Origin of the sequence: Ignisphaera sp. (assembly GCA_038831005.1) — an archaeon.
GTDB lineage: Archaea > Thermoproteota > Thermoprotei_A > Sulfolobales > Ignisphaeraceae > Ignisphaera.
In genome coordinates, this window is record JAWBKZ010000003.1 from 1 (window position 1) to 115,343 (window position 115,343).

At 36.2% G+C, this 115,343-nt stretch carries 131 protein-coding genes and 2 tRNA genes (1 of these 133 running past the window's edge); 70 read left to right on the forward strand and 63 right to left on the reverse strand.

Translation table 11 applies throughout. The annotated features are described in order from the left end of the window. Both QXK50_03330 and QXK50_03335 read left to right on the forward strand, forming a co-directional pair. Nucleotides 1–334, forward strand: a 334-nt coding sequence (locus tag QXK50_03330) for a hypothetical protein (protein MEM2008196.1), incomplete at its 5' end; no start/stop codon positions are given. A gap of 139 nt (nucleotides 335–473) precedes the next feature. Further along, nucleotides 474–1,619, forward strand: a complete 1,146-nt coding sequence (locus QXK50_03335) for a radical SAM protein (GenBank protein MEM2008197.1) — start codon at nucleotides 474–476, stop codon at nucleotides 1,617–1,619. A 35-nt stretch (nucleotides 1,620–1,654) separates the two neighbouring features. On the opposite strand, the gene gyaR is transcribed toward QXK50_03335, so the two are convergent. Next, the gene (gyaR, locus tag QXK50_03340) at nucleotides 1,655–2,668 is read right to left on the reverse strand and encodes a glyoxylate reductase (GenBank protein ID MEM2008198.1); all 1,014 of its coding nucleotides are present in this window, start codon (nucleotides 2,666–2,668) and stop codon (nucleotides 1,655–1,657) included. A gap of 42 nt (nucleotides 2,669–2,710) precedes the next feature. After that, nucleotides 2,711–4,870 carry a transaldolase family protein gene (locus QXK50_03345; protein MEM2008199.1) on the reverse strand — a complete coding sequence of 720 codons (2,160 nt, stop codon included), beginning with the start codon at nucleotides 4,868–4,870 and terminating at the stop codon, nucleotides 2,711–2,713. A 206-nt stretch (nucleotides 4,871–5,076) separates the two neighbouring features. Here QXK50_03345 and QXK50_03350 point away from each other — a divergent pair, with 206 nt between their 5' ends. From QXK50_03350 to QXK50_03365, 4 genes are all read left to right on the forward strand, one after another. Continuing rightward, nucleotides 5,077–6,405 (forward strand): uroporphyrinogen decarboxylase family protein, encoded by a 1,329-nt coding sequence (locus tag QXK50_03350; GenBank protein ID MEM2008200.1) that lies wholly within the window; start codon nucleotides 5,077–5,079, stop codon nucleotides 6,403–6,405. Nucleotides 6,406–6,435: 30 nt separating this feature from the next. After that, the gene (locus QXK50_03355; GenBank protein MEM2008201.1) at nucleotides 6,436–7,092 is read left to right on the forward strand and encodes a corrinoid protein; all 657 of its coding nucleotides are present in this window, start codon (nucleotides 6,436–6,438) and stop codon (nucleotides 7,090–7,092) included. Between the two features lie 87 nt (nucleotides 7,093–7,179). Next, nucleotides 7,180–8,454 carry a hypothetical protein gene (locus tag QXK50_03360; protein MEM2008202.1) on the forward strand — a complete coding sequence of 425 codons (1,275 nt, stop codon included), beginning with the start codon at nucleotides 7,180–7,182 and terminating at the stop codon, nucleotides 8,452–8,454. Nucleotides 8,455–8,545: 91 nt separating this feature from the next. Further along, nucleotides 8,546–9,469 carry a TIM barrel protein gene (locus QXK50_03365; GenBank protein ID MEM2008203.1) on the forward strand — a complete coding sequence of 308 codons (924 nt, stop codon included), beginning with the start codon at nucleotides 8,546–8,548 and terminating at the stop codon, nucleotides 9,467–9,469. A gap of 652 nt (nucleotides 9,470–10,121) precedes the next feature. On the opposite strand, the gene QXK50_03370 is transcribed toward QXK50_03365, so the two are convergent. The 6 genes from QXK50_03370 to QXK50_03395 form a co-directional block, all read right to left on the reverse strand. Further along, on the reverse strand, nucleotides 10,122–10,391 hold the full coding sequence (locus QXK50_03370) for a hypothetical protein (GenBank protein MEM2008204.1): 270 nt from the start codon (nucleotides 10,389–10,391) through the stop codon (nucleotides 10,122–10,124). A gap of 162 nt (nucleotides 10,392–10,553) precedes the next feature. Further along, the gene (gene dcd / locus QXK50_03375; GenBank protein ID MEM2008205.1) at nucleotides 10,554–11,090 is read right to left on the reverse strand and encodes a dCTP deaminase; all 537 of its coding nucleotides are present in this window, start codon (nucleotides 11,088–11,090) and stop codon (nucleotides 10,554–10,556) included. 129 nt (nucleotides 11,091–11,219) lie between these two features. Then, nucleotides 11,220–11,891: a TIGR00296 family protein gene (locus tag QXK50_03380; protein MEM2008206.1), complete on the reverse strand. Its 672-nt coding sequence runs from the start codon at nucleotides 11,889–11,891 to the stop codon at nucleotides 11,220–11,222. A 10-nt stretch (nucleotides 11,892–11,901) separates the two neighbouring features. Next, nucleotides 11,902–12,426 carry a Mut7-C RNAse domain-containing protein gene (locus QXK50_03385; protein MEM2008207.1) on the reverse strand — a complete coding sequence of 175 codons (525 nt, stop codon included), beginning with the start codon at nucleotides 12,424–12,426 and terminating at the stop codon, nucleotides 11,902–11,904. A gap of 163 nt (nucleotides 12,427–12,589) precedes the next feature. After that, nucleotides 12,590–13,264: a ribonuclease HII gene (gene rnhB / locus QXK50_03390; protein ID MEM2008208.1), complete on the reverse strand. Its 675-nt coding sequence runs from the start codon at nucleotides 13,262–13,264 to the stop codon at nucleotides 12,590–12,592. Between the two features lie 4 nt (nucleotides 13,265–13,268). Beyond that, the gene (locus QXK50_03395) at nucleotides 13,269–14,324 is read right to left on the reverse strand and encodes a DUF354 domain-containing protein (protein MEM2008209.1); all 1,056 of its coding nucleotides are present in this window, start codon (nucleotides 14,322–14,324) and stop codon (nucleotides 13,269–13,271) included. A gap of 142 nt (nucleotides 14,325–14,466) precedes the next feature. Here QXK50_03395 and glmM point away from each other — a divergent pair, with 142 nt between their 5' ends. From glmM to QXK50_03410, 3 genes are all read left to right on the forward strand, one after another. Further along, nucleotides 14,467–15,846, forward strand: a complete 1,380-nt coding sequence (glmM, locus tag QXK50_03400) for a phosphoglucosamine mutase (GenBank protein ID MEM2008210.1) — start codon at nucleotides 14,467–14,469, stop codon at nucleotides 15,844–15,846. An 11-nt stretch (nucleotides 15,847–15,857) separates the two neighbouring features. Further along, nucleotides 15,858–16,238, forward strand: a complete 381-nt coding sequence (locus QXK50_03405; GenBank protein ID MEM2008211.1) for a Trm112 family protein — start codon at nucleotides 15,858–15,860, stop codon at nucleotides 16,236–16,238. A gap of 65 nt (nucleotides 16,239–16,303) precedes the next feature. Next, nucleotides 16,304–16,714 carry a DUF2153 family protein gene (locus QXK50_03410; protein ID MEM2008212.1) on the forward strand — a complete coding sequence of 137 codons (411 nt, stop codon included), beginning with the start codon at nucleotides 16,304–16,306 and terminating at the stop codon, nucleotides 16,712–16,714. A 91-nt stretch (nucleotides 16,715–16,805) separates the two neighbouring features. Here QXK50_03410 and QXK50_03415 read toward each other — a convergent pair whose 3' ends face one another. The 5 genes from QXK50_03415 to cas4 form a co-directional block, all read right to left on the reverse strand. After that, nucleotides 16,806–17,273: a hypothetical protein gene (locus QXK50_03415; GenBank protein MEM2008213.1), complete on the reverse strand. Its 468-nt coding sequence runs from the start codon at nucleotides 17,271–17,273 to the stop codon at nucleotides 16,806–16,808. A gap of 21 nt (nucleotides 17,274–17,294) precedes the next feature. Further along, on the reverse strand, nucleotides 17,295–18,092 hold the full coding sequence (locus tag QXK50_03420) for a hypothetical protein (GenBank protein ID MEM2008214.1): 798 nt from the start codon (nucleotides 18,090–18,092) through the stop codon (nucleotides 17,295–17,297). A 15-nt stretch (nucleotides 18,093–18,107) separates the two neighbouring features. Then, nucleotides 18,108–19,535 carry a glycosyltransferase family 39 protein gene (locus QXK50_03425; protein MEM2008215.1) on the reverse strand — a complete coding sequence of 476 codons (1,428 nt, stop codon included), beginning with the start codon at nucleotides 19,533–19,535 and terminating at the stop codon, nucleotides 18,108–18,110. A gap of 195 nt (nucleotides 19,536–19,730) precedes the next feature. Beyond that, a complete protein-coding gene (speD, locus tag QXK50_03430) occupies nucleotides 19,731–20,150 on the reverse strand; it encodes an adenosylmethionine decarboxylase (protein ID MEM2008216.1) in 420 nt (139 codons plus the stop codon). Between the two features lie 77 nt (nucleotides 20,151–20,227). Next, a complete protein-coding gene (gene cas4, locus QXK50_03435; GenBank protein MEM2008217.1) occupies nucleotides 20,228–20,869 on the reverse strand; it encodes a CRISPR-associated protein Cas4 in 642 nt (213 codons plus the stop codon). A 170-nt stretch (nucleotides 20,870–21,039) separates the two neighbouring features. Between cas4 and QXK50_03440 the strand changes: the two genes are divergently transcribed. Continuing rightward, on the forward strand, nucleotides 21,040–22,065 hold the full coding sequence (locus QXK50_03440; GenBank protein ID MEM2008218.1) for a DUF1152 domain-containing protein: 1,026 nt from the start codon (nucleotides 21,040–21,042) through the stop codon (nucleotides 22,063–22,065). 299 nt (nucleotides 22,066–22,364) lie between these two features. Here the strand turns inward: QXK50_03440 and QXK50_03445 are convergent, their stop codons facing one another. From QXK50_03445 to QXK50_03460, 4 genes are all read right to left on the reverse strand, one after another. Further along, entirely contained in the window at nucleotides 22,365–22,637 is a 273-nt protein-coding gene (locus tag QXK50_03445; GenBank protein ID MEM2008219.1) for a hypothetical protein, read from the reverse strand. A 24-nt stretch (nucleotides 22,638–22,661) separates the two neighbouring features. Further along, a complete protein-coding gene (locus tag QXK50_03450) occupies nucleotides 22,662–24,029 on the reverse strand; it encodes a RuvB-like domain-containing protein (protein MEM2008220.1) in 1,368 nt (455 codons plus the stop codon). 237 nt (nucleotides 24,030–24,266) lie between these two features. Then, complete coding sequence (locus QXK50_03455; GenBank protein MEM2008221.1) at nucleotides 24,267–25,421, reverse strand: iron-containing alcohol dehydrogenase; 1,155 nt, start codon at nucleotides 25,419–25,421, stop codon at nucleotides 24,267–24,269. Nucleotides 25,422–25,483: 62 nt separating this feature from the next. After that, nucleotides 25,484–26,449 carry a triphosphoribosyl-dephospho-CoA synthase gene (locus tag QXK50_03460; GenBank protein ID MEM2008222.1) on the reverse strand — a complete coding sequence of 322 codons (966 nt, stop codon included), beginning with the start codon at nucleotides 26,447–26,449 and terminating at the stop codon, nucleotides 25,484–25,486. Between the two features lie 171 nt (nucleotides 26,450–26,620). Between QXK50_03460 and nuoB the strand changes: the two genes are divergently transcribed. From nuoB to QXK50_03530, 14 genes are all read left to right on the forward strand, one after another. Next, nucleotides 26,621–27,064: an NADH-quinone oxidoreductase subunit NuoB gene (nuoB, locus tag QXK50_03465; protein MEM2008223.1), complete on the forward strand. Its 444-nt coding sequence runs from the start codon at nucleotides 26,621–26,623 to the stop codon at nucleotides 27,062–27,064. Continuing rightward, nucleotides 27,051–27,500, forward strand: coding sequence for an NADH-quinone oxidoreductase subunit C (locus QXK50_03470; GenBank protein MEM2008224.1), 450 nt, complete (start codon nucleotides 27,051–27,053; stop codon nucleotides 27,498–27,500). Before nuoB ends, QXK50_03470 begins: the two co-directional genes overlap by 14 nt. A gap of 6 nt (nucleotides 27,501–27,506) precedes the next feature. Then, nucleotides 27,507–28,724, forward strand: a complete 1,218-nt coding sequence (locus tag QXK50_03475) for a nickel-dependent hydrogenase large subunit (GenBank protein ID MEM2008225.1) — start codon at nucleotides 27,507–27,509, stop codon at nucleotides 28,722–28,724. Continuing rightward, nucleotides 28,721–29,104, forward strand: coding sequence for a 4Fe-4S binding protein (locus QXK50_03480; GenBank protein ID MEM2008226.1), 384 nt, complete (start codon nucleotides 28,721–28,723; stop codon nucleotides 29,102–29,104). Before QXK50_03475 ends, QXK50_03480 begins: the two co-directional genes overlap by 4 nt. Beyond that, a complete protein-coding gene (locus tag QXK50_03485) occupies nucleotides 29,104–29,388 on the forward strand; it encodes a monovalent cation/H+ antiporter complex subunit F (GenBank protein MEM2008227.1) in 285 nt (94 codons plus the stop codon). Before QXK50_03480 ends, QXK50_03485 begins: the two co-directional genes overlap by 1 nt. A 2-nt stretch (nucleotides 29,389–29,390) precedes the next feature. Further along, nucleotides 29,391–29,768, forward strand: coding sequence for a monovalent cation/H(+) antiporter subunit G (gene mnhG / locus QXK50_03490; protein MEM2008228.1), 378 nt, complete (start codon nucleotides 29,391–29,393; stop codon nucleotides 29,766–29,768). Next, on the forward strand, nucleotides 29,768–30,034 hold the full coding sequence (locus tag QXK50_03495; GenBank protein MEM2008229.1) for a hydrogenase subunit MbhD domain-containing protein: 267 nt from the start codon (nucleotides 29,768–29,770) through the stop codon (nucleotides 30,032–30,034). The genes mnhG and QXK50_03495 overlap by 1 nt, the downstream gene beginning before the upstream one ends. Next, complete coding sequence (locus tag QXK50_03500) at nucleotides 30,031–30,852, forward strand: MnhB domain-containing protein (protein ID MEM2008230.1); 822 nt, start codon at nucleotides 30,031–30,033, stop codon at nucleotides 30,850–30,852. Before QXK50_03495 ends, QXK50_03500 begins: the two co-directional genes overlap by 4 nt. Continuing rightward, a complete protein-coding gene (locus QXK50_03505; protein ID MEM2008231.1) occupies nucleotides 30,852–31,247 on the forward strand; it encodes a sodium:proton antiporter in 396 nt (131 codons plus the stop codon). Before QXK50_03500 ends, QXK50_03505 begins: the two co-directional genes overlap by 1 nt. A 2-nt stretch (nucleotides 31,248–31,249) precedes the next feature. Further along, the gene (locus tag QXK50_03510; protein ID MEM2008232.1) at nucleotides 31,250–31,756 is read left to right on the forward strand and encodes a Na+/H+ antiporter subunit E; all 507 of its coding nucleotides are present in this window, start codon (nucleotides 31,250–31,252) and stop codon (nucleotides 31,754–31,756) included. A 9-nt stretch (nucleotides 31,757–31,765) separates the two neighbouring features. Beyond that, on the forward strand, nucleotides 31,766–33,388 hold the full coding sequence (locus QXK50_03515) for a proton-conducting transporter membrane subunit (GenBank protein MEM2008233.1): 1,623 nt from the start codon (nucleotides 31,766–31,768) through the stop codon (nucleotides 33,386–33,388). Between the two features lie 6 nt (nucleotides 33,389–33,394). Continuing rightward, nucleotides 33,395–33,757: a hypothetical protein gene (locus QXK50_03520; protein ID MEM2008234.1), complete on the forward strand. Its 363-nt coding sequence runs from the start codon at nucleotides 33,395–33,397 to the stop codon at nucleotides 33,755–33,757. Between the two features lie 11 nt (nucleotides 33,758–33,768). Beyond that, entirely contained in the window at nucleotides 33,769–34,764 is a 996-nt protein-coding gene (locus QXK50_03525) for a complex I subunit 1 family protein (GenBank protein MEM2008235.1), read from the forward strand. A 118-nt stretch (nucleotides 34,765–34,882) separates the two neighbouring features. Further along, nucleotides 34,883–35,080 carry a hypothetical protein gene (locus QXK50_03530; protein MEM2008236.1) on the forward strand — a complete coding sequence of 66 codons (198 nt, stop codon included), beginning with the start codon at nucleotides 34,883–34,885 and terminating at the stop codon, nucleotides 35,078–35,080. On the opposite strand, the gene QXK50_03535 is transcribed toward QXK50_03530, so the two are convergent. The 3 genes from QXK50_03535 to QXK50_03545 form a co-directional block, all read right to left on the reverse strand. Then, nucleotides 35,081–35,584, reverse strand: a complete 504-nt coding sequence (locus QXK50_03535; protein ID MEM2008237.1) for a DUF2148 domain-containing protein — start codon at nucleotides 35,582–35,584, stop codon at nucleotides 35,081–35,083. A 16-nt stretch (nucleotides 35,585–35,600) separates the two neighbouring features. Further along, on the reverse strand, nucleotides 35,601–35,954 hold the full coding sequence (locus QXK50_03540; GenBank protein ID MEM2008238.1) for a hypothetical protein: 354 nt from the start codon (nucleotides 35,952–35,954) through the stop codon (nucleotides 35,601–35,603). Between the two features lie 103 nt (nucleotides 35,955–36,057). Continuing rightward, entirely contained in the window at nucleotides 36,058–37,260 is a 1,203-nt protein-coding gene (locus tag QXK50_03545) for an FprA family A-type flavoprotein (protein MEM2008239.1), read from the reverse strand. A 171-nt stretch (nucleotides 37,261–37,431) separates the two neighbouring features. Between QXK50_03545 and QXK50_03550 the strand changes: the two genes are divergently transcribed. Beyond that, nucleotides 37,432–39,594 (forward strand): DEAD/DEAH box helicase, encoded by a 2,163-nt coding sequence (locus tag QXK50_03550; GenBank protein MEM2008240.1) that lies wholly within the window; start codon nucleotides 37,432–37,434, stop codon nucleotides 39,592–39,594. A 2-nt stretch (nucleotides 39,595–39,596) separates the two neighbouring features. Here QXK50_03550 and QXK50_03555 read toward each other — a convergent pair whose 3' ends face one another. After that, nucleotides 39,597–39,881, reverse strand: coding sequence for a hypothetical protein (locus tag QXK50_03555; protein MEM2008241.1), 285 nt, complete (start codon nucleotides 39,879–39,881; stop codon nucleotides 39,597–39,599). Between the two features lie 162 nt (nucleotides 39,882–40,043). Here QXK50_03555 and QXK50_03560 point away from each other — a divergent pair, with 162 nt between their 5' ends. From QXK50_03560 to hisI, 9 genes are read left to right on the forward strand one after another with little or no spacing between them, the layout of a single operon-like run. Further along, the gene (locus tag QXK50_03560; GenBank protein ID MEM2008242.1) at nucleotides 40,044–41,069 is read left to right on the forward strand and encodes an aminotransferase class I/II-fold pyridoxal phosphate-dependent enzyme; all 1,026 of its coding nucleotides are present in this window, start codon (nucleotides 40,044–40,046) and stop codon (nucleotides 41,067–41,069) included. Continuing rightward, complete coding sequence (gene hisG / locus QXK50_03565; protein ID MEM2008243.1) at nucleotides 41,066–41,926, forward strand: ATP phosphoribosyltransferase; 861 nt, start codon at nucleotides 41,066–41,068, stop codon at nucleotides 41,924–41,926. Before QXK50_03560 ends, hisG begins: the two co-directional genes overlap by 4 nt. Then, nucleotides 41,923–42,621: a 1-(5-phosphoribosyl)-5-((5-phosphoribosylamino)methylideneamino)imidazole-4-carboxamide isomerase gene (gene hisA / locus QXK50_03570; protein ID MEM2008244.1), complete on the forward strand. Its 699-nt coding sequence runs from the start codon at nucleotides 41,923–41,925 to the stop codon at nucleotides 42,619–42,621. The genes hisG and hisA overlap by 4 nt, the downstream gene beginning before the upstream one ends. After that, nucleotides 42,614–43,195: an imidazoleglycerol-phosphate dehydratase gene (hisB, locus tag QXK50_03575; GenBank protein ID MEM2008245.1), complete on the forward strand. Its 582-nt coding sequence runs from the start codon at nucleotides 42,614–42,616 to the stop codon at nucleotides 43,193–43,195. Before hisA ends, hisB begins: the two co-directional genes overlap by 8 nt. Beyond that, complete coding sequence (hisF, locus tag QXK50_03580) at nucleotides 43,192–43,947, forward strand: imidazole glycerol phosphate synthase subunit HisF (GenBank protein ID MEM2008246.1); 756 nt, start codon at nucleotides 43,192–43,194, stop codon at nucleotides 43,945–43,947. The genes hisB and hisF overlap by 4 nt, the downstream gene beginning before the upstream one ends. Beyond that, a complete protein-coding gene (gene hisD / locus QXK50_03585; protein ID MEM2008247.1) occupies nucleotides 43,944–45,158 on the forward strand; it encodes a histidinol dehydrogenase in 1,215 nt (404 codons plus the stop codon). Before hisF ends, hisD begins: the two co-directional genes overlap by 4 nt. Continuing rightward, complete coding sequence (hisE, locus tag QXK50_03590) at nucleotides 45,139–45,420, forward strand: phosphoribosyl-ATP diphosphatase (GenBank protein MEM2008248.1); 282 nt, start codon at nucleotides 45,139–45,141, stop codon at nucleotides 45,418–45,420. Before hisD ends, hisE begins: the two co-directional genes overlap by 20 nt. Further along, nucleotides 45,417–46,022 (forward strand): imidazole glycerol phosphate synthase subunit HisH, encoded by a 606-nt coding sequence (hisH, locus tag QXK50_03595; GenBank protein MEM2008249.1) that lies wholly within the window; start codon nucleotides 45,417–45,419, stop codon nucleotides 46,020–46,022. Before hisE ends, hisH begins: the two co-directional genes overlap by 4 nt. Further along, the gene (gene hisI / locus QXK50_03600) at nucleotides 46,007–46,387 is read left to right on the forward strand and encodes a phosphoribosyl-AMP cyclohydrolase (GenBank protein ID MEM2008250.1); all 381 of its coding nucleotides are present in this window, start codon (nucleotides 46,007–46,009) and stop codon (nucleotides 46,385–46,387) included. The genes hisH and hisI overlap by 16 nt, the downstream gene beginning before the upstream one ends. Here hisI and QXK50_03605 read toward each other — a convergent pair. Beyond that, nucleotides 46,384–47,406, reverse strand: coding sequence for an isocitrate/isopropylmalate dehydrogenase family protein (locus QXK50_03605; protein MEM2008251.1), 1,023 nt, complete (start codon nucleotides 47,404–47,406; stop codon nucleotides 46,384–46,386). The two genes, hisI and QXK50_03605, sit on opposite strands and share 4 nt — an antisense overlap. Next, on the reverse strand, nucleotides 47,407–48,576 hold the full coding sequence (locus tag QXK50_03610; protein MEM2008252.1) for a 2-isopropylmalate synthase: 1,170 nt from the start codon (nucleotides 48,574–48,576) through the stop codon (nucleotides 47,407–47,409). A gap of 167 nt (nucleotides 48,577–48,743) precedes the next feature. On the opposite strand from QXK50_03610, the gene QXK50_03615 reads away from it, so the two are divergent. The 7 genes from QXK50_03615 (at nucleotide 48,744) to QXK50_03645 (ending at nucleotide 56,404) form a co-directional block, all read left to right on the forward strand. Then, a complete protein-coding gene (locus QXK50_03615) occupies nucleotides 48,744–48,875 on the forward strand; it encodes a hypothetical protein (GenBank protein ID MEM2008253.1) in 132 nt (43 codons plus the stop codon). Then, on the forward strand, nucleotides 48,875–50,596 hold the full coding sequence (locus tag QXK50_03620) for an acetolactate synthase large subunit (GenBank protein MEM2008254.1): 1,722 nt from the start codon (nucleotides 48,875–48,877) through the stop codon (nucleotides 50,594–50,596). Before QXK50_03615 ends, QXK50_03620 begins: the two co-directional genes overlap by 1 nt. Then, nucleotides 50,574–50,954, forward strand: coding sequence for a hypothetical protein (locus tag QXK50_03625; protein MEM2008255.1), 381 nt, complete (start codon nucleotides 50,574–50,576; stop codon nucleotides 50,952–50,954). Before QXK50_03620 ends, QXK50_03625 begins: the two co-directional genes overlap by 23 nt. Then, nucleotides 50,938–51,936: a ketol-acid reductoisomerase gene (ilvC, locus tag QXK50_03630; protein ID MEM2008256.1), complete on the forward strand. Its 999-nt coding sequence runs from the start codon at nucleotides 50,938–50,940 to the stop codon at nucleotides 51,934–51,936. Before QXK50_03625 ends, ilvC begins: the two co-directional genes overlap by 17 nt. Nucleotides 51,937–52,064: 128 nt before the next feature. Next, nucleotides 52,065–53,627 carry a citramalate synthase gene (gene cimA, locus QXK50_03635; GenBank protein ID MEM2008257.1) on the forward strand — a complete coding sequence of 521 codons (1,563 nt, stop codon included), beginning with the start codon at nucleotides 52,065–52,067 and terminating at the stop codon, nucleotides 53,625–53,627. 30 nt (nucleotides 53,628–53,657) lie between these two features. Beyond that, the gene (gene ilvD / locus QXK50_03640; protein ID MEM2008258.1) at nucleotides 53,658–55,316 is read left to right on the forward strand and encodes a dihydroxy-acid dehydratase; all 1,659 of its coding nucleotides are present in this window, start codon (nucleotides 53,658–53,660) and stop codon (nucleotides 55,314–55,316) included. Between the two features lie 200 nt (nucleotides 55,317–55,516). Next, entirely contained in the window at nucleotides 55,517–56,404 is an 888-nt protein-coding gene (locus QXK50_03645; GenBank protein ID MEM2008259.1) for an NAD(P)-dependent oxidoreductase, read from the forward strand. Between the two features lie 195 nt (nucleotides 56,405–56,599). On the opposite strand, the gene QXK50_03650 is transcribed toward QXK50_03645, so the two are convergent. Further along, on the reverse strand, nucleotides 56,600–57,421 hold the full coding sequence (locus tag QXK50_03650; GenBank protein ID MEM2008260.1) for an archaellin/type IV pilin N-terminal domain-containing protein: 822 nt from the start codon (nucleotides 57,419–57,421) through the stop codon (nucleotides 56,600–56,602). A gap of 189 nt (nucleotides 57,422–57,610) precedes the next feature. Between QXK50_03650 and QXK50_03655 the strand changes: the two genes are divergently transcribed. Both QXK50_03655 and QXK50_03660 read left to right on the forward strand, forming a co-directional pair. Continuing rightward, a complete protein-coding gene (locus QXK50_03655) occupies nucleotides 57,611–58,855 on the forward strand; it encodes an NfeD family protein (GenBank protein MEM2008261.1) in 1,245 nt (414 codons plus the stop codon). Between the two features lie 44 nt (nucleotides 58,856–58,899). After that, nucleotides 58,900–59,760, forward strand: a complete 861-nt coding sequence (locus tag QXK50_03660; protein ID MEM2008262.1) for an SPFH domain-containing protein — start codon at nucleotides 58,900–58,902, stop codon at nucleotides 59,758–59,760. Here the strand turns inward: QXK50_03660 and QXK50_03665 are convergent, their stop codons facing one another. After that, complete coding sequence (locus QXK50_03665) at nucleotides 59,761–60,594, reverse strand: GDP-mannose dehydrogenase (GenBank protein MEM2008263.1); 834 nt, start codon at nucleotides 60,592–60,594, stop codon at nucleotides 59,761–59,763. 153 nt (nucleotides 60,595–60,747) lie between these two features. Between QXK50_03665 and QXK50_03670 the strand changes: the two genes are divergently transcribed. Continuing rightward, nucleotides 60,748–61,467 carry a thioredoxin family protein gene (locus QXK50_03670; GenBank protein MEM2008264.1) on the forward strand — a complete coding sequence of 240 codons (720 nt, stop codon included), beginning with the start codon at nucleotides 60,748–60,750 and terminating at the stop codon, nucleotides 61,465–61,467. Here the strand turns inward: QXK50_03670 and QXK50_03675 are convergent. Then, entirely contained in the window at nucleotides 61,442–62,407 is a 966-nt protein-coding gene (locus tag QXK50_03675; protein MEM2008265.1) for a hypothetical protein, read from the reverse strand. The genes QXK50_03670 and QXK50_03675 overlap by 26 nt on opposite strands. Nucleotides 62,408–62,555: 148 nt before the next feature. On the opposite strand from QXK50_03675, the gene QXK50_03680 reads away from it, so the two are divergent. The 5 genes from QXK50_03680 (at nucleotide 62,556) to QXK50_03700 (ending at nucleotide 68,186) form a co-directional block, all read left to right on the forward strand. Continuing rightward, nucleotides 62,556–62,783, forward strand: a complete 228-nt coding sequence (locus QXK50_03680) for a hypothetical protein (protein ID MEM2008266.1) — start codon at nucleotides 62,556–62,558, stop codon at nucleotides 62,781–62,783. A 123-nt stretch (nucleotides 62,784–62,906) separates the two neighbouring features. Then, nucleotides 62,907–65,843: a leucine--tRNA ligase gene (gene leuS / locus QXK50_03685; GenBank protein MEM2008267.1), complete on the forward strand. Its 2,937-nt coding sequence runs from the start codon at nucleotides 62,907–62,909 to the stop codon at nucleotides 65,841–65,843. Nucleotides 65,844–65,913: 70 nt separating this feature from the next. Further along, nucleotides 65,914–66,153, forward strand: a complete 240-nt coding sequence (locus QXK50_03690; GenBank protein MEM2008268.1) for a hypothetical protein — start codon at nucleotides 65,914–65,916, stop codon at nucleotides 66,151–66,153. A gap of 92 nt (nucleotides 66,154–66,245) precedes the next feature. After that, nucleotides 66,246–67,430, forward strand: a complete 1,185-nt coding sequence (locus QXK50_03695; protein ID MEM2008269.1) for a nicotinate phosphoribosyltransferase — start codon at nucleotides 66,246–66,248, stop codon at nucleotides 67,428–67,430. A gap of 57 nt (nucleotides 67,431–67,487) precedes the next feature. Next, entirely contained in the window at nucleotides 67,488–68,186 is a 699-nt protein-coding gene (locus QXK50_03700; protein MEM2008270.1) for a hypothetical protein, read from the forward strand. Nucleotides 68,187–68,265: 79 nt separating this feature from the next. Here QXK50_03700 and QXK50_03705 read toward each other — a convergent pair whose 3' ends face one another. The 8 genes from QXK50_03705 to QXK50_03740 all read right to left on the reverse strand — a co-directional run bounded on the left by QXK50_03705 (nucleotide 68,266) and on the right by QXK50_03740 (nucleotide 74,539). Continuing rightward, a complete protein-coding gene (locus QXK50_03705) occupies nucleotides 68,266–68,772 on the reverse strand; it encodes a hypothetical protein (GenBank protein MEM2008271.1) in 507 nt (168 codons plus the stop codon). 125 nt (nucleotides 68,773–68,897) lie between these two features. Further along, nucleotides 68,898–69,092, reverse strand: a complete 195-nt coding sequence (locus QXK50_03710) for a hypothetical protein (GenBank protein MEM2008272.1) — start codon at nucleotides 69,090–69,092, stop codon at nucleotides 68,898–68,900. A gap of 68 nt (nucleotides 69,093–69,160) precedes the next feature. After that, nucleotides 69,161–69,814, reverse strand: coding sequence for a hypothetical protein (locus QXK50_03715; GenBank protein ID MEM2008273.1), 654 nt, complete (start codon nucleotides 69,812–69,814; stop codon nucleotides 69,161–69,163). 3 nt (nucleotides 69,815–69,817) lie between these two features. After that, the gene (locus tag QXK50_03720; GenBank protein MEM2008274.1) at nucleotides 69,818–71,068 is read right to left on the reverse strand and encodes a DUF58 domain-containing protein; all 1,251 of its coding nucleotides are present in this window, start codon (nucleotides 71,066–71,068) and stop codon (nucleotides 69,818–69,820) included. After that, nucleotides 71,065–72,033 (reverse strand): MoxR family ATPase, encoded by a 969-nt coding sequence (locus QXK50_03725; protein MEM2008275.1) that lies wholly within the window; start codon nucleotides 72,031–72,033, stop codon nucleotides 71,065–71,067. The genes QXK50_03720 and QXK50_03725 overlap by 4 nt, the downstream gene beginning before the upstream one ends. After that, on the reverse strand, nucleotides 72,009–72,893 hold the full coding sequence (locus QXK50_03730; protein MEM2008276.1) for a hypothetical protein: 885 nt from the start codon (nucleotides 72,891–72,893) through the stop codon (nucleotides 72,009–72,011). The genes QXK50_03725 and QXK50_03730 overlap by 25 nt, the downstream gene beginning before the upstream one ends. A gap of 67 nt (nucleotides 72,894–72,960) precedes the next feature. Further along, entirely contained in the window at nucleotides 72,961–73,491 is a 531-nt protein-coding gene (locus QXK50_03735; protein MEM2008277.1) for a hypothetical protein, read from the reverse strand. 85 nt (nucleotides 73,492–73,576) lie between these two features. After that, a complete protein-coding gene (locus QXK50_03740) occupies nucleotides 73,577–74,539 on the reverse strand; it encodes a hypothetical protein (GenBank protein ID MEM2008278.1) in 963 nt (320 codons plus the stop codon). A 219-nt stretch (nucleotides 74,540–74,758) separates the two neighbouring features. Between QXK50_03740 and QXK50_03745 the strand changes: the two genes are divergently transcribed. Beyond that, entirely contained in the window at nucleotides 74,759–76,534 is a 1,776-nt protein-coding gene (locus QXK50_03745) for a radical SAM protein (GenBank protein ID MEM2008279.1), read from the forward strand. A gap of 97 nt (nucleotides 76,535–76,631) precedes the next feature. After that, complete coding sequence (locus tag QXK50_03750) at nucleotides 76,632–78,074, forward strand: ATP-binding protein (GenBank protein ID MEM2008280.1); 1,443 nt, start codon at nucleotides 76,632–76,634, stop codon at nucleotides 78,072–78,074. Nucleotides 78,075–78,185: 111 nt separating this feature from the next. Here QXK50_03750 and QXK50_03755 read toward each other — a convergent pair whose 3' ends face one another. Genes QXK50_03755 through QXK50_03765 form a run of 3 tightly spaced genes read right to left on the reverse strand, consistent with a single transcriptional unit; the run spans nucleotide 78,186 to nucleotide 81,458 of the window. Beyond that, entirely contained in the window at nucleotides 78,186–79,196 is a 1,011-nt protein-coding gene (locus tag QXK50_03755) for a hypothetical protein (protein ID MEM2008281.1), read from the reverse strand. A gap of 10 nt (nucleotides 79,197–79,206) precedes the next feature. Continuing rightward, nucleotides 79,207–80,322 carry a DegT/DnrJ/EryC1/StrS family aminotransferase gene (locus tag QXK50_03760; protein ID MEM2008282.1) on the reverse strand — a complete coding sequence of 372 codons (1,116 nt, stop codon included), beginning with the start codon at nucleotides 80,320–80,322 and terminating at the stop codon, nucleotides 79,207–79,209. Between the two features lie 2 nt (nucleotides 80,323–80,324). Next, the gene (locus QXK50_03765; protein MEM2008283.1) at nucleotides 80,325–81,458 is read right to left on the reverse strand and encodes a M24 family metallopeptidase; all 1,134 of its coding nucleotides are present in this window, start codon (nucleotides 81,456–81,458) and stop codon (nucleotides 80,325–80,327) included. A gap of 119 nt (nucleotides 81,459–81,577) precedes the next feature. Between QXK50_03765 and QXK50_03770 the strand changes: the two genes are divergently transcribed. Next, on the forward strand, nucleotides 81,578–81,793 hold the full coding sequence (locus tag QXK50_03770) for a hypothetical protein (protein ID MEM2008284.1): 216 nt from the start codon (nucleotides 81,578–81,580) through the stop codon (nucleotides 81,791–81,793). Between the two features lie 83 nt (nucleotides 81,794–81,876). After that, nucleotides 81,877–82,557, forward strand: coding sequence for a DUF2208 family protein (locus QXK50_03775; GenBank protein ID MEM2008285.1), 681 nt, complete (start codon nucleotides 81,877–81,879; stop codon nucleotides 82,555–82,557). A gap of 247 nt (nucleotides 82,558–82,804) precedes the next feature. Here the strand turns inward: QXK50_03775 and QXK50_03780 are convergent, their stop codons facing one another. Together QXK50_03780 and QXK50_03785 are read right to left on the reverse strand one after the other, a co-directional pair. Continuing rightward, on the reverse strand, nucleotides 82,805–83,356 hold the full coding sequence (locus tag QXK50_03780; GenBank protein ID MEM2008286.1) for a hypothetical protein: 552 nt from the start codon (nucleotides 83,354–83,356) through the stop codon (nucleotides 82,805–82,807). A gap of 2 nt (nucleotides 83,357–83,358) precedes the next feature. Next, nucleotides 83,359–83,775: a hypothetical protein gene (locus QXK50_03785; protein MEM2008287.1), complete on the reverse strand. Its 417-nt coding sequence runs from the start codon at nucleotides 83,773–83,775 to the stop codon at nucleotides 83,359–83,361. Between the two features lie 102 nt (nucleotides 83,776–83,877). On the opposite strand from QXK50_03785, the gene QXK50_03790 reads away from it, so the two are divergent. The 4 genes from QXK50_03790 to QXK50_03805 all read left to right on the forward strand — a co-directional run bounded on the left by QXK50_03790 (nucleotide 83,878) and on the right by QXK50_03805 (nucleotide 87,683). Further along, on the forward strand, nucleotides 83,878–84,630 hold the full coding sequence (locus QXK50_03790) for a 5-formyltetrahydrofolate cyclo-ligase (GenBank protein MEM2008288.1): 753 nt from the start codon (nucleotides 83,878–83,880) through the stop codon (nucleotides 84,628–84,630). A 27-nt stretch (nucleotides 84,631–84,657) separates the two neighbouring features. Next, nucleotides 84,658–86,088 carry a cysteine--tRNA ligase gene (cysS, locus tag QXK50_03795; protein ID MEM2008289.1) on the forward strand — a complete coding sequence of 477 codons (1,431 nt, stop codon included), beginning with the start codon at nucleotides 84,658–84,660 and terminating at the stop codon, nucleotides 86,086–86,088. Continuing rightward, nucleotides 86,085–86,408, forward strand: coding sequence for a hypothetical protein (locus QXK50_03800; GenBank protein ID MEM2008290.1), 324 nt, complete (start codon nucleotides 86,085–86,087; stop codon nucleotides 86,406–86,408). The genes cysS and QXK50_03800 overlap by 4 nt, the downstream gene beginning before the upstream one ends. Before the next feature lie 444 nt (nucleotides 86,409–86,852). Beyond that, nucleotides 86,853–87,683, forward strand: a complete 831-nt coding sequence (locus tag QXK50_03805; protein MEM2008291.1) for an SAM-dependent chlorinase/fluorinase — start codon at nucleotides 86,853–86,855, stop codon at nucleotides 87,681–87,683. Nucleotides 87,684–88,253: 570 nt separating this feature from the next. Here QXK50_03805 and QXK50_03810 read toward each other — a convergent pair. Continuing rightward, complete coding sequence (locus QXK50_03810) at nucleotides 88,254–88,691, reverse strand: hypothetical protein (protein MEM2008292.1); 438 nt, start codon at nucleotides 88,689–88,691, stop codon at nucleotides 88,254–88,256. Nucleotides 88,692–89,150: 459 nt separating this feature from the next. Here QXK50_03810 and QXK50_03815 point away from each other — a divergent pair, with 459 nt between their 5' ends. From QXK50_03815 to QXK50_03830, 4 genes are all read left to right on the forward strand, one after another. After that, nucleotides 89,151–89,687 carry an archaemetzincin family Zn-dependent metalloprotease gene (locus QXK50_03815; protein ID MEM2008293.1) on the forward strand — a complete coding sequence of 179 codons (537 nt, stop codon included), beginning with the start codon at nucleotides 89,151–89,153 and terminating at the stop codon, nucleotides 89,685–89,687. A 78-nt stretch (nucleotides 89,688–89,765) separates the two neighbouring features. Further along, nucleotides 89,766–90,176 carry a CopG family ribbon-helix-helix protein gene (locus tag QXK50_03820; protein MEM2008294.1) on the forward strand — a complete coding sequence of 137 codons (411 nt, stop codon included), beginning with the start codon at nucleotides 89,766–89,768 and terminating at the stop codon, nucleotides 90,174–90,176. Nucleotides 90,177–90,237: 61 nt separating this feature from the next. Beyond that, on the forward strand, nucleotides 90,238–91,500 hold the full coding sequence (locus QXK50_03825) for a molybdopterin molybdotransferase MoeA (GenBank protein MEM2008295.1): 1,263 nt from the start codon (nucleotides 90,238–90,240) through the stop codon (nucleotides 91,498–91,500). A gap of 11 nt (nucleotides 91,501–91,511) precedes the next feature. Further along, nucleotides 91,512–93,461 carry a molybdopterin biosynthesis protein gene (locus QXK50_03830; protein MEM2008296.1) on the forward strand — a complete coding sequence of 650 codons (1,950 nt, stop codon included), beginning with the start codon at nucleotides 91,512–91,514 and terminating at the stop codon, nucleotides 93,459–93,461. 97 nt (nucleotides 93,462–93,558) lie between these two features. Here QXK50_03830 and QXK50_03835 read toward each other — a convergent pair whose 3' ends face one another. Beyond that, on the reverse strand, nucleotides 93,559–93,879 hold the full coding sequence (locus QXK50_03835) for a hypothetical protein (protein MEM2008297.1): 321 nt from the start codon (nucleotides 93,877–93,879) through the stop codon (nucleotides 93,559–93,561). Nucleotides 93,880–94,073: 194 nt separating this feature from the next. Between QXK50_03835 and QXK50_03840 the strand changes: the two genes are divergently transcribed. Both QXK50_03840 and QXK50_03845 read left to right on the forward strand, forming a co-directional pair. Then, a complete protein-coding gene (locus QXK50_03840; GenBank protein ID MEM2008298.1) occupies nucleotides 94,074–94,862 on the forward strand; it encodes an ATP-binding cassette domain-containing protein in 789 nt (262 codons plus the stop codon). Next, entirely contained in the window at nucleotides 94,853–95,746 is an 894-nt protein-coding gene (locus tag QXK50_03845; GenBank protein ID MEM2008299.1) for a hypothetical protein, read from the forward strand. Before QXK50_03840 ends, QXK50_03845 begins: the two co-directional genes overlap by 10 nt. Before the next feature lie 971 nt (nucleotides 95,747–96,717). On the opposite strand, the gene QXK50_03850 is transcribed toward QXK50_03845, so the two are convergent. After that, a tRNA-Thr gene (locus QXK50_03850) sits at nucleotides 96,718–96,793 on the reverse strand. Nucleotides 96,794–96,998: 205 nt separating this feature from the next. Here QXK50_03850 and hxlB point away from each other — a divergent pair. Further along, complete coding sequence (gene hxlB, locus QXK50_03855; GenBank protein ID MEM2008300.1) at nucleotides 96,999–97,541, forward strand: 6-phospho-3-hexuloisomerase; 543 nt, start codon at nucleotides 96,999–97,001, stop codon at nucleotides 97,539–97,541. A 151-nt stretch (nucleotides 97,542–97,692) separates the two neighbouring features. Here hxlB and rplJ read toward each other — a convergent pair whose 3' ends face one another. From rplJ to QXK50_03930, 15 genes are all read right to left on the reverse strand, one after another. Next, nucleotides 97,693–98,772: a 50S ribosomal protein L10 gene (gene rplJ / locus QXK50_03860; protein MEM2008301.1), complete on the reverse strand. Its 1,080-nt coding sequence runs from the start codon at nucleotides 98,770–98,772 to the stop codon at nucleotides 97,693–97,695. Nucleotides 98,773–98,777: 5 nt separating this feature from the next. Then, the gene (locus QXK50_03865) at nucleotides 98,778–99,428 is read right to left on the reverse strand and encodes a 50S ribosomal protein L1 (GenBank protein MEM2008302.1); all 651 of its coding nucleotides are present in this window, start codon (nucleotides 99,426–99,428) and stop codon (nucleotides 98,778–98,780) included. Nucleotides 99,429–99,436: 8 nt separating this feature from the next. After that, complete coding sequence (locus tag QXK50_03870; GenBank protein MEM2008303.1) at nucleotides 99,437–99,946, reverse strand: 50S ribosomal protein L11; 510 nt, start codon at nucleotides 99,944–99,946, stop codon at nucleotides 99,437–99,439. A 3-nt stretch (nucleotides 99,947–99,949) separates the two neighbouring features. After that, nucleotides 99,950–100,459 carry a transcription elongation factor Spt5 gene (locus tag QXK50_03875; GenBank protein ID MEM2008304.1) on the reverse strand — a complete coding sequence of 170 codons (510 nt, stop codon included), beginning with the start codon at nucleotides 100,457–100,459 and terminating at the stop codon, nucleotides 99,950–99,952. A gap of 10 nt (nucleotides 100,460–100,469) precedes the next feature. Then, on the reverse strand, nucleotides 100,470–100,667 hold the full coding sequence (locus QXK50_03880) for a preprotein translocase subunit SecE (GenBank protein MEM2008305.1): 198 nt from the start codon (nucleotides 100,665–100,667) through the stop codon (nucleotides 100,470–100,472). 212 nt (nucleotides 100,668–100,879) lie between these two features. Next, nucleotides 100,880–101,794, reverse strand: coding sequence for a signal recognition particle-docking protein FtsY (ftsY, locus tag QXK50_03885; GenBank protein MEM2008306.1), 915 nt, complete (start codon nucleotides 101,792–101,794; stop codon nucleotides 100,880–100,882). 38 nt (nucleotides 101,795–101,832) lie between these two features. Continuing rightward, nucleotides 101,833–102,285: a prefoldin subunit alpha gene (gene pfdA, locus QXK50_03890; protein MEM2008307.1), complete on the reverse strand. Its 453-nt coding sequence runs from the start codon at nucleotides 102,283–102,285 to the stop codon at nucleotides 101,833–101,835. Continuing rightward, complete coding sequence (rpl18a, locus tag QXK50_03895; GenBank protein ID MEM2008308.1) at nucleotides 102,285–102,548, reverse strand: 50S ribosomal protein L18Ae; 264 nt, start codon at nucleotides 102,546–102,548, stop codon at nucleotides 102,285–102,287. The genes pfdA and rpl18a overlap by 1 nt, the downstream gene beginning before the upstream one ends. Further along, entirely contained in the window at nucleotides 102,541–103,212 is a 672-nt protein-coding gene (locus QXK50_03900; GenBank protein ID MEM2008309.1) for a translation initiation factor IF-6, read from the reverse strand. The genes rpl18a and QXK50_03900 overlap by 8 nt, the downstream gene beginning before the upstream one ends. A gap of 9 nt (nucleotides 103,213–103,221) precedes the next feature. After that, nucleotides 103,222–103,494 (reverse strand): 50S ribosomal protein L31e, encoded by a 273-nt coding sequence (locus QXK50_03905; protein MEM2008310.1) that lies wholly within the window; start codon nucleotides 103,492–103,494, stop codon nucleotides 103,222–103,224. Nucleotides 103,495–103,507: 13 nt separating this feature from the next. Next, nucleotides 103,508–103,666: a 50S ribosomal protein L39e gene (locus tag QXK50_03910; protein MEM2008311.1), complete on the reverse strand. Its 159-nt coding sequence runs from the start codon at nucleotides 103,664–103,666 to the stop codon at nucleotides 103,508–103,510. Between the two features lie 14 nt (nucleotides 103,667–103,680). Then, a complete protein-coding gene (locus QXK50_03915; GenBank protein MEM2008312.1) occupies nucleotides 103,681–104,031 on the reverse strand; it encodes a DNA-binding protein in 351 nt (116 codons plus the stop codon). A gap of 73 nt (nucleotides 104,032–104,104) precedes the next feature. Next, complete coding sequence (locus QXK50_03920; GenBank protein ID MEM2008313.1) at nucleotides 104,105–104,578, reverse strand: 30S ribosomal protein S19e; 474 nt, start codon at nucleotides 104,576–104,578, stop codon at nucleotides 104,105–104,107. Nucleotides 104,579–104,583: 5 nt separating this feature from the next. Beyond that, entirely contained in the window at nucleotides 104,584–104,904 is a 321-nt protein-coding gene (locus tag QXK50_03925; protein MEM2008314.1) for a YhbY family RNA-binding protein, read from the reverse strand. After that, nucleotides 104,901–105,224 carry a ribonuclease P gene (locus QXK50_03930; protein ID MEM2008315.1) on the reverse strand — a complete coding sequence of 108 codons (324 nt, stop codon included), beginning with the start codon at nucleotides 105,222–105,224 and terminating at the stop codon, nucleotides 104,901–104,903. Before QXK50_03930 ends, QXK50_03925 begins: the two co-directional genes overlap by 4 nt. 83 nt (nucleotides 105,225–105,307) lie before the next feature. Between QXK50_03930 and QXK50_03935 the strand changes: the two genes are divergently transcribed. After that, nucleotides 105,308–105,407: transfer RNA gene (locus tag QXK50_03935), tRNA-Glu, on the forward strand. Between the two features lie 456 nt (nucleotides 105,408–105,863). Continuing rightward, the gene (locus QXK50_03940) at nucleotides 105,864–106,655 is read left to right on the forward strand and encodes a GTPase (protein MEM2008316.1); all 792 of its coding nucleotides are present in this window, start codon (nucleotides 105,864–105,866) and stop codon (nucleotides 106,653–106,655) included. Here QXK50_03940 and QXK50_03945 read toward each other — a convergent pair whose 3' ends face one another. After that, a complete protein-coding gene (locus tag QXK50_03945; protein MEM2008317.1) occupies nucleotides 106,656–107,687 on the reverse strand; it encodes a hypothetical protein in 1,032 nt (343 codons plus the stop codon). A 50-nt stretch (nucleotides 107,688–107,737) separates the two neighbouring features. Next, nucleotides 107,738–108,757, reverse strand: coding sequence for a bifunctional phosphoglucose/phosphomannose isomerase (locus tag QXK50_03950; protein MEM2008318.1), 1,020 nt, complete (start codon nucleotides 108,755–108,757; stop codon nucleotides 107,738–107,740). Nucleotides 108,758–108,893: 136 nt separating this feature from the next. Between QXK50_03950 and QXK50_03955 the strand changes: the two genes are divergently transcribed. Next, on the forward strand, nucleotides 108,894–109,103 hold the full coding sequence (locus QXK50_03955; GenBank protein ID MEM2008319.1) for a hypothetical protein: 210 nt from the start codon (nucleotides 108,894–108,896) through the stop codon (nucleotides 109,101–109,103). A gap of 81 nt (nucleotides 109,104–109,184) precedes the next feature. Here QXK50_03955 and QXK50_03960 read toward each other — a convergent pair whose 3' ends face one another. Continuing rightward, a complete protein-coding gene (locus QXK50_03960; protein ID MEM2008320.1) occupies nucleotides 109,185–109,427 on the reverse strand; it encodes a 4Fe-4S binding protein in 243 nt (80 codons plus the stop codon). Nucleotides 109,428–109,635: 208 nt separating this feature from the next. Here QXK50_03960 and QXK50_03965 point away from each other — a divergent pair, with 208 nt between their 5' ends. Further along, the gene (locus tag QXK50_03965) at nucleotides 109,636–110,316 is read left to right on the forward strand and encodes a hypothetical protein (protein MEM2008321.1); all 681 of its coding nucleotides are present in this window, start codon (nucleotides 109,636–109,638) and stop codon (nucleotides 110,314–110,316) included. A 138-nt stretch (nucleotides 110,317–110,454) separates the two neighbouring features. After that, nucleotides 110,455–111,786: an HD domain-containing protein gene (locus QXK50_03970; protein ID MEM2008322.1), complete on the forward strand. Its 1,332-nt coding sequence runs from the start codon at nucleotides 110,455–110,457 to the stop codon at nucleotides 111,784–111,786. Here QXK50_03970 and QXK50_03975 read toward each other — a convergent pair. Further along, the gene (locus QXK50_03975) at nucleotides 111,780–112,412 is read right to left on the reverse strand and encodes a hypothetical protein (GenBank protein ID MEM2008323.1); all 633 of its coding nucleotides are present in this window, start codon (nucleotides 112,410–112,412) and stop codon (nucleotides 111,780–111,782) included. The two genes, QXK50_03970 and QXK50_03975, sit on opposite strands and share 7 nt — an antisense overlap. A gap of 86 nt (nucleotides 112,413–112,498) precedes the next feature. On the opposite strand from QXK50_03975, the gene QXK50_03980 reads away from it, so the two are divergent. Then, entirely contained in the window at nucleotides 112,499–113,356 is an 858-nt protein-coding gene (locus QXK50_03980; protein ID MEM2008324.1) for a D-aminoacyl-tRNA deacylase, read from the forward strand. A gap of 240 nt (nucleotides 113,357–113,596) precedes the next feature. Here QXK50_03980 and QXK50_03985 read toward each other — a convergent pair whose 3' ends face one another. Beyond that, nucleotides 113,597–114,862: an MBL fold metallo-hydrolase gene (locus QXK50_03985; GenBank protein MEM2008325.1), complete on the reverse strand. Its 1,266-nt coding sequence runs from the start codon at nucleotides 114,860–114,862 to the stop codon at nucleotides 113,597–113,599. A gap of 129 nt (nucleotides 114,863–114,991) precedes the next feature. Continuing rightward, nucleotides 114,992–115,343, reverse strand: partial view of a PadR family transcriptional regulator gene (locus QXK50_03990; protein MEM2008326.1) — the 3' portion only. It continues 140 nt past the right edge of the window; only the last 352 of its 492 coding nucleotides appear in the window; its start codon lies beyond the right edge, outside the window — the gene reads right to left on this strand; its stop codon occupies nucleotides 114,992–114,994.

Consider the following 115,343-nt stretch of genomic DNA (forward strand, 5'->3'; position numbering starts at 1 on the left):
AACAGTACCAACAACAACAACAGTAACAGTACCAACAACAACAACAGTAACAGTACCAACAACAACAACAGTAACAGTACCAACAACAACAACAGTAACAGTACCATATACATATACCATTACGTCGCCATATACAATCACTACAACAACAAGTATTGTCATATCACAATTAATAACAGTAGTACAGACATCAACTTTAACGGATGTAAAGCCCACAACCGTTATCTCTACTGTTTACGAAGCCCCTAATTGGGTTATACCAATACTTGTTGTCCTAGGTGTAATCATTATAGGATTCATAGCTATGTGCATGTTTAGATGTAGAAAACCATAGTTGTTGCTAACTAATCTAAAGCACATTTTTTGTTTTTATCTTCGTACATGTAATCATTATTATTTATCAATGAATACAATGATAATACCTACCCTAAGTTCTTAAGCTTTGAGAACAATGATCCTTATTAGGTTTGGATATGGGTATATGCCGTCTATGTGGATATAGCAGTAAAACTATTAGTAGTGTTATTGGAGTTTGTGTAGAATGTTTAAGAAGTGATATTGATGCTCTCAGAATAGCTATGGAAGTTCATAAGAGATATAGAGAAAGTGTAGGATTGTCTATAGAACCTCCTAGAGATCCTAGCGGAGTGAAATGCGTATTGTGTGTTAATGAATGTTCTATTCCTGTTAATGGATATGGTTTCTGCGGTATATGGAGGAATAGTGGAGATGATCTAAAATTCGTTGAGCCTCCCGGATATGGTGTTCTTCATATGTATCTAGATCCTTTGCCAACAAATTGTGTAGCAACACCTGTGTGTCCTGCCGTTACTGGTGCTGGTTATCCTAAGTATAGCGTCTATCCTGGACCCGAGTATGGGTACTATAATTTAGCCGTATTTTTTGCTGGATGTAACCTCAATTGTATTTTTTGCCAGAATTGGCAACATAAGGATATAGCTGTATCATCAAAGCTTAGAAAGCGTTACTTAACATCTGTTGATCAACTTGTTAAAGAAGCTACCGAAAACACCAGAGTATCTTGTGTATGCTTCTTCGGTGGAGACCCTGGACCACACTCGATATATGCTCTTGAGGCAGCTAGAAAGATCTTAAGGTATAGTTCAGAAAATAATGTTGTTAAGAGAATTTGTTGGGAGACAAATGGTTTAGAAAATCCAAAGGTAATGAGGGAAATGGCTAAACTGAGTCTTGAGAGTGGAGGTATTGTTAAAATTGATTGGAAGGCATACACTCCCAATGTGTATCAAGCTCTCACAGGTGTTGACGGATATAGAGCTATTGAGAGAATTAAAGAAAATATCGTTCTTTTAGCTAATATGTCTAGAGAAAGAAAAGAAATCCCGCTACTAGTCATAAGCATTCTTCTCGTACCAGGCTACGTAGATGGAGAAGAAGTCGAGGGTATGGCTAAATATGTATCTTCAATTGATAAAACAATACCTATAGTTCTTCTAGCTTTCCATCCTGATCATCTCCTTAGAGACTTACCTCCAACAAGTATAAGTCATGTTAGGAAATCTGTAGAGATTTTAAAAACTTATGGAATTGAGAATGTGTTTGTAGGTAATGAATGGCTTCTTGGGTATTTCTATTGAGATACTTGTGAAACGTCAAGATGTAGTCTCTATTCTTAGCGAAAACCCGGTGGCCTGATTTTTAGTACCTCTTTATTGACTAGTGTTGGTGGTTCTCTCCCTTCGTAGAACGCTATCAGATTCTCAGCTACTAGCTCTACCATAGCATGTCTTGTTTCATATGTTGCTGAACCTATATGAGGTAGTATAACAACGTTCTTGAACGCTGTCAATGGATGATTTGCAGGTAGAGGTTCTTGTTCAAATACGTCTAGACCTGCTCCAGCAATCCATCCCTCCTTTAAAGCCTTTACTAACGCTTCTGTATCTACTACAGATCCTCTAGCTGTATTTATCAGTATGGCTGATCTCTTCATTTTCTTCAATCTTTCTTCATTTATCATATGGTATGTCTCTCTAGTTAATGGAACATGAAGCGACACTATGTCTGCTTCTCGTAAGAGTTGATCAAGTTCCTTGAATTCAGCTCCTATTTCCTTCTCTAACTCTTCATTTCTACTCCTATCAAAGTATATAACCTTCATTCCAAACCCTTTAGCACCTATTTCAGCAACTCTTGAACCTATTCTACCACAACCTACTATACCTAGCACCTTGCCTCGTAACTCTATACCTAGCATCATCTTTGGATGCCATGCTGTTTTAAGTCTCTCCCATTCACCCCATCTAACGAAGTGATCTGCTTCTACAATTCTTCTAGCAACAGCTAGGATCAAAGCCCATGTCAATTCAGCTGTAGCTTCAGTTAATACCCCAGGAGTATTGGTTACGTAAATCCCTAATTTTGTTGCACAATCAATATCTACATTATCGTATCCTACAGCTAGTTGTGCAACTATCCTTAAGTTCTTAGCTTGATACAGAAGATTGCAATCTATTCTATCGCTAAGTAAACTAACTAAAGCATCTACCTCTCTAGCTTTCTCAAGTATCACCTCATATGGTGGTGGCTGATATCTATCCCATACCTCTACCTTATAATACTTCTCTAGCTTCTCAATTACATCTGTAAACAACTCCCTAGTTATAAAGAGCTTGGGTTTAGCCATAATTGACACCATCTATGTGTTAAAACGCTCAATCCTAAAACACTATAGGTTCAGAGATTTAGAGAGCTCTTTAATAGCATTAACGACTCTTTCCCTGAAGGCAATATAGCTATTCGTAAATTCTTTCAATGTTTTTGCACATGGTCCATATGTTGGCCAATCTTTAGGACTTACACCTCTATATCCATAGTCTTTGTTTATCCCCACCTTCTTTAATAGGTCTAAAACCTCTGGCGAAGCTTCATAAGCTTTCACAAAATCCTCATATTGCATGAGTATATCAAGATATTCTTTTGTTAGTTCTTGGTATATAGATTCCGCTAAATCATCTAATCTAGTATTCTTTCCAACAACTTCATTAACTACAGAAAGTTGATGATCAGGAAATTCAGTATTGGTCATGTTTCTTGAAGCATATGTGTACAGTGTATCTATGGGCTTTCTCTTTGAGGCTGGTAGAAGATCTATTCTATCTAGTATAATTTCTGCTTGATCTCTCCTTATACCGAATTCTCTAACCAGATACTCTACCCATTTCTCTCTATTCCATGGAGAGAACAGTATTTCATAAACTCTTTGAGCTACATATGTACCTGAAAGTTTTAGAGCCATTTCAAGAGGTTTGAGTAGCCTTAGTAAATCTTCTTTAGAGCCATAGGCTCCTGTTTCAGCCAGTACTTCTATGTATGGTTCTCTAATGAGATCTCTACCCAATACCCTATGGCTACACAGATACTCAGCTATATCTCTTATACTTAGCGACTTAATCTTAGTCCAAGTGGCTTCATCAACTTTCAATCCTTTAGCAAGTTTCTCAAGCAACATCATCTTCTTATCCTCATCTACGTTTTCAAGAGCTTTCATAAGTAGTTTCGCAGCTATATCTTCCCTAAGATGATCCTCAAGCCTTCCACCCATGTTTGTATCATAGGTTTGTGTAGGTATGATGCCTTTCTTAATTGCTTTAGCCATACCCTTCATGGCTCCAAAAGCCACTAAGACCTCTTGAGCAACAGTATAACTGACGGTTATGTTCTGACCAATACCTATTTCATTCAATCTTTCTGCAATCTCTATAGATTCAGGATAGCCTGCCGCAACCTTGATAACTAGGTTAGGTCTACCTTTTTCTGGTACATTATAGCCCCACCAGAGATATTCATCGTATATCTTTAAATCCTCCTCAAGCCTCATTGCAAATATCTTTGCTGCTTCAACACTTTTCTCTACATTATTAGCTATAAGTGGATTAAGCTGATAGCTAACAAGACCATCATGATATCTTGAAAGTATAAATGGTACCCTAAATACATAAAAGTTATCTAGGAGAGCAAATCTTGTTGCTTCCATCGCTATATCGTCAGCGTATCTATCAGGATCTTTAAACCATTCTGGATACCTTTTAGATAATATGTTTCTAGCATAATCAATGAATCTATTCCATAGATCAGGATCATCATCATAAGCCTTTCCAGCAAGCACAGGATTAGTAGATACTTGTACATACCCCAGATGTCTGAGCCACCTCAATCCCAGAGCATAATCATTACCAAATTTACACAACCCCTTCTCATAACTTTTCCTATAAACGTTTTCAGTAAACACATTTCTTACAGCTGAAACAAAACTTTTTGCAACAGCATTCATATCTAAACTATTCATAACTTTTTTGGCCATTTCAGCTACAAGACTCTTACCCTTATTAACCTTGAGCATTTCTTTTACATTAAGTTCTATTGTTGCTAGAAGCACATTCGGAGAACCAAGTTCTATTCTCTCAATATATTCCCATTCACTAAGCGCATTAGTCAAAATCGTGAGCGCGTCTTCGATGGTCTCTTCATCAAAACCACTCCAGCGACTCTCAACACCAACAAGATTCATTACGAGTTCAAGAACTGTATCATATATTCTTGCTCTCCTAAGTATCCTGGTATTAAATGTCTCTAGATCAGTAGTAGATAAACACTCAGACTTGATTATGAGATTTGCTCTTCTAATAAAGCTTCCAAGCACATCTAGCAACATATTCTCCATATCGTAGTGAAGAATGTGATCTGCTGCTAGTTTCGTGTATCCTGCTAAAGCTGTTTTAAGCATATGGTCTGCATGATCTACAGCTGGAGGTACTGGAAGAAATAATGGTTCAATAGAAGTCTTCTTCAACAAATTGATTACATAATCTTTACTCAGATGAACCATGGTTTCTCATCCCATCTAAAAATACTCAACACATGATATAATGTTCACAAATAAAAACTTTACCATCCATGATGTTGTGGATAGAATCCACCAACTTTTGAGCTACACTATTCCAAACTAAGTGGTATTTCATTAGAAGTCCAGTAGAATTCATATCTAGATAGATTTATTAGCAAGATTATGTTGTGTTCGAGACAGGATCTAGTATGAATGATTCGACAATTACGTCAAGAGAAAGAGTTTTAATTGCGCTTAGACATGAAGAACCAGATAGAGTTCCCATAGATTTTGGATCTACGCATGTATCAACAATAAATCCTCTAAGTTATAGAGATCTAAGAAAATACCTAGGATTGGTAGAGAAACCAGCTAGAATTAAAGATGTTGTTGCTCAGCTTACTGAAGTAGATGCAGACATCCTACAAATTTTTCACATTGATCTAATAGATGTTAATAGGCATTTGCCGCCAACAACTGGTGAAGACTATTATAGGGATCTCTTCTATCAATGTATGACGTGTCTCTACAAAGAGAGCGAAACAGGTAGAGCCGAAATATATGAACAAAATTGGAAGCAGTGGACTCATAGGTATCTTGGTTTTGTTGAAGAAATACCAGCATGCATAGATATAGTTGAGGAGGGAGATTCTTTATCTATCTATCTAAATAAGTCAGTTCTACTTGGTAAAGGATCTAAAACTAGCTCTACATTCTCTCCTCCAGATGCACATGGTATTAACCCGCTAGCTAATGCTAAGAATGTAGAAGATGTTAAAAACTTTGATTGGGAACTATTTAAGGTTAGCGATAGGTATGTAGAGTTTCTTAAGAAAAAATCTGAGTATCTTTATAAAAATACTAAATATGCATTAGTGTTTTCGTTAGCTGGACGTATGCATGCATGGGCGCAAGGTCTAAGAGGTTGGACACGATGGCTCTCCGATTTACGTCTTAGAAAAAACTTAGCTGAAGCTGTTTTAGATTATATAATGGATGTGTTAATGTATAATGTTAAAAAGTATGTAGAAGCGTTTGGAGAATATGTACAAGTTATAGGTTTTGCAGATGATTTAGGAACTGAAGAAGGTCCCCAAATATCAATTCAAACATTTAGAGATATCTATAAGCATAGATATGAAGAGATATTCAGTTACATTAAGAAACATTCAAAAATGTACGTATTCCTGCACAGCGATGGAGCAATATTCCCACTTATAAAAGAGTTCATAGATACTGGTTTAGATATAATAAACCCCATACAATTGTCAGCAAAAGGTATGGATCCTGAAAAACTAAAGAAAGAATATGGTGAACAGATAACGTTCTGGGGAGGAGGGGCAGATGTTCAGCGTGTCCTCCCATTTGCTAAAGTTGATGAAGTAGTTCAGCATGTGAAAAACTTGATAAAGATTTTTGCACCACGTGGAGGGTTCATATTTGCAGCAACACATAATATACAACCACCTACACCTCCTGAAAACATAGTCTCAGTATTTAAAACAGCATATGAGAATGTAAGATATCTCATTAGGTGAGCGAATATAGCCGAAAATATACTTAATAAAATAAAGAATAGTTTAGCTGAACTTGATTTAGAAGGAACATTAAAGTGGATTGAAGAAGCTTTAAACAATGGTGTGAATATTATGGATATAATTGAGAAGGGTCTTTCTGAGGGAATGAAAATTGTTGGCGATAAATATGAGAAGGGGGAGTATTTTGTAGCTGATATGATTGTGGCTTCAGAAATATTTAATGAAGCTATGAATGTGCTAAAACCCATAATTACTGAGTCGAAAAAAAAGATAAAAACGTTAGGAAGAGTAGTTATAGGAACTGTTTATGGTGATATACACGACATAGGTAAAAACCTGGTTAAAGCTGTTCTAGAAGCAAATGGATTCGAGGTTATAGACCTAGGCGTAGATGTACCTATTGAGAAATTTGTTGAGGCTGTAAAGATACATAAACCAAATGTCTTGGGAATGTCTGCTCTATTAACTTCATCAATGGTTCATATGAAGGATGTCATAGAAGCTCTCAAAAGAGAAGGCTTAAGGGATAGTGTTAAAATAATTGTCGGAGGGGCACCAGTAACAGAAGAGTTCGCTAAATCTATAGGAGCTGATGCTTATGCAGAAAACGCCTTTAAAGCTGCCGAGATATGCAAAAAGCTCGTAACTTCTTTTGAGTTTGAAATATTTTACTTTGTTGTTGTTTAAACATTGTCTTATTTATTTAACAAGTGTTCTTTGAAATATTAAAGTTATTTTATTTCTTATCGATGAATTAAGAATATGTGAAAAACTATGCAGAACATAATTGAATCAGCAAACAAACTATATAGTGAGATACAAGATATAGATGTGGTTGACGTTCATGAACATTTGAATCCCAGTACACTTAGTGCAAAAAACTTCAATGATATTATATTCTATCATTATATAGTTACAGAGTTAGTTTCCGCGGGCATGAGTAGAGAAGAATTTGAGAAGCTTCCCCCCACTGATAGGTTAGTCAAGACCCTACCCTACTTTAAGTTTATCAGAAATACCGCTACGTTTTGGTCATTAAGACAAATACTAAAGGATCTCTACGGGTTAAATATAGATGAAATAAATGAAAGTAATTGGAAAAAGGTTGTCGAATCTATAGAGAGTAAACAGAGTGATTCTACATGGGTATATACCGTACTTAAAAAGTTCTGTAGAGTTAAGAAATCGTTTCTAACATTGAGTCCTTTAGAGCCTATACCGATATACGATAGAGATATCTTTACAGGTGCTTTAAGACTGGATGTTTTAGTGCAAAACATAAGTAAGGATGTTCTATTGGATCTCGAGAATAGATATGGCTTGAGTATTGAACATGCTGAAGATCTTGATCATGTCTTGGAGACTATATTCAATAAATTTGATCAAAATATTGTAGCAGTTACGCTACCTATACAGCCTGACGATATCTTCAGGATAGCGCATAGAAACGAAGTATCTCTCTATATTAGAGAATTGAGATCCAAAGGCGTTATAGGTTATGAGGCTAAGTATGCTTTAGCGTCTTACGCACTACACAAGGTGCTTACGCTATGTTCAGAACACAGGAAAGTATTTCAGATGATGCTTGGGGTTAAAAGACTTGTTCCTAAGGCTGCGCCACCAGACTATGCTATAATCATGTATAATCCAGAACAGTTATATGCACTTACACAAATTTTCGCAATATATTCTGATGTAAAATTTGATGTATTTATAGCCGATTCTACTTTATCACACCAAGTAACTGTAATCGCTAAGAATTATCCCAATGTTTACCTAAGTGGATACTGGTGGTACTCGATGTATCCTGAAATAATAAAGAGCTATCTTCATTTAAGGTTACAGATGCTACCATACAATAAGATTGGGGGATTCTTTAGTGATGCATACGTAATTGAGTGGGTATATGGAAAAGCATTACTAGCAAAGAAACAGTTAGCATATGTTTTGGCGGAAATGATTTCTGAAGGATATATAGATAATGATTTAGCTATAGAGATAGCGCACGCTCTTCTCCATGAAAATGCTATAAAGCTGTATAACATATAGTCGATAATAGTAACATTAAGTACATAGTGATTTAATTTACAACCAAAATACTTATTTTCTCAAATAATTGCAGTACAGTTTGGTGATATTGGTGCTCTATGGATTTATAAGGAGAAAAGATTTAGAGTATGTATCAAGATTTCCATGGGATGTAGGTATAATATCGTTTATGTTATTTCCGGAGCTGATGAAGAGTTCAGAAAATGCTACAGAAAAGATAAGGCTACTGCTTGAAGACCCATTCTTTGACTTGATAGAAGTAACGGTAATAGACAATAGTGAATGGCTAAAGATAGCTGAAATCAATAAGTCATATGGTAAAAAATTTGTACTTGGATTACAACCTATAATTCTTTCAAGAGGTCTGAATCCAAATGCATTAAATGAGGATGAGAGAAGAAAGACTATTGAGATTCTTACTCATGAAGTTGAAAAAGCTGGTGAGCGAGGGTATATAGGTGTAGGTGTATGTTCAGGACCAAATATAGAGGGACCCGAAAGATCAAAAGCAGTTGATGCTCTAGTAAAATCATTGATAGATCTTAGTAACATTACAAACAAGTATGGTATCAAATTATTTTTAGAGACTTTTGATGCTGTATGGGATAGAAAAAGACTTGCTGGTAACTTAGACGAAACTATAAAAATAATTGAAAAGGTTAGAGAAGCTATTGATAATGTGTACATTATGTGGGATCTTAGTCATGCACCACTTCTTAATGAAAATCCAGAAATTCTGAAATCTTATCCAGAGTACCTAGGACATATCCATATAGGATGCGCAAAGAAGATAGACAACAAGCTCTTAGATACACATCCGGGCTTTTACAGACCAGGAGCAATCAACACAGAAAAAGATGTCGCTAAATTGTTATCAGTTCTACATGAGATAGGCTACAAAGGTGCTGTAAGTTTTGAGATACGGCCTGAAGAAGGGCAAAACCCCTTAGAGATACTTAATTCAGCAAAAGGTGTACTACTAAGAGCCTATCAATTATACTTAGAAAAAATATAGAACTCTGTACATTCAACAGTATATTTAGTTTACAGAACATATAAACATTAGCATGAATTTGAATGCAAATGTAGAATTAGGAAGAATCTAATCCATGAGTGTGTATTCAAAAGTTTGTACAGGATTTAGAATGCTTAAACAAATAAAATAGAACATAATAGATATATATCGTAAAGCTTATCATGTGACACGTTCATTGGAAAACTTTCTATAGATCTTAGTCCTATCGCAAGCTGGGTAATGATGTAACATAAACTTAGAAGTTCTGATATCTTCATAGCCATAGTTGTTCTTAGGAAGAAGACATTGTTAAATTAATGGTTTCCTCAAACATTATTGTGTAGAGAAAAGATGGTAAAGAAGTCTTAAGTTTTCTTTATTTAGAACAAAATTGATGCAAGAGATTGTATAGCTTCTTAAAACGCTACATTTAATCTTGGTCTTCAGGTTCTAAGTAGTATCTCACTACACCCTACATATTTTGCTCGGTTCAGTTTTATGCCTGTTTTTTAAGGGAATCTAGAAGTATTAATCATCTCATTATTTAATGTTTCTACATTACCCCTAAATAGAAAGTGATTAGTGACATGTCTGACATCAAGCTTATTGGAATCAAAGATATCAAGAAACTAGATTACTAGATCACAAAAGACTATTGAGAAGGTATTGTTAATGATCTACAATAAAGACACTTTCTATGAATATGACTGAGATCTATAACACATGATGCAAATCCTTTGCCACTTTCATCGATGAGATCTATGTAGAGTATATTATTCCTTAACTTAACTTCAACATTATGGACAGCTCTAGAAACATTATCAATATTTATACATATGGTGCTGTCCATTATAGTGAGCCCAAGTTTAATTGTGTAATGATCATCAACCTTAGAGATCTCGGTTATGCGTACGTTAACCATTTGCTAATCAGCCCGTCGTAGTAAATGCGCTCCTCTATATATTGATGCTATCATATCTCATATACTGTTTACATGGAGCTATTGTTGATTATAAATTGCTGAAAGCATCTAATGGATTTTGTATCATATCATTGGAACTTGAATTACTAGAACATATTATTGTCATGGAGTAAGGGGAAGTCTCGGAGGTTTCACTCCTTTCTGTTTCTGGTATCCACCGCTGTAGGGCTTCTCTATAGGGCTTGTAACTCTCGAGAACACTACATGGATGAACCTAGTTCCATATCTTAGCTTAACTGGAAAAGATGATCCATGCAACTCTATTGTTATCTGTCCCTCGAATCCTCCATCTATTATTGTCGGCGGTATAGATAGACCCATTCTAGCAAATGTTGATCGAAGTTCTACGAATGCCATAAGCTCTGGAGGCACTTTTATGTATTCAAGTGTTGTCAAGAGGTACCTTCCATAGGGTTTCACAATGAATGTATCAGCCCTCCAGCATTTGTAGAACCTACTTAGATCAGCTTCGCTAGCCACATACGGGTCTAGAACTTCGTCGACCTCAATTAATTCGCATACCTCATCCCCAATCCTTAGATCAAGACCGTTTTCACGCACAATATCCTCGTCAAAAGGCTCTACAGCTACTCTACCGGACCTGATGTAGTTCTTTAGATCGAAATCAGAGAGTATCATATACCCACCGTAAAAACCCAGGTACTGTTACAGTATTAAAATATCTAGCACAATAAATCGGTAACAGATTTTCTAGATTAGATCAAAAATCGGTGTGTTTCCTACAAAAACCTATGGTACTTATGGCACTTAGGTATCTAGTTCAAGTAGCCATAAACATTTATTCCTGTATTCATCTAGTAGGTTTTTCATCTTTATACTGCCTCTAGGATTTTCTTCATAGAATACTGTAGCCTCGTAAACGTATATACGTGTCCTAGAATCCAACCAGCAATCAGGGTCTAAACTAGCTTTTAAACAACATTCAGCTAAGAATGTTTCTCTATCCCAACAATACTCTACGGGGACTTGAGGTAATAATGTTCCATTATACCAGCCCCTAGAAACTATAAGCCCATGTTTACCAACCACAATATCGTTGATATTTTTTATCTGTCTAGGCATTGACAGTATGGAAACCTCTACTACTATTTTGTCGAGCTCATCTTTTGATAATGGGGGAAACCTAGGATCTTCTGTGGCTGCTGCTATAGCAGCATTTATAACAGTTTTAACAAGAGGTGTTATAGGTTGAAGAAACCCTATACATCCTCTAAGCTCTTTTATTTCACTATATCTCTCTATGGTTACAAAAGCCATACCAGGTTTTGTGAGCTTTTCTGGTGTATCTTTTGGTGGCTCAATCTTTACTCCTTCAGCTACATACTTCTCTATGGCTTGTCTAGCTAGTTTCACAAGAAATAATCCATCATTATATGTTAATTCACTAGGTTCTATAGGGTTAGACCCCGGAGATTTCATACATTTACCACTATACATTTTTTTCTAATGGTTTAACTCTATTTAAAATCTTTAGTTTTTCTGTTTTAGCTCTATCTAATAACTCTGTAATTGTTTTCCAGTGGTTTCCTTGCCAATAAATCTTATCACACGAATTGCATATCCAGAATTCATTGTACTTTAACGCTATATTTTTATCTATTTTATGTGATACCTCTATTAATGATGTTGTGTATTTCAATTGATTGTTACAGTTAGGACATCGTGTATCGTTTTTATCGAAATCAAGCCTAATGCTGTATCTAATCGATAATATTGCTAGAACTTTTTCTAAAGATGGCTCTTCTATAAATAGTGTTCTAACACCGTTTTTTCTAGCTCTCCTATAGAGCCCCAGATCTCTTGTGAGTAGTATTCTATCTTCTTCTTTAGCTATCTTCATTAACCGCCAATCACTAATAGCACGGTAGTATAGAGTATCATATCCAAGCAACCTTAACCATCTAGCTATATGCCCAAGCATCGAATCTGCTATAAACCTTGGGTAGCTAGGCATAGACCATTACCTTATTTGCTACTTACTTACCTTGTCTAGATGCTGCTATAGATCCTTACCCACCGATGTGTATTAAGTAGGATTTGTATACCAAAATTAAAAACGTTAACATATGTATTGCTGATGGATAAAAATGGTTAGGTGAGCATTTGAGACATTCTGATTACCGTCCATAACCATGAAGATACCTATCTAACGATTCCCTCGATCTTATAATTTTATCAACTGTTTTCCATGATCTTCTGACAATAGGCGGTAACTTCTTATGCTCATTATAGTAGGTTTTCAGCCATTCTATTGTACGTTTATCGCTAGGGTACCCACTACCGAAATCTCCGTAGAACTGTTTGAGCATATCTATATGGCTATCTCGTAGAACTTTAGCAATAATACTTGCAGCACTAACTACAACATACTTGTCGTCTGCTCCATATTCTACTACCATGTTATGCAGATTCGTGCAGATATTATTGCACAACTTTATGTACTCCATAATCTTCTGGTAATATGCAAATGCATCTATGTAAATCCGATCTATCTTCAGAATGCTACATGCATGCGATATAAGTCTACAGAGAGCTCTAGCTTCAAGAATATTGAGATTTTCATTATCTATTTCATGTGGTTGTATTCTAGTTACTATAGCTACTTCAAGTAGATTCAATATTGTACTAAACAATCTCTCTCTATCAGCTTTCGTTAATTTCTTGCTGTCTTTAACACCCATGGTCTTGAGCTTCTGTACATCACTTTCTTTAACGATAACCATAACCATAAACATATCTCCTATAAGAGGTCCTCTACCAGCCTCATCAATTCCCGCAACTATGGGTTCCATGATTTTACGCAACCTCATTAACAATTTTCAGTACATAATCTGAAGGTCTCTCAAATTCTTTCAATAGGCTTAATGCGTATCCCTTATACCTTTCAGGCTCCTTTAAATAGCTGGTTATTATCGCTAGACATTCATCTATGTTTTTGCATCTCGAGAGGGGAAGCATCTTTTCTTGAAGACATTTATCTACATAGAGATCTTCTGGAAAAAGACTTAGTCCTGGCGTTCCTAATAAAGCAGCTTCTCTAGCTAATGATGCTCCACCTGTTACAACAATAGACGCATAGTAGATAAGTTTATGCCCTACTATTCCTTTCTCAAACTCTGGAATAATTATTCTCTTGTCATGTCCAATTGATTTAAGTACAGAATCTTCTCTATACCTAGGTAGATACACTATCGTTAGATCATTCTCGAGCAATTTCTTGATAATGTTTCTGAAGAGTTCTACTGCATCACTATACCTATAATACGATGCCTTAATCTCTGGAGGTCTAACAATAGCGTAACTATATGGTTCAAGTTCCCAGAGCCTTACGTAGTATGTATCTGGTGTAAGATCCTTGAGCCATTCGACTTCATCTACACCATTGTATTGAATAAGCTTCGATTTATTCTTATATACATAGGCTTCTATGGTTTCACGAGGTATACAGCTAGAAAATACAACATAATCTGCTAGAGGTAGAGAAAGTCTTGAGGGTATCTCGCTATGTGGGCTATCTGTTAACACTATGTATGGTTTACCTAAACCGAAAGCAATTCTAGCTGCTAAGGGGTTTGGATACGATATAGTTAAATCAAATCTATTGTTAACAATATTCAGTAACTCATGCATTCTTTCAATTTCTTTAATAAGCTTCTCATACCTATCTTCTCCATATCCTCCAATAGAAGTAAAGCTTATCCCAAGGTTCTTGAGAACTGCTTCTGTGTAATCATAGCTCCGTGTAGTTACAATAGTATTAAAACCATGCTTATTTAATCTGATTGATAGTGTACCAAGTAGTAATGCTTGTTTTGGAGTTAGTATATCTAACCATATTGATACCCTTGACATTGTCAGCTACACACCACTAGATCCTATTTAAGACAAGAAAATAAGGATTATCAAAAAACTTGTAAAAGCTATCACAGTTACGTTGTGATTAATGGAAATATATTTTTACTCTAAAACCTAAGGACTAAAGATGGTGTCTGGTATGGATATTGAACGCAAACTGTTTGGTACGGATGGTGTTAGATGGATTGTGGATAAAGAGTCGATAGAATTTGTACTAAGGTTGACATACGCTATTGCAAGCTATTTTCCTTCAGGTTCTAGAGCTTTAGTGGGTATGGATGGGAGAGTAGGAAATCCGGCCATCTATGGAGCTGTGATTAGTGCTCTAGCCTCTAGTGGATCGAAAGTTTATGATGCTGGTCTACTTCCTACACCTGCCTTACAGCTATGTGTTAGAGATCTAGGATTTGATTACGGGATAATGGTTACAGCTAGCCATAATCCTCCCGAATGGGTTGGTATAAAGGTCGTTCTTAGCGACGGTATAGAAGCTCCACCAGAGGTCGATAAACAAATCGAAGAAATATTTTTCTCGAATAAGTTCAGGAGAGTTTCGTGGTATAACATCAAATCTGTAGAGAAATTCGATACAGCGTTGATCCACTATATAGAGGCTGTAAAAAAACATATAGATAGTGAAGTTATACAGCGTAGAAAACCTAAAATAGTTGTAGATTGTGCAAATAGTGTTTCAGCTTTAACAACTCCACGCATACTGAAGGAACTAGGCGCTAAGGTGCTTTCAGTAAACTGTGATATTGGTATTCCGTATAGAGCTTACGAACCTACACCAGAATCATTGAGAGACTTTATGGAGATAGTCAGAAGTATTGGTGCTGATTTTGGTGTTGCTCATGATGGTGATGGAGATAGAGCTGTGTTTATTGACGAGAAAGGTAATTTCGTAGCTGGCGACATATTCGCCGTTATACTCACAAACTATGTAGCTAGAAAGAATCCTGAGCTTCCTAAAAGAATTGTAACAGCGATATCCACAAGCCACTTCTTGATTCAGAAAAACATTGTGTCAAGAGGTATCGATACTATATGGACTAAAGTAGGATTCCTCAATATAGCTAGAAAGATAAAGGAACTGGATGGTGCTCTCTCGGGTTTTGAAGATAACGGTGGATTTGCATATATTCCCCATCAATTAGTTAGAGATGGATCCATGACAGCGGCTCTTGTCACTGAAATGATAAGTACTGGAACCAGATCTCTGTCTCAATTTATTAATGAAGTTGAAAATCCTGTTATAATAAGGACAAAGATACCTATATCAAGTAAGGAAGAGGTTTTCAAGATAGTTGAAACTCTTAGAAATAGTTTCACTAATTATAACCGTATCGAAATAGACGGTATAAAGGTTGTGAGCAACAGCTATGCATTTCTTGTGAGACCAAGTGGAACAGAGCCTCTCATAAGGATAACTGTTGAGTCGTGGGACAAAGATGTAGCTGAAAGAGTTTTAACTGAATTAGTATCTATTATACAGAAGTCTCGTGGTGACACAAACTGAAGTACCGACTGCTGAACTATATTGCATGTCCTTATTGCAAAGATGGTGGCTTTCCATTGAAGCTTTTTGTTTTTGAAAGCTCTATCTATGAAAAAAGATTTCTACCACCACAAGTATCTAAACCTCTTTGCGATCTATACTGTGGTTATAAAAATGCTTATATAAAGGATTTAACGGAGTACAGTTGTGATGAGTGTATAAAGATTGAAATTAAGGATGGTGTACTGTATTGTAGTTCATGCCTGAGATGGTATCCAGTAATAGATGAAATACCGAGAATTCTTCCAGATAACTACAGAAAATCTGAAGAAGATCTAAAGTTTCTATCCATGTACAGAGATAAAGTTCCTGAAGAAATAAGAAAACAAGGCAAACCATTCAAACTAGACTAAGTAGAGAAATACCCTCATATTAAGTTAAAATCCGTATAAAGTATAATGAGGTATAGTGCTGAAACATGTCTTCATTATATGAGAGTTTAACTCGTTGGGTAGAAATGCAAAAGAAAGTAAAGGAATGGTTTGATGGCATATATAGTAATGTAAAGAATGGAGATAGACTTGAGCTAATACTCTACACAAGAATGGCTTTTCAACACATACTAAGAACAGTAAAAGCTTTTGATAACTGGCTCCAGGACCCCTTCATAATAAGCAATATGCCAAAAGAAGAACTAGAATCTGTGTGGGAGTCCACATACAACCTGCTTCAGCAACTTCTCGATCTTGATGTAAAGCACACTAGTGGTGTACGAGATTATTTGATGAAGCTTGAGAAAGAAGGCAAAATCAATCCTATGCTTGTTGAAATCTTCGGTGAAGGTTCTAGAAGGAGAGAGAATAGAGAAAGAGTAACATTATCCATATAGCAGTAAAGTAAAACGAGTTAGAATATAGTAGTGGAATATTTTTGATAATCGGTATATAAATCTAAACACTTGGTGTTATTTGCCTTCTATTTTATCTTCTGCCTGTAGCTATTAGCGATACCTCTTCATCAACAAGCTGAACCCTTGTCTTCAACTCTTCTGCTGCTTGTAAAACATCATTAAAACTCTCTACTTCTTTACTTGTTGATTCTAGAAACTCTTGACCATTGCTTGTAAGTCTAAGCTTCTTATTCTTTGGGTTAACTTCAACAAGACCTGTGTACAGTAGTGCCTTAATATCGTCTTGCAATTCTCTAACTATTGCCCTATTACCTAATTTGACTGTGGTGTAATTTATATTAAATCCTTTTTCATCCTTAAGTAACGTTATGAGATAGGCCAAGCCTTTTTCACTTACCTCATTATAGTTCTTTATGATGTTGAGTAGTAGTAGCTTCCTTTTGTCCTTTTTTATCTGATCTAATGTTATTATCTGTGTTGAAAATATTTTTAGTTCCTTTGTTTTTTGTTGGGTTCCTACTGTTTTTTCAGGAGACAATTTTCTATCACCTTCTTCAGATTAGGATAGTTTTTGCATATCGTTTATATATCTGATAAGTTCATAAGCTTTATCGCTGTATATGTTTAAATACTTTTCTAGATCAACCGTTTTTACCTGTTTCTTACTAAATAACTCATATATCGATTCTGCAAGATGGTGCAGCTTTTTCTCTAAATTAAATATAGTTAACATCAACTTCTTATAGTTATCGATATTCTGCGACAAGAATAGTAATGCAATAATTGATGCAACTATGTGTAGTATTAATGCATAACGCATCTTATCGACTCCCAAACCTGTATTTGTGAATGTTGCTATCATGGAAACTAGAGGAAGAGCAGTAACGAAGAATAATGATGATTGTATGTCGAGTAGAAGTAAAGCCACTACAGCTATATTTAGCCATAGGATCATATTTACTAATATTAATGTGCTTTCTGTAGCCGCAATTGATGCTGTTGCCGATATAGATGCAATAACGTATAATGTTGTTAATAATATTACAGTAAATTTGGTTCTTATATATTTAGAGCAGATATTGTTGACAACATTATCTATATTGTTAATAAGGTTTTCTAGTTCATTCTTGACTACTTCTTTACTTTCTTTTTGATTATGTATTTTTTCACTAATATGCGATACCATGTCGTAGAATCCGTTAAACATATCCACGTACTTTCTACTGAATATAGTTACTTTCTCTATTTCTCTAAGATTATATATAGATTTTTCGAGACGTTGTGCCGTACTTTCCATCCCTATATTTCTTAGTACTTCAATTAATTTCACCAAGCTATTAGTTATTCTTCTATACATAGTTGAAATAATTATTCACCTAAACATACTAAGGATTGCTTTTACCAAAGCCAAGACCAGTTTTCTCCAAAGACTTAATGTTTCGATGATTCTTTCTCTATTTAGATATTCATATAGCTGAATAATCAGATAGCTATATATTAATGGTGTTAGCTGAACTGCATAGAAACTGTATTGTGTTCTACTCCCTAGCAACCATATGATTAGATAACCTAAGAAGATACCGAATATCATGTACCATGCTTTTCTAGACATTCTATCATTTACCATACTCGGTAAAGCAAACCACATGAGGACGAAGCTTATGGTGTACGCTGGTACAAATCCTTGTGCATATATGTTTGGAGAAAGGTATAGTACAAAAGAATTGATTCCAAAGAACCATTCCCAAGGAGCTGAATAAGGAGGACATTTAGCGGGGTCAATGCATTTGGCAGATAGATGCCACGATATTGCACCAAAGATCCCTTGCTTAAGCCATTCATTCAATCCTATCTTAAGGATGAATGGTATAGATACAAGTAATTGAAAGAATATAAAGGATAAAACCATCAATATCACAAAATAAGTTGCACTGGTTATCACATCAGGTACTTTGAAACCCTTCTTAAACACGTGATTTAGATACATAAATACTAGAGGTATAGCTACAATAACTGCTGTAAACTTAAACGTAGATGCAAAACCCAAGAGTAACGCCGCTTCCTTAAACCTGCCTTTAGCAGCAACATATAATGTTAATGTCGTGAAAGCAGCTACATATATGTCTAGTAATGCTACTACAGACATAACCTTAATAAGGGGATCTACTGCTACAACTGTAGCTGCTATAAGACCTAGCTCTTGGGATTTCGTCAATTCATAAACTAGTAGGAATGTAGATATAACAGTTAATACACCCATTATTATTGATGGAATCCTCCAGATGAGAGGCTTGTCACCAAACACGTATATGAATAAAGCTATGATGTACTTGACTGTTGGTGGATGCTCGAGATTAAGGTAGTTATTTATGTTTTCGTGATCACCTATAATCCATCCATAGACTACATCACTTGCATTTACATTTCTAGCAAAATTGGCTATTGTTTCAATAGATTGGGCTTCCACATATAGTGTGTTTAATTTACTAAAGACATTAGCACCAGCAATTATCTTTATGTTATAAAGATTTGCAAGTGATTCCGCTCTTAATAAACCTTCTTTTGAGGTAAATATGATTGATGCTCGAGGAGGGGATGTATATGGTGCTAAATTGAATATTTCATGCAATATATTTCGAGCAGAATTGACGTACCATACTTCATCAGATACATAACCTTTAGCGCTAGGGAATGTTGATAGCTCTTTTTTCTCTAGAAACGATGCAAGATCGTAATATGTGTATACGGCTATAGCCACAATTAGTGTAAGCACTACATATACCATGAGTTTATTCAGCATAGCGTTTCACCTATTGCGTAAATATAGTCGACATTTTAGGTTTTAAACGAAATAATCTATATACCTTTATGAAATTCATTACTTCGCATATGATGCAATGTTATAGTTAGTTAAATTGAATTGATGTGTTTCTACTTAGTGCTACGACAAAAATATAGTATGGATAGAAAAAATAAAATTGATGAAGTTAGTAAACTAGTTTCGTACTCTTGAGAAACTACTTCTATCTGCATAATTAACTGTAAAGTATTTTGGATTCAAACACTTCACTATATATTCAAATGCTTTCCAAGGGTCACTCTTTTCTCCACATGTGTATACATCTACTGTTGCATAACCATATTCGAGCCATGTGTGTACAGCTATATGGCTTTCAACAATAAGCGCTATAACAGAAACTCCACCTTTTCTACCACCAAAACTCCACGACTTTATATCGTATAAAGTCATGTTAGCTATTTTTGCTGCCTCTATAACTACTTCTCTCAGTTTTTCTTCGTTTCCCGCTATCTCTATATCTACATCATACAGATTGCCATAGACATGCTTTCCTATGACTCTATCCATACCCTCATTATTATGCTCTATATTTTGACTATCTCCTTTATCTACCATCCCGTTTTAACCCATCATGCTAACAATCTATCGCTAGAATGTTCTCCGGTTTATAAGCACTACGGTCATAATACCTTTTACTGTTCATTAGGGTTACTCATATGTTTTTTATTCGGACAAAGAATTGCAAATGTACAGTAAGAACATTCCCATAGATATCTGGGGGCTGGAGAACCAGAAAGTGTACTTCTAATTAAATCTGAAACTTCTCCTTCTGTAACGGGTTTATCTACAACATATTCTGCAACTCTACTAGATGTTATATACAGAAGGAGAGCTTTTTTGAAACCTGTTAACCATAGATATATCCGTGTTTGAAGTACATGATGATTTTGTGGAATAGATATATCGAATCTACTAGTCTTTATCTCGACAATATAGTCGCCCACTATTACATCAATACGTCCACTAATTATATACGTAATGCCATCTACATCTATGCTCTTTTCATATTCTACTTCTGTCTTTACGTTATCGTGACCTAACGTTTCTATTAGAAACTTTTCTACTCCATAATGCGAAAATTCACCCAAAATTGATGTAGGATTTACTGCTGAAGATATTGCTAGTTCCCTATAGATTTTTTGATACATATATTTCATTGGACAATAAACAAGGTCTGTTACATAGAGCTCGTTATCAAGCTTTTTCCCAATTCTTTTCATGTTTTCAGTTATTCTCCATTTATATATTATGTCGACTATACTCAAGTTACTCATAACTACATCCTCTACTTACTAGACCGTAATTTTATTGCATACAGATTACATATTGTTAATTGTTTACTAAAAACTTATCTAAATTTTTATTCAAATTGGAACTGGAGAAATAAATGCTGAAGGGACCACGAACTGAAGAATATAGTGATGATCTAAGCTAGGCTGAGAACTTGATTGATACATGTCTTCATATAAATGGTTATAACAAGGTACTGTTTCTAGCTATTGGTGGTGGAGGAGATGTTGCTCTAGCGTCAACTCTAGCTCTATCCTATGAAAGGTGTGGAAAGCAAGCTATTGTTGGGTCTATCATCTGGGAACGCTATTCAGTAGATCCTGTTCCAGGACCTATATCAATAGATGAACTATTTAATACTGTAAAAAAGACTGAAGATTATGCTATTGTAAATGCTAACACCTTTGCTATAAGAGGTGGTAGAGTCGTTATACCTCAACCAGCTAATGTATCAAAATTTCTGAAGAGAAACGTTATTGTTTTTGAACTAAGCAAAGGTGCTAAAGGTTTGGCTAGAGCTATAGAAAACTACATGAATAGCCATGGAATTGAGGCTGTTATCGGTGTCGATGTTGGAGGAGATTCGTTAGCTGAAGGTTTTGAAGATGAACTTTGGAGTCCTTTAGCTGATGGTATATCTGTAGCAGCGTTAGCACACATCAAGGGATCTTACTTGGCTGTAGTTTGTCCTGGAGCTGATGGAGAACTATCTCTGAACTATATAGAGAAAAGACTACGCAGAATAGCTCGATTAAACGGTTATTTAGGAGGCTATATACTTTCTCGAAAGGATCTTGAAGTATTGAGAAACATACTTATTGAAGTGATATCAGAAGCAAGTACAATACCACTAACAGTACTTAGCACAGATCTGGATAACATTGTGATTAGAAATGGAAGTAGAGAAGTACGACTATCCATCATGAATCTAGCGGTATTTCTACTGGATGCAGTTACTGTAGCTAGAGATACTGTTGCTCGGTATATATACGATACTGATAGCTTTAATGAAGCGAAGTGGATACTCAATAAGTTGGGAATAGTAACAGAATACGATATCGAGGAAGAGATATTTAATGAGATTGTTCAGGGGAGAAACTGTGCTGATATAGATCTGGTAGAAATAAGAAATAGATTAAAAAATAGACTTATAAAACTACATAAACCTAACGAAAAATGAATATGAAAATACGTGAGCCAAAATGTGCTCAAACCTAGTGTCGTTAATGATTATCTAATATCGTAAATGAAGCTCTGTAACCATATTACGTAACTATTAGACACGACTAAAGCAGTATAACCTTGATTGCTACATAGAGAAAAGGAGATAGATGATAATTCTAGCGAGCTAAATTCGTACCTAGATGTTACAGCTAGAGCTACTAGTGATCATTTTGTTCATCAGAAACACAAGCCTTCATCATTAGGTCAGTTACAGCCGTGATCATCATTCTTCGATATATTCTGGAAGGCGCTAGCTTATCTGCTACTAGGTTTTTGCTCTTTTTTAGCTCTTTTGTATACACGTACAAGTATAAGTCCTGCAAATGTTATTTTATATCTTCCACTTCTTGTTCTCCTTATGAATCCAGCTTTACGTAGCTTTCTTATCATTGTCTTAGTTCTATATGGGTCTAGATTCCATAGCCCAGAAAGTTCTTCTTCAGTAAATGATTTGTTTGGAGCTGTATCGAGATCTTTGATAAAATGTATGTAGTTTTCGAGTGAGAATATATCTATAGAGTCTGTCAAATTCGTTCAGCTCAATACCGATTTCTATTTTAAGAGCTTTGATTCCCATGACTTTGCTAATGCTATACTTTGTGAAATATCTATAAAGAGTTTGGTTGCTTCCTCAATATCTTCAGATCTAACCTCTGATCTCCCTTTTCGTTCAGCTATTATTTTTGCAGGATGCATTAACTGTACAGCATATCTTAAGCCTCTGTCACCTGCAATCTTAACTAGATAGTCTATAGCTTCTGATGACAGTTCTATCTCTTCTTCACTAGCTCTAATCTTTATTATCTCTTTAATCTCATTCTCTGTATAAGGTCTGAAGGGTATTATCAGAAGTCTGTCAAGGACATCTAATGGTATACCATGAGGAGACTCTATATCTGTTCCACGTATCTTGGTTGTACCTCTGTTTGTCGCCATTATTATTATAGGTGAGAACTCGCTCTCCATAACTCTTGATAAGAAACTAAATGCCTCTATATCGAGCATATGTACATCATCTATGAACAATACCCCTGGAACCAACGATGCCTTGTTTTCAGATAGAAGTTTTCTCACAGTTTCATTTGAAGCCTTCCTTATCTCGGGGTCTATCTCTTTCTCTTCTACAAACAGACTTATTATCGATGCAGCCCTTCTTTGAGCTAGATAAGCTTCATCTATATCATGAAGAGTTATTGTTCTAATAATCTCTTTCTCTTTAAATATCTTACCTTTGGGCATATCTTCATAAACTTCGTAGGTCTCGACATCAAAATAACGAGCTTTTTCAATACCTTTCACACGCCCAAGTTTGAAGACTTCACCAGTGTCACTATCAATGCTTATAAGGTCTCCTCTCCTTATACCGAGTTGAGCTAACTGCATAGCTATACTTTGATCTACCTCTATAGTCTTTTCTTCATCTTTTGTAGATAATGTTATTCTTGCTGCTCTTGGTATTTTTGCATAGGGATTAAATGGATGTGAAGCTAAAGAGAACTTCAGTTCTTTAACAACACCCTCATAGACTCTTCTAATCTCTTTATATCTAAGCCCTATAGCTCTTCTAACAGCTCTCATAAGTATTTCAGTCTTCTTTAGTTCTGTAGAATATAGCTCAGATCCATTGATCATTACGAAAGGTGTGTCTTCGCCAAGTTCTCTAGCTATACCTATTGCTAAAGCTGTTTTACCTACACCAGGTGGACCCACAAAAAGTATTCCTCTACCTGCGAGTTTACCTTCCTTAATCATCTTAACAATTATTCCTGCTGCACGTCTAGCTTCTAACTGACCCACAAGTCCATCTGCAACAAATATTGGTTCACTTTTTTCATCAAGACCGAGCCCCCTTATGTGACTATGTGCGCTGATCCTCTTTAACATTTCAATCTTGCTTTCTTCTTTGATTTCTCTAATCATCCTAGATCACCTAGCACAAATCAATTCTATATAGAGTATTTATAAACTATATCTTAACTTTAAATATATAGTGTATCCAGCTATAAGCTTTGATAAAGATGTACATGATGATTTAATTGACCAATACATATTTATAACTTATAGTTTTAGACGTAAAGAGGATCTTACAAGAGATATTAGATTCTCTAATTCTCTATAGATGTGACGTACATCTTTATTGTCAAATATATTAAGTAGCTATAGAGCACTACGAACAATGTCTATCATAATGTCCTCTGTTACGACAAAGGGCGTGTTGCTGAACATGTAGTTAAGTCTTGCGAGAGCTAATTCAGCTATGATTTTTAATTCTTTTTCAGTAAAGCTATAATCTCCTAAACGTTCCTTGAACCCTACTTCCTCTTGAAACTTGAATACTGCTCTTGAGGCCTCTTCTGCATATTCAGGTGAAGGTTTTATAGATGGATTTATGTGTCTAAGTAGTTTAGCTGATTGCTCTGGTCTAACTCTATGTGTATAATATACTGCTCTAGGTCCTAATAGAGCTAAACCACATGCGTGAGCTAATTTCGGTTCTAATCCACTTAATGTGTGTTCAATTCCGTGAATAATATGTGTAGAGCCCATATCAATGGCTATTCCAGCAATCATTGCTGCATACATCATTTTGTACCTCAGTTCAATATTCTTAAGGTCGTTGACAAGTTGTGGAAGGACTTCTGATATGACTTTAACTGCCTCTTCACTAAGCATCTCTATGAAGATATTTGATGCAAGTGATGTAGCGGATTCATAAACATGATAGAAGGCATCTAGAGATGTGTACAATGTCTGTCTTCTATCCAGTGTTAATGTGTACTTAGGATCATCGACAGATACATTAGGATATTTAATGCTTAGACCGTGCTTTTCCTTCACATCATCTAATGTTATAACAGCGTATCTATCAACTTCGGTACCAGTTCCATGAGTTGTATTTATAGCTATTAAAGGTAGAGATCTCTTAACCTTTTTCACACCATCGATATAATCCTTAACCTTACCACCATTTACCGCAATAGTCAATCCGATCTTAGCAGTATCTATTGGGCTTCCACCACCGATAGCTATAACAGCCTCAGCTCCCTCAAACCATATGGTTTTCGCAAGATCTTCAGCTTGATTTGCCCAGGGATTTGGTGAAACATTGTCGTAAACAGTATACTTGATTCCTAGATCTCTGAGAATGTTCTCGATATCGTTGAGAGCTCCTGAGAGTTTAGCTGAAGCTCTACCTGAAACAATTACAGCTCTTTCAAATTTGGATAGATAGTCCTTGATATTCTGTACAGCGTCTAGACCAAAGTATAGCGTTGTTTCTGCGTATCTGAGTCTAAAGTTCTTGAGCTCCATATAATCACCTATGAGCCTTATCTGGTGATATAATTTAATAAATTTTGTGTATGTGACTAAACCTAAGTAACTCTGAACAAGCTCTGGTTCTTATATAGAGAATATATTGATATTGCTACTGCTACGATATCTGCTGTAGATCCCGGATTCACTCTAGCTGAAGCTAATTTATCGTCAAATGCCTTTAATTTTTCGAGACATCTAGTCCACGATTCTTTACACAACTTCATAACCTCTTTTGCCTCTTCTTTTACTCTTTGAGCTACTTCATACCCATTTTTTCTTACAACAAGTGTATCTAGTTCACTAGATAGTTGATATAGATATGTCTCTACAATAGCTCTATTCCATATTCCATGATTTTTAAGACGGGCAAGTATGTATTTTGAAAGTGTGTAGGATCTGGGATAGCACTCTACAATCTCTCTTGCTACAATATCATAAGAACTACTATACTCGATGAGATTCCACAGCCTAAGATTCTTTTCAATCAATTCTTGTCTATACTTTTTGCTCCACACACTTGGAAACTCTCCAGTAACATCAGATTTCTTTATATAGCTAGGTCTAGCGATTCTTATAGCTCTATAGAAATATATGGCATCTAATACTGTTGAATATTTTTTAAAGCATGCACAAGCATCGCTCAATAGATCATCAATATTTATCTCGCCATATAGTATAAGGTTTCTACCTAAGGCAACCGATAGAGGAGACAATAGTAAGGCTGTACCAAGACATGTATTACCGCCACCACTAATAACTTTAGAAATACCGACCATATCTAGTATTATGTCTCCATATATGATTCGTAGTCTATCTAAGCTCCTGCCATATCTGTAGCCTCTCCTAATACCTCTGTAAAGAGGATACACAGACTCTATGGCCGTAGCTATGAAGTCCTCATAAATAGTATCATCAAAATCTCTCAGTCTATGAACGTTACCCGGTTTAGGGAATGCTGAAGCTTCTAGAGCTATTCCAAGAGCAAGTTTCTCAGCATATTTGATGATGTTCGTAAACGACATACGATATACACCACACCGTTATTCTGGTATCCACTATTATTGCTTCTTAATCTCCATACATTATCTAGATCTAGGTATCTTTTTGATGAAACACGTTCTCTCTTACTAGTAAGAATTGTCAACAAAAGTTTTTAACCAGACCCCACCTTAAACCTTTGTCAGGTTATGTTTATGGACAAGGTATGTGTTCTCAAGTATTCACCATGGCTTGTCCATTTCAATACTGGTGCCTGTAACGGATGTGATATAGAGGTTCTAGCTGCTATAACCCCTCTTTATGATCCTGAGAGATATGGAATAAAGCTTGCTCCTTCTGTTAGACATGGAGATATCCTTATAGTTACTGGTGTTGTTACTAAAAAGGTTGCAGAAAGACTGAAGAGACTCTATGACCAAATGCCAAATGCTAAATATGTTGTTGCTGTAGGTGCTTGTGCCTACAATGGAGGAGTTTTTAAGGGAAGCTACAGTATAGCTGGTGGAGCTAATAAGGTTGTTCCTGTACATGCGTATGTTCCTGGATGTCCTCCTAGACCCGATGAAATACTTAGAGCACTCCTCATGCTTCTTGGCAGAGAAAAAACTGCAGAGGTAGATAGAGTTGAGCAGAGCTGAAGACCTAGATAGTATTCTAAAGCCTTACACTATTAAGAAAGATGTTATGAAACCAAATAGAGATGTTTACACAGTTGATGCTAAAAACATTAGGGAAGTTATGAAGAACTTGAAGAATATTTATAAAGAAGACTTGTATCTAGCCACAATAGTAGGTGTTGATAAAATAAAGGAAAATCTATTCGAACTTAACTATTTCATCCATATAGTTCCCCTAGGTAAAACAATAGTGATAAAAACCTATATCTCTAGAAATGAGCCTAAAATAGATACTATACTAGATATATGCCCTGGCGCATATGGAGCTGAAGCAGAAATCTATGATTTACTAGGTATAGAATTTATAGGCAATAACTACCTTAGGCGTGGATTCTTTGTACCTGCTGATGTTGTTTCGCAAAATATTTATCCACTTCGAAAAGACGTACAGGTGTAATTCTTTATGGTTTCTGACATAGAGAAGGAGACAACGACATTAATAAAGATACCCATCACTCTTGACGTACCTATAGGACCTCAGCATCCGGCTCTTCATGAGCCAGTAATGCTTAAATTATATGCCGATGGAGAGGAGGTAGTTCATGTAGAGATTAATACTGGATATAACCATAGAGGAATAGAGAAGCTCATGGAAAAGAACTCTTTTTACAAAGACAAATTTATTGCCTCCAGAGTTTGCGGAATATGTAATGGTGTCCATGAGAACTGCTACACACGTGCCGTTGAATATCTAGCTGATATAGAGCCTCCACCCCGGGCCAAGTATCTAAGAGTACTGGTTATGGAGCTAGAGAGAATACACAGCCATATGCTTATTAATGCCATAATGGCTGAGATAATAGGTTTCGATACATTATTCATGTATATAATGAGAGATAGAGAACTCGTAATGAAAGCAAAAGAGATTGTCCTAGGCCATAGAGTTCAGTCAGACATACATATGTTTGGAGGTGTCAGAAGAGATATTGACGATGTGAAGAAGGACAAGATATTGGATCTACTGAATAAATTAGAGCCTCGTATAAAATACTATAGAAAACTATTTGAAGAAGACTCCTCAATCTCCAGTAGATTAACTGAAGTGGGAAAACTTAAATCCTCTGAGGTTCTTAACAATTCACTTTTAGGACCTATACTCAGAGGAAGCGGTATCAAGAGTGATGTGAGGTTAGAGGATAGGTATGATGCTTATGGAGATATACCTTGGTCCATAGTTGTGAGATCTGAAGGAGATTCTCTAGCTAGAATGCTTGTGAGATGGGATGAAGCTATAGAATCTCTAGAGATGTGCAGATATGTACTTGAACATCTTCCCCAAGGACCAGCTGTGGTAGATGAAAGAAAACTTCCGAGAACATTTCCTTCAGGAGAATCATATGCTAGAGTTGAGGCACCGCGAGGAGAACTAATATACTATGTAGCTAGCGTAGGAGGGGCTAACCCCTATAGGGTTAAGATAAGAACACCATCAGCTACAAACATAATCAATAGTGGTTTCAGTTACATAGGTCATAGTATTGCTGACATACCTGTAATACTCGTAAGCTACGACCCATGTATTTCATGTATGGAGAGAGCGATAATTGTAGACCTAAAGAATAGATCGGAAAAGAATGTTCCATTAAGATACTTAGCACAAACCAGTAAGGTGAGAGCATGAGTATAGTTAGAGAAGTTATTAAGAGTTTCTTCTCAAAACCATCAACAATAGAATATCCACGAAAAGCCTCTATAGCTGTAGAGAAAGATCTAAGAGGGCGGCATTACGCTAACCTAAATAAATGCATAGGATGCTCGATATGTGCTATAGAGTGTCCATCTAAAGCCATAGAAATGAAAAAGCTATCTGAAGACATAAAACTCAAACATAATCCTAGAGGACTATACCCCGTTATAAACTATATGTCATGCGTATTTTGTTATCGATGTGTAAGAGTGTGTCCAGTAGATGCATATATAACGACACCCGTACATCAGTTATCATCAGTAAAGGAGGTATTTTCAGAGAATTTAACACTAAAAACTCTTGAGGTGAAATAATGGACATCGAAACACATGTTATAATGGTTATGAGTCTCGTTGTCCCAATCTTCATAGTGTCTATTATTCTCTACACTATAAGACTTCTTAAGGGTCCCACGATACCAGATATGGTTATAGCTGTAGACGCCATTTCATATGATGTAGCTGTGTTTTTAGCAGTCCTATCCATACTCTTCAAATCACCTACACTTATATCCTGTGCCATGATACTCATGCTCTGGGCATATGCCTTAGATGTCTATGTAGCTAAATATCTTGAAGCAAAAGAAATGGGTGAATAAATATGATTGAATGGGTATTAGTGATAATAGGAGAGATATTAGTAGTAATAGGAGCAATATGCGATCTATTAGGAGCTATAGGATTGCTAAGATTTCCTAACTTCTATGTAAGGCTACACGCATTAACTGTTGGAACTATTGGAGGCGCATTTGTACCCTTAATAGGTGTAGCTCTAATAGCTATAGGCTCCGAATTCCTAGGTTTCTATAGATGGGTTATAGCCGGGACCTCAATTGTAACAGCTCTTCTATTACTTTTTCTAGCTCCTGCTGGTTCTCATGCCATAGCCAGAGCTACTCATAGATCTCAGGCCACGGAGGTTTATCCAAAAACTGTTGATAAACTTGAAGAAGATAGAGAAAGAGGTGAATTAAAGTAATGAGTATCGTGATACTGCATTACATGTTGATGGCTATAGCGTCGCTTTTATCCGTAGTATCTGTTTATCTAGCTATAATAGAAAGAGATTTAGTGAAAGCTGTTGTATATTCAGCTCTTCAAAGCACTTTCTACGCATTGCTATTCTATCTAATCATGGCACCAGACATATTTTTGACATATGTTCCCGTATCTGTAGGTCTCTATACAGCCTTGATACTCGTTTTAATAAAGAAGACTGAACGTTTTGAAGGTGAAGAGAAATGAATAGATATATTCATGCAATGGTAATACTAACACTGATAGTGTTGACCATAGTTTTAGCTACAGCTTTTGCACTAGGTGGCATAACTCTCTATCTACCTCCACGTAATGTAAGATCTCTTGCAGAAATATTCCTCAATACCACCTTCAATTTGGAATACCGTATAAGCCCTATGTCACCAGAAGCTGTTACAGCTATTGTATGGGACTATAGAGGACTAGATACACTATTCGAGACCTCGGTTATGTTTTTAGCTATTGTTGGAGCACTCACCCTCTTCAGAGGTCTTAGCGAAAAACTTCCACAAGAAGAAACAGAATATAGAGGAGGATTATCGGTAATAGTCAAGACTATTACTAGAATAGCAACAGTTATGATTATAGCTGTTGGTGCTTCATTAGCGCTTCATGGACATTTAACACCTGGTGGGGGCTTCCAAGGGGGAGCAACAATAGCTGTAGCCCCAATGCTTATTATAATCACATTCTCTACATATTTTATGTTCAGAAGCATACCTGTTAAAAAAGCTGTACTTCTTAGAAGTATAGGACTTAGTGTAATAGCCTTGACCACGTTCTTGGTACTCATTATAGCCTTAACACAAAACGGTACTGCCTATATATTCCAAAACCAACCTAAGATTCATGCAGACTATGGAATACCATCATATCTAGGTGATACAATAGTGTTAGGAGGAACACTTCTACTGTTTAACGCTGCAGAAACCTTTGCTGTTGCCTTTGGTTTTATAGCATTACTGATTCTGATAACTGTTCCAGAGGATTATGCCAAAACTATTGTTTTAGAGGGTGAAGAATGATGGAAGTAGTACAATTCTTATTCAATATAGTTGTCGTATCAATGATAATGAATATAGCTATATCTCTCTATGGAGTTTTTGCGAGACCCAGCTTAATAAAGAAGATAATAGCTCTCACTATATTCGGTGATACAATCAACTTGATGGTTATATTGATAGGATTTAGATACGTAGAACCAAATCCGCTACCACCAATACTAACAACGATACCGCCAACTTCTATAGATATCTCTACTTTTGTTCAAAAAGCTGTAGATCCTTTACCTCAGGCTCTTGTACTAACTGCAATAGTTATCGGCTTAGCTGTAACTCTATTCCTGATATTTTTGACTATACAGATCTATCGTATATACAGAACAACGAATGTCAAGAAGATAGCTAAATTGAGGGGATAAAGATGAGGAGAGCGCTAAAAGCTGTACCAGCTACACTACTAGCATTTGTAACATATATTGTTTTCTCAGGATCAATCACATTATACGATATATTGACAGGTATAGCAGTATCAATTCCTATAGGAGTTATTACAGCAAATACGTTGTTAACAAATCCATTAAAGATGCTGGACCTTAGGAGATGGATATGGCTGGTTGCATATACTTTGCGTTACTTCTTTATAGATGAGGTAAAAGCCCATATAGATGTTATCAAGAGAATAGTGCATCCAAAAATGCCTATAAATCCAGGAATAGTAAAGGTCCCGATAAAGGTCTCAACAGATTATGCATTAACGGCTGTAGCAAATTCGATAACTAATACACCTGGGACAGTAGTTGTAGATGTAGATAAAGAGAAGGGTTATCTCTATATACATTGGATCGATGTAAAGACTATAGAACCTGATGAAGCATGGAAACAGATATCACAAGTTTTTGAAAAATTTGCTAAAAAGGTTTTCGATTAGGTGATACCCATGATTTCGTTGTTCGATACCATCTATGGTATAGTTCCACCTCTACTTATATCTCTGGCTTTTGTGACCCCGTTTTTAGGTCTCTTTATAAAGAATAAAAAGTTTTTCACGATATACATCATAGTTATAACAATGATAACATTAGTAATGACGTGTCTAGTAGCCTACAACATATTTTCTAGAAATACTGTAGCTATCTATCCTTTTGGTGGATGGCCTCCACCTATAGGCATAGCTTATACTATAGATAAGCTTAATGCATCATTAGCGCTACTGGCTACATTAATAATATTACTTTCAGCAATATCAACAAAGAGTTACCTAAGTAGATACAAAAAATCTTCAACTCTTTCATATATGTACACAGCTCTAATAGGGTTTACAGCAGGCGCTATAGGGGCTCTGTATACTGGTGATATATTCAATCTTTTCGTAATGATGGAGGTTATGTGTATATCCCTATATGTTCTAATAGCTTTTCATAGAACTAGATCAGAAGCTATTGAAGCATCAATAAAGTATTCACTTGTCAGTATAATTGCGCTTATCATCTACTTCTTCTCGACAATACTAATATATAGTGGCTACCAAACGTTAAACATGGCTGATTTAGCCACAAAGGCTAGACCAATCATACTTGATATACTTAAAATGTATTCTATCGATATGCTTAGTAGTAGCTATTACTCCGATATATACATTATCACACCCATAGCTATAGCACTAATAATCTGGGTCTTCACTTTGGAATCTGCTTTATTCCCTAACCATTTCTGGTTACCAGATGCTATAAGTGAAGCACCTACACCAGTTTCAGCTATTCTTCCTATAGCAGAAATGGTTTCTATATACGTCGTTATTCGTTACCTCTTTACAATATTTGGACCAGACTCTATTTTAGCTGAAAACAATGTGAGAAATATAGTACTTTACATCCTATTGATATTAGGAATCATTGCTTCGATAGTTGGAAGCATTATGATGACATTACAGAAGGATTCAAAACGACTTTTAGGATATAGCTCTGTGAGTCATATAGGGTTCATATACATTGCCATAGGCTTAACAGCATTTACATCAGAACCCACAATACCTCTTGTTGCCTCTATATTCCATATGATTAACTATGTCATATCGAGTTCATTACTATTCTTGGCTATAGGTGCTATAGAGAGCGTTATTGGTAGTCGAAACATCGATGATATGGCAGGTCTAGGTAGAAGCGCTAAACTTGCCGGATTTAGTATTGTAATTGGTGTTCTTAATTTAATAGGTTTACCACCTCTAGGAGGATTCTTCAGCAAATTCATGATATATCAAGCTGCATTAACTGTTTCACAACCAATAATAGCTCTTCTCATTGTCGTAGCTACAGCTATAAGTGTTATGGGTTACGCAAAACTACTCCTCATACCATTTGGTATAAATAGTGAAAAGAACATAAAGGAAAGTTACAGCTTCTCAGTACCTAGCTTCATATTAGCATTAATGATTATATTGCTAGGTCTGATGCTTCCAATAGGATTGAACAAATATCTAGAGGATATCGCTAAATCAGCACATGAATATGTATACTACGTTGAATCATTTCTTAAGTACATGGTTACATTATGGCCTAGGTGAATGGAGATGATGGTACAGACATGGATATTGGATCCTGTAACCCTGAGCATAGTTGTTTCAGGATTAATGCTATTTGTAGCACTCGTTATAGCTATAGTAATTGGTCTTTTTAGAGGAGGAAAGATCTCTACAGAAGGTAGCGAGATGTATATAGGTGGTGAAAATGAAGATGTATTGAAATATAGAGTTCCAAGCATCATAGCACTGTACTGGGGTATTGTGAAACGTGCATGGAGGAAAGCATTTGAGTATCTTAGAGATGCTATACATACTGGTGTACTTAACGATTGGTATGGATTTATGAGTAGTTGGTTAGGCTTTTTACTGCTTATAGCATTGATTGCAATACTTGTTTATCTATTCATGTAGAGGTGTGAGACATGATCAATGAATATCTGTACATACTATTTGTAGTGATGGTGTTTCCCGGACTACTTTTTATGGTAGCTATAGCTCTATTTAGTGAATGGTTTTATAGAAAAGTTGTTGCTAGAATGCAGAATAGAATGGGTCCTGCATATACAGGACCTATAGGGATTCTACAGCCTTTAGCAGACATCCTGAAGCTTCTCTTAGTTAAGGAAGTTAAGAAACAGCGCTACTCATCATTAATGTTGGCAGAAGTGGGTATGTCTATAGCTATAGCATCTATCGTAGCTTCGGTATTTATGTTACCTATATCACCTCTACGTTTTTCAGCTCCTTACGATATAATTGTACTATTATATCTCTATGCTGTATGGCACTTCATAGGCTTAGCCATAGCTGTATTAGCGTATCCCAATCCTTTCGTTATAGCAGGATTGTCAAGATTAATAGCTCTAACAGTAGTTATAGAGCCAGCAATATTTTCCTCTATACTTGTTCCCGCTATACTTACATCAACCAATTGTTCACCAACATATTCAGTCCTATGCATATCAGCAAATTCATGGAGATTGTGGCTTAACTCACCTCTAGCATTCATATCCATGCTCTTAGCCCTACTATCAATTATTATAGCTACCCAAGCTAAACTAGGATTGAAACCTTTTGATATTCCAGAAGCTGAACAAGAGCTTATAGCTGGACATATAACTGAATATTCAGGTAGTATTCTAGCTCTCTACAATCTATTACATGATATTAAGCTAGCTTTTTCAGCACTTTTAATAACCTATCTATTCCTAGGAGGTCCCTACCCATACAGACATCTAAGTATAGCAGGTATAACACTTCTCGTAATCAAATACGTAGCCGTTCTATATACACTCTCATTATTACGAGCATCTTTTGGACGTAGAAGAATAGATCAAGGTATAGTAATGATCATGAAATACAGCTTAATGCCCTCCATAGCAGCTCTACTTATCAGCCTCATTACCCTAATCATATAGTACCGTAAATCTCTATTTGCATCAATCTACTATATCAAGAAGATAAAAATCAGTGTATAGAGATAAAAGTCGATTTTTAGATTTACTACGCAAGGTGAACTTATGAGGTAAATGTATTATGAGTGTAGTAGAGCTTCATAAATCCTATTTAACAATATTGATATGGGGTCTAATATGCGAAATAATAGTCCTGATTTACTATCTATCAAATAATAAATACTCATTCGAATTCTATTTAACTTTAGGCTTACTACCTATAACATTAGGAGGGGTAGTAGCCATAGTGAGAGCCATTAAGAGGGAAGTGAGCGGCTAACTATGTTTTAAAAACTCTATCGAAATATGGATTCTTGGCTAACGCTGTTAGAGGTATAGCATACACTATATCACCTTCAATAAGCCCTAACTCTTGTGCCGCTATACCAGCACTAAACATAACTCTATTATCTACATTATGTATAGATGCTGTCTTTACTGCTGAACCTATAGCTATACCTAGATTTATCAAGCTGTTCACTACATTGGCATCCAGGTTCCATTTTTGTGGAGTTTTTAGACCCATATCAACGATTTTGCACCCTATCAGTATTACTGCTAAGCTTTTCCTAATGCTTTGAGCATCTCTTTTAAAGAAATCTCCGTATGTTGATGATAATTCCTCCATCTTATTCGCTAGATACTCTATCTCCTCTACATCATCAAGTATCTTTATCACTATATTGTCGTAACCTCTGGCTTTTGGTGCTGTTAATGCTGATATAGCCATGAGTTTAGCAACATATACTATAACCTCTCTTTTGATATTATCTAGATTTAGCACTCGATAAACACCTGTACTACAACTTTATCCTACGTATTTTAACACCATTATCCATACAGAGCTTCCTAACATCATCACTGAGCTTAGAACCAGTAGAATACAGAATCAATACAGGTTTTGCTTTCAACAGTTTTGCTTTCTCGATAAAAACCTTAATCTTCTCTATATCCACCTTATCGTTGTTTTCAACTACCTCTATAGCCATTATAGATCCTCTTCCTCGCACTAGTAATGATACTGGTCCATATCGTGTAGGATGATTGAATTCGACACCATATCCCGCACCTACATATCTACCCGCTATCCTACCTAGTCTTCCATATTTCTTCTCATAAATATTCTGTATATATCTAATCTTTGCTGAAGTCATGATATTTCGCCAAAAATAGATTTGCATCAGAAAAGGTTTTAAGGTTTTAACTGTGTAGATTTGTCTATAGTAAACCTATATGACATGAACCCTACGATGAATATTATGTTCTTATTTCTTTCAGAATATTCTGTACGAGTGTCTCTAGCTTTTTCAATTCATCTGGATCTGGAATAGATTTTGTTTCAACTACAGGCTCTATAATCTTGAACCCAGCTTTTGTTGCTAAATCTACTGCGTATCTAGCTGTTGGAGTCCATGAATACGTATTGACTATAGCTATACTCCTTCCTTTACCAGCCTGTTTCAACTGAAATAGAGACATCAAATTCTCCATGTATGGAAATATACCTGAATCATAAGACGGATAGACAGCGATTACAACATAAGCTTCAACAACATCAGACAATATATAGGATGTATGAGATAACGATACATCATGAACTATTAGCTTAATCCCTGCATTACCTAATTCTCTAGATATTTTCTCAACAATTGTCTCACTTCTTCCGTACATCGATCCATAGACTAAGACTGCTCTATCTTTCTCTAGCTCAGGTTTAGACCACTTTCTATAAAGTTCTATAATTCTATTAATGTTAGATCTATATATAGGACCGTGTGATGGAGCTAAAACCTTTATTTCTAGGTTTTTCAGTTTCTCTAGAGCCTCTATAACGTTTTTAGCGTACTTGATAACTATGTTTGAGAAATACCTTCTGGCTTCCTCTAGATAGAAATCCATATCAAGTTCATCATCAAATATATCTGTACGTAAAGCTCCATAACTACCAAAGGCATCACATGAAAACAGTATCCTGTCTTCTTCAATATAGGTAACCATAGTTTCAGGCCAATGAAGCCACGGAGTGTATATAAACCTTAGGGTCCTTCCGCCTAAGGTAATTCTATCACTATCTTTAACAACATGTATTCTACCTTCTGGTATCCTATAGATAGATTTTAGAATCTTGCTACCAATAGGTGTTGTCACAACCTTTGTTTGAGGCATAATGTCTAGAACATGGGGTGTAGCTCCATGGTGATCTGGCTCTAAATGGTTAATAACTATGTATCGAATTCTATCAAAATCTTTAACAACTTCTTTAACCTTACCTAGATACTCATACGTATATCTCTCATCAACTGTATCAATAAGTGCAGCAGCGTCACTACCTATTACCGCATAAGCATTATACGATATACCGAATGGTAGAGGCCAAAGCGATTCAAAAAGCTCTTTAATTTCATCATCTACACCAATCCAATAGACATTATCTGAAATAGCTACAGGTCCTAAAACCATACCACCACCTTATAGTTGATTATGTTTGATAAACAATAAAAGCTTTAGCATTATGATTGAGGTATATTCGTAGACAGTAGCGTGTTATGTATATTTTTGGACACCTCTCAGTATATAACGTTACCAAGTTAAGATAACATATGGATATTCAGGACACTCATAGTGATGCTTATGGATATCCCTGAGCCTATAGCTAGTGGACTAAGAGAAAAAGGAATAAAGAGTTTCACACCTCCACAAGCCGAGGCTTTAAGAAAAGGTCTTCTCGATATGAATAATATGGTCATTGTAGCACCTACTGCTAGCGGTAAGACTCTTATTGGTGAAATAGCTCTAATTGCTGCTACAAAAAATGGAAAAGGCATCTATACAACACCACTAAAAGCTCTAGCTTATGAAAAGTATAGTGAATTCAAATTTTGGGAACGATATGGTATAAAGGTTGGTATATCTGTTGGAGATTACATCGTTACTCAAGAAGAGATAGAGAACTTAGGTAGATTCGACCTAATTGTTACTACCTATGAACGTCTAGACTCTATTATGAGGAAAAGACCTAGATGGTTTGATAATGTAAGAACCATAGTCATAGATGAAATGCATATGCTTGGGGATGCTGGTAGAGGACATATAGTTGAGATGATAGCCATGAGGGCTAAAATGCTAGGAATACAGATAGTGGCTTTATCGGCAACTATAGGCAATCCTGATGAGATAGCTAAATGGCTTAATGCTATTCTCATTAAATCTGATTGGAGACCTGTGAAGCTTTACGAGGTTATAGCTTATAAGAATAGAGGTGAAAAAACTTGGACCATGCTCATACCTAGAGAAGTAGCTTATGGTCTAGCCACTATAACTGTCGATGATTTAACTAATTACTGGTTGCAAAAAGCTGTTAGTGAAGGTTTTAATGTGTTAGAGTTCAAATATTCTAGAAAAGCAGTTGAAGAATTAGCTTATACATATGCTCCCGTATTGTGCAAATCCCTACCAGATTATGAACTACGAGAACTAGATGTTTTAGCAAAAAAACTCAAAGATCAGCTCCATGATTTTGAGTACGAAAAACTATATCCGTTAATACGTTGTGGAGCATCTTATCATCACGCTGGTTTATCGTTTAACGCTAGACAATTCATAGAAAAGGCATTTAGAGAAAGACTACTAAGGTATCTAGCTGCTACACCAACATTAGCCATGGGTGTTAATCTGCCCGCTAGAGTAGCGATCATAAACACCAGATACTTTAGCGAGAAATACATGAAGAGGATCAGTATATTAGAATACAAACAGCTTTCGGGTCGTGCTGGAAGACCTCAGTATGATCCCTACGGTATAGTTGTGATAGGTAAAGACGTGACATCTCTATCTGAAGCCAAAAAATATATCGAGGGTACACCAGAAGCTGTAGGTTCAAGTCTATGGAATGATGATGCTTTGCGAAAACACGTTCTCGCTTCAATATCGTCAGGAGAAACAACAACATTAGGGGATCTTGTCAAGTTTTTTAGTATGTCGTTCAATGCAGTAAATATGAATTCAATAACCATAGAAGAAAAATTAAGAAAGACAGTAACTATGCTAGAAGAGCTTGCAATGATTAGATCACGAAAGACCGGAACAGAAGTAACATTCACACCTACAAACTTAGGTATGGCAACATCGTGGCTCTACATAGACCCTGTCTCAAGTTTCATAATAATAGATGGACTAAAAGACAGAGAAGATGTACCTCCTCTATACTATCTTTCGCTCATAGGTATGACTCCTGATTTTGCTGATGTACATATAGCTAAACAGGCATATGAATGGTTCGAAGAACTTGTAACAGATCTTGAAATAAGGGGAGAGGTTCCGCCACAATCTCTAGAGTATAGAGCAAAAGACCCTAATGTAAATTGGTTTAGAGGATGTATAATTGGATTGATATTAAGGGATTGGATAGAAGAGGTTCCCGAGAGAGTTATTGTTGAGCGATATGGTATAGAACTTGGTGATCTCGGAGTTATCAAAGAAACTGGTGAATGGCTTGTATTTTCAGCATACATTATTACGAGAACTGCGAGATTAAAGAGACACAGCGATAAGCTTGAAGTACTAATTGATAGAGTGAGACACGGAGTCCGAGAGGATGTTCTGGATTTAGTCAAGCTCAAGTACATAGGTAGAGTCAGAGCTAGAATTCTCGTTAATAATGGTATAAGAAACGTTAAGGATATAATCGAGAAGCGTGAGCTTCTGATAAAGCTTCTAGGTGAGGGATGGGGTAAAAAGATTTTGGAAGAATTAGAGAATATCTATACTAATGATGTAAGCAGTAAAGAGAGATAAGTCTATGTTTTTCGTCTGATCTTTCTGGGCAACCTCCTCATTTCAAGCTCTTTGTCATCGATATCAGGATACTGTATATTCTCTAAATCTTTAATGTATTCTGGAAGCTCATCAACATTTATCAGCTTTTTTTCTAGAGCGAAATGAAGCAGATATTCATAGTCTACATCTTCTAGAGAAATTGGATCTCCATCATCTCCAAGTTTCTTCTTAATCCAAGAAGCGAATTCTTCAACCATGCCATTACGAACTATAACATCTATTAATTCATCCCTCGGTATGTACACAACTAACACCCAGCACCTAGATAATGTAGTGTGAATTTGTTAATAAGCTATATATATTCATGAATGATCGCTATGCATATAGATACCTTAGTTCTATGGTTTTTGTATAAATGATGTAATACACTAAGCTTAAAAACCCTACACAAGGTTGAATGAAAGGGGATGTTTATTGCACCAACACAAATCCGCTATGTGTATGAAGAGCCTCCAAATGAAGCCATAAGGTTGCATCTCAATGAATGTTTATACAATGTACCTGATTTTGTAGTAGAGGCTGTTACAAAATATCTAAAGAGCTGTAATCTATACCCAAATAAGAGCCTCTTTGATAGATTAAGAGAACTTCTAGCTGAATACACCAAAACTAATAAAGACAATGTCTATCCATTTGTTGGAGGCGATGGTGCCTTAAGATCTATTTTCTATAACTTAGTTAACCAAGGTAACAAGGTTCTATACATAGATCCAACATTCGCTATGATAAAGGTATATGCAGAAGCAAGAGGATTAGTAAGCGTAACTGTTAACAGTTATGAAGATGGTGATTGGTGGAGAGTAGATACTGATGCTCTAATAGAGAAATCTAGAAATGTAAACCTAGCCGTAATAGTTGATCCTAATAATCCTACTGGTGGTCCTGTGGTACACGCTAAAGAGAATGTAGTTGAAGCCTTAGCAAAGAATGTTAATGGTTATGTTGTGTTCGATGAAGCATATCATGAATATGCAGGTTATACTGTAGTCCCCTATATAGATCGATACCCAAACATTATAGTTGTTAGAAGCCTTAGCAAAGCTTTCTGTTTAGCCGGCTTCAGACTTGGCTATATCGTGGCAGACAAAAATGTTATAGAAAGGATATCAGCGATACACACGACCTTCGATATACCTACACCATCACTTGTAGCAGGTATAAGCGCATTAGAAAATAGGTGGCATATGGAGAAGGTGGTGAATAATATAAAGGAGATACGAAACTACCTCTATGAAAAATTCAAAACCCTGAATCTGAAGGTTTATAGATCTTTAACGAATTTCCTACTAATCAGAGATAAAAGAGATCTTAGTAGTATTCTGCGAAAACATGGTATATACATTAAGAAAGTTGGTGAAGATCTATATAGACTAACAATACCGCCACCAGAGCTATGTAGCAAGATATTATACGTTATAGGTAGAGAGTTATGAAGATAGCTATACCTAATAAAGGTAGACTTCAAGAACCATCGCTAAAACTTCTTCAAGCAATAGGAATAAAGCCTAAAGTGTTTGATGAAAGAGCTTTAGTCATTCCAACTAATTGGAGTGATGTAGAGCTTGTAGCAGTAAGAACAGAAGATATACCATATATTGTTGAAAGTGGAGGAGCTGAACTAGGCATAACAGGTCATGACTATGTTGTGGAATCTGAAGCAGATGTTGAAGAGCTAGTGAAGCTCGATTTCGGTGAAGCAAGTATAGTGTTTGCCGTACCAAGTAGCTGGAATATACAAGATGCATCTCAGATTAGGGATAAAAGTATAAGGATTGCAACCAAGTACTACAATATCGCTTCTAAATATATCAGAGAACAGAATCTAAAGGCAAAAATAGTAAGAGTTAGTGGAGCTACAGAAGTTATGCCATATCTAGGTGCAGCTGACGCAGTTATAGACGTTGCTAGTAGTGGTACAACACTTCGTATCCATGGTCTAGAGCCTATAGATACTGTGTTACAGACATATGCAACACTTATTGCTGGTAAGAACTGGCGAAATAGTCGTTACGCTGAGATGATAAAGCTTATTGTAACACTTGTCCAGGGAGTTATAAACGCCAAAGGGAAGAAGATGGTCTTCATGAATGTTCCTAACAATAGACTCAATGATGTGCTTAGCGTTCTCCCAGCGATGTTGGCTCCGGCTGTAACGAAATTAAGTAAGGCTGATGCTTGGGAGGTCATAACGGTAATTAATGAAGATGATATCCCTATTGTAGTAACTAAATCTATATCTAAAGGAGCTAGAGATATAGTTGTACTAGATATCGAAAAGGTGATATCTTGATTAAGGTTATGCCCAGCATAGATATAAGTGATGGCAGGGCTGTGAAACGTGTTAAAGGTGTTAGGGGTACCGGTATAGTTATTGGCGATCCTATTAAAGTTGCTGAAGAACTGTATAGCAATGGATATGAAGCAGTACATGTAGTAGATCTAGATGCTGCAGAAGGAGTGGGAGATAATAGTCATTTAATAAGCAATATATCGTCTATAGGATTTAGTTGGATTCAAGTTGGAGGTGGCATAAGAAGTTTAACTAAAGTTTATAGAGTTCTTGGATATGGTGCTTCAGCTGTCGTAATATCTTCGTTATTCTTTAGAAATAGAAGTGAGTTTAACCATATAATCAACAATGTTGGTGGTGATAAAGTCATTCTTACACTAGATTACAGATCTGATGGATACGTGTATGTTTCTGGATGGAACGAGAAGGCAATAGAAATTGATAAAGCAATAGAAATTGCTTCGCAATATCCTTTACTAGGTATAATGTTTACCTATATAGATACTGAAGGAACTATGAGTGGAATAGATAGTAATATAGCTAAATATGTATCAAAGGTTAAAGGGCTGAAAGAATATGCTGGAGGTATCTCGAAATACGAAGATATATTGTTGCTGAACTCTATGGGTTTTGATTACGCTATAGTCGGTATGGCTCTCTTCAGAGGCTTTCTTAGGGGTGTAAAAAATGACTAGGCAGTGTAGATATTCAAGGGAGACACTAGAAACTTTTACAGAAGTCTATATAGATATAGACTCAGAGGGAGAGATCAGGATTGATACACCTATACCGTTTCTAAACCATATGCTTGAAACATTATTCAAACACATGAATTCCTCTGCAACCATTAAAACTGTTGATAAAAAGCCTTACGATGATCACCACATTGTGGAAGATACAGCCATAGCTATAGGTGAAGCTTTGGCCAAATGTATAGAAGATAAATCAGGTATAAAGAGATATTCACATGTTGTTGTACCAATGGACGATGCCTTGATTCTTGTAGCAGTTGATATATCTGGAAGAGGTGGTAGTTATATAGATCTAGATTTAGAGAAAACAGTTATAGGTGGAATGAGTACTGAAAATGTTAATCACTTCATAGATACATTGGCCACCCGATCAAAGATAACTATACATGTTCTAAAGATTAGAGGTCACAATATACACCACATTATAGAGGCTGTGTTTAAGGGATTAGGTCTAGCTCTACATGATGCTACACGAATCATTGGTAGCGGTATCAGGAGTACAAAGGGAGTAATATGACTGTTAAGAGAATAATTCCCTGTCTAGATGTAAAGAATGGAAGGGTAGTCAAGGGTGTAAAGTTCCAGAACTTGAAAGATAAAGGTGATCCAGTAGAGCTTGCTGCTAGATATGAAGAAGAAGGTGCAGATGAGATAGTGTTTCTTGATATAACTGCAAGTATAGAGAATAGAAAGACTTTACTCAATGTTGTTAAAGATACTGCAAGTGTGTTATCAATACCTTTGACTGTTGGAGGAGGTATAAGAGATTTAAATGATGTAGCTGACGTTCTATCATATGGAGCAGATAAAGTAAGCATAAATACAGCTGCAGTAAATAATCCAAAAATAATTTCAAGAAGTGCTGAAGAATTTGGTTCACAGTGTATTGTTGTAGCTATAGACGCTAAGAGGAGTGGCGATAAATACCTTGTATATACGTACTCAGGCACATACAACACAAACCTAGATGCTGTAGAGTGGGCTAAAACCGTTGAAGCCTTAGGGGCAGGCGAAATACTTTTGACCAGTATAGACAGAGATGGAACTAGACTTGGATATGATGTAAAGCTAACTAAAAGTATAGCATGTGCCGTTAGATTACCAGTTATAGCTAGTGGTGGAGCTGGGAGTATGGAGCATTTCTACGAGGTTTTTGTACAAGGTTACGCTGATGCTGCATTAGCTGCCGGTATATTTCATGACTGTATTGTAAGTATAAGGGAACTCAAGCTCTACCTCAGATCCAAAGGTGTTGAGGTCAGATTATGACTATATATTACCGGTTCCCAAATGTAAGACCTTTAGAACTTGAAAAAGTTTTAGATGTTGTTAAAAACACTATAGAGTATGTTAGAAAATATGGTGATAAAGCTTTAAAAGAATTTACAAAGAAGTTCGACGGTGTGGATATAGATACTATTGCAATAGACAGGCAATACTTATTGAAATGTTGTAAAGATCTTGAGCCTGGTCTCAAGAAATCTATAGATATTGTCCATGATATTCTATTCAAAATTCATGAGCTTCATCTACCTAAAGATGTTATAGTAGAAGTTGAAGGTGTTAGATTGGGATATGTTTGGAGAAGCATTGATAATGTAGGTATATACGTACCAGGAGGAAAAAAATCTTATCCTTCATCACTATTAATGGCTGGAGTACCAGCTAAAGTTGCAAAAGTTAAGAAAATGTATGTAGCCTCTCCACCTATGCCTGATGGCTGTGTTAATCCAGCCGTAGCTTACGTAGCTCTAAAGCTAGATGTTGATGAAGTGTATAGAATAGGTGGTGCACAAGCTATAGCGGCACTTGCCTATGGAACTGAATCTGTTAAGAAGGTTGACAAAATTGTGGGTCCTGGAAACATATATGTCCAAGCAGCAAAATTTCTCGTACAGGATGCTGTAGCTATTGATGGTATAGAAGGACCCACAGAACTTGTTGTTGTAGCTGATGAATCAGCTGAACCAGAGATGGTTTCAATTGACATGATGGCACAAGCTGAACATGGCCAGGGAACATTTATAGTATTGATATCTAATTCGAAAAAGCTTATACAAGAAGTAGGTAAAATCCTAGAGCAAGATAAAGATCATGACTATTACATTGTTGAAGTTAGTAGTATTGATGAAGCTATAGATATAGTCAATACTATTGCACCTGAACATCTATCGCTTCATGTAGCTCAACCACAAAAGTACCTGAACTATATAAGTAATGTGGGTGCCATATCTTTGGGGAAAGAACCTCCAGCACTAATAGACTACATAGGTCCTAACCATATACTTCCAACAAATAGATGGGCTACATCTAAGGGTGCATTAAGTGTCTACGACTTTCTCAAACCTTTATCAATAATACTCGATAGTTCGTCCATAAAGAGAGAAGTTATTCAAGCTGTTCTACAACTAGCTGAATATGAAGGGTTTAAAATACATAGCAAGAGCATAGGTGTAAGATTTGGATCTAGTCCTAGCTGAACTTTATAGCACTATAGTTGATAGAATAGAAAAGAAGCCTACAAACAGCTACACGGTTCAGCTAGTAAGTAAAGGTATTGAATATGTTGCTAGAAAGTTTGGTGAAGAATCTATAGAGGTAATAGTGGCCGCTTTAGCAGAATCTAGAGAAAGACTTGTAAGTGAAGTAGCTGATCTCCTATATCATCTCTTGGTGTTGATGGCGCTCAAGAACATTACACCAGAAGATATTGCTAAAGAGTTATTGAGGAGACGTAAATGAGAGCTCTGGTACTTAATTATGGTGTAGGCAATCTTTTCAGCATATCGTCAGCATTAAAACGTGTAGGTTTTGATGTACATATATCTAGTGATCTTGAATACGATTATGATCTCCTAGTCTTACCGGGTGTAGGTTCATTTAAGGCTTTGGGACCTTATATAGAAAAGGAAGGTTATGTGCTTAAAGAAGCAGTTAGTAAGGTTTCTGCAATACTTGGTATATGTCTAGGTATGCAGATACTGTTTGAGTATAGTACAGAGTATGGATACTCAAAAGGATTAGGTATACTGGAGGGATATGTAGACAGAATTATAACCAGCAAGAAACTTCCACACATAGGTTGGGATAAAGTGTACCTCTTCAACAAAAACGATAAATGCGAAGTGTTCGCCAAACTTGATGGTAAATATGTGTATTTTGTCCATAGCTATGTTGTTTATCCCAGACATCTCGACCACATATGCATGCTAAGTCATTATGATATGCTCTTTCCAGCAGCTATAGCCTATAGAAACATATTTGGAACACAATTCCATCCAGAAAAAAGCGGTTCTACAGGTAAACAGCTTCTTGAGGCTATTGCTCAATGGATAAAGAGATAGTTGAGTTCAGTAGAGAGAGAGCTGAAGAGATTGCAAATAAGCTGAGATTTAGATACGAACAGAATACCGTTATAGTTGTTGTACAAGATATCGATACAAAGGATGTGCTTATGGTGGGACATATGAACAGAGAAGCATTTATAAAAACATTAACCACGGGATATCTACATCTATGGTCTATATCACATAGCAAGATCTGGCTTAAAGGCGAAACTAGCGGTAATTATCAAGTTGTTGTAGATATTAAAGTTGATTGTGATGAAGATGCCATTGTAGTTCTAGTTAGACCTCTAGGGCCCATATGTCACACTGGTAATAAAACTTGTTTTTATAGGAATATAAGGAATATTGCTGAAGAACCTTAGTAGCTGATTTTTTCGAGGACAGCTTCAGTAAATTCAATTGTTTTACTGTTTCCACCAAGATCTGGCGTTAGTTTTGTACCGTCCTTGAGGACCTCTAGAATAGCTCTATCTATTGATTTAGATGCCTTGATATATGTATCTATACTGTGTTTCTCACCTAACCATTTAAGCATCCATGAAACACAGAATATCATTGCCATAGGATTGGCTAAACCTTTACCAGCTATATCGAATGCTGCACCATGTATAGGTTCAAACATTGCCTTCTCATCACCTATGTTTGCTGATGCAGCTAAACCTATGCTTCCAGAAACATAAGCTGCTAGATCGCTAAGTATATCACCGAATAGGTTAGTGGTCACAATTACATCAAATCTTTCAGGCCTCCTAACTATATCCATAACTGCAGCATCTATATACATTTCATCTACCACTACATCATTGTAGTTCTGAGCTACTCTATATATACACGATCTAAATAAACCATCACTAACAGTTAAAACATTAGCCTTATGAACTACTGTGATCTTCTTCCTTCTACTTAATGCTAAATCAAAGGCTACTTTAGCTATTCTTTCGCTTGCCCTTTTACTTACTACACGTAAAGCTATAGCTACATCATCTGTAACCATGTGTTCAGCTCTTACATATATGTCTTCAGTATTTTCTCTAACTATCACCAAATCTATATCTCTTCTCAGCGAGTTAACACCTGGTAAAGCTTTAGCTGGCCTGATATTAGCATACAGATCTAGACCTCTTCTGATTTTCACTACAACATCTCCCGCACTTTCACCTACAGGACCCTTAAGTATTGCATCACTTCTCTTTATGATATTCCACGAATCTTCTGGAAGAGCCTCACCAAACATTTTAACCGCAGTATCTCCGCCATAAACTTTCGTAACCACAATTTGAAGACCATAGAATCTAACAACTTTCTCTAGCACTTTAAGAGCTGATGAGACTATCTCGGGCCCTATACCATCTCCTTCTATAACAGCTATATTGAAGACCATTCATATTCTCCTCATAGCCTTTCTAATCACATCATCTAATACATATTTATCGATTTTAATGCCCTTGTCTCCAAGTTCTTTAACCATCTTTAGGACCTCCGTAACCACCTCTTCTCTCAGTTCTATACCCATTTGTTTCAATACATATTCAACAGCATGTCTACCGCTATGTTTCCCTATAACTATAAGTCTTTCAGCTCCCACAATAGCTGGATCTATAGGCTCATAGGTTAGTGGATGGCTGAGAACCCCATGAACATGTATTCCTGATTCATGCGCAAATGCGTTGCGACCAACTATAGCTTTATTGGGCGGTACAGAAATCCCGAAATATTTTGCTACTATATCAGCTACTTTACGTATCTTCTCAAAATTTATACCAACCCTACAGCCTAGGAGGAATTTTGACGCAGAAGCTACTTCTTCTAGAGCGGCATTACCTGCTCTTTCACCTACACCAATGACTGTTACATGTACTTGTTCTGCACCTGCCTCGATAGCTGATATACTGTTTGCTACAGCCATACCAAAATCGTTATGACAGTGAACACTAACTATGTAATTACCTTTAACATTATTCTTGACATACGATACCAAGCGTGATATGTAGCTTGGATATGCAATACCAACAGTATCAGCTATATCTATCCTACTTGCACCAGCATTAACAACAGCCTGAAATATCTCAACCAGAAACCTTGGTTCAGATCTTGTAGCATCTTCAGCACTAAATTCAACAACAACTCCATGAGCTTTCGCATACTCAATTGCCTGAACAGCTTTTTCTAAAACTTGTTCACGAGTCATCTTGAGCTTGTACTCCATATGTAAATCCGATGTAGCTATAAAGGTATGAACTGCATCTACATCAGCATCTATAGCCTTATCTATATCGGCTTTTACTGCTCTAGCCAATGCAACAACTTCTGCACGACTAACACTCTTAGCTATAAGTTTAACAGCTTCAAACTCACCTTGACTCGTTATGGGAAATCCTGCCTCTATAGAGTCCACACCTAGTTCATCTAACAGTAACGCTATCTCTAATTTTTGCTCAACACTTAAATCAACCCCCGGCATCTGTTCTCCGTCTCTTAATGTAGTATCAAGTAACCTAATGTATTTGTCTAGGTTTTTCCTACCTATTTCCAGGGGGTAAGCAATAGACATCCCCTACACTACATCATTTTTAGAGGTATATAAGCCTTCATTAACATATTAAGATGATACACAAGTGGTATAGTATACAAACAGATATAAATATGTTTAAATTGTAATTGTTAGTAAATGCTTAGAAGAAAAGTTTAAAAACTCGCTACAAGAAGGGGTAAATTGGTTTGCGTGGTGAGGCTGATGGAACTCCAAGTCCGTTAACGTCAGACAACGAGCATAGTATGTTCATAGATAATGAGATTGATGTAGAGATCTGGACCAACAGACTGTATATCAAGTCCGGAGGAGAATTCTAATGATAGGAGCTAAACTTATGGTAGAATCTCTTGTTAGGGAAGGCGTTAGGGTTATATTTGGTATACCAGGTCTATCGAACATGAAATTCTATGATGTCTTATACGACTATGTTAAAGATGGATACCTAAGAAACATTCTAATGAGACATGAACAAGGTGCAGCTCATGCAGCTGATGGATATGCAAGAGCTTCAGGTTTTCCTGGTGTATGTACCGCTACCTCAGGACCTGGAGCACTTAACCTTGTAACAGGTATAGCTACAGCTTATTGGGATAGCTCTCCCATAATAGCTATAACAGGTCAAGTACCATTATCATCGATGGGTAAAATGGCTTTCCAAGAAGCAGACATAATAGGTGTTGTACAGAATATCTCTAAGTTTGCAATTAGGTTGAATAGTGCAGATGAAATACCTATATGGATTAGAAACGCTTTCTATATAGCTTTAACAGGTAGACCCGGTCCCGTTGTGATTGATGTACCTAGAGATATTTGGACTCAAAACGTAAACAATGGTGTAAAAATCTCTGATATACAAAGTATTAAGGGTTATAGAGAGTTTCCATTAAAGATAGATCAAATAGCTATCAAGAAGGCTATAGAGTTGCTCGTTAATGCTGAAAAGCCATTGATTCTTGTTGGAGCAGGAGTCGTTTGGAGCAATGCTACAGAAGAAGTCGTAACTTTATCGGATCTTCTTGTTGCACCAATAGTATCCACATTTCTCGGTAAAGCTGCTGTACCACATGACTATCCACTCTACTTAGGTATGATGGGATACTATGGGCGGGCCGAGGCTAATCAAGCTTTCTTAGAGTCTGATGTAGTTCTTGTTGTTGGCGCTAGATTAAGTGATAGAACAATAACTAAGTATGACGATATCAAAGATTCAAACAAGAAGATAATTATGATCAACATAGATCCAACAGAAATAGAGAAACAGAGCATAAAAATCGACGTAGGTTTGGTAGGCGATGCCAAAACGATATTGAGGGAACTGATATCAGCACTAACAATAGTGGCTAAAAAGTATGATAGAACTGAATGGATTAGACGCATCAGGGAGCTTAAAGACTACTACACGAGGATATACTATGAAGACGATGGTAAAGGTTTAAAGCCTTGGAGAGTGCTCAAGACAATTAGAGATGTACTTCCACGAGACGCTATCGTGACAACTGGCGTAGGTCAGCACCAGATGTGGACTGGAGTATTCTGGGATGTACTTAAGCCTAGAACATTTATCTCTTCTGGAGGCATGGGCACCATGGGTTTCGGATTTCCTGCGGCAATAGGTGCAAAACTTGCTAGACCTCAGAACGTGGTTGTTGATTTAGATGGTGATGGCTCCTTCCTAATGACTGCAAACAATCTTCCTGTTGTTGTTGAAGAAAATATTCCTGTAATAGTTGTTGTATTTGATAATAGAAATCTAGGTCTAGTTCGTCAAGTTCAAGATCTATTCTTTGGCGGTAGAATAATATCTGTAGAGCTAGGCTATAGAACTGACTACATAAAGTTGGCGGAAGCTTTTGGAGCTTTGGGATTTGATGTCCAAAGCTATGAAGATATTGCTACATCTGTTAAAACTGCAATTAAGGAGAATGTAGCTACTGTTATAAGAGTACCTATACCTGAAGATGAACTAGCCATACCTACACTACCTCCTGGAGGAAGTCTTAGAGAGATGATCATACGTGACCCAAGGAAAACTAGTTAGGGCTATAGGATACTATCACGATGCTAGCTATATAGAGAGAATTGTGGCTACATTCAGAAAACTACTGATAGATGTCGATTGGATATATGGTAGAAGAATTAACGATGAAGGGCTTTTCGAAATTTATCTCTTAGTAAAAGATCATCCAAATTTACAGCTAGCCATACTTAATTTAAGCAAAACTGTTTCTATTGAGCGTGTTGATGTTTTTAATGACCTAAGAATTGAAGTTCTAAAAGTAGGTAACAAAAATAAAAACAGCAAAACTATTGAGCAACACGACTTCGTACTATATATACCTATTTATTCCCGTGTCGTAAGCTATAGTTGGGGTGAAAGATATGGCGAAAATATATAGAGATCAAGATGTCTCCCTGGATCCGCTTAAGGATAAAGTTATAGCCGTAATAGGTTACGGTAATCAAGGAAGACCCTGGGCTCTAAACCTACGTGATTCTGGATTAAATGTTGTTATAGGTCTAAAGATTAGAGATTATAGTTGGAAACAGGCTGAAGAAGATGGATTCACACCTATGTCTATCGAAGATGCTGTAAATAATGCCGATGTAATTATCTTTATGGTACCCGACATGGTGCAGCCAGAAATTTGGGAAAAGCATGTGAAATCGTTCATGAAGAATGGTGCGGATCTTGTTTTCGCACATGGATTCAACATACACTTTAAGTTGATAGTCCCTCCATCAACATCTGATGTATATATGATTGCCCCTAAAGCACCTGGAGCAATGGTTAGGAGAATGTTTGAGAAAGGTAGTGGTGTTCCAGTACTTGTTGCTGTATATCAAGATGTTTCTGGAAAAGCTCTTCAGAAGGCTCTTGCAATAGCTAAAGGTCTAGGAGCTACACGCATAGGTGCTATAGAGACTACCTTTAAGGAAGAGACAGAAACCGACCTCTTCGGTGAACAAGTAATACTTGTTGGAGGCATAATGGAATTGATAAAAGCTTCATTCCAAACACTTGTAGAAGCTGGATACCAACCCGAGGTAGCTTATTTTGAGACCGTTAATGAGCTTAAACTAATTGTTGATTTAATCTATGAGAGAGGATTAATAGGAATGCTCAAGGCAGTCTCTGATACAGCTAAGTATGGAGGTATAACAGTTGGTAAGTACATTATAGATCAAAACGTTAGAGCTAAAATGAAAAGTGTTCTAGACAGAATAAAGAGTGGAGAGTTTGCTAAAGAATGGTTAAATGAATATAGAAACGGTATGCCTACAGTAAAGAAGGAGCTTAGTGAATTGGAAAACAGTGTACTAGAGAAGACAGGTAGATGGCTTAGAGAAGAATTCATACTTCGAGAACAACAAAAATAGATGTGAATGGTATTCATACCTGTTTATACAATTTGTATCCAATAATCCTACATAAAGTTTTTAAACTTCTACAATATTTTCGGATTCGGTGTAGTAGGTGGTTGGTGGTTTAGAAATCCGTTGAAATACTGGATACAACACTTAGAGATGGTTCGCAAGCCAGCGGTATCTCTCTAACAGTTGAAGACAAGATAAAAATCGCATTAGCTCTTGATGATCTAGGCGTAAACTATATAGAAGCAGGATGGCCTGGATCTAATCCGAAAGATGCAGAATTCTTCAATGTAATAAAGAGGTATAGCCTATCACATGCGAAAATAGCTGCTTTTGGAAGTACACGAAAAAGAAATTCTAAGGTCTATGAAGATGAGAATATTAAGGCTATATTGAAAGCAGATGTAGATGTTGCTGTAATCTTTGGAAAAAGTTGGTCTCTACATGTATACGAAATTCTACATGCCTCTAAGGAAGAGAATCTAGAGATGATATATGATACCATCAACTACCTAAAGAGCCATGGAGTTAAGGTGATATTTGATGCTGAACACTTCTATCAAGGATACAAAGAAGATCCCGAATACAGTTTAGAGACACTCAAGATTGCTGAAGAAGCTGGTGCACAAACCATAGTTCTATGCGACACAAACGGCGGTACAACACCTTTAGAGGTCTATGAAATAACTCGTAAAGTTGTATCTACAGTTAAGATACTAGTAGGACTTCATATGCATAACGATATTGGTTGCGCTATTGCAAACACTATTGTAGGTGTAGCAGCTGGTGCTAGACATGTTCAGGGCACAATAAATGGTATTGGTGAGAGGACAGGTAATGCCGATCTTGTGCAGATCATACCAACACTATTCTATAAACTGAACCTAAAGGTACTAAATGGTATCGAATCAATCAAAAAATTGAAAACAATATCCAGATTGGTCTACGACGCACTTAATATGAAGCCTAATCCCTATCAACCATATGTAGGTGACTACGCTTTTGCTCATAAAGCTGGAGTCCATGTAGATGCTGTTCTAAAGAATCCGCGAGCTTATGAACATATAGATCCAGAAGTCGTAGGAAATACACGAAAATTCATTCTATCAGATCTATCAGGTAGTTCAAACATTGTCGCTATTCTTAAGGAGATAGGTATAGATGTGGATAAGAAGGATTCTAGAGTTAGAAGCGCTTTATCGAAGATTAAAGAGCTTGAGAAATTCGGTTATAGTTTCGATATAGCGCCAGCATCAGCTATACTGATTGCTTTGAAGGAGCTCGGATACGTTGAAGAAACACTAACTCCCTATAGCTGGCGTATATTTCTCGACTCAAGTGGCTTAAGTGTAGCTGTAGTTGATATCAAGAATGTTAACGCTAGAGCTATAGATGTAGATGCAGTTAAGGCTGTAGCTAGAGCATTTTCTGAAGCTGCATCAATAGTATATCCCTCGACATCTGGTATAAAGATCGTAAGCTCATCTATATCTGTGCTGAATGGTGGCCTTTTTAGAGTTACAGTAGAATTAGGGTACGGCAACTATAGATGGTCTGCTCAAGGTGTGTCCATAAATGTTGTAGAAGCATTCATTAGAGGGCTTATTGATGCTTATGAATATTTTCTAGCTATCTTGAAAAAGAGTCAACAACTACTTATCCTCAGCAAACAGAGTTTTAATTTCCTAACTCTTTAACTATAGCAGATATCGTTTAGGTGTTTGTCCATGAGAAGCAATGTTGTAAAGAAAGGTATTGAGAGAGCTCCTCACAGATCTCTATTCAAAGCCTTAGGTTTAACTGACGAAGAGATAGAGAAGCCCTTGATAGGTATAGCGAACTCGTGGAATGAAGTTATACCTGGACACAAGCACCTTAACCAGATCGCTGAAGCCGTGAAAATCGGTGTAAGACTTGCTGGTGGAACACCCCTAGAGTTCAACACTATAGGTATATGTGATGGTATAGCTATGGGTCACGAAGGGATGAAGTATTCTTTACCATCGAGAGAGCTTATAGCTGATAGCATAGAGGTTATGGCTAAAGCCTATCAATTCGATGGTTTAGTCCTTATAGCATCATGCGATAAAATCATACCAGGTATGCTCATGGCTATAGCTAGACTAAATATACCATCAATATTCATATCAGGTGGACCTATGCTTGCCGGAAGATATAGAGGTAAAGATATTGATCTACACGATGTCTTCGAAGCTGTTGGAGCAGTAAAGATAGGCAAAATTTCTTTAGATGAGCTGAAGCATATAGAAGAAGCTGCATGTCCTGGTGTAGGATCATGTGCAGGAATGTTCACAGCCAACACACTAAATATACTGACTGAAGCTTTAGGTATATCTCTACCTGGTAATGGAACGATACCTGCTGTAGATGCTGCTAGAATAAGGCTTGCCAAGATTACTGGTATGAATATCGTGAAACTTGTTGAGAAAAACATAAAGCCTAGAGATATATTGACCAGAGAGGCTTTTCTAGATGCTATAGCTGTCGATATGGCTCTAGGTGGATCAACAAACACCGTTCTACATCTAATGGCTATAGCTAAAGAATGTGAGATTGATTTAAGTCTAGATGATTTCGATAGAATTAGCGAGGCCACGCCTACATTAGCTAGGCTTAGTCCTGCTGGACCTCACCATATACAAGATCTCCATGAAGCTGGAGGTGTAGCTGCAGTTATGAAGGAACTCGATAAGAAAGGACTCATACATAGAGATCGTTTAACTGTAGCTCTAAAAACCGTTGGGGAGATAATAGATGGTTCACAAGTTATGCGCAGAGATGTAATTAGACCTATAGAGAATCCCATGCTACCGAGAGGAGGCATAATGATTCTAAAAGGTTCTTTAGCACCTCTTGGTGCTGTTATAAAAGTTTCAGCTCTACCGGAGAACCTCTACTTCTTCGATGGTGTAGCAAATGTCTATAATTCAGAAGAAGAGGCAGTAGCAGATATTCTTAATGGAAGAGTTGAGAAAGGTGATGTAGTTGTGATAAGATATGAAGGACCTAAAGGAGGGCCAGGGATGAGAGAAATGCTGACTGCCACATCTGTTCTCGTTGGCATGAATCTCGATAGAGATGTAGCTCTTATAACAGATGGAAGATTCTCTGGAGCTACTAGAGGTATCTCCATAGGTCATGTATCACCTGAAGCAGCTGAAGGAGGTCCTATAGCTGTTGTCGAGAATGGTGATAGGATAAGAATAGATTTGAAGATGAAGAAAGTCGATTTATTAGTAGATGAAGATGAATTGAATGAAAGATTCAAGAAATGGAAACCTGCTAAAATAAGGTTTAAGGGCTATCTAAAAAGATACTCAGAACTCGTTACCTCATCATGTACAGGTGCTGTATTTAAGGAATAGAGCTTTCTAGAGAGTAATAATGTTCAAATCCTTCATAAGTTTCAAAATGTTTTCAGTTAAAGATATACCTATATTTCATTAAATTATGTTTAGTAGATGATGTTTTGAACCTGGGTCTGAAAAATGATGAACGGTGCAAACGCTGAAGATACAAGAACTATATATTTCTTCTTTGCAAACTAAGAAGTGGGTAATGATATATGGATGTGTGTGTTATTGGTTTAGGTTTGATGGGTTCTGCTCTCGCTAAAAGGCTTAGGAATAGTGGATACAATGTTATACTATACAATAGAACTATTGATAAAGCGTATAGACTTGCAGATGAGATAAATGCAAAAGTTGCTGAAAGCCCTAGAGAATGCTGTAACTCGTCAGATATTACTGCTATATTTGTTGCAGATGATAATGCGTTAATAGATGTAGTGTTTCCACCAAATGGTTTTGCTGATTCAAGTAGAGACAAGGATATAGTTAATATGTCGACAGTATCAACAGCAGTATCAGAAAGAATACATAGATTTATTGAGGCTAGTGGAGGAAACTATGTAGAGAGCCCTGTGTATGGAAGTGTATCAGAAGTTCTAGAAGGAAGACTAGTGGCTATAGTTGCAAGCAATAAGAATATTAATGAAAATGTTAAACAGTTCTTATCATCTATATCCAAAAAAATCATGTATGTAGGAAACATACCTAGAGCAATGGCACTTAAACTAGCTCTAAACCAGCTAAATATGGTTATAGTGGCTACGCTAGCAGAAACTCTCTCGTTTTTGAAGATCAATGAAATAGACTACTCGCTACTTGAAGAACTTGTTAGAGGAACATGGATGGAACCTATACTAGATAGATTCATGAAAAGAGCTCTAGAAGAACATCCACCAAGATTCAGAATAGAATTAGCGGCAAAAGATCTACAAAGCTTTATAGAATCTGCAAGAATAAAGAAACTGAATACCCCAATAACAGCAGCCGCAATGCATAGATATCTAGAAGCAACACTACACAACTATGGAGATAAAGACTATCCAAACATAACAAAATACATAATAGATACTATACACAAACAGAACACTAAAACCAAACAATGACCACAACTAAAAAACACCTCTACAACAATAACACCTACATAGATAAACACTAAGGAGCTATCTCAAAGACACTAAACCTATTAAGCTAGATAAATAGATCCAAAACTACTGAAACCAAGAACATACACAATACAAATAATAAAAATAAATATTATATTAAATAAAAAGATCTTTATCTACACTATCTCTAACTCTCTAACCTAGATCTACAACACCTTGTGTTAAGCTTGGTGGCACACTTCTCTCTATCGTTAAAGGAGCTCCTATAGGTACCCTAACCTCAAACTTAACAATATCGTAACTCTGAGGCATAGAGTTACTTGAATTATAGTATGTTAGCATAAGTACTTTTTCACCAGGATCAAGCACTATATCCTCATTTATCTTGGTGAGCCAAGCTATAACAGTAACAACCTCACCACCAGTAAACCTTCCAAAGAACTCCTTCAACATAATGCCATTAGTGTCAACATCATCTGGAAGAGCTATCAATATCTTATAATCTCCAGCCGTATCGCCTATTGTGCATCCTTGTTCATTACAAGTTGCGTAGTATGTCTTTACTTCTCCCTTCTTACCACTAATCATGATAACGCTCTCATTTATTAATGCTTTTGTTATATTTGCTAGTTTTTGTGGTGTATCTATTGGTGTTAGTATTGCTGCTAGATAGGTGTTTGCTATTGATATTCCTCTTTGTGGACTCCAGTACGCAACTATAGATTTACCTGGTGTTAGATCTACTACATATTGACCTGTAGATAGTTTTATAGGTACATAGACGAACTGTATCCTGGATTGAGATACATCTACATTAGCTACAAGTGTTCCATCTACTTCTAGTGCTGATGCTGATTGACCTAAACCTCTCTGAATTACTTGCCTAGTTTGCTGAGTTGTGAAGAATCCCATGTTTAGTACTACGAATGCTAATGCTGCTGCTACAATAACGAATGCTATCATTACTATAGCTGCTTCTATACCTACGATACCTTTTCTGTTTAAGGGTTTCTTCATAGAGGTTCACCCATTTCGTGAAGGTATTGGGGTTTGATGCTAAACTAGTTTGACTAGAGGATGCGACTAGTAGTCGAAGGTTTCTCTATATCTATAGAATTGAATTGTGTGTCGTTAGTGGTTTTACCATGATTTTGATAGCTTATATACTGTATACACAGTACATGGATTGATCGAGGTACACTATTCATGAGAATCACACAAAATAGCTCTCTCTTGATAATTCTCCATATTATTCTAGCCATTTACATACCTCTACTCTCCATACACACTATCTATGGATCTAGTAACCTTAACGCTGTTATAGTGGACTTTGATATAAATGTTGATGGTGGTGCTCTTGTTTTTTGGGAAAGAATTTTGAATAGCTATAGAGGTAATGTTCTTGTGCTAAAGATTAATAGTTATGGTGGGTATCTATCTGTTGCTGATAGAATTGTGAACAGTATTCTAGAGAAGAATGTAGAGTGTTATACATGGATACCTCCAGGTGGTTATGCTGTTTCAGCTGCATCCATGATTGCACTAGGGTGTAGAGGTATATATATGGGTTCTGGTTCTGTTATTGGTGCTGCTACTCCTAGCCCTTCTGAACCTAAGGTTGTAGAATATGTTGCCGCTAGATTTAGATCTCTTGCTGAAAGAATATTTGATAGAGAGGAGCTTGTAGATATTGCAGAAGCTATGGTTAGAGAAGGAAGAGCTCTAACAGCTGAAGAAGCTGTATCTATAGGTTTTGCGAAAAGAGCTGAATCTGTTAAAGAGATTGAGGATTCTATAGGTATTAGAGTAGCATATGCGGTATCTCCATCTCAATGGGATAGACTTTTATCAATTTTATCACTACCAATAGTATCGAATATCCTTCTAGTTGCCGGTTTATTCCTGATCTTGGCCGAGATATTTACAACAGGTTTTCAGGGTTATGCTATTGCTGGTGTTCTTCTGATTCTTCTGGCTCTATACTCTATGAATGTTGTTTCACCTGACCTATTTGCGCTTCTTGTTATGTTGATTGGAACGATACTATTAGCTATAGAGATGTATACACCAGGTTTCGGTCTTTTTGGATTAACAGGTCTCGTGCTTCTGCCTATAGGTATTGTGTACCAGCTGTATCTAACTCCACCAGAGCTACTAACTCAACCAGTCTACGTCGTTATCGGAGGTATCTTAGCGATTACATCGATCATGGGATATATAGCGTATAAAGCTGTACAGACTGTTAGAAAGAAGAGAATCTCTTTAGAACAACAACTCCTATCGTCAATAGGTATAGCTAAAACTGATATACGTGAGGAAAATCCTGGTGTAGTATATGTATTAAATGAGGAATGGACCGCATATTCGGTTAAGGGAGTAATTCCGGCAGGATCTAGAGTAAAGATTGTTCGTATAGATGGTTTAAAGCTCTATGTAGAAAAAATCGATTAAAACATAAATATCTGAACTATATTACTATGCTGGAGGTGTAGACCTTGGATCCTATTACTATAGCTATAGCATTACTATTCATACTTATTGTTGCTGCTATAGTGTTGCCAAGGATCAAGGTTGTGTCTGAATACAAGAGGCTTGTAGTGTTTAGATTAGGTAAACTTGAGTCTGTAAGAGGACCTGGCCTAGTATTTCTGTTACCTCTAATAGATAGAGGTATTGATGTTGATTTAAGGGAATTCGTTATAGATATACCTCCACAGACATGTATCACTAAAGATAATGCTCCAGTAGATATAGATCTCCTGGTATATATGAAGATATTCGATCCTGTTAAAGCTGTTACAGCAGTACAGAACTATGTATCTGCAGCTACAGGTATAGCTATAACAACTCTTAGAGCTGTTATAGGTGATATGGTTCTCGATGATGTTTTAGCTAAAAGAGAATACATAAATTCAACTCTTAGAGCTAGACTAGATGATGTTACAGATAGATGGGGCATAAAGGTTACCTCAGTAGAGATAAAGGAGATAAAGCCTCCAAAAGATGTGCAAGAAGCAATGATTAAGCAGATGGCAGCTGAAAGGAATAGAAGAGCTATGGTTGCAGAAGCAGAAGGCAAAAGAACTGCAGCTATACTTGAAGCTGATGGACAGAGAGAAGCATTGATTAGGAAAGGTGAAGGTGAAAGACAATACAATATACTTGTCGCCGAAGGTAAAGCCAAATCTCTAGAGCTTATAAATGAGACTGCTATGAAGCTTGGAAGTAATGCTATCCTGCTTCAGTATCTAGAGGCCTTAAGATCTATAGCAGAAAGCCCATCAACAAAGATAGTTATTCCTCTAGAACTCCTGACAACATTAACAAAGATTGTGGGTAGATCTAGAGAAGAGTAGCTACTCTATTTTTCCTCCATAGTAATCTAGGTTCATGTATTTTTTAGCCACAGTCTTTATCTTCTCGATATCATTTAACACATCAATATCATTTAATTCCTTTAATCTCTTATCATTAGACTCTAAAACAAATTCAAAGAGCTTTGATTTATAGTGAGACATTAGCATCTTCGTATTTGGTATAAGACAGTGACCACCTATATAGCTAGGATAGTATATAGGTCTATCCTTAAGAACCTCATGTACCTCTCCAATAAATTCTGCTACAACCTCTATATCAACACCAAACCTCTTTGCCACTCTATGCAACTCCTGCCATGAAGCAATCATTATAGCTCTATAGACTGTTTCCCAAAGTTTCGCAAGTTCTAGAGATTCTGGAAATCCTCTATACATCCTCACCTTAAATCCTGCCTCAAGTAAATGCTTAGCACATTTCTCGATTTCCTCTATAGGTATTGAGGCAATCCATTTACTCCAGAACAGAATGTGTTTAACGAGATTTGGGTGTTTACCTCTGATAGGTGTATAAGCTACAATAGTTTTTGCTGAAGCATGTAGCGCTCTAGTTGTTCCAATAGCTACAGTTGAATGTATGAACACTATTTTCGGTTTGAAGATCTCTACATAATCTTTAACTATATCAATAAAACTAGATGTATAGGGTATTGCTATATGTAGATAATCTACAGGTTTCTCTATAGATTCGAAAGAATCAGTTGATTTAGAGGGATCTACATCATATCCATATACCTTAAACTTGCTGACTCCTTTAATAACATGGTATATAGCTGAACCAACTTCACCTAAACCTACAACCAATACCCTCTCCATGGGCATCTCACAAGATAATAAACACAGAAACTAGTATATTTGTTTATGAAAAACTCTTTATGACTCCATATATGATACATCTTTGACTTAGTTAAACTAGTAATTCTTATAAGTATTGCTTAGCTTTAAAGTGGTGGTAAGGTGTAGCACTACATGGATGAATACACACTACCACCATATATAGCTGAGATGTTTAGATTCAACTTTACACAAGCTGATATAGAGGCTATAAGAGATGCATTGAAAGACATGGTTAGCAAAGTGCATGTAGCATTATTTATTTCCAGAAGCAGGTACGAGTGTTTTTCATGTGAAGATACTGTGAACCTAGTTAAGGTGCTTAGCGAAAACAGCCCAATGGTAGGAGATAGACATGCAATAGATGTAGATATTCTCAGTATCTCTGAGTCACTTGATATAGCTAGGAAGTATGGAGTTAATAGAGTACCAACAATACTGTTAGCTGATGGATCTATAAGGTATATAGGCATGCCCGCAGGTGAAGAAATTAAAGGATTTATAGAGACCTTAATCAGAATCAGCACAAACGATCATGGACTATCTAGTGAAACTGTAAGAGAAATATCTTCATTAGAAGGTAAAGCAGTTATAGAAACTGTTGTGACTCCTCCATGCCCTTATTGCCCTTATGCTGCATTACTAACAAACATGTTTGCATATGTTAGCAAAATCTATGGTAATGGAAATGTGGAGTCTCATATTATTGAAGCATACGAGAATCCTGATATAGCTGATAGATATGCTGTTACAACTGTACCAACAATAGCCGTAAATGGTAGAGTTGTATTCGTTGGTCTTCCATATGAGGTACAGCTACTAAGAGCAATCAAAAAACTTGCGAAATCTCTTTAAATGCTGAAACAAGGTCTGCTCTCTTAGGAATAGATGAAGAGATACATAACCTTATTTTTGCTTTAGAGTTCATGGGCATTGACATCCTGATCACATTATACTTAGGTTTGAATCTAACTAGTTCATCTATCACTATCTCATCTATATATCCGTAGACCTTGATTATGGTATTGTACAAAATATTTGTCGGATTAACTATCTCTAGATCTACGCATCCTTCAATGAAATCTATAGGTTTCGATAAAGCTATAGGATCTAGTATCTCGATAAGTGGCTGCACATTCTTTTGTTTACCTGTAACCATTACTATATTTGAATACATCAGCGCTTCTCTAAACATTTGAACATGTGTTCTGTTTCTAGATACCACCATAACTCTTGCCACAGGTACGTAGAGATTATACATTAATCTTCCTATATCCTCGATAACCATGGGTTCAGAAGAAGCTAACGATAGTGTATCCCTGTTGCTCATCTTGACAGATAGTGCGTAAACACCTGCATATCTGAGTCTAGTACCTTTAGCTACATCTATTCTTTTCTCTCTCATATCTAGATCTATTAATACTATCTCCTCTACCTCTCTTTTAATAATCAAGTCTATGTACTTGCCACTTAAATCATATATGTATAGCTTTTCGTCCCTTGCAGTGTACCTAAAGTTGTCCATACTCATCAATTTGGCGGAACCCAAATCTATAGTATTTCCTACAAAAGCTCTTCCCACATCCTTCTCTAGACACAGACTCATGGCCAGACATCTACAGAATTTAACGATATTTTTATCAATCATAGGAATAGTGGATGAAAAAGGTAACGGATTAGCATAAAGATTTTCCAAACCTTCAGTTAAAACTCCTTGAATACTGAGAAATTTTGTGAAGTTCTCTAATCTATGGTCGGTTCGCGATAATCTCTTCACCATATCTGTAGGGGGCAAGTCTCCTCATCCCATCAGTGGCTACCACTATCTTCACCATATCTGTAACGGCCAAGTACATCATCTACTAGCTATCTGTAACAACAAATTAATATCTTTTAATATTTTTCTGCAAACTACATTAAAGGTACATCTATTGGTGAGAGTATTGAGTCGATGTTCATCAAATAGAGCCACCGTATCGGCATTCATTAAGATGATGCTATACATTACTTTAATCATGTTATCGCTAGTTGGAGCTGTGTATATCGTAAGCATTTTCCCTTTGAAACATGAATTCCCTAGAATGGCACTATTAGGTATACTGATTATAGCTATCCTCTACTTATGGTATAAAGCAACCATTGTAGTTATAGGAAAACTCTACACAAAATAGTACTTCATATATTAGCTCTAGATCAGGCCCCATTAACTGTTAATATGTTAAATATTTATTTGCTCCTTACTTTGTTTCTTAATTAGCTACATTACCTAGTTCAGAGTAGTTAAGGAGATTCATATGAGCAGTAATTTGAATGAATATTTTGTAAAGCTAGCTGAGAAATGGAGCAAGATACTTCGTGAAAACCATGTATATGAAGCTAACAGAGATAGCTCTAGACCTAAGTTTTATGTAACTGCTGCATTCATGTACCCTAACGGACCTATACATATAGGTCATGGGCGTACATACTTAGTGGCAGATATTTTAACAAGATTTAAGAGAGTTATGGGATATAACGTTCTCTTCCCTATGGGGTTCCATTATACAGGCACACCAATTATTACCATGGCCGAGGCTATAGCTGCAAAAGATAGAGAGCTTATAGAGTTGTTCAAACATGACTACGATGTTTCTGAAGAAGATATTGAGAGAATGCTTGATCCACTCTATATGGCTAGATATTTCCATAACATTTCTAAAGAGGTTATGAATCTCTACGGACTTTCAATTGATTGGAGAAGAGAGTTCACGACAATAGATCCGGAATTCGTATCGTTCATTCACTGGCAGTTCGTAAAACTCTATGATAAGAACTATATCGAGAAGGGTTCTCATCCCGTTGGATGGTGTCCTAAACATGGTATGCCTGTGGGTATGCATGATACCAAAGGTGATGTAGAGCCAGAAATAGGGGAGTTTGTCGCTATATTCTTTAAAGATTTAGACGGAGTAGTTTACCCTACGGCTACACTTAGACCTGAAACAATTTTTGGAGTTACAAATATCTGGATCAATCCTTCGGCTAAATACATGAAGATAAAGACAGGTAATGGATCTATATGGATTGTAGGCATTAGGGCCGCAGAAAGACTACTCCATCAGCTCGAGTTTGAGGTATTGGGATATATAGAAGGAAAGGAATTGATCGGTAAAAGAGTTGTAAACCCCATAACAGGTGAACAAGTGTTGATTCTTCCAGCCAGTTTTGTAGATGATTCGTTTGCCACTGGTATAGTTATGAGTGTTCCTGCACATGCCCCGTATGATGCTGTAGCTCTAGAAGATCTGAAGATGAATCCCATATACAGAGATATAGTTGCATCTATAGTTCCTCGTATAATAATTGAAACAGATGGAAGACTTATTGCTAACGCATATGAAGCTCTAAAGAATATGGGTATAGAGAGCCAATCTGAAAGAGATAAACTGGACGATGCAACCAGATATGTTTATTCGCTTGAGCTTCGAAATGGATGCATGGCTACACATCTCCACACATTTGTGCCAGCAATAGATAATACAACAAAACAGTTTATTGAGAAGAACGTTACCGGTAAAAGTGTTTTGGAAGTTCGTGAAGTAGTTAGAAAATTCATTATAGATAGAGAAGCTGGTGTAACAATTTACGAACTTCTAAACAAACCTGTTTATTGTAGATGTGGAACAGAAGTTGTAGTTAAGCTTCTTAAAGATCAATGGTTTATAAACTACGGTGATAGCGAATGGAAGAAAAAAGCGAGAGCAACTTTAGCTAAGATGAAGATTGTTCCTGAAGAATCTGTGCCCCAGTTTGAGGCAACTATAGAGTGGCTCAAGAAGAGAGCGTGTGCTCGAACACGTGGTTTAGGTGTACCTTTTCCATGGGATAGAAGGTGGATTATAGAGAGCTTAAGCGATTCTACAATATATATGGCTTTCTATACTGTAGTGAACAAGATAAGATACTACGGTATCCCTGTCGAAAAGCTAACAATAGAGTTCTGGGATTACGTTATGCTTGGATTAAACGATGTAGAAAGTCTATCTAGAAAACTATCCATACCGATCGAGGTTATCGAAGATATACGTAACGAATTTCGATACTGGTATCCACTAGATATGAGAATTAGTGGAAAGGATCTAATACCCAATCATCTAACATTCTTTATATTCAATCATATTGCAATATTTCCAGAAGAACTTCAACCCAGAGGAATAATAGCTAATGGATGGGTTCTGGTTAAGCAAATGAAGATGAGTAAATCGTTACGAAACATAATACCTTTGAAGAGAATCCTCAATGAATATGGTACAGACATAGTTAGACTGTTTCTCGCTCTAGGTGCTGAAGTATATCAAGATGAAAATATAGATCCTGAAATGCTTGAAACACTTGGTAAGAAAGAATATCCACAACTACTAAAATCTATACACGATACTGTTCTAGATATATTCCGGAGCAGTGAGAAATTTAGGAATGAAATGAACGATATAGATAGACTCTTCTGGAACGAATTCGTATACAAAGTTAATAAAATTGTTAAACTGATCGATGATATTAAGATAAGAGAGGCAGGTATAATTGTATTCTACGATATAAAAAACCTTATCGACATGTATCTAAAACTTGCCGATATTCCCCATAGAATGATACTAGATATGTTAAGAATATGGATACCCTTAATTAGTATCTATACACCATTTATAGCTGAAGAGATTTGGAGTAAAACATTTAAGGAAGGTTTCGCATCTACATACACCATTAATATACCTAGTGAAATAGATGAAAAAGCACTTCTAGCTCTACGATACGCTGAAGCCATAGTGAGCTCCGTACAGAACATAATTAGAGCTACAAAGAAGTCCTCGATAAACAATATAGTGATTTACATTTCTTCTAAAGCTCATCAAAAGATTATGCGAAAAGTTATAGAGCTACATAAACAGGGTCTAAGACTTAATGAGATTATCAATAGACTGTCTGAAGAACTGGGACTCAATAAGAGAGAAGCTTCGCAACTAGTTAGATCTATGTACGATGTGGCCATGAATACTGCAGACGAGATAGAGTACCTATATCTAAGGTTAAGTGATGTAGATGAGCTTGAGTTATTAAAAATGTCTCTAGACTATCTTTCTAAAGTTATGAAAAGCAGAATCGAGATATATAGTGCAGAAGATCTCTCTGCACCTGATAAAGGTGGTAAAAAGAAGTCAGTATTACCGCTGAGACCAGGAATATACATAGAGTAAGTTTATAAGCTTAAAGATAGAAACGCTTATTTTTTCTATTCTCGTTAAAGAGAGGCGGTAGGCGTTAAACATGCAGCAAGAAAAACAAAAAATACGAATAGTAAACGTTAGAAAAATAATGGGTAGAAAGAACATAAAGAACAAGCTATATACGTACGAATACTATACCCTCTCTTTGAATCTCTATATACCAAAGGATGTTGTAGAAAAGTATGGTAATGAATTTGTTGTAATAAAAGATGAGGAAAAGAACGTAATATCTGTGATGCCACGTAAGGTAGCAGAAGCACAAGGAGTTAAGGTAGGGTAGCGCAAGAGAATTTTCTGATTTTCAACCTAAAGAAATTTTTATTTTAAGTACATCATTATTTACTATTATTATTAGGAATGGGTGTGTAAATTATGGAGCCCAGGATATATATTTTGAGTGTTGATGAACTTAAGAAAGGTACTGCTACAGATATATACTTCATCAGGAGTCGGGAGATACTTGAGAAAAACAATTTGTGTGATACGTTAGTTAGATATGAGCTGCATTGTTATGGTCTTCCAAGAGATTATAAATGGGCTGTATACGCAGGTGTTGAAGAGTCTTTAGCATTACTGAGAGGTAGAGATATAACATTTTATACGCTTCCTGAAGGAACTCTATTCAGGGATCTATATCCACTTGCAATTGTTGAAGGAAAAATCTGTGAAATTATAGATATCGAAACCGCTTTACTTGGCATACTAAGATTTTATACTAGTGTCTCAACTAAAGCTGCAAGAATAAAGAAGATATCTGGGGATAGACAGGTTATTTTCTTCGGTTTGCGTGCTCATCATCCTGCACTCGCACCAGCTCTTGATAGAGCAGCATATATAGGTGGTTGTGATGCTGTTTCCGGTGCATTTAGTGCAACAATTACTGGTACAAGTCCTAGAGGCACTATGCCTCATGCATTAATAATAGTGTTTAGGGATCCAGTAAAGGCATGGAAAGCATTCGACGAAGTTATGCCTCCAGACGTACCTCGCATAGCCCTCGTGGATACATTCTATGATGAGAGAGTTGAAAGCCTTATGGCTATCCAAGCTTTAGGAAACAAATTATGGGGAATAAGACTAGATACACCTAGAAGCCGTAGAGGAGATATCAGAATGATTATAGAGGAGATTAAGTGGACTCTTAAGCTCCATGGCTACGAGAATATCAAGATAGTTGTAAGTGGAGGTATAGATGAGAATCATATAGCAAGGTTAAAGGATATTGTCGATGTTTTCGGTGTAGGAACATCTATAGCGTTTCCACCTTCAGTAGATATAAGTATGGATATTGTCGAGATATATGATGAAAAAGAAGGTAGATGGATCCCTATAACGAAGCGAGGTAAACTTCCAGGAGCTAAACAGCTATACAGATGTAGACCTCTTATTGAAGATTATGTAGATGTGCCAAATAAAATAGTTGTATGTGGTAATGGTGTAGAGGCAAGACCCATGTTAGAGAAGTATATTGATCATGGGAGAATCGTAAAAGAACTTCAGTCAGCTAAAGAGATAAGGGAGTATGTGTTAGAGCAATTAGTATTCGCAGAACTATAACATAGTTTGTTGTATATTTTTAGACTTTGAAGCAGTATACAGTACTACGGAGAAAGCATGAAGTTAGTTACTCTAAAACTTGATGATAGAGTTTACGAAGAGCTAGCTAGAAGAGCTAGAGATGAGGGATTTGCAACAGTATCTGACTATATAGGCTTCATTATCTCAAAATATATTGATAGAATAGAACATAAAGAGAGCTACGAAGAAGCAACAAAAAAGAGCACAGTAATAGACAAAATTATGACCTTAATTGAGCGTAAGGTTCAGGATAGCGTAAATCCCTTTACACAAAAAGTCGATGATCTCGGAAGAAAAGTTGCAACATTACTCGAGAGACTAGAGGTAGTAGAAGAAAGATTATCCAAATTAGAGAAAATAATTAAGACAGTAGAAACTAAACGTGAAGAGGTTAAAGTTCAAGAAAAATCTAAAAAGTCTGCCATTGAAATCCTAAAAGAACAAAAAATTATATTTGAAAAAGATGTGGCAAACAAAATCAGAAATAGAGATAGCTTTTTTGTGAGACTTGAACAAGAAGGAGCCATAGTTATTGAGGCTAAGGATGAGAGAATAGCTGTTGAACCATCATTTTGGAATAGTTTTGTAAACAAACTAAAGCTTACCAGAACTAATAATGATGACGAGTTAAAGAAGATATTCGACCCTATAGAGTTAAAGCTTTTACAAAAACTTAAAGAATCTGCACTAATAGTTTATGATGGTACTTCAAGAAACTGGAATCTACTGCTATAACAACATTATGATGATGTCTAGCCTCAACTGAAAAGATGATGTTAGAATCCCCGCCTGAGTTATAGATGAGATACCCAACCTATTTGTATCTCGCATACTTAATGCAGAGATTGATGTTGGCAATAGATCTTGTGAGATTTTCACCTACTCGCGATACAGCATCTAAAATCAAGCTCCTCTTGCTTATGACGTTCTCTTCATCATTAAGATCCACAACTTCACTGTAAGTGTTAACAGTAAATCCAATCTTTAGACCTTCGTACAATATTACAGACCTGTCATCAAAAGAAATGTAGAGAGTTTGAAGCTTATCGTGTGTGTATAGAATTGTGAGCCTTGGCTCAAGCTTTACCAGAGATATGTTCGATCCATATTCGGTGTATATCCATCTAAAACATATTCTACCATGAGTTAAATCTGTATACATGGTTTCTAAATTCCTTAATGCATTCATAAATTCTCTAACTTGCTTTATGAATGATTGTATCTCCGATAACGTATTTATATACCTTTTATCTCTTTCTTCTGATGCAGCCTTCTCTATCCTAACTTCAACAGATCTAGACATTCTTTCCAACAACGGCATACATGATGATACCAATTTCATTTCGATATACACCTATGTACCACAGCAAAATTGGTGATGTCTAGGATTTAAAGCCTTATCACTCAACCACTGCACTATGTGATAGATGTACATAAGCATAACTGCTACTTATTTCCATCCTGGTACCTCATCTTTTCTCTTAATATGGCGAGAGAACTACTCAATAATATTATACCTATAACAAATGCTAAAAGAGCTTGAAGATATTTTTCAATATATACAAACGTTACTGATATACCCATAAACGCTATTGATGATATCATTAGCACCAATGTGTGTAGATCTTGTCTTAATGACATAATACTCACAATATGTGTTCATGATTATATCCAAATATATACTATCATGATCTACGAGAATCGTTAATCTAATCAATAATTGTGGATAGAAGTAGTATAGAAATGAAAAATAGTAATATTATCAAATAATTGTCTAATCTTTTTAACATCTTAACCCTTCTTCTAGCCATAATCATTATTCCAATAAGTATAGCAGGTATAACAATGTATATCCTTAATACAATTATAGAGTATAATGTTGCTAAGACACCTAGTGCCATAGACAACGTATGAAGCAGCCTGGTTAACCTATGGAGACTTCTACCTAAGATCGCCCCCATTGAAGATAAAGCATCTAGCGATGGTTGTACCGTTAGAGCTAGGGATAAGAACATTATCATTATGAATAGAGTGCTTGATGTCCATACATCTAGTAGCGGTATTATTGCTTTCCGACTTATGTACCCTATAGATAGACTTGATATAGTGTAGATTGCTATAGGTATGAATGGTTTAACCACTTGGTATAAACCCAGCATCTTAGCTATCTTATAGAACCTAAATACCTGAAGTATCGATTTTACGGGTATCATTAACGAAAGAAATACCAAGTATCTATAGTTAAATGTAAATGCTAATAAGACTGTTATGAAGATTGCTATGTTTGTATATTCAGAATTCTTAACCACATCAATTATGATCAATACTGTAATTAGCAACAACAATAATAAAATTATGTACATAACTTATCCCCTGTAAGTTACGTTCATTTCTTCTTCAGAAATCTCTAACCCTATCCCACCTCTTTCTACAATGGTTGCTATGCTTTTCAAGAAATTCTTCAGCAACTCTTCTTCAACTATTTCATCATACCTGTATCTAGGTATAGTCACAACTAATCTACCCGGAAATGCCTCCATCAGACTATTGAGACTATCTATAGATTCCATAACCAGTGATAGAGGATTTGTAACGAGGATTACAATATCGTAGAACTCAGGTACTCTCCCTAGATGATGTACACTATCTATGAAGACAGATAGGGGAGATTCACAACCTCCACCTACAGGTAGGACCGATATTATGTTGTATAGAGACTCTATAGTTCTTTCTTCAAAATTTCTTACAACTTTCGGAACTAGACCACTACATAAAGCTACATCAATTGTACATCTATTTCTAACGAGGTAGTCTATAAGTGATCTAGCATACCTAAGCTGTATCTGAGCTAATGTATTGGGTGGCTCACCGATGCTCCATAGATTCTTCTTCATATCTATTAGAACTAGAACCCTAGCTCTAGTCTCTCCAAAATCTTCTCTAACCATAAGCTTACCAGTTTTAGCATATATTTTCCATAGAATCTTTCTAGTATCATCTCCAACTACATAGTCTCTAATATTAGCTAACTCGAATGCTCCACCTATTGCTTTTCCTTTTAGCGTTATCCCCATAACTCTCTGTAGGCTCTTTACATCTATCGATGTAGGGCTATAGAGAGGTAGTACCACAAGAGAATCTTTACTCTCAATAGAGACGTTTTCATAAAAATATCCAAGAGCGTCTGAAATAATTACATCAAATACCTGAAAATCATGTACTCCTGGCGCCAGGGGTTTTACCTTATATTCTATCACTAAAGAACTTTTAGACGGTATAACAATATTGAATACGAGTTTAGCTGGATCTGAAGAAACTAGCTGAGGAATGATGTCCTTCAAGATTACACGTGGAAAGACAACATCACTTCCATTCTCTATGATAATCTTCATAACTACTTCTTCTAATTCATTCGATACCTTTTTCTCTAATTCTCTCTTTATGCGTACTTTATCTATAGCTCTTACAGCCTCAGTAAATGATCTATATTCATAGTATATTATCAGTACAAATGATAAGGAGATGGCGAGTATCATTGGATCTCGATTAATGTAAGCATAGAAGATAAGGAGTAGTGATAACATGATGTGAATAATGCCGAGAAGCGTTATCTTCAAGGAGGCTCGACCTTAGATAGAACATCATCGATAACATCCTTAGCTGTTATCCCCGAAATCCTCGCTTCGCCACGAAGAATCAATCTATGTGAGAGAGCTGCATAAGCTACGTATTTTACGTCGTCGGGAATCACATAGTCTCTCATTCTGATTAACGCTATCGATTTAGATAGTGTGTATAACGCTATAGCACCTCTTGGTGATGCCCCTAGTTTTACCATTGGGTGACGTCTGGTCATCTCAATTATAGATGCTGTATACTTCTTAATGTTTATATCAACATAAATCTTTTTAACGGTATTAATTAGCATGAGAACGTCCTTCAATCCTAGAGACGGTATGATATCGCTTACGTCGACTACCTCATAGTATCTGTTAAGTATTTCAACAGTTTCTTCAGCTGTTGGATACCCTATTTCAATTTTAGATAAAAATCTATCTACTTGCGCTTCCGATAATGGGAATGTACCTTCAATCTCAATAGGATTCATGGTTGCTATAACCAGAAATGGTTGTGGGAGTTTATAGGTAATACCTTCAATTGTTACTTGTTTTTCCTGCATAGCTTCAAGTAGGGCGCTCTGTGTTTTTGGAGGAGCTCTATTTATTTCGTCAACAAAGAGTATATTCGTGAAAATGGGACCCTTTCTAAACACAAATTGACCTGTTTTAACATCATATATCTGAGTTCCCAAGATATCTGAAGGCAGGAGATCTGGTGTAGCTTGAACTCGCTTAAAATCTAGGCCAAAAACCAAAGCTACAGTTTTGGCCATAAGTGTTTTAGCTACCCCTGGAACACCCTCCAAAAGCACATGTCCTTCAGCCAAAAGAGTTGCTAATATTAATTCTAGCTCTTTCCTTTTTCCAACAACCTTCTTCTGTGCTTGATCTAAAGCTTTAGCAACAAGTTCTCCGCACTTCTTCACATCGATTTCTATTACTTCTCTATACTCTTTATCCATGATAACATACCTTTTCTTACTTTCTCTCTAAACTCTTGGTGGTCTATACGCTCTACATATTTAAATGTGATGCTCTCATCTATTCTGTACTTAGGTATTCCAAACCTATATACGGTATATAAAACAGATACGAACATTAAGATAATTACGCTTATTAATCTATTCATTAACGAATCACCAATAACAATATTAATTATATCTGGTATTCCATTGTTTATGTTCGATATAACTAGCGCTATAATTGCAGACGTAATTCTGCTGTACCTTCTAGAACCTTCATATATTATTATGTCTCTGTCCATAGATAGCAAACGGATAAACCCAGAGTTAATTCTGTACCATTGTGGAGACTTTAGGTAAACATCGTTTATTACTAAACTTGAATCTCCAACAACCACAATCATGCCTCTACCATATCTAATTCGTACGGCTATAGGTATATCATTGTACCTACATATCTGTTGTAAATTATCAACGTTATCCGATACGACCTCGGTAAAAACATTTACTAGAATCTTTGTCTGCATACCATCAAAATGACAGTCAGCTACATCAATTACATTAAACATATTTCCTCGAGAAAGCCCCAATCGGGTCATCAACGGTTTGGTGTAGTTGAGTTCATCTAACACTATAGCTATACCACCTTTGCTTACCCAATCAATAATTTTCTCGACATCATGAATCTCTTCATCAGGTCCCACTACAAGAAGCGAAAACTCCTCTGGTTTGAATCTATGAAGCTCACTAAATCTGAATATTATTTCCACATTTTTACTAAACATAATATCTACAACATATCTCTCTAGTCCTCCAAAACCGCTATTATATATGGATGGAGGATCCATTTCGAGCGACATAAGTAAAGTAACTGGAGATGATATGAGTAGCAGTAAGCATACAGATCCAAGTAATATTAAAATTAGTCTATTCTTTCTCAACAATGTTCTTCACTTCATTGATAACCGTAGGTGTATCTTCCCGATGTTTTGAGCCGTAAACAACATCTTCATACAATTGAGCAAATAGTTGTAGCAATGGTTCTGAGAACCTTTTTAATGCTGTTTCTCTAGGTGTACAGTATTTACAGCCTATCTTGTTCCTTACCTTTATGAATAGCTCACGTAATATCTTTGCTATACCCTTGTAGCTATATGCAATTGACAGTAAATCTTGTTCTTCTGCACGTCTGTACATTGATATAACCGGTATATATCCTGTATACCTATGTCGTGAATAAATAAACAGTATATAAATCAGACTTCCGACTATAATTATTAGCAGCGCATATAGGACGACATACCCTATTGTGTTTTCAAGCGGTTTCTGGTATACAGATACATTGTAGTTTGCTTCTGATGGTAGTAAATACGTGGAGGCATTAATAGGATGACGGTTGGAGGCGTTTGTACTGATATAGCTTATCTGTCTAATGGGAATAGGTATGTATCTATACATATTACTCGCTAAGAATGTATAGTTATGACCTAAGTATTAAGTTTTTAGCAACAATAACTTAAGGCGATAGAAAATAATCCGCATATCAGTTCATTGATCTACTTTTCAGCTTTTTATCTAGTAAAGTCACAAGCTCTTCTACACTATATGACTCATACATATTAGCGTATTTTATCATCCACATAAAGCCATTATCATTGTATATAATATCGATAAAATGTTTCATGATCCATGCATTAATTAAACATCTCCCTCGGAAAGTCTTTAACAAATCCTCTAGTCTATCAAGATACGGAAAACCTGATTTTTCAAGTGCATTTTCAAGAGCATCGAGATCTTCTTTAGATAAATCTTTTCTTCCAAAGACGGCTTTACCGTTACCTACATATCTTTCGCCTAATCCTGGGATCATGACCTTGCCGTATGCCGCTTTTGTTCTCCAAGAAGATGAATCCATAGAATTTACTCTAAGTATAGACAAAGCTTTATATAGAGCTGGTGTTCCACCAATGCCTAGCGCATGTATCCATCCGCTAAACGTCTTTCGAACAATAGCTAGAGCGAGTAAGGGTATGGTTCTACTTCCTCTACCGGCTTTAGCCATAGATGGTGGAACTGCGCCACCATATGCTATGAAATCTACATTGTATGAACTGTATACATCTATTGCATAAAGAAGTAGATCACTTTTATAGCAATGAATTACGGGGACAATTTTCTTATTTTCTATTCTCTCGTAAAGATATTCAAAGTTCTTGATGTTGTATTCAACAAGATCTTTAGACTTACTGCAAAGATCTTGTGGTGGTTTATCTAGAGATATGAATATGTCTCCTTCAATATTCCTATATTTTTCAGCTACAGTCTTTACATCCATATCAATTCCTTTAATCATAATCTGGTACCCTCCCGAATCAACCCATACTTTATGAACCTTAGGCCTACCCCATCTCCATCTAATGCTATTGATCATTACCTCTATATTCGGTATAAGTTCCCAGATACGTATCAATGTATCGGGTAAACCGAAAACTATGCAGGGCTTCAATCATTACACCTAGTAAAGACTATAACTACACATAAAACTTGTTATAGTTTTGATATGCTATAAGAGATAAACCACATATAAGAATTTAATAGAGATCCTCACAATATACTCGAGTATTACATAACGCAACACGCGTTTGTAGTAGCGCATATGGAGATCTTTATTACAGCTACTGTTATATACCTCAATAATATTATATAGCATCTTGGTGTACGCTATTTGAGTGATGAATTAAAGATTGTTGCACAATATGATAGAGAGAGAAATGTAGTATATGTAGGTAGGAAAGAAATTGTTGTTGGTGGACCTTTACCGCAACTAGATAGTAATGAGAAACTTGTACGTTATACTTCTTCTCTATGTCCATATTGTTTTAGAATTCTTCCTGCAACTGTGATTGAAAGAAATGATTCTCTCTACATTAAACGTATATGTCCCAATCATGGTGAGGTAGAGGAAGTATATTTCTCTAATTCTGAAATATTTAAGCGGTTTGAGAAATACTATTTTGAAGGACAGGGACCGGGACATATATACACAGCCACTTCGGCTCCCTGTCCCTTGAACTGTGGTCTTTGTTCTATGCATAAAACACATACAGCTCTCTTAAACATTGACGTTACAAATAGATGTGATCTAAGCTGTTGGTACTGTTTCTATTTTGCTGAAAGAGCTGGTTATGTCTATGAACCATCACTTGACGATATTAAGAACATGATTGATGGTTTAAAGAAGCAGACAAACATAGTTCTGTCTGTACAACTTACGGGAGGAGAGCCGACTCTACGAGAGGATCTTATTGATATAGTTAGACTGTTACGAAATCTAGGTGTTAAACACATACAGCTCAATACACATGGAATAAAGTTTGCCAAACTCTATATAGAGAATAGAGATAAGGCCGTGACATACACTAAGAGTTTACGAGAAGCAGGTGTAAACACCGTTTATCTAAGTTTCGATGGAGTTACTCCAAAAACTAATCCTAAAAATCATTGGGAGGTGCCTTACACATTAGAGGCCTTCAGAGAGGGAGGCATGACTAGCGTAGTTTTTGTTCCTACAGTTATCAGGGGAGTTAATGATCATGAACTTGGCGATATAATAAATGTTGCTGCCCACAACATGGATATAGTTAGGGCTGTGAACTTCCAACCGGTTAGTCTCGTAGGCATGATGAGGAAACAAGAAAGATCTCGATATAGAGTAACGATACCAGATCTAATTAAAGCTATAGAAGAGCAAACTAATGGTGAAATAGATAGGTATGCATGGTTTCCTGTAGGTGCATCAGTACCTATAGCTAGATTCCTTGAACTCTTAAGTCCGTCAAAGAGAGCGGAATTCACATGTCATCCAGCTTGTGGTGCAGCTACGTATGTATATGTCGAGAGGAGCGGTAATGGTTTCAGATTCATACCTATAGCTAGATTTATTGACGCTGATGGACTGCTAGATTACTTAAATAACAGAGTTGAGCTGCTGTCAAATAAGCCGAAATATCTTGCAAAGCTCTACGGACTTAAATCAGTATTCGATATACTCAATAAATTCGTGGTATGGGAGGAGGTTCCAACAGAGATTAGAAATGAACTTAGATCGATATTGTTCGACATATTCATTAAACGTAATTACCATGCGCTTGGTAGATTCCACTACAAGTTTCTATTCGTAGGTATGATGCATTTCATGGATGAATGGAATTACGATATCTCGCGAGTCAATAGATGTGCTGTTCACTATGCTCTTCCAGATGGGAGGATAGTACCTTTCTGTGCATTCAATATCTTAAACGACATATACAGAGATACACCTCACAAAAGTTTTGGAATACTCATTCAAGATTATCTGAAAATATATGGAGAGAGATCATTAGCAGAAAATAAGTATGTAAGAAGCAAAGATATTATAGATAAGATGGTTAAGGGAGAACCATACAGAAAGACTTATGCACCAGTATTGGATAAGCTTAAAGAGTACTACGATACTTTATAGACCTAGAAGATACAAATAATGAAGTAGGCTATGTACGGAATATATGTGGCGAACTTAAAAACCGTGTTCCTAAGAAATTAGCTAGGTGTAAAAGCAAGTGAGTCATCACATAGAAAGTACAAAAACCTACAGTTTCACACCAATTAAGATAGCGAGTCACAAAGTATATGTTGTTGAAACAATTCCGGCCATACCGAATACACGCGTTATCTCAATACTGTCTAAGATTTCAAAGTATTTCAGATTCCCTCTAGAGACTAACATCAAGCTTAGGATAAGGGGTTCACAGATATCGAATCTAGAACCTGAAAAACTATCTTATCTAGTTCACCTACTTTCTGCAACGATATTACCGTTATACTTGAACAAATACGAGCCTCACTCTCAAGCATTGATAGCATACATAGATATATCGAAAGATGGTAGTGGTGTTATACATAATGCTGCATTAGTAACAAAGAAAGATGCTAAGAACCTCGGTAAAAAACATACTCTATTCATAGCCCTAGCAAGAGGCGATGAAAAACACATAGAGATCCATCAGCTCAACACCTTATTCAAAATGGCTTGGCTTTATGTATCACAGCCATTAAAGCTGAACAAGAGTATAGATGTTTCAACAGTTCCCCTGAGAACTCGCAATATATTGGTAACTTTCGAAAGCAAGATAGAAGACAAGTATATAGAGATATCTGTGCCCGAGTTCCATGAAGCTCTAAGGGTCAAAATACCTATAAGGACATCCACATGGTGCTTAGATGATCTTCCCTTCAGACTTAGAGAAGAGGTTGAAACCATAGTTATAAAGCCTATAGCCAGTAATGCTCCCTATGCACCACGAGGAATAATGATAACAGGTCCTCCAGGTGTAGGTAAAAGTGTGACTGCTGAAATAATTGCATCTGCTCTCAAGCTAAAGATAATTGAACTCAGACCCAGTCTTTATAGATCTATGTGGTACGGTTTGACGGAGAAAATATTGGAGGGAATACTGAAGAACATAAAATCTCGAAAGAACTCTCTTGTTTTGCTAGATGATGCTGATTTTCTTGTAGGTAGACACGTCTCTCTTCATGAGACTCATGTGAGTGAGATAACAATACTCTTAAGGTATCTACAAGAAACATCAAGACCATTAACGGTACTCACAACAAATGTTCCAGAACTTCTCGATCCAGCACTAATTAGACCTGGGAGAATAGATGCTGTAATAGTGATGGGTTATCCTGATAGAGAGTTTAGGAAAAGAATTGCTTTAAGGAGCGCCGAGAAATATAAAATAGACCTTAAGTCAGAACTTCTAGAGACTATAGCCAATTTAACTAGGTGGTTTAGTAATGCAGAAATAGAGGCTTTTATAAGGTTAGCCGCTAGTAAAGGTGAGGGACGTATAACAGAAGAAACTATTCTCTGGGCTAGGCAAAGATTCAATATAAATGAACAGATGAGGAAATCTATACAGAATCAGTTAAAGTGGTTTGGAGAACAATTCCAAGGAATATCTATAAAGTATGTTCCAAATGAAAGCGATGTCCTTTAATTTAATTTCTTCGAAACTATTATCCTTATCTAATCTAATAATAAATGTAAAACATCTTAAGGATAAAGCCATGAAGTTGTGAACTTATATATGCTTATCAACTTAAACAACTCAATCAGAAACACATAGTTTCCTCCAATCAATATTCTTAGCGATTTTATCAAGCAAATTATTAACGATGTTTCCCCTAACTATACTATTGCCTATACCTATATTCTTAAGAACTTTATATACTGGTGATACCTCTAAAGGAGCTCCTGCAGCTTTGATATGACCACCACCATTGAATATTTTAGCTAATTCTCTTACATTACATCTAGAGGATCTAAAGCTTATACTCTTCAACGATTCATTGATTATTGCCGCGATATCACATCTGCTTAATAATGTGTTTCCAATAATGCTTGAACTAGGTATGTGCTCTCTCTTCATATATACACATAATGTAATGCCATCTATAACGAACTTAACGATTTCTCTATCGAGATTCGATAGAACTCGTAGCTCTTCATCTACATATCTAACAACTTCTTCTTTAACGATACTGAGTAAGTCATGATCCCTATTACGTAGATAATTAGTAAACGTTTTAAGTACGTTGTAGCGCCACTCATTAGTATTTTTAGCATCGGCGTATCTGAATAGAAAAGCTGATTCATATCTATTGAATTTCCATAAATCTGCTCCACAAACACTTTCAACAAAATCATTTATACTGCTGCTATCCATACAGTTCCTGCAGACATTCTTCGCTACAACGCCTGTGGCACAAACTGATCTATCAACATATATCTCTACGTTTTTAGCCTTTAGAGTTTTAATCCATTCATCTTCCCATACATGGTGATCGTACCACTCAATATGAACTTCTGATAAATCTATGTGCTTAAGTTCTTGGTAGATGTTGTTATTTAGGCCTATGTCTATTATCACATAATTTCTATTCTTTTTATAATATTTTCTGAATACATCCAAGATCTTGTTGGGTTCTATAAAGATTACTCTATACATGTCTTCAGAAAGATTTTTACAGTATATGTAAAGCGATGCACTAGCTACCCCATCAAGATCTCTATGCGTAATTATTACAAAAGGTCTCAATCTTGACCCTAGTATAATCATGTCTATAGAGCTATATAGAGTTACTGCAGTAAATTTCTATACATTCTTTTAAAGTTTTGACAATAAGCTCTATATCTTCTTCGTTTAGCTTGGGATGAATGGGTAAGCTTAACTCAACGGATGCTAGATGCGATGAATTAATACAACATTCTTTGTAGCCAATAGCTTTAAACAACGGTTGCTTGTGTATAGGTAGAGGATAGTGTATTGCTACCTCAATTCCTTTATTCAACATACAGCTGTATACAGCATCTCTACATAATCCATCTTTAAACTTTAGTGCATAAACATGGTATACATGTTTAGCCCAAGATTTTTCTACAGGTGTATCCACGGCTTTTACATTCCCTAAAAGAGTGTTATACCTATATGCATGAGCTCTCCTTATATCGTTGAGTCTATCCAGTTTCCTAAGCTGCGCCTTCCCCAGCGCTGCTTGTATTGATGTTAATCTATAGTTTCCACCGAGCTCAATGTGAATATACCTTGCACTCTGACCGTGGTTTCTTAAGAGCTTTACTTTCTCTATAACAGCTTTATTATCTGAAACCACTATTCCTCCTTCACCTGTAGTCATATTTTTAGTAGCATAGAAACTGAATATAGCTGCATCACCAAAAGATCCCACCTTTCTACCATAAGCTTCAGCGCCATGCGCTTGTGCTACATCTTCTATTAATACAATATTTTTATCTTCCGCTATATCCTTTATTATCTTCATGTCAGCTGGATGGCCAAAGAGATGAACTACCATGATTGCACGTATATTTCCATCTAGATTACTTAGAATGTCTTCTGGATTGATATTGAATGTTTCTATATCTACGTCTACAAATCGAGGAATAGCATTTACCATAAGGACTGAGGTTGCTGTAGCTATAAACGTGTAATCAGGTACCAACACGACATCACCGCTACCTACTCCAAGAGCTTTTAGAGCCAACATCAAAGCTACAGTTCCATTGCTTACAGCTGCCGCATATCTAACACCTATGTATTCAGCAAATTCTTTTTCAAATGACTCTACCTCAGGTCCATGAGCTAGCCATCTAGATTTCAGGACATTTACTACAGCATCTATCTCTTCATTATCTATGATGGGTTCAAACATCTTTATCTGCTTCATAGTTACCACAACTCTAACACTCTTTTTGTTTTCGAAAAAACATCACATCCATTCTTACTAACTAAGATGTCATCTTCTAATCTAAATCCATATTTACCGTAGACATAGATCCCTGGTTCTATGGTTATTACATCTCCTTCTATGAGAATATCTTTAGAACTTCTGGTTATACGGGGTTCTTCATGTACATCAATACCAATGCCGTGACCAAGACCATGTAGGAAATACCTATGGAGATCCAGTTTTTTGAACATGTTCCTCACCTCTTCATCAATTTTGCTACATTCAGTACCTTCTCTAGCTAAGGATATAGCGTATTCTACTGCATCTTCAATGATATCTAAGATCTTGCTATACTCGCTATTGATATTCTTTGGCATTATTACTCTAGTAATATCGCATACGTATCCCGATATCCTTACACCAAAATCTACCAATATAGGTTCTCTTCCAGTGAAAGACCTCTTTGACGGTATGTGGTGTGGTTTAGCCGCATTCTCGCCAATAGCTATTATTGGACTAAAAGCAAATCCTTCTGCCCCTAACTTCCTAGCTTCATTTTCAATCAATGATGCTAACATTAATTCACTAATGCCTTGAATAATGCACGGTACAACATTTTGTAGAGCAGTTTCCGCTATCTCTACCGCTTTCTTTATTATCTCGAGTTCTTCTACCATCTTAGTCCGTCGTATCTTCCTAATTATTTTACTTATATCTATACATATCGTCTCTTCACATATTGATGTATCATCGATAGCTACACGCTTATATCGAGAATCTTTGCCCATGAGTATACTATCGAGCGATGATTTCTCAACACATTTTATGTCTTGGGGTATATCTATACATGATGATAAGACTGAATAAACATTTGCATCACTATCTCCATAGATCTCTTGAATTCTATAGTGCTCAAGAGGAGAAACATATATATCGATAGAATTACTACGTACATCAAACAAAACCCTATGTACGGCAATCTCCTCTGGCGGAGGATAATAAATCTCAGAGAACACATATTTTAAAGAGTTTGTGTTCTTCAACACAATGAAATCAACATCAAACTCCAAAGCATCTGTTAAATATCTAACCAGCCTATTCAATTTCAACTTAAATAGCGCTATGATACTCACCCAGACAGTGACAAAGTTGTTCTAGAAACAAAAAGTTTATGTAGCTGAATAAAAAACTGTATGTTAAGCAACAAAGCGCGTCCAGCAACTGTTGCCAAGAACAGTGGTGGTGTATAGCGATGCATATAGACAGAAGAGTCGTCAATGTATGTCCAAAGTGTAAAAACAATTTAAGATTAGTAATAGAATCAGAGAACAAACCAAAGATTGTGTCCATGAAGTACACATACATATGTGATGTGTGTAGGTTTAAGAAAATAATTGAAAATGTGATTATAAAGATGGATAGCGATAAGATCATAATCACTAAGAAGGTTGGCGAAACCCTGAGTTGAAAATATTTTTGTACCCTATATAAAATCTACCTTAACCTTATATATGCTGAAACTGAATTATAAGCAAATCGGTGATGCATACCATGAATAGCAAGGTAACCTCTACAGCATTAACAATCCTACCCTTACTGTTCTTCTCAATAGTTTCAACATTTCTACCAAGAGAAAACCTATGGATAGTATTTCTCTTATACACAATAGCCTTGATAACCTTAATGAACCTAATGCCTAGGATCCGATCGAGAAAGATTGCTTCAGAATTCAGAGGAACTGTTCTATTTAGATGTGATGAAAAAGCTGTTATGGATATAGTTATGCGTGACCAGGAACTGCTTAACGAGATAAGAAAACAGATGAGAAGCACATTCATATTTATGATGGTGCCATTCATATTATGGTTCATAATAATACCCCCGTTATCAAATATACTAATTATTGATTCAGCACCATATCCAGAGAAGTTTTTGCGTTACCTTGCTTTCTATGGTATTATGTGGGGCATGATGTATGGACTAAGGTACATATTTATGCCCAAGAGGATCGTAATACCCTTAACTAGGTACGAGATACTTTCTACAGGTATTCGTTATGCTAATGTCTGGATCCCATTCCCTATGGATAAGAACAGATATAGTGTTAAAGTAGATCACAAGAAAGGTTATGTAGAGATCCATGACAAAAACTCGAAACAAGCGTATAGACTCTATACGACTGATACGTACAAACTTCAATCAATAGTTGAGAAATATGGTTTCAGCTCATGAACAATTCTTTGTGGAAACCCGTTAATATAACCAATAACGATGTTTATGATGTAAAGAACCTATTAATCAATATACTCTTTACTTCAATCAGCAAAGTCCCTCAACTAGTTCTAATTCTATCACTATTATCGATAGCTTTAATAGTCGCAGGAATTTATTTGATCAGATTAGAGAAATTGAGTAGCAAAGATGATCAGAAGATAGTATGAACCTAATCACTATAACAAACTATTACCGTTATTTTCATCTATATCGGGTTTTGAATTTCGGCAACCCTAATATTCTTAAACACATAAGATCTCGCAACACTAAGAATAGCTACTTTTTGCCATCTTCTAGTCGATACACTTCTTACATAGATAACCCATTGAGGATTCTTTAAGTCTACTTTACGATCTATGTCTTGTGCTATAACCCTTATAGCATCAATACTATGCATTTTAACAAGTCTACCTCTTTCATCAACTGCGTAGAGATGACCATGAAGTGTTATTCTAAATGTGGCGCCAATAGGTATCCTTTTTAGCGCATATTCTCTAGCGATAGCTGCTACCTTATCTACTATAGGATCTACAACTTCATCCACAGGTATGATTCTATGTATAGGTGTTTCCTTACCATCTATGCATACCCTTAAATTATACCAAAAAGTATAGGGATCTTGAACATTTAGTAAGATTATAGAGCTTCTAACCTTTGCTACAACATAAGATGTACCTATACAGCTATTAAGTTGCGAAAACACCCAATCACTATTGTTTATTCCAGGCTCATATGTTATAACAACATTAAATTTCATATCTAACGCCTCAGAATCTTTACATAAATTATGCTTGTTCTAGGAACTATTACAGCTCTATTACCTTGTACAATACCTATCTCACTTCTAGTAAGTTTCATAACCCTGCCACTCACTTCTCCACCATTAACAAGTTTTACAGATACTTCCGACCCTATGAGATCTTCGTCTAGAACATACTCAGATTCACAGCACTCCCCATGTCCATGGATATCACTTAAACCTGTAGCTATATAGAGTATAGAGCTTCTAGGAATTATCACAGGACTTCCTTCCACAAGCATCCCTATCTCGTTCTGTGAAACCTCATCTACTAAACCAAGAAGCTTCTCACCATCTAATGTGTATAACTCAAGACTCCTACCTTCAAATCTGCTATCTAGTACCGTAATAGGTCTTCTTCTCTGATAGTGCGACACCTTCTGCACCTTTAAGAAAAGAGAATCACAACAGAATATTTAAGTTGATTACAGCTCTAACAAGTTTTGTGTAGGTAACCCTGCTTTAGTACGTGACTATTTATGACTGATGTGAAAGAAATTAAGGCTAGAATTAGAGAAAAGGTTTGGAGGACTCTAGAGGAGAAGAACATAGCATTATTCCCAAGACCAGTATATCACAGGATACCAAATTTTGTTGGAGCAGATGTAGCTGCACATAGACTGTCTCATCTCGATGTATTTATAAAGGCTCGTGTAGTGAAGGTTAACCCTGATTCTCCTCAAAAACATGTACGATATCTAGCATTACTACAGAACAAGGTTGTGATTATGCCTACACCACGCATAAGGAACGGGTTTATTCTGCTCGATCCATTGAAAATACCTAGAGATAAGATTGCTGAAGCTAGCACAATATCTGGTGCCTATAAGTATGGGGTCTCTGTAGATTTATTATCGTTACCTAAGATAGACCTAGTTGTAGTAGGCTCTGTAGCTGTTAACACTAGTGGTGCACGTCTTGGTAAAGGAGAGGGTTATGCTGAAATTGAGTATGCTATTCTTAGATCATTATGTAAGATAGACGAAGATACCTATGTTGTTACAACAGTTCACGATGAACAGATAGTTGATGACTATATACCTATTGAAGAACATGATATAGGTGTTGACATTATCGTTACTCCAACTAAAATTACATCCATAACCCCTAGACCAAGAAAACCTAGAGGAATTATCTGGGATATTCTCCCAGACAAGAAGTTTATCGAGATTCCAATACTTAAGGAGCTTAAAATAATTTTAAAGAACGAAAAAGCTATAACTTGTAACTAATCAACTTAATTCCGGTGAAAAACATTTGTGTCAATAACTCTATACAATACATTAACTAAGAGAATTGAGCCACTGGAACCTCTAGACAGATACATAGTTAAAGCTTATTTCTGTGGACCTACAGTCTACGACCATACACATCTAGGTCACATAAGGGCCTACCTTGCATTTGACTTCATAAAGAGATACATTATATCGAAAGGTTACAGCTTTATTCATGTGCAGAATATCACGGATATAGACGATAAAATAATAAAACGATCACAAGATGAGGGTACGACATGGAACACCATAGCTGAACATTATACTAGGGAATACCTAGAGGTATTAAAAGCATTAAACATAAATGTAGATATTCATCCAACAGTATCTTCACATATAAACGAAATAATAGAATTTGTCCAAAAACTTGTAGACAAGGGATATGCTTATGTAGCACCCAGTGGTTCTGTATATTTCGATCTATCTGTAGTTGATGATTACGGAAAACTTTCAGGTAGAATATTGTCTAATGAATGGAGACAAGAAGAAGAATATCTTTATGAGAAGAAGCATCCATATGATTTCGCTCTATGGAAGGTATCCAAACCTGGTGAACCTTGGTGGGAATCTCCATGGGGTAGAGGTAGACCTGGATGGCATACAGAATGCGCTGTCATGAGCAGTAGGTATCTAGGACCTCAATTCGATATACATGGTGGAGGTCAAGATCTGGTATTTCCGCATCATGAAAACGAGATAGCTATGGCTGAAGCAGCTTTTGGTATCAAGCCATGGGTCAGATATTGGATACATGTAGGCTACCTCACGATTCGTGGAGAGAAAATGAGTAAAAGCCTTGGCAACATCATTTATGCTAAAGAAGCTATAGATAAATGGGGTACTGAAGTCCTTAGGCTGTGGACCTTTTCTGCACATTACAGAAAGCAGATAGAATTCAATGAAGATGCTCTTAACCAACATCGCGAAGTATACAAAAGGCTAGTAGTTGCCACCGAATCTCTAAAGAAAATTATCAGAAGCTCTAATGCTTCCCATAAGCTTAGCGATTCCGAGATAAATGTGTTAAGGCTTTTAGAAGAAATAAATATGCAGTTCCATGAATCTATGTCTAATGATTTCAATACCCCGAAAGCTATGGAGGCTCTGAACAACCTTATAACAACAGTATTTAGAGATATTGAACCTAAGGAAAACCAGGCTCTAGCTTTGCGTGCTTATTCTATTCTATATAGTATAGACAAAGTTGTGGGAGTTTTAGATAAGTATCTCGGTGAAAAGATTGAACTAGATATACAGCTTGTTGAAAAACTTGTTGACCTTATTCTTAGAATTAGAACAGAGCTTAGAAAGAGGAAAGATTATGAGATAAGTGATAGGATAAGAGAAGAGCTGCTGAAGTTAGGGATAAGAGTATTTGATTATAAAGAGGGAAGTAAATGGGTATTTGAAAAATGATCTGTTGCATATTATCGGAAGAACTATCTGATGCTCTTATGGATGAACTTGTTAACGTAGTTGCTCAACAAACACGAATAATTAAATCAGAGTTCTTTACATTGATATTTATATCAGATAATGTTGACAATGTTTTCGCACATAGAGATGTATTCACAAGACATATAGATATTGGTGTTAGAGTGTATATAGAGAATGGTGTAGAGAAGATCTACAGTATTTTAAAGAGTTGTAAACATATATACGTATCATCTAAAGATTATAGAGCTGTTGAAGTTCTGAAAAAAATCAAAGATCTACAGACAATATACGCTATATAGCGGTCCCTATCGCTCCACCTCCATCATCAATCAGTACTGCTCCTAGGTCATCCCAATAGTATTCGATACTCTACGGGGATTATATGTGTATCCGATGTTTTGTGAACTATGTGGAGAAAGAGCTTCACGTTACAGATGTAACGTATGTGGAAGATATGTTTGCGAAAAACACTACAATTCTCTGAGAAAACGATGTTTTTTATGTATAGATAGTGAATGTAGCATATGTCGCAATTTTCTATCAATAGGTAACTGTATGATATGTGGACGCAAGATCTGTAGTTCATGTTCTATCGATATAGATGGTGTTAGAAGGATATGTACATATTGCTTAATTAGTTCTAAACCCAAGAGATTCTCTAGATGATGAGTTCAAGACGGAATGATATTAATGATTTAAACTCCCCGAACTGATGAAAACATATAACAGATGTGTGAAGAAAAATGGTAATAGACATTACTCCTTGCGGTATTATAGCTATTCTGACTGATTTTGGATTAAATGATCCTTATGTAGCCATGATGAAGGCTGTAGCACTCGACATATGTCCGTATGTGAAGATTGTAGACATTGTTCATACCGTTAATAGTTTCGATATAGAGGGTGCCGCCTTCATGCTATACATTACGTATAGATACTTTCCCAGAGGTACGGTATTTGTTGCGATAGTTGATCCTGGTGTTGGAAGCAGTAGAAGAGCTATAGCGATAGCGACTAAAAATTATATCTTTATAGGTCCAGACAATGGGTTGTTGACACCATCGATAAGAGATGATGGTATTGTTTCAGTATACCTAATAGAGAATGAGAAGTACTTTAGAAAACCCACCTCCAAATCATTTCACGGGAGAGATATATTCATGCCCATTGCTTCACATATTGTTTGTGGTCTTCCTCTAGATAATATCGGAAGAAAGATAGAGCCTCAATCTATAGTTGATCTAGGTATAGATGTAGACTATATAGAGAAATCTGGTAAATGTGTAAAGCTCAAAGCAGTATACATAGACAAATTCGGCAATATAGTGCTCTCAACATATTTCAATAAACTTAAGCAGCTTCTTGGGGTAGACATGGGCACCAAAATATTGTTAATTACTAACAATAGAAAGTTTGTGACAGAAGTAGCAGAAGTGTTTTCCCTAGCCCCCAAAGGCTCGATAGTTTTATATGAAAACAGTTTTGGATTTGCTGAACTAGCTCTAAATCAAGGTTCAGCTCAAAACATTTTAAATATAGATAGAAATGAAACAGTACAATTATGTAAGGACTAGCAAGGGCCGGGGGTGGCCCGCCCCGTGCACATAGAGTCCCGTGACAACGGGACCATGTTTACACGGGCACCGAGGCTAGAAATAGCTTTCTCACTCAGTAAATAAATTTATCTACTTCCACAAAACTTTTCGAAATTAGATGATGAATGACTCCAATACAGATAGATGACGATCTCAACCCTTACTGAAATCAAGTAAGGTTGTAATATGATCAGTTATATAATAAAGTAATCGATATTCAGAACTTTGATATCTTTACTATTATGAGGGGTATAATCTACATTAAGTAATGCATTAATCTATATATTATTCTACCACCTTAATTCTTATCACTTAATCAAAAGCTTAGACCATTGGTTCAATCTATACCATTAACTACGTCTTGTACTATTTAATAGTTTAATTCTTATACTTCATCAGATGCCATTAACTGGTAAAGGGATCTGTGCTAGCATTTTCCTCATTCAATGACATAGTATCCAGAAATCATTTGAATAACATAAACCTATGAATACCTCTATTCAAGAGACTGTATCTTTACAGCTGAAAGAAATGTTCTTCAGAGCAACATTAATACACCATGTTATTACATTCAACGTTACACTCTCCATACTTCTTCATCAACTCTATAACATGTACACCATTACCTAAAAAATCTGCCTTCTTGATTATGTGAAAATCATTTCCGGTATACATCACTACACCTATGGGTCCACCTACTTTTTTCACGATCCATGGATAGAGAGTTACAGGAACAACAACATACAGGTAATCGGCTATATGAATCCTTTTACTAAGCTGATCAATAAGCATTATTTTAGGTCTCGTCTTTATCTCGTATACATGAATTAAAGGCCTATCTATGGCAGGTTCTACAGCCAGAACATCTATTTCTATTCCATCTAACCTTATATTACCATAAATCTTATATCCAAGACCACAAAGCTTATCTATGAACAATCTTGCAATAACTTCTTCATTCAACCTGAATTTATTCAGCTTCAGCACCACAAAGAACGAAGGTTATTCAGAATTAAATGTCACACAGTTAAAACAAACTAGAACTTGTTAACATTTAAAATATTCATTTATAAACATACACTAGATAATACCTATGGAAAGAAACGATCAAAGTAAACTGAGTATTACTTGGCTCAAACCTAGTAAATTATGACTCACAACCTTATTATATTAGGAGGTAGCAATATTAAGTATGGGCCAGACCTGCTGTATGTAGTGGTTTGATGTTGACTAGATAGATGTATACTACCAGGTGAACCCACCTCAAGGGTGGTAAAGCCCTAGGGGTAGGTTTATCTGGTGGCATACATCTATCTAATCAACATCAAACCACTACATACAGTGGGGCTACACAGTCGTTTAGTGTTTTTGTACCTTTCTATATATGATATATTATCAACTAGCTTGTTACTGATATCATGGTTCATGGTAGTAAGGTAGTTATTCATGGGTCTGTGTATAATTATGTTTCGATCTCAAGGAGTTGAGGAAGAGGTGGTAAGATCATGTAAAACTGTTCTGAAGGATGTTTTTGTTGATTGTAGTGTTGAGATATTTGAAGATGTTGTGGTTATTCCTGAGCATTTCTATAACTATGGTAGGGGTCAGTATCTTGCTGATGGTATTGTCTATAGAGTTTCAGAGTTAGTTAAAATGGATTGTTTCGGTATTCTTTTAGCTGATGTTGATGCGTATGTTGAAGGTCTGAATTTTGTTTTTGGTTTAGCTATACCGTGGTTGAGATCTGCTGCTGTATTTCTTTACCGTTTAAGGTTTGGTACCAACTTCAATAACTACTTGCATAGGGTAGTGAAAGAAGTTATTCATGAACTTGGACATCTTTTAGGTCTAGAACATTGTAAGTCTCCTGGATGTGTAATGAATTTCAGTAATAGTGTTTATGATGTGGATAAGAAAGGTTATATGTTCTGTGATAAGTGTTTGAAGAAGTTGAGTAAGAAAGGTATTAGGACATCTGCATAGAGCTACGCTATGTTTTCTGGTCATAAGTTTTATTAGATTGTGTAGACTATTTTTATATGGTTTTAAGGTGGATCTATATTGTCTTCAAAGCCTATGAGAATAGGTGTTTATATTCCTAAGGAACTAGCGGAAGAGATTACAAGAATAATGAATGAGATAGGAATAGATTCTGTATCTAAAGTTGTGCAAGAGGGTTTGAGACTCTATATAGCTGAGTATCGTTGGAGAACAGAAGGTGATGTTGTTGGTGCGATAGGTATTATCTATGATCATGAAGTGGGTCATGTTGATGAAGAGTTAACAGATCTTCAGCATAAGTACATAGATATCATAGTTTCTTCTCTCCATATTCATCTTGATCTAAGGAACTGCCTAATCATAATTATAGTTAGAGGATTGTCTAAGACTATAAAGAAATTTTTAGAGGATATCGAGAAGATTAGAGGTGTGAAGATGGTTAGACTTATGTTGATGTCTAGACAGTTATAAAAATAATGTAGGTACTTTACCCATAAGTCTTAATATCTGTAATTAAGTGAGTACTAAGGTGATGGTGCATAACGCTGTGAATAAGAAGCTCCATAGATTAATTGACCTAAATGAAGCTATAGCTAAAATGTCTAGAGAGATAATTATAGAATTATCTAGCGAATGTATAGATGTTGTTAATGCACTACTTCGTTTATCTTCAAGAGATATTGTTGCTGAGTATCCTCTGCCCTTTGTTGATAGAAGTGTTGTTGATGGATATGCTGTTAAAGCTGAAGACACTTATGGTGCTTCAGAGCACAACCCTATAGCTTTAAGGATTGTTGGAGAGGCCACATTCACTACATTCAATAAAATCTCTATAGGTTCTGGAGAAGCTGTCAAGATATATACAGGTGTTCCTCTACCTTCAGGAGCAAATGCTGTAGTCATGCTTGAGGATGCTATAGAGAGTGGAGATATTGTCTACATTATGAAAAGTGTTAATGTTTATGCAAATGTTGCTATACGTGGTGAAGATATAGCTCTAGGAAGAGTTATAGTTAGGAAGGGACATGTTATAGAGCCTAAACATATAGCTGCTCTAGTTGCGCTCGGTATCAGTAAGCTAGAGGTGTATGAAAAAATTCGTGTCTGTATAGTGTCTACAGGTGATGAAGTTGTAGAGATAGGATCTATTGATGCTGAAACAGTTCATTCTAAAGGACTTGTATTTAATTCTACAGCGTTTCTGCTTAAAAGTTACATGGATATGTTGAACTTCTTTGAACCCATGTATATAGGTATAGCGAAGGACTCTCGACATGAAATTGTATCAGCATTAGAAAAGAGTGTCAAGTTGTGTCATGTAGTTATAGTTACTGGTGGTGCTGGTCCTTCAGCCCATGATCTATCAATCGAAAGTATTGAAAGTATAGGTGGTAAATTGGTAGTACGGGGTATATCTATGAGGCCTGGAAGACCTACTAGTGCTGGTGTTGTTAATGGAAAGCCTGTTTTTATGCTCTCAGGATTTCCGGTAGCAGCATTTTTTGGCTTTAAGTTCTTCGTATTACCGGTAATAGAGAGAGTCCTCGGTATTGTTGTACCTAGACGACGTATTTATGCTAAATTAACTAAACGTATTGCTAATATAGCTGGATATACAACCTTTACTAGAGTTAAATTAACTAAGTGTGGTAATGAGTTTTGTGCAGAGCCTCTAGCTTCTATGGGTTCAGGTATGATTTCATCATTGTTGGATAGTGATGGTGTGGTAGTTGTTCCATCTAATCTAGAGGGTTTTGATGAGGGTCAATATGTTGATGTAGAATTGATTTATTAGGTGGGATAGTTATGAGGAGGTTATTCCATAAGCTGGTTTCTCTCAACGAAGCTATTGAAATAATTGAACATAATGTATCGCTTTCACCACGAGGAATAGAGCAAGTCAATATCCTAGACTCTTTGGGACGTGTACTTGCAGTTGACGTGTATGCCTCTATTGATTACCCGCCATTTGATAGATCTGAAGTTGATGGATATGCTGTTAAAGCTGAAGACACCTATGGTGCATATGAGTCTAGACCAGTAAGGCTACAGATTATAGGTTCTTTAAAGGTTGGTGAAATACCTCAGTACAATGTTGCAAGATTCAAGGCAGTAGAAATAGCTACAGGAGCTGCTATACCTAGAGGATGCAATTCTGTTGTTATGGAGGAATACACATCTAGAGAAAATGATTATGTGTATATCTATAGAGCGGCATCACCTCTAGAGAATGTGGCTATAGCAGGTAGCGATATATCTCGTGGCGAACTTGTTCTAATGAAGGGAACTAGGATAACACCTTTCGATATAGGGATACTTGCTGCATTAGGTTACAGTAGTATAGATGTTTATCTAAAACCACGTATAGCCGTAATATCGACAGGTAATGAAATTGCTGAACCGGGGCAACATCTTAGATATGGACAAGTCTATGATTATAATGGATTTGCTGTAACATCATACTTAAGATCTATAGGTGCTGATGCTTATTACCTTGGCATTGTGCCTGATGATAGAGAAATTCTGAAAAGTATAGTGACTAAGGCTCTAGAGGAATACGATATGATTATAACTTCTGGAGGTACTTCAGCAGGTATTGATGATGTTGTGTACCGCGTCATCGAAGATGTTGGTACTATCTTGGTCCATGGACTAGAGGTTAAACCTGGTAAGCCGACAGTTATAGGTGTTTCTAGAGGCAAAATTATTATGGGGCTGCCAGGATTTCCATTTTCTGCAATATCAGTATCTATAACTCTTCTACGCTATATTGTTGAAAAACTTAGTGGAATAGAGTCACCAAATATCTATAGCAATCTGAAAGCTAGAATGACACAGAGGATACGTAAGGATGCTGGTAAAACCCTCTATATACCTATAGCTATAGCTAGACGCAATTCAGATTATATAGCTATACCAATTCCATATCGTTCAGGAAGTATTACACCAATAATTAGAGCTGATGGTGTAGCTATTGTAGGTAGGGGTATAGAAATTGTAGAGGAAGGAGAAGAAGTCGATATCGTTATGTTTAATCCAGTATATAGAGAAGCAGTATTCATAGGAAGTCATGATGTGATCTTACCATTACTGATTAAACATGCAAACATTATGAATAGAGTCAAGCTACTGTATGTAGGTTCTCTAGCAGGTCTTATTCATGTAGCTAAAGGTTATGGCGATATAGCACCCATACATCTTCTACATCCAGAATCAAAAGAATACAACCTACCTTACGTAATGCAGTACAAGGATCTTGTACTTCTATCTGGATACAGAAGAAGGCTTGTAATAGCTTTTCAGCGCGGCAATCCTAAAGGTATTAAAAGTGTTAGAGATTTCATTAGAAGCGATATAAGGATTGTTAATAGAAACCAAGGATCTGGAACAAGAACTATACTAGATATAATGCTCAAGGAGTTGGCAAAAGAACTGGGAATCTCTTTCGAAAATCTTATAAAAAAGATAGATGGTTATACATATGAAGTTACTAGCCATACAGGAGTAGCTGCAGCAATAGCGCAAGGAAGAGCTGATGTAGGGATATGTGTAGAGTATGCAGCCATACTCTACAATCTAGACTATATGCCGCTGACTTGGGAAGAATACGATTTCGCTATACATAGAGATAGTCTAGATGAACCGGTTATAACGAAATTCATCGAGTTCCTCAAAACTGGAAAAACACTAGAGATACTGAAGTCTATACCGGGGTACGATGTTAAGAGTAATATAGGTGAAATAGTTTATGGATAGAGTGACTTGTATATGTAGAACATTATCATTGTGTATCTACACATGATAAAACCATTTCCATTGTGTTACTAATGAGTAGCTCAAAATCTATAGCAGATTATTTCTCATATTCCTTAACACTACCCCTGATTCTGAATTTCACCATAATGTAATCACTATCAGCTTCATGATCGATATCGACAATATCTATATCTATACCTAAATCTTTAACTATGTAGACATAATCTTCAATCCAGTCAATAACTCCACAAGTTCTACAAAAATGTCCAAAAAATTTCATACCAACATGCTCACCGTTAACATCCTCTATAACCCCTGTAGCTTCAGGAGCTCTATACTTGTTATAGATATCTACACCTTTCTTCAAGACTTCAATAACGCTGCTCCTATCTTCACTAGGTATCCCGTCTATTTCCATAAATTCACCACCAGATCTAGACCAACTCCGCTACTAAAGGTAATAATTCTAACCAGCATGAAACTCTAGCATTATCGAACATTAAATGCAATGAGGATAACCGCTCAATTCTAGACACTCTATTTAGGAAAAATTTAAATATCCTGCTCCACATAACTCCAATGAAGTTGCATTGGTGACCTAGGTGCAGTTTTATGCCGATTAGTCTCCATAATGTTTACTCAGGTTACTCAAGAGGTAGCTACATATTGAAGGATATCAACATGGAGATCTCTTCTAATACTATTGTGTTAGGTCCTAATGGAAGTGGCAAGACAACTTTGTTTAGAACTATTATCGGTATAACTCCTACTGTCAAGGGTGAGGTTAAAATAGATGATTTAGATTTAGAGACAATACGTGGGTTCCCTGGCTTAGTTTCAACTAATCTTCGTGAAGTGTATATACAATATGTTGCTTCTGCATGGGAACTCGCCTCTCTTTATCTCGATCTTCAGGGTGGTGATTTCGGTAGGTTCAATGATTTGGTACGGTTCTTCAACATAGCTAGAGATCTAGATAAAAAACCTTACAAGCTTTCAACTGGGACCCAGACACTACTATACAACTTGATAGCTCTATCCACTAATGCAAGGTATGTTCTCCTAGATGAGCCGTTTGAAAGCGTTGACCCAGCTAAGAGAGTGCTTCTCCTCAAGGAGATAATAAACTATAGGGGTACAGTATTGCTAAATACTCATACAACTTGGTTGCTCAAACAAATGAGTGAATGGAACGTCTATCTTATGGTTCGTGGCCATGTATATGGGGTTATCAGTGTAAATGAGTTAGTATCGTCAAGAATATCCCTGAGCAGAGGATTAGACACATTGTTGGAGCTCAAACTAGAAGATAAATCAATCTACTTGAACAAAGTAAACGGTATTCCGCTATCAGAACTAGACTCTCTAGATAAACTCTATGAAGTGATAACATGGCAGTAAGCAGATTATATAGAGTCTTAACCAAACACATCTTAACCAGCTATGAGTTCTGGTTCTTCTCGATATTCTTCACATTGTTTTGGGCTTTTATGGGAGCATATGCGTTTTCACGCAACTTAACAGTAGATACTTTACGCGAGATACTGCTAAATCGTGGTGTTTCACCAGATATGATAAACAATATTATTGATGAAGCATGGAACAATGTAGTGAAAGGCTATTCTGGTGGATGGTTTGCCACAGTTGTAGTAATATCGTTTGGCTCTACCTCTATTGGACTTGTTCATTATGTCTACAACTCAACTCTACCATTGAGATACTTATCTAAATTCTCTAAAATAACAAGTAGACAGATCCTACTAGAATTAGTTGTCGGTTCTCTTGTAGCACTACTAATAAGCTTCTTGATACTCTTTACTGTTTGTACAGCAATGTTTAGCCATAGATTCGATAAACTAATACTTCCCGAGAATCCACTAGGTTTAGCTCTAGCGAGTATTGTATATGGTTTATTAATCTACCTACTATCAATGACCCTGGGTCTAACAGCAGTAGTTCTTAGAAAACCCGGTTTAATCACCAAGATATCATACATCCCATTTACCCTTAGCATGGCTCTCTCACTACTAAGTGTATATGTAGGTGGAGAAGTATATCACTATACACCCTTTGTATCAGCAATGTCACTTCTGTTTTACTACTCTGCTAACATCAAGCCACCCTACGACAAGCCACTAGCATATAGTGGTAGTGATTTCACTCCAGTAGAGCCCCTACACGCTTGGATAGTACAAGTACTATGGATAACACTATTCACATTAACATCATTAATACTACTGAAAAAACAGAAAGGAATACCAGCAGAAGAAATACTAGCAACATAACAGAAGAGAATCAAACCTCAAGACCTGAGACCCATCTTCTGTAGACAAACCTAAGTAACTAAACTGAGATACCCCTAAAGATGCTTAAGCCCGGATCTCTCTAGACATTATCTAGAGAACCTACTGTTTGGTAATGAAACAACAAATGCTTTGCATATTACTCACTATTCTCTTCGTATAGCTACAGGGATCCAGAGGCTTCGATAGACCCTAAACTGAAAACTCTTGTAGCAATGATGAACCCAATGTATTTTATTTCTAGGTAATGTAAGGATATAGCCAACTATTGGATTGGAGCAGAGTCAAAAGATAATTTCGCATCAATATTTATGTAGGCAAATCTTAAGCTATAGCTTTAGAGAACCTTGGTAAATCTGTTGATTTCAAAATCTATTGGGACATTTCATTATGTTGATCACGAATCTTGGAAACTAATGTAATGAATACAAAATATTACTGGTTATAGGATCCATATCCTCAAATAACTATCACAGATAATTACACAGATAATTACATACACTATGACTATAACCCATAAAGATATCTACCATATACCTAATACAGCACACAACAGTATTCTTGGAAATAGAAAGAATATAAAAACAGTTACACAAACCATAAAGCCTCTGGTAATAGCAACAACACTCTTTAATAATACTAATAGCGATAACGGTTATAGTATACATCAAGAAAAAATAGTATCTTTGTAGATATTCTTAGCTAAACATTAAAGCATTGATAGGATTAATATATAGATGAAATCATGTAATAGCATAGCTTTACCTAATTCTTGTATAATTGGTAAAAATAGTTTGGTTATGATATTGATACAAAAACGCTTCAAAGATTCGAGATCAAAGAATGCAAAATATCTGTATTTATATTGGGCCTAATGGTTTTGTATGACCGATACTTATTACAATAATACAACTTCGGAGAATACTTAGGAGAATTGAATGTAGTTCTATTGCTGGAGCCGCCGGCGGGATTTGAACCCGCGACCACCGGCTTACAAGGCCGGCGCTCTACCCGCTGAGCTACGGCGGCTTTAGTATAATGTGTTGTTGTTAACCTTTATTAATTTTTATTATTTTAGTTTGTTTTGCACCATTTATGCTTAGGCTTATAAAGTTTTCTTAGGATAATTTTGTAGTGGGATTCGGTATTGAGTGATCCTGGTATTAGTGAATCGTTACCTACATTTTATAGAGCTTATCTACAGATAGCGAACTTTATTTCGAATTCATTGTTAATCCTAAGGAGGAGTCAGGTTGAACAATTCGTAGAGGTTCTGGTTAAGGCGTATCATGAATCTAGGAAAGTTTTAGTTATGGGTGCTGGAAGAAGTGGTCTTGTTGGAAGAGCATTTGCTTTGCGTTTAAAGCATCTAGGTTTTGATGTATATGTTCTCGGTGACACAATTATCTCGCCTGTGAGAAAGAATGATATAGCTATAGCTATATCTGGTTCTGGTAGAACAGCTCTCATAGTTACAGCAGCTGAAGCTGCTAAACAAGTTGGAGCTATAGTTGTGGCTATAACTACGTATATAGATTCACCATTAGCTAAACTTGCAGATATTGTTGTAGAGGTGCCTGGTAGAACTAAGGTTAGCGCAATAGAGGATTATTTTGCTCGACAAGTGTTAGGCATACATGAACCTTTAGCACCTTTAGGGACTCTATTTGAAGACTGTACCATGGTCTTCTTGGACTCAATTATAGCAGAACTCATGGGAAGACTTCACAAAAATGAAGAAGATCTACGCAATGAACATGCGAATATAGAGGTATAGTTAAGATAGTTTTAACCTACTAAAGCTACTTAGATCTAGACTAGATTGGTAGATGCTACACTAGATTATCTAGACTATGTGACATTGTATACAATTAACTGTCTCATCTATCTTCTAATGAAAAGAGGGATATATTCGGTGGCTAAAATGTTTAGCCAAAGAGAGCTGCTAGACCTTCTGCTAACTGTGCCTCTGAAGCTTCTGCTTTCTCTTCTTTCTTTTCTTCCTTTACCTCTTTGGTTTCCTCTAACTTTTGCTGTACTTGTTGTATCTGCATAGTAGGTACGGCTGATGATAATTCCGGTATTCTTTGTGCTAGTACTGATGCTAATGTGTATGCCTTCATTAATGCTACACTAAACACTAAAGGTGCTGTATCTCTTGTAACTACACCCGTCTCTACAGCTAAACTACATGCTCTTGTATATGCTCTTGATATCGATAACTTAATGACATCTGGTTCTGGAACCACAACTTCTAATGCTAGAGATAGCGCAGTCCTTACACCATCAGTGATGCTATTCTTCACACCCTCTACATCTATAACAAGTTTATCGGCAGGTATTATGAGTCCTCTTTCATATGCTAACTTAATCTTTGGCTTTAAAAGTTTAGGCTCTATACCGAGTTTATCAAATAGCGACGCTAGCTCTTGCGTAACTATATCGCCTGGTTTCGCTATAGTTGCTTCTCTCATAATCCATATAACTCCATCTATAACTTGTATGGGTATCTTGAGTCTTCCAAAGAGACTCATAATCGGGCCTGGTTTCAGTTCTGTTCTCATTGGCGGAACAACTATTTCATTTTCAATCTTGTCTCCAGGTTTAACTCTATGAGGTATAGCTATTTTATCCATTACAAGTTTAGCTTCAAAAGCATTGAGATTGGTAAAGACAGCAACATTTGGACCCGACAAATATTTCGCTACTTCTTCGGTATTCAGCATACCGAGCTCATTCAATGCTTTAAGAAGTAATTTATTCTTAATCATCTTAATATAGAATACATCTCCATACATTTGCCTCATATATAGGTATAGTTTCGATGGTATTCCTGTACCTTCAAGCAGGATAAGCGTCCTATACCTAGTTAACAACTTTTTTGCTTCCTCTATTACAACTCTTTTCTCCTCTAAAGAAGATCTGGTCCTCTTTTCTTCAACAACCCCTTTTGACGTCTTGTATGCTTTTACTAATCTCTCAAGTTCTTTCTTTAAACCAATCTTCACTATATCTACACCTCTATAGCTGGACTACTTGTAGTCTTCACGTACATCCTCGCTGTTTGGATTAAAGGTCTTTTGATTTTATCTTCGACGTACTTAAGAACAGCTATAGCATTATCAACTAATTGATCTATGGTCATCGATTCTAGACCTATGCTACAGCCAACCCAGGGCTGATCCTTGGACCTCAACGTAGTCATCTTTCTATGTTGCTCAATAAAGCTCACCATATCTACATTCACAGGCACAGCTATAGGGGCTTTACCTCTTGGACCGAGTGCTGGTCCAAGGGATCTACCAACTAGACCCATAAGAGGTGCTCGAACAAGTACAAAGTCACATTGCTGCGCTATTTTCTTTGCAGTCTTTTTATCCATGTTCTGCACATCACTCTTCGTTATAACCATATGAACAAGCCCCGAAATAGCCTGGGCCATACCATCATCAACTACTACACATATCCGTGGTTCTTTTCCTAATCCATTTGGTAAAAGAATGTTGTCTCTGAACCTGAACTCTTGTTGTTTTTTAACATCTACACCTCTAAATGTTAGAATGAGCTCTACGCTTTGTTTATATCTCCAAGGCTTTTTACTCTTGATGGCAAGTTCTATTGCTGTTTTTAGTCTAGGTTTTAGTTCCTCGATAGCTATACTCATATCTGGATTCACCTAGAGAGCCATTCATTCTCATATTTTTTAAGGATATCGTCGTATACTCCTCGCTCTATATCTCTAGAAACATCTTTAGGGTCTTTTCCTTCTACAGTAATACCTATAGATCTAGCTGAACCAAGAACTGTCTTTACCGCTCCCTTTAATGATTTAGCTGTAAGTTCAGATTTCTTAAGTATAGCTATCTTCACAATATCCTCAATTTTTATATCTCCAACTTTTTTATGCATAGGGTCTCCAGAAGGTTCTGAGGCATTTGCGGTATTAAGTATGAGGCTTGTAATTGTTGGAAGCTCAAGCTGAATATCGTAATTCTTAGAGTCGAGATCTATAATCAGCTTTACGGTTAAGGTGTATCCACGATATTTTTCCGTAAGCTTGTTTATTCTATCTATAATTTCGGCCACATTCAGTCCCACATCAGTTATAGCAGGACCTAGAGGTGGCTCTGGTTTAGCTTCACCGCCCTTAACTTGCATTTTTACAACCTTTATCCTACCCATAATTCATCTCCCACCTTTAGTAGGTCTAACATAATCGACAGGTACCGTAATTGTTAGAGGATAGTTGGCTTCTAAAATATTAAGCGAAACTTCGTTACGTGCTCTATCTACAGCTGTAATTTTAGCTTTCATACCTCTAAATGGTCCCGCTACAACCTCTACTTCTTCACCAATTTGTATAAGATCTATCAATGGTTTAGGTTTAACCATAGATTCTAGGTCCTCCCAACGTAATGTGCCTGAAACCTTTCCTTTGACATGTTTTAAACCTCTTATAGCTTCATAGATCATCTGGAGATTTCTGGCCTCCATAACAATGTACCCCCTTAAGCTAGGTATAGATAGTATTGAAAATACTGGAAGATTACTTGTTTTAGTTCTTGTTTCAACAAGTAGAGCTACATTTAACTCTTGACCTGCAGTAGTTCTGACTATGAATAGCGTATTGTGGAATGAGGTTGCAGAAGACCCTGAAGCCGTATGCCATTCTTCATGCATATCATCTTGATTCATTTAAAACCACCTATGGAGACACGCCTACTCCGAAAACCGTGAGCAACGTTGATATAGCCATAGCTATACCGAAGGATAGAGCACCAATGACTATGAAACCCAACATCACAATTTTAAATATCTGCTTAAACTCATCACCCTCGGGTTTTTCCGCTAGCTCTAATACCTTAGTCATATCCTTAAAGTAGTCAGTGAACTTTCTTGACATATATTCTTCACCATCACTATATCTAGCTAATGATTCATTTTATACACATCTGTTCATCCTACGGTTTTACCACCTAAAAAGCGTTTCTAAACTTGGTTCCTGTTGACATTCTATATATCGTAACAGATGGTCTTGATTATGGCTAATATATAAACAATTAAGATATAAACAATATCTACATATTTAGTGGCTACGTAAATCTAAATTTAATTCTATAGAATTCTGCTCAATATCGTGTTCGGATCGTATAGCTCAAGATCTTCGTATCCTTGACCAACACCAATGAAGAAAATAGGTCTCCCTATACCAAGTATTATACTTAGAGCTGCACCACCTTTAGCATCAGCATCCACCTTGGTGAGTATGACACCATCGATCCCTACAGCCTTATCAAAGAACTTGACTTGCTCTATAGCATCGTTGCCTGTTAAAGCATCAACTACTAGGATCTTGAGGTGAGGATTAACAACCTTGACTATCTTTCTAAGCTCATTCATCAAATCGACATCGACGTGCATTCTTCCAGCAGTATCTATTAAAACAATATCATAACCGTTCTTAGCTGCATAAATAACCCCATCAAATGCTACAGAAGCTGGATCAGAACCATACTTACCCCCTATAAATGGTATGTTAAGGTTGGCACTATGCTTCTTGAGCTGTTCTTGAGCTCCTGCACGAAAAGTATCTGCTGCAACTATTACAGGTCTTAACGAATTTTTCATAGCCATGTAAGCCACCTTAGCAATAGTAGTTGTCTTACCTACACCATTAACTCCTACGAAGACTATTTTAACGGGCTTTGATATACTCAAAGTATCCTTGATTATTTCTAGAAAGTTTCTTGACAGTCCACGGTTGAGCATCTCTCTAATGCTATCTCTAGTTACATCTAGGATAACTTCTTCAGTGTTCCTACCTCTAGGTACCTTTATTTCACGAAGCTTACTTTTAATTGATTCGGTTATTTCTTGAGCAACATCGAATGCTACATCAGCTTCTACGAGCTCTAGAAGAAAATTATTGCAGAACTTCTCTACCTCTTCACTGCTTAATTCTCTATATTTGAGTGTTTCAGAAATACGTTTTGTGAAAGATGTTAGAGCCTCTTTAAGCTTCGAAAACACTTAACAATACCCCTTCTAGACCTAAGAAAAATGTGTTATCACTTTTTTTCTTCTTTTGAAAGCAGTGCTAGATATTCTTGAAGTTTAGTCTGTAATTGTTCATATATTGATGTTAACTGTTTTAATTCAGCTTCAGTTTTCCTGAGCTCTTCCATAACATCTTTTTCGAAGTCGAGTAGAACATTTTTGGTATTATCTATTGGAAGAAGTACATAGAAATCCTTACCTACTCTCACAACAGCTTTCTCTATATCCTCAAGCCTCACTTTAACATAAACATATCCTTGTCTATCTAGAGAAGCCATTACATCTTTTTGGCTATGTTGTTGAATATTTGTTAAAGTCTCATAGGCTATTCTAATCTCCTGTATTTCGCTCGTTAATGCTAAAGATCTGTTCTGTAAAATACGTATAGCCGTTCTAAGTTCTTCTAATTGAACTAACAATTGCTGTACTGCTCTTTCAACATCTATTCTATCTGGGCTACTCACTATACCACCATATATTGAATTGAATCAAGATCCACAATATATTTACTTTTAGCTTCTTCAGGAGGTATCTCCTCAACATTGATTATTTTTATATTCGATCTCTTGAGCTTATGTCTACTACCAAGTTCCGAATAGATTTTCTCTAACGCATGTTCAACTTTAACAGCTCTCACCTCTTTGACAAACTTTCTCCACTGTGGTAATTTATCGTGAGATATGAGCATAAGACCCGTTATTCTGTATATCTTGACCTCTCTATCCATTTCCAAACACCCTACTTATTCTCATTATTTCTGGACCTGTGGTTCTTTCACCTACGAGTAGTCCAGTAGAATTACCGACAAGTCCAGACTTTATAAATCCTATTCCGAAGTTAACAGTACCTATATCTATTCTTACTCTAAACAAATCTAAAAGACTTTCGAGATCCTTTTCTGTAGCATCTGGATGCACCAGACCTCCAACATTATTTATATAAGCTGCTGAACCAACTGTAGGAATATCATTTATAAGACCCTTTTCAACAACCTCAACCTCTAGAAAATCTTTAACGAATTTAGCGAGCTCCTCATATGCATGAGGATGTATTAATGCTGCTCTATCGTTAACAAGACATACATTTCCAAGAGCTGTAAACCTAGTCTCGACAACAGCTACATTTCCTTCAAATTCTTGTTTGATCTTACGATATTCATGCTCTCTAACTATGTGGGGAAGAAGGATGCCTTTATTGTTACCTACAATCAGTATATTAATTACGTTTGTATCAGCTATAGAGATACGTAAAACAGGTATATTTAGAGTTGATTTAACGAGCTTCACGAGCTTTTCTTCAGCATCCTTTGGAACAAAAGCTATTTTGTCATTAGCGTACACATATATTCCTATATTTGGATTGCCATAATAGTTAGCCTTCTCTATAATCATCTGATTGTTCTACCTCTCAGCAGGTAAAGCAATAGAAGCTTTGTATACGCCGTTGTCGATGCGTATGAATTTAACGGCTATAATCCTAGGAGGTTTCTCTATTTTTCTGCTATGAATATACATATTTATTAGTGGATCTAGTAGTACCTTACCACCTAGATGTCTTTCTAAAAACCTTCGTATGTACTTGATAGCTCTCTGACCTCTATTCCTTCTAGATCCTGATCTATAGACATTCCTTAAGTGAATTACATATAACCCTTCATTTTTCTCTTGAGGCATAATGTTCAATCCCCTAAACATTGCCTAGCTTAGATCTCCTCCAATGCCTTAACCTATATCCTCTTCTGATTTTTAATCTTGTTCTAAGCGATACCCATACAGGAATAGGTTGATTACTTTTTTCTCTGTTTATAAGTCTAAGTTTCTTAGCTAAAGGTTTATATCTAGCCATATAGATCCCTAATGCTATTTCTCACGTATATTTATCCTGAAATCTCGTCTAGTTCTTTCATAGATTTCTTCAAGAATGACTTTAAGCTCTTCATCTGTCAAAGGTCTTGTGATTCTACCCTGTAGAGCTAATGCTATAAGTCTATCTTCAACAGCTCTAGCTATCTCTGGCTTCACAAGCCTTATATTGTAGAGTCTTTCGCGTGCTTCTGTTGTGAGAATGCTCCTAAGTATCTCCTGTCTTCTAGCTTCCTCGACTTCTTTCTGTAATCTTCTTCTCTCAAGCTCCTGCCTTCTGGCTAAAAGCTCTTGATATCTTCTATCGAGTAAGGCTTCAATTTCTTCATCACCTACCTCATACGGCATGAACTGTCACCACTAATTTTACGTATCTATTAAACCAAATTACTACACACACCTAATATGCTTATCATCTATTTTATCTAGATGAAGTAGGACCATATTTACTTAACTCGGGAATAGATTTTACCAAGCTCTTAAATATTTCGTACGCTATACTATCGAGAAGCTTCCTGCCTTTAGGTGTTATTATACGTCCTCTAGGCGATTTTACAACAAGTCCTGCTTCTTCAAGTTGCTGAAGTATTATCCTTATGTGAGATCCACCACACCTTCTGAAATGCGGAGGTGCTGAACCTCTTCTCTTGAGACCACCAAAAATTGTTCTAAAGGTTCCTAAACCTATGGGCTCTTCAGCTAGGTAAAGCTTCCTGAGAATTGCTGCAGCTCTATAGTACCACCAGTCTTGATCATCTGGCACTCTTTCACGATGAGGACCTGTTTTCGTGAATAAAGCCCATGATGGTGGTTTTACATGCTCTACATCGTTTTTAAGGTATTGCGCTAGTTTGTCTATAAGTAGAGGAGCTGGTACATCTCTAACCGTAACCATATACGTTACCCTAGCTCTTTTGATCTCTCTGAATTTATGCGAGAAGAGCTTTTAAGGATTTTTCTAGCCATGAGTATGTATGTGTAACCACGTGAATCGACGATAATAGCATCAACAGATCTGACTAACCTAGCTATATCATCATCAGAAACACCATTTCTAGCATTCCTAAGTATCCTTACCTTTACAACACCATATTCTTCTAAAATCCTCTTAACCTCATTGATTAGATTCATATGTATACCATTTTTACCTATATTAATGTCTGCTCTATGTCTCCTAATCTTCTCCTTGTACAGGTTTCTGGCCAAACCTCTAAGCCTCAACTCTTTCTACACCTTAGAAACTCGTATCTGTGGATCCAGCCACATATAACACATCTAGTTATAATTCTTAAAGTTTTTCCTTTTCTACGCGTCCTAATAATTGCATTTACTCCTGGAACCATTATCATCTTACAGTTTTTGCATATCCATCTCTTAATTGATCTCGGTATCTTAACTCTACCTCTCGTGGATATCCTGTATATAAGCTCACCATATCTACGAGCGAATCTGTAGTCCTTCATTCTTGAAGCTTCTACACCCATACTGTAGAGTATATACATACGTTGAATAGCCATATCCTTTAGTTTATTCTTATGCATAACAGATCCTCAATACATCTCTAGTAGATAATGAATCCATATGTAAAGCTTTTAAGTAGTTACTACGTAAAGCACATCTTAGCGCCGCGGTAGTATAGCCCGGTCAAGTATGCGGGCCTCTCGAGCCCGTGACACTAAATCAAAGTGCGGGAAACCCGGGTTCAAATCCCGGCCGCGGCACCAAAGAGTGGTAAATTTTTAATTTTCTTTTCATAATTCTGGGGTCGTTCTATGTAGCGAGATCTGTTATATAGCTGTCAGAAGCATGTATCAACTTGGTGAATTTACAACCTCTAGAAATGTGGAGAACTGTATGTAATAGATAAACCAATATTGCAGAGGTTTAGAGACCTTCGAGAGGAGCATAACGATGTGGTACTCTTCTTTTCTATCAATTTGTTCTCTATTCCGTTTTGTAGAAATGATTTTCTAAAGAATGTGATTATATTTGGATCTATGTTTCGATCTCTAAGTCCACTGCAACAGTATTATTGTGTCAGTACTCAAGACCATAATCATCTCTATTCATATCCTCCGAGTTCATCATCTTATAGTACTTTATACTTCGTTGAGTATTTTAATTTTGTTAACATTATATGATTTATGTGGTTATGCAGAGCATAATTGGGTAGACAGCATATGAAGTTAATGAAGTGGAGAGAACTAGATATACTGATTTCGCAAGCGGATATTGTATTGGAGATTATTGAAGCCCGTAACCCAATTTCTACTAGGTGTAGATTTGTTGAAGAAGTTGTTAAGCGTAAAAATAAAAAACTTGTTGTTGTACTTAATAAATGTGATCTTGTTCCTAAAGATGTTTGTCGATCGTGGACAAAATTGCTTGCCAGTGAAGGATTTACAGCGATATGTTTTTCTCGTAAGTTCAAAAAGCATGTAGAGTATCTCAAGAGACTTATAGAAGATATAGTAGAGATAAAACCTATAACGGTAGCTGTTGTTGGATATCCTAAGGTAGGTAAATCTTCGTTGATTAATGCTCTAAAAGGTAAGAATTCTGCATCAACAAGTCCGTATCCTGGATCTCCAGGTTATACTAAAGCTAGCCAGAAGTACAAGGTAGCTCCAGGAGTATATCTAATAGACACACCCGGCATAATACCTATACACAATACCAACGATATTGAGCTACTAATAAGATCTAGCCCTATAGAGAAAATAGGTAATACACTTCATGTAGTATTCAAATTGATAGAGACAATTATAAACAATAACAAGTATGCATTTAAAGAAACCTACGGTATAGATTCTCTAGATCCTCTAGAAATTTTAAACAGACTAGCCATAAAGCGAGGATGGTTTATAGGTAAAGGCTCGGAAAGAGAACCTAATCTTTTTGAAGCCTCTAGAGCTATTATAAGAGATTACCTAAAAGGTAAGATAAAATTCTATATATCACCTCCCACATAACTACCCTTTTCGTATCTTAGCAAGAATCTTCTTTAGATATCGCTCAGGTAACCGATAAAGTTTCATATATTCAACTATATCGCTATATTCTATATCTCTACTGTTTCTATAAACTTTCTTAAGTTCATACACTATTCTCGAAATTTTATCATCTACACCCATACAATCTATTATAGCTTCTTCCATTTGTTTATCTCCCAACCTGATCCTCAATATAAAGTCGATCACTTTGTTTATCTCATTGGGGACCCCTATTGATGAGCCCTTAAGCTTTATAGCTTTTCTCTCAACATCCAACGAATGGAGCCTATAAATCATATATGTTGCGTAGGGTCTGGAATAAAGTCTATCAACTATACCTCCAATTACGAAATAATTAAAACGAAAAACATCTTCTGCAGATAATATCTCTTCAGCATAAGGATCAAGCATTAGTGTTCGAGATCTATCTATAAATGAATATGGACTGGAATCCATATACCAGGGACATAAGAAATGAATGTGTTTTCTTAGTCTGGCTAGAGTTTCTGAAGGAGCTGAAACAAAGACTAGGTGATAATCTGTTAACCACCTCCTAATCACGTTAATAGAGACTACTATCTGCTTCAAAAGTTTCAGCTTCTCTTTCTCATGATGTAACTCCCACAAACTTAGATCAATCATAAATACAGGAATTTTAGAAACAATATCCATGAATGAAGCTAGCAACTTGATTGATAGATCTTGAGAACAATACTCATCGCTACGCACAATTGTTGCATCTGAACAATACATATCTTTAGCTGGATACAGAATGTATATCCCTTTGTAGAATCCTGCTAAAACTCCTTTACTCTTTTCAGTACATATCTTCAGTTTATTCAATAGAAGTGCTATAGCTATTTTATGGAGAACTTCTCTAGAACTGCTCTTGTAACCTGTAAGAATATACTTTATTGTTTTTGCACTTAGAGCGAGAAAAACTATACCATGCATTCTTAGCGTGTAGGTAAAAGCATCGACAATAACATCTCTAACCATGTTTATAGTCACAGATACACCTATAAAAGAGCTTTAGTGAATCTCGTTATCAAGTGATACAGCTATACACTACTTGATACATTAAGAGCTATGAATTCTTTCTCAAGCTCCTTAACAGTATTCTTATACATAGCTATACTCCTTGTCTCCACAGGATTTAGCCCTCTTACTTGAGCTAGATAAACACTAGCTATACCAGCTATTAGAGAACCATAGAGATGTCTTTCAATAATGTTGCCTCTTAGCTTCAATATATAGGTTCTTAGCCCTACGGATTTCAGGTATTCGTTATAGAAACCTATCAGCTTATCTTCATAGAGAATATCAGATTCAATCAGTATAGCTACATCCCTAACTTTCGCATTTTCCCATCCAACTATATCGTTATGGAATAATTCAGGAGCTATTTCAACTTTTACTGGAATCTTAGAGTTCTCGTTGAATTCATCCTTTATTCTGTACGCTAGTGCCTGAAATCTTGATGTAGATACTATAGTTATGATTTGAGAATTCAAAACAAAATTTGTTATCTCTCTAGCTGTTTCTTTAGCACCTTCAATATCTTTCAGAACATTGATAGAAGATAAAACAACATCCATAGGCACAATCTCTATACCGCATCTCGATAGAAGCTTTAGAGAGGCTATGAACATTATAGGCATAGCTAGTCTTGGAACAAGATCACTTCTTACAACGACATATGGTAAACGCCTATGTTTCGCAATATCTAGAAGCTTACCACCCGATGTAACTATACACACCTTTGAGCTTCTCTCTAGAGCTTTCAAAGTTGATGAGATAGTTTCCAAGGTATTTCCTGAGTAACTTATAGCTAATACTACTGAATCTCTACGTAAAATGGTTTTAGGAATATAGAAATCCTTGTAGACGTGCACAGCTACATTACTATAGTCTGAGGCTATAGAAGCTAATAGGTCTCCCACAATTCCGCTACCGCCTAATCCTGTAACTACTACCTTTTCTGCATAACCAAGATCTATACTATTCTCTACTACGTAGTCCAATGCTTCTAGACTATATTTGTACCAGTTCATATAGTGATCAAGCATATATAATCCCATCTGGAGACGCCCACATTTGTTATCAACTATCTAGATATACGATATATTAAAGCTGTATGCTGTAAAGAGGTTAGATCTCAGCAACGCTTTCAAAAGCTTTTAAGCGTAACAGATGTTGGTTGTTCTTGGTGAGCACATGCCTATATTTGTTTCGGATGAAGGCAGATTTTATGAGCTAGCTAAAAATGCTGTTGAATGTAGAGTAAAGAGTGATAAAAGAAGAGGTATAGTGAAACTAAAAGCAAGAACGAAGAGATATTTGTATACTTATATAGTCTCAAGCGATAATGCTACATCAGCTATAGAAAAACTCAAGAGCGTGTGTAAGTCACTCAAAGAGATTTAATGATGTGTAGTTTTAACCCCATCTGAGAAATGATGATGGTCGGCGCTTCTGATTTCTGAAGATATTTTCTTGTTATATTACTTATTCTTCTGTATGCTTTGTGATGTCTATTACAGTATGGCTAGAAACTTCTACAGAAATAGCATCAACTGGACACAGTATTGTACATCCATAACAAGATATGCATGAATCATCATTAACTACAATTCTATTAATGTTCTCGTCTACTTTAAATACATTGGTGGGACATAGATTTAAACAAAGTTTACATAAATTGCATCTCGAATAATCTAAGGTTACATTACCTTTAACCACTATACTCATACCTCGTGTGTCGCACCATATTCACTATATTAATACATCCTTAATCTTTTTGGTTAAATTATAATACTACTCGTTTTTCTATATTATATATCTAGCCATACATGTATAACTTAAACAATACTTGTATTTTTTTAGTGCAACATGTAAGTATTATTCATAAAAAGTTAAAAAGTTTTAGAACAAATATATTTGTTTCGGTTAAAAGAATATGTTACCAGAAGATGCTATAGCTTTAATGATGTCTACCGCTTATTCAGCTCCATATATAGATGAAGTTGACAATAGATGTATCTTAAGTAGCACAGAGGTAATGAAGCTTATAGAAATGTATGAAGGTGAGGCTAGAGAATACATAATGTTAAATGGAATAAAGCTGATTTCATCAAACAGGTTAAGTGAAGATGCCTACATTCTCTGTAGCAATATGTTAATATATATAGGTAGATTTGATGGAGGATATGTACCATCAGATGAAATACTGAAGTACAGAAAATCATGTCTGGATATAGTTTCGCTTCATACACATCCTATACCTTTACCCCTACCTACACTAGAGGATGTTGTATCTACACAACAAGTTGGCTACAATACCGAATGTGTTTTAAGTAAAATAGGTAAGTACAACGCAAAGATGATATGTATAGAACCTACAAAAGATTGGAACAGCATCCTAAACTCTATGGAGTTTTTTACTGAGGCTGTCTATAGGCTAGTCGATAGGTATATAGTTGTTGAAGATGAGTTTAGTATAAGATTCGTACCCTATCCTTCCGAAAACAGTCTACAGACTATAGAAAGTGAGTTTATTAAGGTTCTTAAAGGAGATGCATACATAGATGTCGTTATACTAGATATGAGACTAAGTGAATATCTCCATATCACCTGGTAGTTATAGCATATTCTCATTGGCTACTGTTTCAATTAATTCATTATAGAATGTTATAGAGGATAAAACAATCGATCCATATTACGTATGTCCTCGATATTCATGGAGGTATATTAGCTTCTAATAGGTTTTCGCTAACTTATGAAGAGCCTATTAAGTAGATATATAGTTACAAGCGATCCTGTGTATGGGTATATAAAGATCTATGACCATGAGGTATCAATATTAGAGAGTGAGGCTTTTCAAAGACTTAGAAGAATTAAACACCTTGGTGTTACAGATTACGCGTATCCTGGAGCTACATATACTACTTTTCTTCACAGTATTGGGACAGCTCATATAGTTGAAAACATGGTTAGAGAAGTTCTGGTTAAAGCTGATGTTAGTTACGATGATATTGAGAGATACGTTGTTCTTCTCAGGTTGATACTACTTTTACATGATGTTGGCTATGGACCTTATACATACGTATTTGAGGAAGCCATTCTAGAGCCCCGACAACTAACACATGAGGGTATGGGAGCTAGAATTGCTGAAGAGTTCAGCGAGATTTCAGTCGGTATAGAGAAGGCTTTAAGGGATTACGGATATACATATAAACATGTTATTCAAGCCATAAACAGTAGAAACATAGATAATTGGCCTTTCAGGTCTCAAATAAATAGTGAAATAAACGAAAAGGTGCTGTTTCATTTTTTTAAGGGAGCTTTTAGTGCCAATACTATAGATCGTGTCTTAAGAGATTCATATTATACAGGAGCAATACGTTCAGTAATAGACTGGCGTAAGCTACTATACTATACACTTCCGTATGAGGATGGCGTTGTGTTTGATAGTAGGGCTACAGATATACTAGAGCAAATCTTGATAACGAAAATGAGACTCCTGCTACATGTCTACTATGATTCTGAGGTAAGGAGCACATCAATATTTTGTAGAAATGTATTGAAGAAATTGGATCAAGAGAAGCTTATAGATTTTGATGCTATAGTAAGAGATGTTTATAGGTACTTAACTTTAGACGATTACACAATTTTCTCTATAGAAAATGTAAGATACGTAAAAGAGGTTAAGAGTTTCACATATGGCAGAAATCCTTATGTTGCCTGCATTGAATATTATGTACCTCGAGAGAAGTATTTCAAGACAGATATAGATATAAATGAGATTAAACGGATCGTGGTAGAACGTATTAGAGATTGTGGAACCGAAATAGATGTAGATAGTGATCTTTTTATCGATGTTTTGAACCATTTAATGAAACTAATATTCAAAGAAAGAGAATATGAGATCTCGACTAGATATGGAGATGGCTCTATAGTCAAAACGAAGATCTACGATTTTCTACCTACATTATTTAACTGTAAAGTAGTAGCCTTTAGAGTGTACGTCAAGAGAACCTTGAGTGATAAGGTATGTAACATGAGGTACAAGATCATATCCTCTATAGATAACGAGATAGGAGTTTATTGAACAAGTTCGATATACGTATGTACGAGTTTAGTGATACTTTCTATTGGTAACCGTACCACCCTCAATAAGGCCATGTCATAGATGTACACATATTTAATTATCCAGTTCTTTAGATACGTAACTACATCATAATCTATGGCATAGAATTTCCTAGCTATAGCTATAGCTTTTTCAAGTTCATCTTCTGATCTTTCTTCTGGTTTCTTCAGAAGTTCTAGCGGAATTAGGGGTACTACACCATAGGGATAGGCAAAAGTCAGTAAAATTGATCCCTCTTTTATTATCTGCAGAATCTTCTTTATATGTCTAGCTATGATGTAGTGGTATCCCTCGAGAATGTATTCGGCAGGTATTGAGTGAGTCTCTATCTCTATACATATTCTTTCTGATTCATTTTCAGCATAAACATCGCATTTTGTTGTTCCTACAGTCTCTTCTATAGATACATAATTGTAGCCTTCATTCTTAACATGTGAATGTATAAGTACTTCGGCAAGGATATGTGTTACTGTTACTCCCTTCTCTACCAACTTCATAGCTCTATAGATAATACCATCCGTACTTTCTATACCTAGCCGGCTAGATATCGTCATCAATAATGTGTATAGATCTAGACTTTCTATCACAGTTCTCCACACAACTATCCCTAAAGCTTATAGCTAGGTATAGCTTTAGTAGGATATATCCTTAAATCATAGATGGGTAACATGAAGTGGATACAGTAATAGCCTACTATGTTGAGGATCCTGCAGGTAAAGGAATAATTAAATATATAATTGAACTTGCTAAATGTTTAGAAGATAATACCTTGAACAGCAACATTAAAGAGCTTAAGGAATGTTATATTTGTAGAAATGACAACGTTTCTCTACTTGGATTCAATATCGATGTTATATATCTTGAAGTACTCAACAATTTTTCTAGCGCAGAAAATTACGTGATAGTCTCACGACATAGCGCAAAATCTGGGAAACCTAGTTTAACTACTCATACACCTGGAAACCCTTGGGGAAGAAATGATTTCGGTGGAAGACCTTGGGAAATGCCTCCATCAAATCCTGTACTGATGTGGTACATCATTAAAGGACTGAATAAGTATAGTATAGAATATGGATTAGAAAATAAGTATGAAGTATGTTACGAAGTGACCCACCATGGACCCACATCTATAAATAAACCGGTGACATTTGTAGAGCTCGGAAGTAGCGAAAAAGAATGGATTAACACCAATGCTCAAGAAGCTATAGCTATGGCAATTCTAGAGACTATTAGAGAATTCAGAGCTCGGAGAACCGAAAATGAATGCACTGTATCTGTAGGATTTGGTGGATCACACTATGCACCAATCTTTACTAAGAGAGCTTTTGAAGAAAATGAATGCTATGGTCATATGATACCGAACTATGTGATAAAGGAGTTAAAGTTAGAGGAGCTGAAATTTATAGCTAGAAAAGCTATAGAACTTACACCAGGAAGTAAAAGAATTGTAATTGAGAAGATGAGGAAAGAAATGAGAGAAATTATAGAGGAAGAAGCAAATAAGCATAATCTCGAGGTAGTTAGGTACTAGAATACAATACTTCTTTGGATAAGAGTTGATAAATATGTACTATAGTATACGAAATGAAGATATGGATATCTCTAAATATGTCTTGTTCTTTTACGATTTGAGAAATGTAGGGTCTAAGTCAGATAATAGAATTAGTTGTTGTAACATTATAAAATTGTAGAGTTTCATAATATATCTAGAGAGATATCATGAATATCCATTACATTAGAGTTCTAGTGACTAGTTTCTTGATCAATGTTTCTAGATCTCTATAGTTTCACCGTTTTTAGGAGCATAAAATTCTATTCCAAGTTCTTCACGTATCCTATAACCGATCGTATATATAGCATCTTCAGATCCATGTACTAGAACAACTTTTTCTATATTTTTTACAGACTTAATTATGTTCATCAGTTCTTCTGATCCAGCATGACTTGAAAAATCAAACCAGAACACCTTTGCATTTACAGGTTGTCCATTTTCTTCAAGACTGCCATCAACGAGAAGTTTTCTTCCAGGCGTAGTAGTAGCTTGAAAGCTAACCAATATTACGGCGTTTCTACTATTGAAGCCGAGTCTCTTGATATAGTATACAGCTGGTCCTCCCTTTAGCATACCAGCTGGTGCAACAATTATGTTGCCTGGTTCACTACATATTTTCTTCCTCATTTGAGATGATCTAACTGACTCAAATAGTGTGTAAGCTTTTCTGAGTAGATCGATACGGTTTATATATTCTTCTTGTTCAAGATATAGTGACAGTATTTCACGTGCCATACCGTCGTAATATACATTTGTATAGGGCATTCTATCAGCTAAAACAGCTAGAATCTCTTGAGCTCTACCTAACGAGAATGAAGGTATCAACACGCTACCTCCTTCATCTAAAACACTCTTTATCGTTTCAACAAATTTTTCTTCAACTCTGTTGCGTGGAGGATGGTTGAACATACCATATGTAGATTCCATAATGATTACATCTGCATTCATATTTGTTGGATCTACACCTTTCACCAATTTCGTATCTATTGTATTTATATCACCTGTATAGATGATTGTCCTATTTTTTGTATGAATTCTAAACATAGCGCTTCCAGGTATATGTCCAGCATTAAGTAACTCGATACTTACTCCATTGAGTTCAACTGTTTCATTGATTCCTGCAGCTTTCGAGTTTTCCAACATTGTTGCAAGTTCTGGATATTCAAAAGGTAAGTAGTATCCTGAGAGCCTTAGCATATCTTCTATCATTAATTTTCCTGCAACAAGTGTAAGATTTGTAGCTATAAGTAAAGGTTTTGCTGAAACATATAGAAGTGGAGCTGCACCTATATGATCTAGATGAGCATGAGTCACCAATACCGCCTTTAGCTGTGAAGGTGCTACTGATAACGGAAATACCGGTTTATCATATTCATCGAATGATATGCCATAGTCTAAAAGTAGAGAACTAGAGCCATTTGCTTCAGAAAGCAGTATAGCTGTTCTTCCAACCTCTCTTCCAGCACCTAATACCGTTATCTTCAAGCTATAACATCCTCTACTACTGTATCAACAATATCCTCAATACCTATAAACTCTTTTTCAGGATTTTAAGCCGAAATGGTCCTAGAACATATACAACCTAATGATCATGGCATAGTTATCGATATAGTCTTACTGATTTATATCACATTTCTTATAATTGGATTCCAACTGGGTATTGAGTATTTCTATTATTTCTAAAACTTTCTTACTTAATGCCTCTACAACATGATTGGGTATAATTACATTTTTCTCCCAAAGCGTTTGTACAACATTTATAAGCTTATCTATATTGAGCCTATTTATTATACTAAACATTGTTCTGATCTTTCCAATAGTACTATGTATCTCTTGTTTGTTGACATGTATGTAGTCTATACCTTTGCTTGTAAGTTCATACACCCTTTTCCTACCTTCGCTGTATGAGATCAAGAAACCCTCTTTTTCAAGTTCATGAAGAGTTGGATAGAGTATCCCATTGCTC

Excerpts from the sequence above, each read along its gene's own strand:
- QXK50_03335 (MEM2008197.1), top strand. The coding sequence starts at position 474 with ATGGGTATATGCCGTCTATGTGGATATAGCAGTAAAACTATTAGTAGT.
- gyaR (MEM2008198.1), bottom strand. The coding sequence starts at position 2,668 with ATGGCTAAACCCAAGCTCTTTATAACTAGGGAGTTGTTTACAGATGTA.
- QXK50_03345 (MEM2008199.1), bottom strand. The coding sequence starts at position 4,870 with ATGGTTCATCTGAGTAAAGATTATGTAATCAATTTGTTGAAGAAGACT.
- QXK50_03350 (MEM2008200.1), top strand. The coding sequence starts at position 5,077 with ATGAATGATTCGACAATTACGTCAAGAGAAAGAGTTTTAATTGCGCTT.
- QXK50_03360 (MEM2008202.1), top strand. The coding sequence starts at position 7,180 with ATGCAGAACATAATTGAATCAGCAAACAAACTATATAGTGAGATACAA.
- QXK50_03370 (MEM2008204.1), bottom strand. The coding sequence starts at position 10,391 with ATGGTTAACGTACGCATAACCGAGATCTCTAAGGTTGATGATCATTAC.
- dcd (MEM2008205.1), bottom strand. The coding sequence starts at position 11,090 with ATGATACTCTCTGATTTCGATCTAAAGAACTACATCAGGTCCGGTAGA.
- QXK50_03380 (MEM2008206.1), bottom strand. The coding sequence starts at position 11,891 with ATGAAATCTCCGGGGTCTAACCCTATAGAACCTAGTGAATTAACATAT.
- QXK50_03385 (MEM2008207.1), bottom strand. The coding sequence starts at position 12,426 with ATGCCTAGCTACCCAAGGTTTATAGCAGATTCGATGCTTGGGCATATA.
- rnhB (MEM2008208.1), bottom strand. The coding sequence starts at position 13,264 with ATGGAACCCATAGTTGCGGGAATTGATGAGGCTGGTAGAGGACCTCTT.
- QXK50_03395 (MEM2008209.1), bottom strand. The coding sequence starts at position 14,324 with ATGTCAAGGGTATCAATATGGTTAGATATACTAACTCCAAAACAAGCA.
- glmM (MEM2008210.1), top strand. The coding sequence starts at position 14,467 with ATGGATATTGAACGCAAACTGTTTGGTACGGATGGTGTTAGATGGATT.
- QXK50_03410 (MEM2008212.1), top strand. The coding sequence starts at position 16,304 with ATGTCTTCATTATATGAGAGTTTAACTCGTTGGGTAGAAATGCAAAAG.
- QXK50_03420 (MEM2008214.1), bottom strand. The coding sequence starts at position 18,092 with ATGTATAGAAGAATAACTAATAGCTTGGTGAAATTAATTGAAGTACTA.
- QXK50_03425 (MEM2008215.1), bottom strand. The coding sequence starts at position 19,535 with ATGCTGAATAAACTCATGGTATATGTAGTGCTTACACTAATTGTGGCT.
- speD (MEM2008216.1), bottom strand. The coding sequence starts at position 20,150 with ATGGTAGATAAAGGAGATAGTCAAAATATAGAGCATAATAATGAGGGT.
- cas4 (MEM2008217.1), bottom strand. The coding sequence starts at position 20,869 with ATGAGTAACTTGAGTATAGTCGACATAATATATAAATGGAGAATAACT.
- QXK50_03450 (MEM2008220.1), bottom strand. The coding sequence starts at position 24,029 with ATGATTAGAGAAATCAAAGAAGAAAGCAAGATTGAAATGTTAAAGAGG.
- QXK50_03455 (MEM2008221.1), bottom strand. The coding sequence starts at position 25,421 with ATGGAGCTCAAGAACTTTAGACTCAGATACGCAGAAACAACGCTATAC.
- QXK50_03460 (MEM2008222.1), bottom strand. The coding sequence starts at position 26,449 with ATGTCGTTTACGAACATCATCAAATATGCTGAGAAACTTGCTCTTGGA.
- nuoB (MEM2008223.1), top strand. The coding sequence starts at position 26,621 with ATGGACAAGGTATGTGTTCTCAAGTATTCACCATGGCTTGTCCATTTC.
- QXK50_03475 (MEM2008225.1), top strand. The coding sequence starts at position 27,507 with ATGGTTTCTGACATAGAGAAGGAGACAACGACATTAATAAAGATACCC.
- QXK50_03480 (MEM2008226.1), top strand. The coding sequence starts at position 28,721 with ATGAGTATAGTTAGAGAAGTTATTAAGAGTTTCTTCTCAAAACCATCA.
- QXK50_03485 (MEM2008227.1), top strand. The coding sequence starts at position 29,104 with ATGGACATCGAAACACATGTTATAATGGTTATGAGTCTCGTTGTCCCA.
- mnhG (MEM2008228.1), top strand. The coding sequence starts at position 29,391 with ATGATTGAATGGGTATTAGTGATAATAGGAGAGATATTAGTAGTAATA.
- QXK50_03495 (MEM2008229.1), top strand. The coding sequence starts at position 29,768 with ATGAGTATCGTGATACTGCATTACATGTTGATGGCTATAGCGTCGCTT.
- QXK50_03500 (MEM2008230.1), top strand. The coding sequence starts at position 30,031 with ATGAATAGATATATTCATGCAATGGTAATACTAACACTGATAGTGTTG.
- QXK50_03505 (MEM2008231.1), top strand. The coding sequence starts at position 30,852 with ATGGAAGTAGTACAATTCTTATTCAATATAGTTGTCGTATCAATGATA.
- QXK50_03510 (MEM2008232.1), top strand. The coding sequence starts at position 31,250 with ATGAGGAGAGCGCTAAAAGCTGTACCAGCTACACTACTAGCATTTGTA.
- QXK50_03515 (MEM2008233.1), top strand. The coding sequence starts at position 31,766 with ATGATTTCGTTGTTCGATACCATCTATGGTATAGTTCCACCTCTACTT.
- QXK50_03520 (MEM2008234.1), top strand. The coding sequence starts at position 33,395 with ATGATGGTACAGACATGGATATTGGATCCTGTAACCCTGAGCATAGTT.
- QXK50_03525 (MEM2008235.1), top strand. The coding sequence starts at position 33,769 with ATGATCAATGAATATCTGTACATACTATTTGTAGTGATGGTGTTTCCC.
- QXK50_03530 (MEM2008236.1), top strand. The coding sequence starts at position 34,883 with ATGAGTGTAGTAGAGCTTCATAAATCCTATTTAACAATATTGATATGG.
- QXK50_03540 (MEM2008238.1), bottom strand. The coding sequence starts at position 35,954 with ATGACTTCAGCAAAGATTAGATATATACAGAATATTTATGAGAAGAAA.
- QXK50_03545 (MEM2008239.1), bottom strand. The coding sequence starts at position 37,260 with ATGGTTTTAGGACCTGTAGCTATTTCAGATAATGTCTATTGGATTGGT.
- QXK50_03550 (MEM2008240.1), top strand. The coding sequence starts at position 37,432 with ATGGATATCCCTGAGCCTATAGCTAGTGGACTAAGAGAAAAAGGAATA.
- QXK50_03560 (MEM2008242.1), top strand. The coding sequence starts at position 40,044 with ATGTTTATTGCACCAACACAAATCCGCTATGTGTATGAAGAGCCTCCA.
- hisG (MEM2008243.1), top strand. The coding sequence starts at position 41,066 with ATGAAGATAGCTATACCTAATAAAGGTAGACTTCAAGAACCATCGCTA.
- hisB (MEM2008245.1), top strand. The coding sequence starts at position 42,614 with ATGACTAGGCAGTGTAGATATTCAAGGGAGACACTAGAAACTTTTACA.
- hisF (MEM2008246.1), top strand. The coding sequence starts at position 43,192 with ATGACTGTTAAGAGAATAATTCCCTGTCTAGATGTAAAGAATGGAAGG.
- hisD (MEM2008247.1), top strand. The coding sequence starts at position 43,944 with ATGACTATATATTACCGGTTCCCAAATGTAAGACCTTTAGAACTTGAA.
- hisH (MEM2008249.1), top strand. The coding sequence starts at position 45,417 with ATGAGAGCTCTGGTACTTAATTATGGTGTAGGCAATCTTTTCAGCATA.
- hisI (MEM2008250.1), top strand. The coding sequence starts at position 46,007 with ATGGATAAAGAGATAGTTGAGTTCAGTAGAGAGAGAGCTGAAGAGATT.
- QXK50_03605 (MEM2008251.1), bottom strand. The coding sequence starts at position 47,406 with ATGGTCTTCAATATAGCTGTTATAGAAGGAGATGGTATAGGGCCCGAG.
- QXK50_03610 (MEM2008252.1), bottom strand. The coding sequence starts at position 48,576 with ATGTCTATTGCTTACCCCCTGGAAATAGGTAGGAAAAACCTAGACAAA.
- QXK50_03620 (MEM2008254.1), top strand. The coding sequence starts at position 48,875 with ATGATAGGAGCTAAACTTATGGTAGAATCTCTTGTTAGGGAAGGCGTT.
- ilvC (MEM2008256.1), top strand. The coding sequence starts at position 50,938 with ATGGCGAAAATATATAGAGATCAAGATGTCTCCCTGGATCCGCTTAAG.
- ilvD (MEM2008258.1), top strand. The coding sequence starts at position 53,658 with ATGAGAAGCAATGTTGTAAAGAAAGGTATTGAGAGAGCTCCTCACAGA.
- QXK50_03645 (MEM2008259.1), top strand. The coding sequence starts at position 55,517 with ATGGATGTGTGTGTTATTGGTTTAGGTTTGATGGGTTCTGCTCTCGCT.
- QXK50_03650 (MEM2008260.1), bottom strand. The coding sequence starts at position 57,421 with ATGAAGAAACCCTTAAACAGAAAAGGTATCGTAGGTATAGAAGCAGCT.
- QXK50_03655 (MEM2008261.1), top strand. The coding sequence starts at position 57,611 with ATGAGAATCACACAAAATAGCTCTCTCTTGATAATTCTCCATATTATT.
- QXK50_03665 (MEM2008263.1), bottom strand. The coding sequence starts at position 60,594 with ATGGAGAGGGTATTGGTTGTAGGTTTAGGTGAAGTTGGTTCAGCTATA.
- QXK50_03670 (MEM2008264.1), top strand. The coding sequence starts at position 60,748 with ATGGATGAATACACACTACCACCATATATAGCTGAGATGTTTAGATTC.
- leuS (MEM2008267.1), top strand. The coding sequence starts at position 62,907 with ATGAGCAGTAATTTGAATGAATATTTTGTAAAGCTAGCTGAGAAATGG.
- QXK50_03690 (MEM2008268.1), top strand. The coding sequence starts at position 65,914 with ATGCAGCAAGAAAAACAAAAAATACGAATAGTAAACGTTAGAAAAATA.
- QXK50_03695 (MEM2008269.1), top strand. The coding sequence starts at position 66,246 with ATGGAGCCCAGGATATATATTTTGAGTGTTGATGAACTTAAGAAAGGT.
- QXK50_03700 (MEM2008270.1), top strand. The coding sequence starts at position 67,488 with ATGAAGTTAGTTACTCTAAAACTTGATGATAGAGTTTACGAAGAGCTA.
- QXK50_03705 (MEM2008271.1), bottom strand. The coding sequence starts at position 68,772 with ATGCCGTTGTTGGAAAGAATGTCTAGATCTGTTGAAGTTAGGATAGAG.
- QXK50_03710 (MEM2008272.1), bottom strand. The coding sequence starts at position 69,092 with ATGTCATTAAGACAAGATCTACACACATTGGTGCTAATGATATCATCA.
- QXK50_03715 (MEM2008273.1), bottom strand. The coding sequence starts at position 69,814 with ATGTACATAATTTTATTATTGTTGTTGCTAATTACAGTATTGATCATA.
- QXK50_03725 (MEM2008275.1), bottom strand. The coding sequence starts at position 72,033 with ATGGATAAAGAGTATAGAGAAGTAATAGAAATCGATGTGAAGAAGTGC.
- QXK50_03730 (MEM2008276.1), bottom strand. The coding sequence starts at position 72,893 with ATGTCGCTCGAAATGGATCCTCCATCCATATATAATAGCGGTTTTGGA.
- QXK50_03735 (MEM2008277.1), bottom strand. The coding sequence starts at position 73,491 with ATGTATAGATACATACCTATTCCCATTAGACAGATAAGCTATATCAGT.
- QXK50_03755 (MEM2008281.1), bottom strand. The coding sequence starts at position 79,196 with ATGATTATACTAGGGTCAAGATTGAGACCTTTTGTAATAATTACGCAT.
- QXK50_03760 (MEM2008282.1), bottom strand. The coding sequence starts at position 80,322 with ATGAAGCAGATAAAGATGTTTGAACCCATCATAGATAATGAAGAGATA.
- QXK50_03770 (MEM2008284.1), top strand. The coding sequence starts at position 81,578 with ATGCATATAGACAGAAGAGTCGTCAATGTATGTCCAAAGTGTAAAAAC.
- QXK50_03775 (MEM2008285.1), top strand. The coding sequence starts at position 81,877 with ATGAATAGCAAGGTAACCTCTACAGCATTAACAATCCTACCCTTACTG.
- QXK50_03780 (MEM2008286.1), bottom strand. The coding sequence starts at position 83,356 with ATGAAATTTAATGTTGTTATAACATATGAGCCTGGAATAAACAATAGT.
- QXK50_03790 (MEM2008288.1), top strand. The coding sequence starts at position 83,878 with ATGACTGATGTGAAAGAAATTAAGGCTAGAATTAGAGAAAAGGTTTGG.
- QXK50_03800 (MEM2008290.1), top strand. The coding sequence starts at position 86,085 with ATGATCTGTTGCATATTATCGGAAGAACTATCTGATGCTCTTATGGAT.
- QXK50_03805 (MEM2008291.1), top strand. The coding sequence starts at position 86,853 with ATGGTAATAGACATTACTCCTTGCGGTATTATAGCTATTCTGACTGAT.
- QXK50_03815 (MEM2008293.1), top strand. The coding sequence starts at position 89,151 with ATGGGTCTGTGTATAATTATGTTTCGATCTCAAGGAGTTGAGGAAGAG.
- QXK50_03825 (MEM2008295.1), top strand. The coding sequence starts at position 90,238 with ATGGTGCATAACGCTGTGAATAAGAAGCTCCATAGATTAATTGACCTA.
- QXK50_03830 (MEM2008296.1), top strand. The coding sequence starts at position 91,512 with ATGAGGAGGTTATTCCATAAGCTGGTTTCTCTCAACGAAGCTATTGAA.
- QXK50_03835 (MEM2008297.1), bottom strand. The coding sequence starts at position 93,879 with ATGGAAATAGACGGGATACCTAGTGAAGATAGGAGCAGCGTTATTGAA.
- QXK50_03840 (MEM2008298.1), top strand. The coding sequence starts at position 94,074 with ATGCCGATTAGTCTCCATAATGTTTACTCAGGTTACTCAAGAGGTAGC.
- QXK50_03845 (MEM2008299.1), top strand. The coding sequence starts at position 94,853 with ATGGCAGTAAGCAGATTATATAGAGTCTTAACCAAACACATCTTAACC.
- QXK50_03865 (MEM2008302.1), bottom strand. The coding sequence starts at position 99,428 with ATGAGTATAGCTATCGAGGAACTAAAACCTAGACTAAAAACAGCAATA.
- QXK50_03870 (MEM2008303.1), bottom strand. The coding sequence starts at position 99,946 with ATGGGTAGGATAAAGGTTGTAAAAATGCAAGTTAAGGGCGGTGAAGCT.
- QXK50_03875 (MEM2008304.1), bottom strand. The coding sequence starts at position 100,459 with ATGAATCAAGATGATATGCATGAAGAATGGCATACGGCTTCAGGGTCT.
- QXK50_03880 (MEM2008305.1), bottom strand. The coding sequence starts at position 100,667 with ATGTCAAGAAAGTTCACTGACTACTTTAAGGATATGACTAAGGTATTA.
- rpl18a (MEM2008308.1), bottom strand. The coding sequence starts at position 102,548 with ATGGATAGAGAGGTCAAGATATACAGAATAACGGGTCTTATGCTCATA.
- QXK50_03900 (MEM2008309.1), bottom strand. The coding sequence starts at position 103,212 with ATGATTATAGAGAAGGCTAACTATTATGGCAATCCAAATATAGGAATA.
- QXK50_03905 (MEM2008310.1), bottom strand. The coding sequence starts at position 103,494 with ATGCCTCAAGAGAAAAATGAAGGGTTATATGTAATTCACTTAAGGAAT.
- QXK50_03910 (MEM2008311.1), bottom strand. The coding sequence starts at position 103,666 with ATGGCTAGATATAAACCTTTAGCTAAGAAACTTAGACTTATAAACAGA.
- QXK50_03915 (MEM2008312.1), bottom strand. The coding sequence starts at position 104,031 with ATGCCGTATGAGGTAGGTGATGAAGAAATTGAAGCCTTACTCGATAGA.
- QXK50_03920 (MEM2008313.1), bottom strand. The coding sequence starts at position 104,578 with ATGGTTACGGTTAGAGATGTACCAGCTCCTCTACTTATAGACAAACTA.
- QXK50_03930 (MEM2008315.1), bottom strand. The coding sequence starts at position 105,224 with ATGCATAAGAATAAACTAAAGGATATGGCTATTCAACGTATGTATATA.
- QXK50_03940 (MEM2008316.1), top strand. The coding sequence starts at position 105,864 with ATGAAGTTAATGAAGTGGAGAGAACTAGATATACTGATTTCGCAAGCG.
- QXK50_03950 (MEM2008318.1), bottom strand. The coding sequence starts at position 108,757 with ATGGGATTATATATGCTTGATCACTATATGAACTGGTACAAATATAGT.
- QXK50_03955 (MEM2008319.1), top strand. The coding sequence starts at position 108,894 with ATGCCTATATTTGTTTCGGATGAAGGCAGATTTTATGAGCTAGCTAAA.
- QXK50_03960 (MEM2008320.1), bottom strand. The coding sequence starts at position 109,427 with ATGAGTATAGTGGTTAAAGGTAATGTAACCTTAGATTATTCGAGATGC.
- QXK50_03965 (MEM2008321.1), top strand. The coding sequence starts at position 109,636 with ATGTTACCAGAAGATGCTATAGCTTTAATGATGTCTACCGCTTATTCA.
- QXK50_03970 (MEM2008322.1), top strand. The coding sequence starts at position 110,455 with ATGAAGAGCCTATTAAGTAGATATATAGTTACAAGCGATCCTGTGTAT.